The organism is Streptomyces sp. NPDC006610 (assembly GCF_040611575.1).
GTDB lineage: Bacteria > Actinomycetota > Actinomycetes > Streptomycetales > Streptomycetaceae > Streptomyces.
On the sequence record NZ_JBEXOP010000032.1, the window covers coordinates 1 to 90,106 of the forward strand.

A 90,106-nucleotide genomic window follows, 5' to 3' on the forward strand; every position below is an offset into this window, starting at 1 on the left:
AAGTGTCTGGACGCCTCGGGCGGTACGTGGAACGACGGCACGCCCGTGCACCTGTGGACCTGCCACACCGGAGCCAACCAGAAGTGGACCCTGCCCTGACCGTCCTCCTCCGATTCACCCGGCCGACACACGTGTGCCGCCCCGCTCACCGCCGTGAGCGGGGCGGCCCCGTGTCCGGGCGGCGCGGGCGGCGGGCGTCCGCCGTTCGGGTGCGCTGCGGTGGTGGCACTCGCGGGAGGGGCGAAGCATGGGCGGCAGTGCCCCGAGCCCGCGGACATGAAGGACGGCGACGGGGGTACTTCGCCCGCCCGGCCCTTGTTGGAGGAGAGCGCCCGTGACATTCAACCCCCTGGAGCAGCGGGGCATCCCGCTGGACCGCCAGCTGCGCAGCTGGCGGGAGCTCGACGTCAGCCCCATCGACCCCGACCGCTGCGACCCGTACACCCGCTGCCGCGTCATCACCATGAACGGCATCGAGGTCGAGGCGATCATGTTCAGCCACCAGCTGGCCCGCAACACGGTCGACCCGGAGGTCAAGCGGCAGCTGGCCCGGGTCCGCTACATCGAGGCGCAGCAGCAGAAGGTCGTGAACTGGCTGCTGCCCGGCGTGTCGTCGGTGCTGGAGACGACGATCGCCTACGAGCAGGTCGCCGTGGACCTCACCGCGTGGATCGCGCGCATGGAACCGGACCCGTACCTGAAGCAGGCGTACCAGTTCGGAGTGCTGGAGGACTTCGACCACCTGTACCGGTACGCCAACCTGTACGAGATGATCGAGCACCGCAAGGCGGAGTCGATCGTCGACAACCTCACCGAGATCATGCCGGGCCGCCCCACCAAGTACCACCACCGCGACCCGTACGACAACGTCCGCGACCCGTACGCGAAGGACGAGACGAACCCGCTGTCGAAGCTGCACGCCCTGACGGTCATGTCCGCCGAGCAGCAGACCATGAACTTCTACATGAACACCGGCCCCACCTACATGGAGCCCATCGCCCGCCAGCTGTACCAGGAGATCGGGCTGATCGAGGAGGAGCACGTCACCCACTACGAGTCCCTCGTCGACCCGGGCGAGACCTGGTGGGAGCAGCTCGTCAACCACGAGTACAACGAGTGCTACCTCTACTACTCCTTCATGGAGCAGGAGAGCGACCCCAGGGTCAAGGCGATCTGGGAGCTGCATCTCAACATGGAGCTGGAGCACCTGCACACCGCCTGCGACCTGATGCGCCGCCACGACGGACGCGACCCGGAGTCGGTCCTCGCGCCCGAGCTGCCCAACGTGCTCACCTTCGAGCCGAACAAGGCGTACGTGCGCGAGCTGCTCGACACCCAGATGGATCTGACCACCCTCGGCGCCGGCTACGTCCGCGAGGCGCACGAGCGGTTCGAGAAGATGCAGGAGGCGATCCACGGCGGCGAGGCGCCGCCGAGCGAGCGGGTCATGGCCGAGCACGACCAGATGTTCGGACGCGAGTACCGCGTCCAGTCCGAGGGCGAGCACCCCGACCCCGCGATGCGCGAGAAGTAGGGGAGGGCCGACATGACCGAGCTGCACACCCCCCAGGCCGGCGACGACCGGAGTCAGGACCTGGACGTCGTCGGGCTGCTGATGCGACAGCACGGCGACATCCGCAACCTGTTCGACGAGGTCGAGGCGAGCAGCGGCGACGAGCGGCGCGACGCGTTCCGCCGGCTGGTACGGCTCCTCGCCGTCCACGAGACCGCCGAGGAGGAGGTCGTCCACCCCTTCGCCCGGCGCGCCTTCCCGGGCGGCGAACAGGTCGTCGAGGAGCGGCTCGCCGAGGAGCGGGCGGCGAAGGAGACGCTCAGCGAGCTCGACGACCTCGACACCGACGACCCGGAGTTCATGCCGCGGCTGATGCGGCTGCGCACCGAGGTGCAGGAGCACGCCCGCAAGGAGGAACGCTACGAGTTCGCGTTCATCCGGCGCAGCACCGACGTGACGAACCTCGCCGCCATGGCCAAGGCCGTCAAGGCCGCCCAGGCCATGGCCCCCACCCGGCCGCACCCGGGCGTCGAGTCCGCGGCGGCCAACATGGCGCTCGGACCGGTCGCCGCCCTGATGGACCGCACCAAGGACGCGGTCCGCAAGGCCATGGGCAAGGACGGCTGACCGGACCCGCGACCGGCGCACCCCCGAGGGAAGGGAACCCGTGGTGATCGACGAGGACCTGCTTCGCGCACTCCTGGACGCGACGGACGACGGCGCCGCCCTGGTCCTGCTCGAAGGCAGGGCACAGGTGGCGAACCGCGCCGCCCTGGAGAGCGGGCAGTCGCGCGGGGCAGTGGTGCTGCTGTCGCGCGCGGACCTGGTGGACCGGCTGGGCACGGCGTCGCCCGGCCCCGAGGAACTCACCCGGGCGGCGGCGTCGCTGCGGGACGCCGCCGCCAAGCTCGGCGCCTGAGCGGCCCGGCGGGCGCGCGGCGATCACTCACACGAAAGGACGGCCATGGGCAGGAGCAGACCGACGCGGCGAAGCGGGGAGCCGGCGGACGCCGTCGCGCTCGGGCAGGGAGTGTTCAACCTCGTGGGCGGACTGTGGCCGCTGCTGCATCTGCGCAGCTTCGAACGGGTCTTCGGCCCGAAGACCGATGTGTGGCTGCAGCAGACGACGGGCGGACTGCTGGTGGCCGCGGGCGCCGCCCAACTGGCGACGAGCGCCGACCCGGAGGGCCGGCGCCAGGCCCGCCTCGTCGGCCTCGGCACCGCGCTGACCCTGCTCGCCGTCGACCTCGTCTACGTGCCCAAGGGACGGATCAGGCCGACCTATCTCCTCGACGCCGCGATGCAGACGGGGTGGATCGCCGCGTGGCTGCGTTCCACCCCGTGACGTCCGCACCACCGCACGGCACTCCTCGCACAGAAAGGACCACCATGACCGAGCAGACCCCCTCCCAGGCGGAGGGCGAGCCCGAGCGGGACGAGGCGGAGACCTCCGGCGAAAACGCCGCGCCGCGGACCACACCGTCGCAGGCGGAGGGCGACCGTGACGACGACGGCGACGCCACCGACGCGCAGGAGGGCGACGGGTCCCGGTCGTGACGGATGAGGTCCGCTCCGGATTCCGGCTCTTGGCCGGCGCGCGCCATGCTCCCGCGCTGCACCCGCACGGACTGACCTGCGCGGGCGAGCTGGAGATCGTGGACGACGGGCGCGGGCCCTGGGGCGTGCCCTTCCTGGACACGCCCGGCCGGCACGCCGCCACGGTACGGCTCTCACGGGCCGCCGGACTGCCGCGCGGCCTGCCCGACGGGCTGGGCCTCGCCGTGCGCGTCGAGCGGGCCGACGAGGAGGGCCGCACCCTCGACCTGCTCCTCACCGGCAGCGGCAGGGGCCGGTTCACCCGGCGCCTGCCGCTGCCGCGCATCGACGTGCTCGGCGGCCCGTACTCCAGCCTGCTGGCCTACCGCGTCGGCGACCGCGACCGTCTGCTGGCCGCCCTGCCGCGCCCCTCCGCGCGCCGCCCCGTGCCGGGCGACCCGGCGGGACTGCGGGCGGCCCTGGCCGCCGGGCCGATCGTCCTCGACCTGTGCGCCGGGACCGGACGGCGGTCGTGGCGCGTGTTCGGCGTGCTGACGGTGCGCACACCCCTGCCGGTGCCGACGGAGCAGACCCCCGGCTTCGACGTCTATGCCCATGATCTTCCCGGCCTCACCCCCGGCGAGGCTCTGGCCGGGGTGCGCCGCGCCGCCTACCGGGGGTCCCGCGTCGGCCGCCGGGAGGCCCCGCGCGAGTGAACGGGTACGCCCGAATGAGGCGTTCCCTCGGCCATTCGGCTCGAAATCGGCGCCCGCAGGGCGTCGCCGCCCGCTCCGCAGGACTAACGTCCGCTGAGCTGGTTACGCGCTGCGCGACAGCCAGACCGCGACCCCCCACCCAGCTGACCGAGGGACTCGATGGCGACACACACTGAACCGGTTTCTCCTGTCCCGGCGGCGGAGCGCCGTGGTCGTGGGCAGGTCGTCGTCACCTGGCTGACGACGACCGACCACAAGAAGATCGGGCATCTCTACCTGATCACGTCGTTCGCCTTCTTCCTTATCGGTGGGGCGCTGGCCCTGGTCCTGCGGGCGGAGCTGGCCCGGCCGGGGATCCAGATCGTTTCCAACGAGCAGTACAACCAGGCGTTCACGATGCACGGCACGATCATGCTGCTGCTGTTCGCGACCCCGACCTTCGCCGGGTTCGCCAACGCGATCATGCCGCTGCAGATCGGCTCCCCGGACGTCGCCTTCCCGCGGCTGAACATGTTGTCGTACTGGCTGTTCCTGTTCGGCGGGCTGATGGTCCTCGGCAGCTTCCTCACGCCCGAGGGCGCCGCCGACTTCGGCTGGACCGCGTACACCCCGCTCAGCGGCGGTGAGCGCACCACCCAGCTCGGCGGGGACCTGTGGGTCATGGGGCTGGCCCTCTCCGGGTTCGGCACGATCCTCGGTGCGGTCAACTTCATGACCACGATCATCTGCATGCGCGCCCCGGGCATGACCATGTTCCGGATGCCGATCTTCACCTGGAACGTGCTGCTGACCTCCGTGCTCGTGCTGCTGGCCTTCCCCGTCCTCGCCGCGGCGCTGCTCGCGCTGGAGGCGGACCGCAAGTTCGGCGCGCACGTCTTCGACCCGGAGAACGGCGGCGCGATCCTCTGGCAGCACCTGTTCTGGTTCTTCGGCCACCCCGAGGTGTACATCCTCGCGCTGCCGTTCTTCGGGGTGATCACGGAGATCATCCCGGTGTTCTCCCGCAAGCCGATCTTCGGCTACTCCGGGCTGATCGCCGCGACCATCTCCATCACCGGCCTGTCCGTGACCGTGTGGGCGCACCACATGTTCGCCACCGGAGCGGTGCTGCTGCCGTTCTTCTCCTTCATGAGCTTCCTGATCGCCGTCCCCACCGGGGTGAAGTTCTTCAACTGGATCGGCACGATGTGGAAGGGGTCGCTGTCGTTCGAGCCGCCCATGCTGTGGGCGGCCGGCTTCCTGGTGACGTTCCTGTTCGGCGGGCTGACCGGTGTCCTGCTCGCCTCGCCGCCGCTGGACTTCCACGTCACCGACAGCTACTTCGTCGTCGCCCACTTCCACTACGTGCTGTTCGGCACGATCGTGTTCGCCATGTTCGGCGGGTTCAGCTTCTGGTGGCCGAAGATGACCGGGACCATGCTCGACACGCGCCTGGAGAAGGTCCACTTCTGGACGCTGTTCGTCGGCTTCCACACCACCTTCCTGGTGCAGCACTGGCTCGGCGCCGAGGGCATGCCCCGCCGTTACGCCGACTACCTCGCCGCCGACGGCTTCACCGCCCTGAACACCGTCTCCTCCATCGGCGCGTTCCTGCTGGGCCTGTCCACCCTGCCGTTCCTCTACAACGTCTGGAAGACCGCGAAGAAGGGCGAGCGGGTGGAGGTCGACGACCCCTGGGGCTACGGCCGCTCCCTGGAGTGGGCCACCTCCTGCCCGCCGCCCCGGCACAACTTCCACGCGCTGCCCCGCATCCGCTCCGAATCGCCCGCCTTCGACCTGCACCACCCGGACATCGCCCGGCTCGAACAGCAGCAGCACACCGGCCGCCGCGACGTGATCGACGCGCCGGGCCACGAGAGCGACCGCAGCGGCCCCGACGTTTGACCGGGCCGGGATCGCGGCACTTGGACCGGGCCCCGGACGGCCCGCGGAACGGGCCCGGACGAAAGGCGCTTCGGTGGCGACGGTCGGTGTCGAAGAGGAGTACCTGCTGATCGATCGGGTCACCGGTCAGTTGGCCGAACAGGCGGAGAAGGTGCGGGCGGCGGCCGGTCTGGAGCCGTTCGTCGCGCGCCGTGAGATCCAGTCCGAACTGCTCCAGGGCCAGATCGAGGTGGCCACCCCCGTCTGCCGGACGCTGGACGAGGTCGGCGGCCATCTGCTGCGGCTGCGGCACGCGGTGGCCGGGGCTGCGGAGGCGCACGGCTGCCGCCTCGCCGCCTGCGGCACGCCCCCGCTGCGGCAGCAGGTGCCCGTGGCCGTCACCCGGCAAGCCCGCTACCGGGCCCTGCAGCGGCAGGCGCCCCAGCTGGTCGCCGAGCAGATGGTCAACGGCATGCACGTGCACGTGGCCGTGGACAGCCGCGCGGCCGGCGTCGACGTGCTCAACCGCATCCGGCCCTGGCTGCCGGTCCTGACGGCCATGTCGGCCAACTCGCCCCTGTGGGAGGGACACGACACCGGGTTCGCCAGCTGGCGCACGATCGTCTTCGGGCGCTGGCCGGTCGGCGGCGTCCCGCCCCGCTTCGCCGGCGAGGCGGACTACGACGCCCGTGTCCGGCACCTGCTGGCCACCGGCGTGATCACCGACACCGGGCAGCTGTACTGGCAGGCCCGGCTCTCGGAGCGGTACCCCACGGTGGAGGTGCGCTGCCTGGACGTCCAGCTGCGCACCGACGAGGCGGCGATGCTCGCGGGCATCGTCCGCGCCCTCGTCGGCATCGCCGTGCACGACGCCGCTGCCGGCCGTCCGGTCCCCGACTGGCCGCCCGAGCTGGCGCAGATCTCCATGTGGCAGGCCGCCCGGCACGGACTGAGCGACACCCTCGTCGACGCCGGGGGCATGCGCCGACGCGCCGGCGACGTCGTGTGCGGGCTGCTGGACCACATCGCGCCCGCCCTGGACGCGGCCGGCGACACCCGCGAGGTGACCTCCCTCGTGCACCGGCTGCTCCGGCAGGGCACCGGCGCCGACCGGCAGCGCCGGGCGCTGGAGGCGGGCGGACTCGACGCCGTCACGGAGATGATCGCCGAGGAGACGACCATGCCGTGACCTGCGGAGTCTCCACGGGTCACGGCATGGTCGCCGTCGGTCAGTCCTCCTCGCCGCCGTCCTCGTCCTCGTCCTCGTCGTCGTCGTCGCCGGTCGCGCGGTCGGACAGGACGCTGTACGCCAATTGCAGCGCGTCCGCCCCGGCCAGCGCGGTGAGCGCGCCCATGGCGGTGCGGGTCGCCCGGGGCCACAGCAGCTGCCCCGCGGTCAGTGTCGAGGCCACCCACACGCTCAGGCAGAACGGGCAGGTCACCAGCTCCCCGACGGTCCCCCTGCCGTCCTCCTCGCGGGCCTCCTCGTGCAGCTCGGCGGGGCCCTGCGGACCGGCGTAGGTGGTGAAGGGCGCGCGCAGCGGACTGGTCACCGACGCCTTGCTCAGCAGCCGGCTCAGCCGGAACGTCGCCACGGAGGTCAGGACGACGTCCCAGGGCACGGGCCGCTCCGGCAACGGGCGCCCGCGCAGCCGCACCGCCGCGGCCCAGGCCGCCGTATAGGCCGTGAAACCGCCCATCGCCGCGAGATAGCCGCCCAGCGGGCGTTCGTGACCGGCCGAGTAGTCGTTGCGGGTGCGCCGGAGGAGGCCGCGCAGGTGATCTGCGGCGCGGCGGTGAGCTGCGATGTTCATGGCCCGCCGGGTCCCCCCGCAGCCGTCCGGCAAACGAGGGGCCGCGCGGGTGTGCCGATCCGCGGACGGGGGCGTAACGTCCCCATAGGGCGGATGCCGCGCTTGGGACGCCGGGAGGTGCTCGTGACCGGCACGACGGACCCGGCCGCCACCGACGCCGGGGAACTGGACGCGGCGCTGGCGGAGACCGTGCGCCGCACGGGCGCGTCCATCGGCGCGCTCTACCTGCTCGCGCCGGACGGGCAGCTCCTGATCCTCGACGTGCTCTGCGGCGCCCCCGCCGAACTGGCCGCGCCCTGGACCAAGGTCCCGGTCGCCGCCCCCGCCCCGGTCGCCGACGCCGTCCGCGAGGACCGGGTGGTGTGGGCGGGCAGCCAGGAGGAGATCGCCCGCTCCTATCCGCGCACCGCGATGGCCCTGCCGTTCCCGCTGGCCCTCGTCGCCGCACCGGTCACCGGCGTCCGCCGGTGGGGCGCCCTGCTGCTGATGTGGCCGGCGGGCCGTCCCCCGTACATGACCGGGCGGGAGCGGGGCAACATCGCCGCCAGCTGCCGGCGGCTGGCCCGCCTGCTGGAGGAGACCGGCCGGCCGGCCACCCCCGGGGACCGGCCCCGGGTCGTCGCCGTCGGGACCGGCCGCCCGGCCATCAACCCCGGCACGGCGGCCGTCGACTTCATCGAGCGGCTGCCCGGCGGCAGCTGCTCCCTGGACCTGGAGGGCCGCTTCACCTACGTCAGCTCCGGCGCCTGCGAGCTGCTGGGCGCGGACGCCGAACGGCTGCTGGGAACCCTGCCCTGGCAGTCGCTGCGCTGGCTGGACGACCCCACCTACGAGGACCGCTACCGGGCCGCCGTGCTCAGCCGCGAACCCGTCGCCTTCAGCGCCTGCCGCCCGCCCAACGACTGGATGGACTTCCACCTCTTCCCGGACGCCAGCGGCATCAGCGTCCGCATCGTGTGCACCGGAGCGCCGGCGCTGCCGCAGCCCGCGCCCCGCACCCCCCTCGGCGCCGCCGAACCCACCCGGGCCGGCCGGCTCTACCAGCTCACCCATCTGGCCGCCGCGCTGACCGAGGTCGTCGGCGTCCAGGACGTCATCGACCTGGTCGCCGACCAGGTCATGCCCGCCTTCGGAGCGCAGGGCCTGGTGCTCTCCTCCGCCGACGCGGGCCGGCTGCGCATCACCGGGCACCGCGGCTACGACCGGGCGACCATCGAGCGCCTCGACGCCCTGCCCCTGGACACCCGCCTCACCCCGGCCGGACGCGCCCTCGGCAGCGGCATCCCGGCGTTCTTCACCAACGCCGAGGACATGCGGCGCATCTATCCCGAGGCGTCGGAGATCAGCGGCAAACAGGCATGGGCCTTCCTGCCGCTGATCGTCTCGGGCCGGCCCGTCGGCATCTGCGTCCTGTCCTACGACCGTCCGCGCGAGTTCCCGGCCGAGGAACGCGCCGTACTCACCTCGCTCGCCGGGCTCATCGCCCACGCCCTGGACCGCGCCCGCCTCTACGACACCAAGCACGAACTGGCCCACGGCCTCCAGCAGGCGCTGCTCCCGCGCACCCTGCCCGAGGTCGCGGGGCTGCGCGTCGCCGCCCGCTACCTGCCCGCCACCCGGGGCATGGACATCGGCGGGGACTTCTACGACCTGATCCGGCTCGGCGACACCGCCGCCGCGGCCGTCATCGGCGACGTCCAGGGCCACAACGTCGCCGCCGCCGCGCTGATGGGCCAGGCCCGCACCGCAGTGCACGCCCACGCGGCCCTCGGCGCCAGCCCCGACCAGGTCCTCGCCGGGACCAACCGGCTCCTCGCCGACCTCGGCCCCGACCTGTTCGTCAGCTGTCTCTACGCCCGGCTCGACTTCGCCCGCGGGCGCGCCCTGCTCGCCAGCGCCGGCCATCCGCCGCCGGTCCTGCGGCTGCCCGACGGCGACACCCGGCCCCTGGACGTACCGCCCGGACCGCTGCTCGGCATCGACCCGGACGCCGGTTTCCCGGTGACCGAGATCCCGCTCGACCCCGGCACGCTGCTCGTCCTGTGCACCGACGGCCTGATCGAGCGGCCGGGCGAGGACGTCGACGACTCCCTCGCCCGGCTCGCGCACCACGTGGCCATCGGCGACGACCGCGACCTGGAGCTGCTCATCGACCATCTGCTGCGGCAGGTCCGCACGACGGGGCAGCGCGCCGACGACATCGCGGTCCTGGTCCTACGGCACGACGGGGACGCCCGGGTCGCCCCGGACGCCCCCGTCACAGGGGTCGGACTCAGACCAGGTCGAACCGGTCCGCGTTCATGACCTTGTTCCACGCGGCGACGAAGTCCTGGACGAACTTCTCCTTCGCGTCGTCGCAGGCGTACACCTCGGCGACGGCGCGCAGCTCGGAGTTCGAGCCGAAGACGAGGTCGGCACGGGTGCCGGTCCACTTCTTCGCACCGGTGGCGTCGAAGGCCTCGTAGAGGTTCGACTCGCCCTCGACCGGCTTCCACGTCGTGCCCAGCTCGAGCAGGTTGACGAAGAAGTCGTTGGTCAGCCGGCCCGGGGTCTCGGTGAGGACGCCGTGCTGCGAGCCCTGGTAGTTGGCGCCCAGCACGCGCAGGCCGCCGACCAGGACGGTCATCTCGGGCGCGCTGAGGTTCAGCAGGTTCGCCCGGTCGAGCAGGAGGTGCTCGGCCGGCAGGCGGTTGGCCTTGCCGACGTAGTTGCGGAAGCCGTCGGCCTTCGGCTCCAGCGCGGCGAACGACTCGACGTCCGTCTGCTCCTGTGTGGCGTCGACGCGGCCCGGGGTGAACGGGACCTCGATGTCGTAGCCCGCGTCCTTGGCGGCCTTCTCGATGCCCGCCGCGCCGGCGAGGACGATCAGGTCGGCGAAGGAGACCTGCTTGCCGCCGGTGAGGGAGGCGTTGAAGGACTCGTGCACGCCCTCCAGGGTGCGCAGCACGGTGGCGAGCTTCGCGGGCTCGTTGACCTCCCAGTCGGCCTGCGGCTGCAGGCGGATGCGGGCGCCGTTGGCGCCACCGCGCTTGTCGCTGCCGCGGAAGGAGGAGGCCGACGCCCAGGCGGTGGAGACCAGCTCGGACACGGACAGGCCCGACTCCAGGAGCTTGGCCTTCAGGGCGGCGACGTCCGCGGCGTCGATCAGCTCGTAGGTGCGCTCCGGCAGCGGGTCCTGCCAGATCAGGACCTCGGAGGGGACCTCCGGGCCGAGGTAGCGGGCGACCGGGCCCATGTCGCGGTGGGTCAGCTTGAACCAGGCGCGGGCGAACGCGTCGGCGAAGGCCTGCTCGTCCTCCAGGAAGCGGCGCGAGATGGGCTCGTAGATCGGGTCCATGCGCAGCGCCAGGTCCGTCGTGAACATGATCGGCTGGTGGCGGACGCCGGCCTCGTGGGCGTCGGGGACGACCTGGCCCGCACCGTGCTTCGGACGCCACTGCAGGGCGCCGGCGGGGCTGCGGAACTGCTCCCACTCGTAACCGAACAGGATCTTGAAGTAGTCGTTGTCCCACTTGGTGGGCTCGTAGGTCCACGCGCCCTCGAGACCCGAGGTGACGGTGTCCTTGCCGTTGCCGGCGCCGTGGGTGTTCTTCCAGCCCAGGCCCTGCTCCTCGAGCGGGGCGGCCTCGGGGTCGGGGCCGACGGCGTCCGCCGGGCCGTTGCCGTGGGCCTTGCCGAAGGTGTGGCCGCCGGCGATGAGGGCGACGGTCTCCTCGTCGTTCATCGCCATCCGGCCGAAGGTCTCGCGGATGTCGCGGGCGGCGGCCAGCGGGTCGCCGCTGCCGTTCGGGCCCTCGGGGTTGACGTAGATGAGGCCCATCTGGACCGCGGCGAGCGGCTCCTCGAGGTTGCGCTCACCGCTGTAGCGGCCCTCGTCGCTGAGCCAGGTGGTCTCCGGGCCCCAGTACACGTCCTCGTCGGGCTCCCACACGTCGGCGCGGCCACCGGCGAAGCCGAAGGTCTCGAAGCCCATGGACTCCAGCGCCACGTTGCCCGCGAGGACCATGAGGTCGGCCCAGGAGATGCTCTTGCCGTACTTCTTCTTGACCGGCCACAGCAGACGGCGGGCCTTGTCCAGGTTGGCGTTGTCCGGCCAGCTGTTCAGCGGGGCGAAGCGCTGCTGGCCGGCGCCGGCGCCGCCGCGGCCGTCGGTGATCCGGTAGGTGCCGGCGCTGTGCCAGGCCATGCGGATCATGAACGGACCGTAGTGGCCGAAGTCCGCCGGCCACCAGTCCTGCGAGGTGGTCAGCACCTCGGCGATGTCCCGCTTCACGGCCGGGAGGTCCAGGGCCTTGAAGGCCGCGGCGTAGTCGAAGTCCTCGCCGAGCGGGTTGGCGACGGCGGGGTTCTTGGCCAGGATCTTCAGGTTCAGCCGCTCGGGCCACCACTGACGGTTGCCGCCGCCCTGGGTCGGGTGCGGGGCGCGGCCGTGCGCGACCGGACAGCCGGACGCCTCCTCCGGCTTCGGGTCGGTGACGATCGCGTCGTGGTTCTCAGACATCGAATTCCTTCCGGACTTCATTGATCACGGTGCTGTGTTGCGGGCGGTGGAACAGTCGGGGCACAGGCCCCAGTAGATGACCTCGGCCTCGTCCACCGAGAAGCCGTGGTCGTCGGAGGCGGTGAGACAGGGGGCGTGGCCGACCGCGCAGTCGACGTCGACGACGGCGGCGCACGAGCGGCACACGAGGTGGTGGTGGTTGTCCCCGACGCGGCCCTCGAAGCGGGCGGGGCTGCCGGGCGGCTCGATGCGGCGGACGAGGCCTGCCGCGGTGAGCGCGTGCAGGGCGTCGTACACGGCCGGCAGCGATATGTGGCCCACGCGTTCGCGCACCCCCGCGGCGATGGCCTCGACGTCGAGGTGGTCGCCGGCCCGGACGGTCTGCAGCAGCGCGACGCGTGCGGCGGTGACCCGCAGGCCGGCGCCGCGCAGCTCCTCGGCGGCGGTCGGGGGCAGGGATGCGGAGGTCATGGCGCACAACCTACCGCCTTAAACCCGAATCATTAAAGAAAACGAAGGGTTAACCTCTGGACAGGTTTGCGGGGCGGGCGGGGGAGGGTCGGGGCGAGGACGGGCGGCGTGCGCGACGCGGGCTCCCCGGCCCGTGGCTCACAGGCGTTCGCGGGCCACGTCGTCCTCGCCCGGTTCCGTGCCCGGGCGGGTGGCACGGCGGGCCTGGAGCAGCCGGAGGCGGTCGAGGCGGGTGATCACGGGGGAGGCGGTCACGCCGTGCAGGGCGACGGAGGCGAGGACCGTGAAGGTGACGACGGCCCACAGCTCCCGCGCCGGGACGCCGAAGCCCTCGATGCCTAGTGCGTAGGCGAGGTAGAAGAGGGAGCCGATGCCGCGGATGCCGAAGAAGGCGACCACGACGCGCTCCCGGGGCCCGGCCGCCGTGCGCAGCTGGCCGCCCCAGCCGGTCAGCGGCCGCACCACGAGCAGCAGGAGCACACCCGTGAGCGCGCCCTGCCAGCCGAGCGGGGCGAGTCCCCCCTGGGCGACGAACGCGCCGAGCAGGAACAGCAGGGCCGCCGTGAGCAGCCGCTCCACCTGCTCGACGAAGTCGTGCAGGACGGTGTGGTACCCATGGCTGCGCTCCGCGGCGCGGATCCGGCAGGCGGTGACGAACACGGCCAGGAAGCCGTACCCGTGCGCCAGCTCGGTCAGCCCGTAGGCGAGGAACGTCGCGCCCAGGGCGACGAACCCCTCCCGGTGCTCCGACAGCCGCATCGCCTGCCAGTTGGTGCGGAAGAACAGCCAGCTCAGCAGCGTGCCCACGAGCAGGCCGCCGAGCACGCCGGCCACGCACCGGTACGCCACGTCCACCAGCGCCCAGTGCCCGATCCAGTCGCCGGACGGGCCGGGCCCCGCCGCGGCCATCGCCAGCGCGGCCATGACCACCGGGAAGGCCAGGCCGTCGTTGAGCCCCGCCTCGCTGGTCAGGGCGAAGCGGACCTCGTCCTCGTCGTGCTCGGCGTCGGTGGGCGCGCCCACCCGCACCTCCGAGGCGAGCACCGGGTCGGTGGGCGCGAGCACGGCCGCCAGCAGGAGTGCCGCGGCCGGCGGCCAGTCGAGCAGGAGCCACGCGAGCACGGCCGTGGCCGCGATCGTCAGCGGCATCGTCACGCCCAGCAGCCGCCAGGTGGCGTGCCAGTGGCGGCGGCCGAAGGGCCGGTTGAGGGCCAGGCCCGCGCCCATCAGCGAGATGATCACGCACACCTCGGTGAGGTGCTCCGCCCACAGCCGGTCGGCGACCGGGTCGATCTCGGGCAGCGGCGTCGGCAGCAGTTGGAAGGCCACCCCGCAGGCGAGGAAGACCAGGGGGGCGGACACTGGTCTGCCCGCCACGAGCCGGGGCACGACGGCGGCACCGAGGGCGCCGGCCCCCAGCAGGGCAGAGAGGTAATCGGCCGAGGTCACCGCTGACGTCTGCCCGGTTCGCCGGGCCGGTACGCCCGCCGCACGGCTGACGTCCGCGGCGGGCAGGACGTGATCGACATGCCCATGCCGTCATGCAGTGGCCAGGTTCACATGGCGTGGCGCCGGTCACGCCGACACCATGGGGGGCGTTCACCGGCAGGCTGAAGGGATCGACAATGTTCCGCAAGGTGCTGGTCGCCAACCGCGGTGAGATCGCGATTCGGGCGTTCCGCGCAGGATACGAACTGGGCGCGCGCACCGTCGCCGTCTTCCCGCACGAGGACCGCAACTCGCTGCACCGGCTGAAGGCGGACGAGGCCTACGAGATCGGCGAGCCCGGCCACCCGGTGCGCGCCTACCTGTCCGTCGAGGAGATCGTCGGCGCGGCCCGCCGCGCCGGAGCGGACGCCGTCTACCCGGGCTACGGCTTCCTGTCCGAGAACCCTGAGCTGGCCCGGGCGTGCGAGGCGGCGGACATCACGTTCGTCGGGCCGAGCGCGGACATCCTGGAGCTGACCGGGAACAAGGCGCGCGCGGTCGCCGCCGCCCGCGCGGCCGGCGTGCCGGTGCTGGGCTCCTCGGCGCCCTCCACCGACGTCGACGAACTGGTGCGCGCCGCCGAGGACGTCGGCTTCCCCGTGTTCGTCAAGGCCGTCGCGGGCGGCGGCGGGCGCGGCATGCGCCGCGTCGACGACCCCGACCGGCTCCGGGAGTCCATCGAGGCGGCGTCCCGGGAGGCCGCCTCCGCGTTCGGCGATCCCACCGTCTTCCTGGAGAAGGCCGTGGTGGAGCCCCGCCACATCGAGGTCCAGATCCTCGCCGACGGCCAGGGCGACGTCATCCACCTGTTCGAGCGGGACTGCTCGGTGCAGCGCCGCCACCAGAAGGTGATCGAGCTCGCACCCGCCCCCAACCTCGATCCGGAGCTGCGCGACCGGATCTGCGCCGACGCCGTCCGCTTCGCCCGGCAGATCGGCTACCGCAACGCCGGCACCGTGGAGTTCCTCCTCGACCGCGAGGGCAACCACGTCTTCATCGAGATGAACCCGCGCATCCAGGTCGAGCACACCGTCACCGAGGAGGTCACCGACGTCGACCTCGTCCAGGCCCAGCTGCGCATCGCCGCCGGGGAGACGCTCGCCGACCTCGGACTCGCCCAGGACACGGTCGCCCTGCGCGGCGCCGCGCTCCAGTGCCGCATCACCACCGAGGACCCCGCCAACGGCTTCCGCCCGGACACCGGCCGCATCAGCGCCTACCGCTCGCCCGGCGGCTCCGGCATCCGCCTGGACGGCGGCACCACCCACGCCGGCACCGAGATCAGCGCGCACTTCGACTCGATGCTGGTCAAACTCACCTGCCGCGGCCGGGACTTCGCCACCGCCGTGGGCCGCGCCCGACGGGCCGTCGCCGAGTTCCGCATCCGCGGCGTGGCCACCAACATCCCCTTCCTCCAGGCGGTGCTGGACGACCCGGACTTCCGGGCCGGCCGCGTCACCACGTCGTTCATCGAGCAGCGCCCGCACCTGCTCACCGCGCGCCACTCCGCCGACCGCGGCACCAAACTGCTCACCTATCTCGCCGACGTCACCGTGAACCGGCCGCACGGCGAACGGCCCGAGCTGACCGACCCGCTGGCCAAGCTGCCCCCGCTGCCCGCCGGCGAGCCCCCGGCCGGCTCCCGGCAGCTGCTCGCCGAACTCGGTCCCGAGGGCTTCGCCCGCCGGCTGCGCGCGTCGGACGCCGTCGCCGTCACCGACACCACCTTCCGCGACGCCCACCAGTCCCTGCTGGCCACCCGGGTCCGCACCAAGGACATGCTCGCCGTCGCCCCGGTCGTCGCGCGCACCCTGCCGGGCCTGCTGTCGCTGGAGTGCTGGGGCGGCGCCACCTACGACGTCGCCCTGCGCTTCCTCGCCGAGGACCCGTGGGAGCGGCTGGCCGCCCTGCGCGAGGCCGTGCCCAACATCTGCCTCCAGATGCTGCTGCGCGGCCGCAACACCGTCGGCTACACCCCGTACCCGACCGAGGTCACCGACGCCTTCGTGCAGGAGGCCGCCGCCACCGGCATCGACATCTTCCGCATCTTCGACGCCCTCAACGACGTCGACCGGATGCGCCCCGCCATCGACGCCGTACGGGAGACCGGCACCGCCGTCGCCGAGGTCGCCCTGTGCTACACCGCCGACCTGTCCGACCCGGCGGAGAAGCTCTACACCCTGGACTACTACCTGCGCCTCGCCGAGCGGATCGTCGACGCGGGCGCCCATGTCCTCGCCGTCAAGGACATGGCGGGCCTGCTGCGCGCCCCGGCCGCCGCCACGCTGGTCACCGCGCTGCGCCGGGAGTTCGAACTGCCGGTCCACCTGCACACCCACGACACGGCCGGCGGACAGCTCGCCACCTACCTCGCTGCGATCCGGGCCGGCGTGGACGCCGTGGACGGGGCGGTGGCGTCGATGGCGGGCACCACCTCGCAGCCCGCCCTGTCGGCGATCGTCGCCGCGACGGACCACTCCGAGCGGACCACCGGCCTGGACATCCGGGCGGTCGGCGACCTGGAGCCGTACTGGGAAGGCGTCCGCAAGGTCTACGCCCCCTTCGAGGCGGGGCTGCCCGCGCCGACCGGCCGTGTCTACCACCACGAGATCCCCGGCGGGCAGCTGTCCAACCTGCGCACCCAGGCCATCGCGCTCGGCCTCGGCGACCGCTTCGAGGAGATCGAGGCCATGTACGCCGCCGCCGACCGCATCCTCGGCCGCCTGGTGAAGGTCACCCCCTCCTCCAAGGTGGTCGGCGACCTGGCGCTGCACCTGGTCGGCGCCGGCGTCTCGCCGCGGGACTTCGAGGCCGAGCCGGACCGCTTCGACATCCCCGACTCCGTGATCGGCTTCCTCCGCGGCGAGCTGGGCACGCCGCCCGGCGGCTGGCCCGAGCCGTTCCGCACCAAGGCGCTGCGGGGGCGCGCCGAGGCCAGGCCCGTCCAGGAGCTGACCGCCGACGACCGGGAGGGCCTCGCAAAGGACCGCCGGGCGACGCTCAACCGGCTGCTGTTCCCCGCCCCCACCCGCGAGTTCGAGGCCCACCGCCAGAACTACGGCGACACCAGCGTGCTCGACAGCAAGGACTTCTTCTACGGTCTGCGCCCCGGCACCGAGTACGCCATCGACCTGGAGCCGGGCGTGCGGCTGCTGATCGAGCTGCAGGCGATCGGCGAGGCCGACGAGCGCGGCATGCGCACCGTGATGTCCTCGCTCAACGGCCAGCTGCGTCCGATCCAGGTCCGCGACCGGTCCGCCGCCTCGGACGTCCCGGCCACCGAGAAGGCCGACCGCGCCAACCCCGGCCATGTCGCGGCCCCCTTCGCGGGAGTGGTCACCCTCTCGGTCGCCGAGGGCGACGAGGTCGGGGCCGGCGCCACCGTCGCCACCATCGAGGCGATGAAGATGGAGGCGGCGATCACCGCCCCGAGGGCCGGGACGGTGTCCCGGCTCGCCATCAACCGCATCCAGCAGGTGGAGGGCGGCGACCTGCTGGTGGAACTGCGCTGACCCGCGGTCGCCGCCCGGGGGAGGGCCCGGCCCGGCGCACGGCGCACGCCGGGCCCTCCACCGCCCTGCGTCCCGTTCGGTCCCTCGCCGCGTCGCGCCCGGCGCCCAGGTGTTCTCCCCCCGGGTTCTGGGGACTCGGTCCCCCGGACAGGCGGAGAGGTGATCACGATGAGCGGATCCAACCGGTACGGCGGCAGCACCGTCGACGGCGACATCCGGCGGACGACGCCGGGCGACGAACCGGTCGGTGAGCTGGTGCGGCGCGCCTCGCAGCAGCTGACCGAGCTGGTGCGCGGCGAAATGCGGCTGGCGCAGGCGGAGATGAAGGAGAAGGGCAGGCGCTACGGCAAGGGCGGCGGCCTGTTCGGCGGCGCCGGCCTGGTCGGCTTCCTGGCGCTGCAGGCCCTGGTGGCCACGGCGATCGCCGCGCTCGCGGTGCCGCTGCCGGTGTGGGCCGCCGCGCTGATCGTCACGGCCGTGCTCGGAGTGATCGCCGCGGTGCTGGCGCTCGTCGGCAAGAAGGAGGTCGGCCGGGCCGCCCCGCCGGCGCCCCGGAAGACCATCCACAGCGTCAAGGCCGACATGGCCGAGATCAAGGAGAGCGCCAAGCGCTGACCCGGCGGCGGCGCCGAGCGCCGGCCGGGCGGCACGGGAGGTACTGATCGCCGTGACTGGTCGTCACGCCCTGCCCGCCCTGACCGCGGGCGCGGCCACCGGACTGGTCCTGATGCTGCGCTGGGCGGCGAGCCGGTCGCGCCGCCCGAGGTCGGACGCGGACGCCGTGCTCCGGGAGGCCGAGCGGCACGTGTACCGGTACTGGAAGAGGCTGCGCACCCAGCTGCCGCCCCGCGACGCCGAGGACTTCTGACTCCGGACGCCGAGGGCCTGCGACTCCGGGCCCGCGCTTCCGGGAACCGGCCCCGCGGCTCTCCGGAACCGACTTCAAGGGCCTCCCGACCGGGGAGACGGCCCGCCTCCGGTTGCGGACCCGCCCGGACGGAGGTCCCATGGGCGCACGACCGCGGTGAGCCGCCGAGAGGCAGGATGCGAGGACGCACGGCGCCGGCGCGCATGCCGTGGCCGCGGTCGGCCGCGGCGCCGACAGGGCCGGCTGTGCGGTGCCGGCAACGGGCCGACGGGGTTCAGGGCCGGTGGCCCGCGGCGTCGCCGCCGGGATCGTCGGCGAGTTCCACCGCGGCCGTCGTGCGCTTGCCGACCGGCTCGCGGTGCACCTCGAAGCTCTGGCACACGGCCATGACGATCTCCAGACCGTGCTGCCCGACCCGGCCGGGATCGGCGGCCCGGGCCACCGGCAGCACCGGGTCGCTGTCCCAGACCGTGATCTCGACGCGCCCCTCGACCACCTCCAGGTCGAGCAGGCACGGGCCCGGCGCGTACTTGCAGGCGTTCGTCAGCAACTCGCTGACCACCAGCTGCACCACGTCCATGGCCCGCCCCGACACCGGCAGGCCGTGCGCCGACTGCACCCGGGTCAGAAAGGCTCGGGCGAGGGCACGGCCCTGGGCGATGTCGCCCGACCTGCCCTCGTAGGCCGCCGACGCCCGCACCAGCTGGGCGCCGATCAGCCGATCGTCGTCCGGCACAGCTCCGTCCATCCGATCCGCCCTCTTCCTGAGCCTGACCGCTTCACACCGAGCCTCTACCCTCCCCGCGCGAGAACACCGGCCTTGGGCCGAACCGGCCGTGAAACGGTGTCGCCCGCCTATGGGCTCACTGATCCGAGTAGTTGATGTCCCCCACCGTCCACGCGCTCACGTCCGCGATGGCCACACGGAACATGCCGCCGGTGTCCGGGATGCCGTAGCTGCCCTGGAGGATCCGCGCGACATGGAAGTGCAGATGCGTGGGGCGGCCGTCCGCGCCGCCGGACGACGTGAAGGGCCGGGCGAAGCCCCGCAGTTGCTCGGAGTCGCGCAGCACTTCCGCCACGCGCTCCTTCCACAGGGTCTCGGGGGCGAGCCGTCCGGTGATCACGGCCCCCGGAACCACCACCGTGAGGGACATCCGACTGCTGTGCTCCGACTCCACCATCGCAGCGATGTCGACGAGCAGGTCATCAGGGTGCGACATGGCTCGTGAGCCTACTCCAGAGAACGGTTGCCGCATGCGTCCCACGGTGGCAGGAGGATCGCTCATCTGTGATGTGAGTGTCTCAGATGGGCACCAGGGGCTTACGGTGCGCCGTCCTGGGCACTCGGACGTTGTCACCGATGCCGCACCGCCCGAGGAGAGACCGTGACGATTCGCATCGGAGTGGAGGAAGAGTTCCACGTCCTGGAGGTGGAGAGCGGTTTGCTCGTGCCACGCGCCGACCCGGTCCTGCGACGGCTTCCCCGGCGGACCTTCACCAGTGAACTCCACCGGACCACCGTGGAGACCAACAGCGGCGTCCACGCCTCGCTGCACGACCTGTACACCGACCTCCACGCCACCAGACGCAGGCTCGACGCGGTCGCCTCCTCGCTGGGGCTCGCCGTGGTCGCCGCGGGCACCGCGCCGCTGGCCCCGGCCGGCCCGCCGCGCCCCACCGAGGGCGCGCGGTACCGGCACATGGTCGAGGAGTACCGCCGGGTCGCCGACGAACAGCTCATCTGCGGCGCCCAGATCCACGTCGACGTGCCCGACCGCGACACCGCGGTCCGGGTCGCCTGCGCGGTCTCGCCCTGGCTGCCCGTCCTGCTGGCCCTGTCCGCCAGCTCGCCCTTCTGGCAGGGCTCCGACACCGGCTACGCGAGCTGGCGCACCCTGCTGTGGCAGCGCTGGCCCACCGCCGGCCCCATCGGCTGCTACCGGGACGCCGCCGACTACGACGCCGCGGTCGAATCCCTGGTGCGTTCCGGGGTCATCAGCGACGCCGGGATGGTCTACTACGACGTCCGTCCCTCGGCGCATCTGCGGACGCTGGAGCTGCGCGTGTGCGACGCCTGCCCGCGCGTGGAGACGGTCGTGCTCGTCGCCGGGCTGTTCCGGGCGCTGGTCACCGAGGCCCGGGAGCGGCTGGCCGCGGGCGACGCGCCCGAGTGCGACGGCCGCCACGACTGGCTGCGCGGCGCCACCTGGCGGGCCGCCAGGTCCGGCCTGGAGGGCGCCCTGATCGACCCGGAGACCCGGTGCGAGGCGCCCGCCCCGCACGTCGTGCGGGGACTCCTCGCCCGCCTGCGCCCGGCCCTGGAGGCCCACGGCGACTGGGACACCGTCCGGGCGCTGACCGACTCCGCCCTCGCCCACGGCAGCGCCGCCCGGCGCATCCGCCGCACGGCGCAGGAGGAGGACCTGCTCGCCTGTGTGGACCTGCTGATCGCCCAGACGCGCGGCGAACGCCCGCGCCCGGGCGCCGCGTCCCTCACCCGCGGACGACGCCTTCCGACCGACGGCCGGAGTACGGCCCGCGTCCCGGGAAAGCCGGAGGCCGTCGGCCGCTGACCGCGCCGAGCACGCCCCCCGGAACCTTTCACACCCTCGTATTCAGGAGAGATCCCTTCATGTCCAGCAGCACCGCCCAGGCCGCGGCCGCACGGCGCGCCGCGGCGCCTCCTCCGCGGGACACCGACCACCGGACTCGGAAGGGAGGCGGCGCGGCATGTGCGGTCTGAGCGGGGAGATACGTTTCGACGGCGGACGGCCCGACCTCGAGGCGGTCCGGCGCATGAGCGACCGGCTCGCCGACCGCGGCCCCGACGGCAGCGGGACGTGGACGCGCGGCGCGGTCGCGCTCGGCCATCGCCGGCTGAAGATCATCGACCTGTCGGAGCAGGGGGCGCAGCCCATGACCGACGAGGCCGGCGGCGTCACCGGCGTCTTCAACGGCTGCATCTACAACTACCGGCAGCTGCGCGAGGAACTGCGCGGCCTCGGCCACCGTTTCGCGTCGACCTCGGACACCGAGGTCGTGCTGAAGGCCTACCGGCAATGGGGCACCGCCTGCGTGGAGCGGTTCCGCGGCATGTTCGCCTTCGCGCTCGTCGAGCACCGCACCGGACGCCTCGTCCTGGGCCGCGACCGGCTCGGCATCAAGCCGCTGTACCTCGCCCACGCCCCGGGCCGGCTACGGTTCGCCTCGTCGCTGCCCGCCCTGCTCGCCGCCGGGGACGTGGACACCTCGCTCGACCCGGTCGCCGTCCACCAGTACCTGAGCTGGCACGCCACCGTCGCCGCGCCCCGCACGGTCCTCAACGGCGTGCGCAAGCTGCCGCCCGCAACCGTGCGGGTGATCGAGCCGGACGGCGCCCACCGCGACCGGGTGTACTGGCAGCCGTCGTACACCCGGCGGGCCGAGTACGCGGGCATGGACGCCGACGACTGGCGCGACGCCGTGCTCGACGTCCTGCGCACCGCCGTACGCCGCCGGATGGTCGCCGACGTGCCGGTCGGCGTGCTGCTCTCCGGCGGACTGGACTCCAGCCTGATCGTGGCGCTCCTCGCGCAGGAGGGCCAGCGCGACCTGATGACGTTCAGCGTCGGCTTCGAGTCGGAGGGCGGCGAGGAGGGGGACGAGTTCCACTACTCCGACCTGGTCGCCAAGGAGTTCGACACCGACCACCGCCGGCTGATGGTGCCCTCCGACCGGGTGTCGACGGCGCTGGACGGCGCGGTCGCCGCGATGAGCGAGCCGATGATCAGCCATGACGTGGTCGCCTTCTACCTGCTGTCCGAGCAGGTGTCCAAGGACGTCAAGGTGGTGCAGAGCGGCCAGGGCGCCGACGAGGTGCTCGCCGGCTACCACTGGTACCCGCGGCTGGCCGAGGTCGCCCGGGAGGAGGAGCCGGAACGGTACGCCGACGTCTACTTCGACCGACCCCACGGCGACCTCGCCCGCGTCCTGCAGCCCCACATGCTGCCCGCCGAGGACGTGTCCGGACGCTTCGTGCGCGAGCACATGGCGCACCCCGGCGCCGAGACCGCCCTGGACGCGGCCCTGCGCCTGGACACGCACGTCATGCTCGTGGACGACCCGGTCAAGCGCGTCGACAACATGACGATGGCGTGGGGCCTGGAGGCACGGGTGCCGTTCCTGGACCACGAGCTGGTGGAGCTGGCCGCGGCCTGCCCGCCGGAGCTCAAGCTCGCCGACGGCGGCAAGGGCGTGCTGAAGGCGGCGGGCCGTCAGATCCTGCCGCGCGAGGTCGTGGACCGGCCCAAGGGCTACTTCCCGGTCCCGGCGATCAAGCACATGGCGGGCCCCGTCCTGAACCGGGTGCGCGAGGCGCTGCACGCGCCGGAGGCGAAGGAGCGCGGCCTGTTCCAGGAGTCGTATGTCGCCGAGCTGCTCGCGGCGCCCGACGAGCACCGGACCCGGCGCGGGGCCAACGCCCTGTGGCAGATCGCCCTGCTGGAGATATGGCTGCAGACGCACGGAATCAAGTGACCGACGCGCACGGAGCGCGGACGGCGGCGGACGCGGGCGACCCGGCCCGCGCCGCCGCCCCGGCGCCCGTGCCGCTGCCCGGCGCGGGCGGCCCGCGCGACGCGGTGACCCGGCTGCACGCGCACGGCTGCTGGTATCCCTCCGCGAGCCCCGACGGCACCCGGGTCGCCTTCATCTGCGACCGGGGCGGCGTGCCCCAGCTGTGGGCCGGGCCGGTCGACGGCGACGACGTCCACGTCCTCGACTCCTCCCCGGATCCGGTCAAGGAGGTGTCCTGGTCGCCGGACGGCCGCTGGATCGCCTACACCACCGCGCCGGGCGGCGGGGAGCACTCGCGGGTGCTGTGCGTACGGCCCGACGGCACCGGACGCCGCATCCTGGCCGGGGCCGACCCGGACAGCTCCGCCTACCTGGGCTGCTGGGCCCACGACGGCTCGGCGGTCGCGGTCACCGTCGCCCCGCCGTCCGGCGCCCGGCCGCCCGACGGCGCGGAGCCCGGCGCCCCGGGGGAGACCCACCCCGTCCCGCCGGCCGACTGGGCCGGCCGCGACGGCCGGGCGACGCTGCTGGGCGGGGTGCCGTACGACGCGACGACGGACGCCCGGGCGACGCTGCTCGGCGCACCGGGCGCGCCGGGCACGAGCGGCGTACCGGCCGGTGCCCCGCTCGCGGAGTTCCGGCCCCTCGCCGGCCGGGCGACGCTGCTGGGGGCGGTCCCCTACGGCGCCGCGGCGCGCGGCCCGGCCGTCCGGTCCGGCGGCGGTCTGTCGGCGTATCTGATCGACCCCGACGGGATCGCGTCCCCCGTCCTCGTCGCCACCGAGACGCACGCCGCCACCCTGCGGGTCTGCGACCTCAGCCACGACGGCGGGCTCGCGCTGCTGCGGCGCGGACCGCGCGGGCGACGCGAGGCGGTGATCCGGCGGCTCGCCGACTCCGCGACGACCGGCACGTTCGCCGTCGCCGACGGCGACCCGTGGATCGGCCGCTTCTCGCCCGACGCGCGGACGCTGTGGCTGCGCAGCAACGCCGACCGGGAGTTCGCGGCGCTGTTCGCCGTCGCGCTCGGCCCCGGCGGGGAGCCGCTCGGCCGCGCGGTCGTCGCCGAACGCGACGGCAGCGACCTGGAGCTGCTCGCCCTGGCCCACGACGGCCGCACGGCCGTACTCGCCTGGAACGTGCAGGGCGCGAGCGACCTCGAACTCGTCGAGACCTTCCCCGCCCACCGGGCCACGGACGCCACCGGCCCCGCCAGGCCCGTCCCCCTGCCCCATGAGGTCGTCACCCGCATCACCCCCGCCGGGACGGGCCGGCTCCTGCTCGCCCTGTCCGGTTCCCAGCGCCGGCCCGGCGTGTGGTGGGCCCACGAAGGCGTGTCCCTGCTGCGCACGCCCTGGTCCTCACGGGCCGAGGACGCCGTCCCGCCCGGCCGTCCGCCCGTCCGCCCCGTCCCGCTGCGGCTCACCGCCCGCGACGGACTCCCGCTGAGCGGCTGGTACTACAGGGCGCCGGGCCGCCCCTCGCACGTCCCCGCGCCCTGCGTGATCCATCTGCACGGCGGCCCGGAGGAGCAGGAACGCCCGGTGTTCAACCCGCTCTACCACGAGCTGCTCGGCCGCGGCCTGGACGTCTTCGCACCCGACGTGCGCGGCTCCTCGGGGCACGGCCGGTCCTTCGTCGACGCCGACCTGGGCGCCGGCCGTTTCGCCGCGCTGGACGACGTCGCGGACTGCGCCGCCCACGCCGTGCAGGCGGGCCCCGCCGACCCGACCCGACTGGCCGTCATGGGCCGCTCCTACGGCGGCTACCTGTCCTTCGCCTCCCTCGTGTGGCACCCCGACCTGTTCCGCACGGGCGTCGCCGTCTGCGGCATGTCGGACTTCCTGACCTTCTTCGCCGGCACGGAGCCCTGGATCGCGGAGTCGGCGGCCCACAAGTACGGGCACCCCGAGCGCGACCGCGAGCTGCTGCGGGCGTTGTCGCCGATGACCCGCATCGACGCCCTGCGCGTCCCGCTCCTCGCCGTCCACGGCGAGCACGACACCAACGTGCCGCCGGGGGAGTCGGAGCAGTTCGTGCGCGCCGCGCGCGAGCGCGGCATCCCCGCCGAGCTGCTCACCCTGCGCGACGAGGGACACGACTTCCTGCGCGCGGACAACCGCCGGCTCTTCCGCCGGGCCGCCGCGGACTGGCTGGAACGCGTCCTCGGGGAATGACCGCGGGAAATCACCGCGCAAGCAGCCCCGCAGGACGGTTCGACCCGCGCGTCGCGGGTTACTCGGGGGAGCCATCGAGCCGGAACTTCCGGAGGTGATGGGAGTGGCAACCTCTCACGGGTCCCCCATGGAGACCCATCCCGACATCATCGACATACGCAACCGTCACGAGATGGCGGAGCGTGCCGCGAGCACTCCCAAGGCGCAGGCCATCGAGACCCTGGCCTTTCTGACGGGCGTGTACCTGGCGGCCTCCCCGTGGATCGCGGGGTTCAGCAACCTGTCCGCGCTGGCGGTCAACAACCTGATCGTCGGCATCGCCTACGCGCTGCTGATGAGCGGTGGTTTCGGCCGCGCCTACGAGCGCACCCACGGCATGGCCTGGGCGGCCTGCGCCCTCGGCGCCTGGACGATCGTCGCGCCGTGGGTCGTCGCCGGCGACGTGAGCACCACCCGGTCGGTCTGGAACAACGTCGTCGTCGGCGTCATCGGCCTGCTGCTCGCCCTGGGGGCGAGCGCGGCGGCCAGGGCGGCCGAACGGCCGCCGAAGCCCGGACGCCGTACGCCGGCCTGACGGGGACGCCGTACGCCGGCCCGAAAGGAGCGAGCCGGCCCCCACCGCACCGCGGCCCGGACCCGGATGCCGGTCCGGGCCGCACCTCTGTCCGCCTCCGTCCCCCCCGCCCGTCCCGTCCACGTCCGCCCGCGACGGGCCGGGGCCGGCCGGCCCGGTCCGGTCAGACGCCGGGGCGTGTCCCGATGCGCATGCCGGGGCGGCGGCGGTGCACCGTCAGATACGTCAGCCCGTCCTCGCCCGCGACGAGACCGCGCGCGGCGCCGTGCGGCAGCCAGACCAGAGCGCCGGCGGCCAGGGGCCGTCGGTCCCGCCCGGTGGAGAGGGCGCCGTCGCCGGCCAGCACGAGCAGCAGCACGTCGAGGTCGGGCTCCGTGTGGGCTCCGACGCCGGCGCCCGGCGCGACGCGCACCACGTTGGCGTCCAGCTGCCGGCCCGGCTCGGCCAGTCGCCACAGCGCCCCGGTGGCCGACGCCTCGGCGGTGAGCGCCCCGGTGTCGCACAGCACCCGCGCAGCCCCGTCGTCGGCCGCCGCGTCACCCATCAGCCGTCACCCTCCGCACACGTCCCGAACCGGCAGGACCGGAATCGTATACGCGCGGCGGGCCGCCCGCCGTCACGCCGGCGCGTACTGCCGCCCGTCGCGTTCCGTGTCGGCGAGGTAGTCGCGCAGGGCGCGGCGTGAGCGGGTGAGGGTGTCGATCTGCTCGTCGAGCGCGTGCAGCCGGGCGCGCAGGGCGTCGACCAGCTCGGGGCAGGCGTAGAACTCGGGCGTCGGGCCGTTGGCGCAGGGCAGCAGGAACGCGATGTCCTGGGTCGACAGACCCGCCTCCAGCATCTTCCTGATCTGGCGCACGGTCAGCACCGCGTCGTCGCCGTACTCCCGGTACCCGCCCGGGCTGCGGCGGGGCTTCAGCAGTCCCTGGGCCTCGTAGTAGCGCAGCTGGTGGGTACGGACCCCGGTCCTGCGGCTCAGCTCGCCGATCAACATGCCGGTCTCCCCCTTGACCTTCATACCGGTGTGAATGTCCAGGATTCTGTCACGGCGTCCGCGCCGGGGGGCGGATGCCCGCGAAGTCAGGTGAATGTGCGGACATATGAAGGAGTGGCGACGATGAGCGACGACGGCGACGCGAGGAGGCCCGTCCCGGTGACGGTCCTGGGGCTGGGACTGATGGGACAGGCGCTGGCCGGGGCCTTCCTGGACCGCGGGCACCCCACGACCGTGTGGAACCGCACCGCGGCAAAGGCGGGGGAACTGGTCGCACGGGGCGCGAGGGCGGCCGGTTCGCCTGCCGAGGCGGTGGCGGCCGGCCCGCTGGTGATCGTCTGCGTCACCGACCACGACGCCGTGCGCGCACTCCTGGACCAGGTGGACGCGTCGCTCGGCGGACGGGTTCTGGTGAATCTGTCCTCCGGCACGTCCAAGGCCGCGCGCGAGACGGCCGACCGCGTGGCGGACCTGGGCGGCCGCTATCTCGACGGCGCCATCATGGCCGTGCCGCAGGCCGTCGGCACGGACGAGGCGATCGTCGTCTACAGCGGGCCGCGCGACGTCTTCGACGCCCACGCGGCCGACCTCGCCGCCCTGGCGGCGAGCACCGAGCACCTGGGCGAGGACCCCGCCCTGGCCGCCCTGTTCGAGCAGGCCGGGCTCAGCCTGATGTGGAGCGTCATGAACGGCTTCCTCCAGGGCGCCGCCCTGCTCGGCGCGGCCGGCGTCGACGCGACGAGGTTCGCGCCGCTCGCCCGGACGGCGGTCGGGACCGTGGCCGACTGGCTGCCCGGCTACGCTCAGCAGGTCGAGGACGGCGCGTACCCGCCCCTCGACGCCACCCTGGACATCCATCTGAACGCCATGGAACACCTGGTCGAGGAGAGCGAGTCGCTGGGCGTCAGCGCCGAACTGCCGCGCTTCGTCCGGGCACTGGCCGCCCGGGCCGTCGCCGGCGGGCACGGCGGCGACGGCTATGCCGCTCTGATCGAGCAGTTCCGCGAGCCCACGGAGGCATGACATGACCGATGCCGCGTTCGACCCCCGCGCCCTGCTCGCCGAGAGCCGGCTCGGCGTCCTCGCCACCATCAAGTCCGACGGCCGGCCGCAGCTCTCCCCGGTCATGCCGTTCTACGACCGCGCCGCCGAGCGCTTGTACGTGTCGATGACCGAGGGCCGGGCCAAGACCGCGAACCTGCGGCGGGACCCGCGGGCCGCGCTGGAGGTCACCGCCCCCGACGGCCGCTCCTGGGCCACCGCCGAGGGCACGGTCACGCTCGTCGGCCCGGGGACCGATCCGCACGGCCCCGAGGCCGACGCGCTCGTGGACTACTACCGTCTGGCCGCCGGTGAGCACCCGGACTGGGCCGAGTACCGGTCGGTGATGGTGTCCGACCGCCGGGTGCTGATGACGATGGCGGTCGAGCACGTGTACGGCGCTCGCATCGGCTGACCGGCCGGGCGGGGCCGCGCCGCTCACCGGAGCCGGGACATCCGGATCCCGACTCCCGGTCCGGTCCCGGCTCCGGTTCGGCGTCCGGTCCCGGCTCCGGTCCGGCGTCCGGTCCCCGGCTCCCATCCGGTCCCGGCTCCCGTCCCGGCTTCCGGACGTCCCGTCACGCGGTGAACCGCACCGGCAGGCTCACCGGGCCGCGGATCATCATTCCCGACCGCCAGGTGAGGGCCGCCGGATGGACGTCCAGGGCGAGATCGGGACAGCGTTCCAGCAGGGTACGGACGGCGATGCGGGCCTCCAGCCGGGCCAGTGGGGCGCCCAGGCAGTAGTGGATGCCGTGGCCGAAGGCGACATGGCCGCGGGCGTCGCGGGAGATGTCGAAGCGGTCGGGGGAGGGGAAACGGCCGGGGTCGCGGTCGGCGTCGGCCAGTGCGACCAGGACCAGTTCGCCGCCGCCGGGCACCACCGTGTCGCCGATCGTCACGGGCTCGGTCGTGAAGCGGTAGGTGGGGGTCTCCACCGGCCCGTCGTAGCGCAGCATCTCCTCCACGGCCGCGTCGATGCGGGAGAGGTCGGCGCGCAGGGCGGCGAGTTGGCCGGGGTGGGTGAGCAGGGCGAGGACGCCGTTGGAGATGAGGTTCACCGTCGTCTCGTGACCAGCGACGAGCAGCAGCCAGGCCATGCCGAGGAGTTCCTCGGGGGAGAGCCGGTCGCCGTCCTCGTCCGAGCCGTGGATCAGGGCGCTCATCAGGTCGTCGCCCGGCCGTTCGCGCTTGTCGGCGACCAACTGCTCCAGGTACCGGGCCATCGAGGCGGCGGCGGCCCTGCGGACCTCGGGCTCGGTGGCGCCGAGCGCCTCGTTCGACCAGGCGCGGAAGGAGTCCCGGTCCAGGTCGGGGACGCCGAGGAGGGCGCAGATCACCGAGATGGGCAGGGGGAAGGACAGTGCCTCCACGAGGTCGGCCCGGCCGTCGGGCGCCGCCAGCATCCGGTCCAGCAGGGCGTCGGTGGTGCGCTGGATGCCGGGGGCGAGTTCCTCGACCCGGCGCGCGGTGAACTCCCGGGCGACCAGTCTGCGCAGCCGTGTGTGGTCCGGCGGGTCGGCCCTGAGCATGTGGGGCCCGGAGGAGATCGCGCCCAGCGGCAGCGCGGGGGAGGCCTTGGCCCAGTCCTTGGACAGGCGGGGATCGGCGAGCGCGGCGCGTCCGGCCTCGTACCCGACGACCAGCCAGGCTTCCGCCTTGCCCTCCGGCATCCGGACGCGGTGCACCGGGCCCTCGGCACGTAATCGGGCGTACACGGGGTAGGGGTCGCGGGTGAAGGACTCGCCGAGCGCGGCGAGATCGACGATGCTCACGGGGCTACCACCTCACTGGCAGAGCACGGCAGGTGCGGCGCTGGTCCGCCGGACCGCATTATCTCCGTGCCGCGGGCGGGAGCGCCGCGAAGACGAAGGGCGGGATGCGGGAATGGCGGGGAACGACCCCTGGATCAGGGAACTGCGCGGTGCCGAACGGCCGCGCGCGCGGGTGGTGTTCTTCCCGCACGCCGGTGGGGCCGCCTCGTTCTTCTTCCCGTTCGCGCGGCGGTTCCCGGAGGGGTACGACGTCTCGGCCGTGCAGTACCCGGGGCGGCAGGACCGTCTCGGCGAGCCGTTCGTCACGACCGTCGAGGGCCTCGCCGACCAGGTGACGCCCTCGCTGCGCAGGCTGGCGGCCGGGCCGGCGCCGCTGGTGCTGTTCGGGCACAGCATGGGGGCGTCCGTCGCCTTCGAGGCGGTGCTGCGGCTGGCCGCGCTCGGCGCGGGCGGACGCTGCCGGCTGGTCGTCTCCGGGCGGGGCGCGCCCTCGGCCCCGCGCGAGGACCCCGTGCTGCGCACCGACCAGGAGATCCTCGACCACGTCACCGGCCTGGGCGGCACCGACTCGGCCGTCGTCACCAGCCCGGAGCTGATGGAACTGCTGCTGCCCGCCATCCGCAACGACTACCGGGCGGTGGAGCGGTACCGCCCCGCACCGGACGCCGTGGCGGACGTGCCCGTCCTCTGCCTCACCGGCGACCGCGACCCGCGCGCGACGGTGGAGGAGGCCGCCGCCTGGAAGAGCCACACCACGGCCGGCTTCCGCCTGGAGGTGCTGCCCGGCGACCACTTCTACCTGTCCGACCACGCGGACACGGTCGTACGGTTCACCGCCGAGCACGCGACCGCCGGGGACCAGCCGGGCGCCCCGGGGCGTCGGCGACCGGAGGAGGTCGCGCCGCACAGCGACTGACGAGGTCGCGCCTCCCGGTGCGGCGGCGAGGTCACGCCTGCCCGTGCAGACGGGACAGGAACCACTCGGCGGCGGCCTCGGCCACCTCCTCCAGCGCGCCCGGCTCCGGGAAGAGATGGGTGGCGCCTTCGACGACCCGGAGTTCGTGCGGGGCCGTCAGCTGCCCGGCCGCCCGCCGGTTGAGGCGCAGGACCTCCTCGTCCCGGCCGCCGACCAGGAGCAGGACCGGTGCCGCGACCCGCCCCAGCGCGTCGTCGGCCAGGTCGGGCCGGCCGCCGCGGGAGACCACGGCGTACACCCGCCCGGGCCGTTCGGCCGCCGCGACCAGTGCCGCCGCCGCGCCGGTGCTGGCCCCGAACAGGCCGACCGGCAGGCCCGCGGCGCCGGGGAGGGCCGCCAGCCGGTCCACGGCCGCCGTCAGCCGCCCCGCCAGCAGGGGGATGTCGAAGCGGTGCAGGCCCGTCACGGCGTCCGCCCGCTCCTCCCGCTCGCCCAGTAGGTCGAGCAGCACCGTGCCCAGTCCCGCCCGCAGAAGGCGACCGGCGACCGCCCGGTTGCGGGGGCTGAACCGGGAACTGCCGCTTCCGTGCGCGAACAGCACCACCGCCCGGGCGCCGGCGGGCACCGTCAGATCGCCGTCGAGCACGGTGCCGTCCACGGGAACGGACACCGGCACCGACGCGGACTCGGCCTCCGCCTCCGGCTCAGGGACCGGCTCGGGAATCACCCCGCTCACCTCCCGCGCCCCCTTTTCCGCACCCTCGGGCGCGGTCCGTCAGCCGTCCAGTTCGTCCTGCACGGGCGGCTTGGGCGTATCCCGCAGATGCTGGGACTGGCCGGGCCGGCCGCCCTCCCGTGCCTGCAGGGCGCGCTGTGACGGGGACAGGCCCAGATCGGAGTCGGGGTCCACGCGCACCGACCGGGCCACCTCCTCGCGGTTCGCGTACTTCTCCGGCGGAATACCGCGCAGTGCCTTGACGACCTCTTGAGAAGCGCCGGAGACGCGCGCCGCCTCGACCAGTTCCTCCTTGCCCGCCGGGAAGTCGACGCCCTTGATCGCCTTCACCACGTCCCGGGCACTCGTACGGTGCGCCATGGTCCTCTCCTCCTCTTCCGCCTGGTCTCCAGCCTGGTGTTTTCCTGCCTCGTCGTCCTCGTGCGTCACACACTCCCGGGGTCCGGGTAACCGTCCTCGGCCTCAAGCTCACCTCGAGACGGCGTCTACCTCTTGGTGCACGCCCGCGCACACGAGGTGACTCCGAGCGCCGGTGCAGTGGTTCGCACGCCGGTGCCTTTGCGTCACGCCGAACGGCTCGGGTGAGGCTGTTGGGGCTGGTGGCGGCGTGCGTGCCACCAGGTCGGCGAAGAAAATCTGACTTTTCTCGGGAGCGTCGAGTTTGAAGGTCGGGTGACGGGATACACGCGGTCAGGGCGTGCGAGCGCTGGGGCATCTCCCGTTCAACTTCGGGGGGTTGCCATCTCGTGACCCACCGTGAAGACTGTGAGCGCGTTCGACAGGGACCAAACGGGTCGAACCTGTGTTCTTAGCGTGAAACGCACCATCGTGGGACAGGGGAAGTCCCGCGCAGCCGCTGCGCGGGAAGAGTCGCTGGGAGATGTGTGATGTCTGCTTGGTGCCCGAGGGGTGTGCCGCAGTCCGGCCGCGTGCGTGCGGCCCGGTCGGCGGTGCGGCGGACGTCCGAAACGGCCCTTGTGGCCGCCCTGCCGTACGGAATGCGCTCTCCGGTCTGTTGACGGCCCCGCCCGGGGCCCCTTCGACCCTCCACGCCGACCGGGGCGGACCCGGCGGCCGAGCAGCGGCGCGTCCGTTCCACCCGTGGCCACGCAGGGCCCGCGCGTCCTCACCCAAGGAGAAACGGTGTCAAGCAGCGAACTGACGGGGACCGCCTCGGTCCTGGACGCGTTGTCCGACCGGTGGAGAACCCTCGCCGACGCGGACCCCGTCACCCACGACGCGGCGCAGGGCCTGTGGCGTGTCGTGGATCACCAGGGCGTCTCGGCCGTGCTCGCCGATCCGGCGACGTACTCCTCGGACCTCACCCCGATCACCCCCGCCCAGGAGGACTTCGACGCCTTCCGGAAGGGCAACTTCGTCGGTATGGACCCGCCGGAGCACCGCAAACTCCGAACCCTGGTGAGCCAGGCCTTCACCCCGAGAGTGGTGCACGGACTCGCACCGCGCATCGAGGCCGTGTGCGCGGACCTGCTGGACCGGGTCGCCGACCAGGACGTGTTCGACGTGGTCGACGCCCTCGCCTATCCCCTGCCCATCATCGTGATCGCCGAACTCCTCGGCGTCCCGGCCGGCGACCACAAGCTGTTCCAGGAATGGGCCGGCACGCTCTTCGCCGGGGACCAGCTCGGCGAGAGCCTCGACATGGCCGACCTGGAGCGGGCGCTGGAGGCCATCGCGCCGACCGTGCGCGAGATGAACGGCTACGTGCTCGACCACATCCGCCACCGCCGCGCGCACCCCGGCGACGACCTCACCAGCAAGCTCCTCGCCGCCGAGGTGGACGGCACCCGCCTGGCGGACGAGGAGATCGTCGGATTCGTGGCCCTGCTGCTGGTCGCCGGGCACATCACCACCACCGCGCTGCTCGGCAACGCCGTCGTCACCCTCGACCGGCACCCCGGCACCCTCGCCGCGCTGCGCGAGGACCCCGACCGGCTCCCGGACACCATCGAGGAAGTGCTGCGCTGGCTGCCCCCCTTTCCCGAACTGGGCCGGCGCACCACCCGCCCGGTCGTGCTCGGCGGGCACGAGATCCCGGCCGACGCCCTGCTGATGGTCCACCTGGGCGCCGCCAACCGCGATCCCTCCCGCTTCACCGCCCCGAACGTCTTCGACGTCACCCGCAGCCCCAACCCCCATCTGACGTTCGGACACGGCATCCACTTCTGCTTCGGGGCGCCCCTGGCCCGGCTGGAGGCCCGGATCGCGCTGCGCACGCTGCTGGAACGCCATTCCCGCATCGCGGTCCCCTCCTACGAGGACGTCGCCTACCAGAACCCCGCCGTCCTGGTCGGCGTACGCCGGCTGCCGATCGCCGTCACCGGGCCGTAAACGCGCACCCCGCGCACCCCGCACCGCTCCCCACGCGGCCCGACCCCGCTCTCCCCGCACCCGCTCTCACGAGGAGTCCCCTTCTCATGCCGTACCCCACAGCCGCTTCGGCCCTCGACCGGCCGCCGTCCCCCGCCCGCCGGGCGCTGCAGAGCCGCCTGGACACCCTCGCCCGCGAACACCGGGTACCCGGCGCCCAGTTGGCCGTGGACACCGGGACGGAGCTGATATCCCTGCACACCGGCACGGCCGACGCCGTGACGGGAGCACCGTTCACCGCGGACACGGCCGTGCCGCTGGGCTCCGTCACCAAGGTCGCCACGGCCGCCGCCGTCCTGCTCCTGGCGGACGACGGAGAGTTCGACCTCGACGACGCCGTCGCCGAACTCCTGTCCGAGTTACGCGCGTTACCCGACCTGACGGTACGACACCTGCTGAGCCACACCTCGGGCCTGCCCACCGGCCCCGACTCCGACAGCGCCGCAGGCGCCACCGCCGCGCGCTATCTGTCGGCCGTCTGCACCGCCCACAACGCCCTGTTCCCGCCCGGCAGCGGCTTCTCGTACTCCAACGCCGGCTACGTCGCCGCCGGCCGGCTCGTCTCCGAAGTGACCGGCATGACCTGGCACGAGGCGATACGGGCCCTGCTCCTGGAACCCCTCGGCATCACCCCCGCCTTCCTCGGCGACCCGGCCCCCGCCCGCCCCGTCGCCGGCGGCCACGCCCTCAACACCGCCTCCGGGCAGGTCCGCCCGGCCCGGCAGAACCTCGCCCCGGTGGAGGCCCCGGCCGGCGCCCTGCTGGCGAGCGCCGCCGACCTCGCGGCCCTCGGCAGGGCGGTCATCGGCCGCACCCGCGTGCTCCCCGCCCCGCTCGCCGCCCGGATGCGGCAACCGGAACCGGCCGCCGACCCCGGCGCCCTGGCCGACGCCTGGGGACTGGGCCTCGCCCTCTTCCAGGAGGACGGCCGCGTGTGGTGCGGCCACGACGGAAACGCCCAGGGCACCTCCTGCCATCTGCGGGCCGACGCGGACAGCGGCGTCGTCGTCGCCTTCACCGGCAACGCGGGCGGCGCCACCGCCCTGTGGCGCGACCTCGCCGCCGACCTCGCCGACCTCACCGGCGTGCGCGTGCCCACCGCCGCCGCGCCCACCCGCACCGGGCCCGCCGTACCGCTGCCCGAGTGCGCCGGCGTCTACCGCAACGGCGGCGTCGAGTACGCCGTCAAGCTCGACGGCGACGGCATGCCGACGCTCTCCGTCGACGGCGACTACCCCCTGCCGCTCGTCTGCCACCCGGACCTCACCTACGACCTGGTCGACCCGGCCACCGGCCGGCGCGAACCGGGCGGGCGCTTCCACCGCGACCCCGCCACCGGCGTCATCGACCGGCTCCAGATCTCCGGACGCACCGCGCGCCGCGCCCCCACCGCCTAGACCGCGCGCCGCCGCGTCCCCCTCCCCGTAACGCGCGGACCCCCGCACCGCCCCGGTGCGCCCGCGGGCTGCCGACCGGCCCGCCGGGCCCGCGCGCCGCCGCCACGCCCGAAGGACGACACCTCCATGACGGACCTGCACGACCAGCGCACACCGGAGCCCGCCGCGCCCCCGGCCGGCACCGAGCACGCCACCCGGCACGTCCCCCTCGGCGAGCTGTTCGCCGCGTGGGTGCGGCGCGACCCGCACGCACCGGCGGTGACCGACGGCCGGCGCACCTGGTCCTACCGGCAACTGGCCCGGCGCGCCGAGCGGCTGGCCGGCCACCTCGTCCGCGCCGGCGCCGGACCGGAACGCACCGTGGCCCTGGTGCTGCCGCGCTCCATGGAGCTGATCGCCGCCGAACTCGCCGTGTCCCTCGCGGGCGCCGCCTTCCTGCCCGTCGACCCCGGCTACCCCGCCGAACGGCGCGCGCTGATGCTCACCGACGCGGCGCCGGCCGTCGTACTGGACGATCCCGCCCGGGTGCGCGCCCTGCTGGAGGAGGAACCCGCCGGCGCGGCGCCCCCGTTCGAGCGCCCGCTGCCCGACCAGGCGGCGTACGTCATCTACACCTCCGGCTCCACGGGCACCCCCAAGGGCGTCACCGTCACCCACCGCGGCATCAGCGGCTTCACGGCGGCCGCCGCACGGCGCTACGACGTCGGCCCCGGCGACCGCGTGCTGCAGTTCTCCTCGCCCAGCTTCGACGCCTCCGTGCTGGAGCTGTGCATCTCCGTGCTGTCCGGCGCCCTCCTGGTCGTCCCGCCGGACGGGCCCTGGCTCGGCGACGAACTGGCCGCCGTCCTCGACGAGCACCGCATCAGCCACACCCTGATCCCCCCGGCCGCCCTGGCCACCCTGCCCGACCCGGCGGACCTCGGCGGCCTCCCCCGTCTGCGCACGCTGATCGTCGGGGCCGAGGCGTGCCCGGCCGCGCTCGTCGACCGGTGGGCGCCCGGCCGCCGCATGATCAACTCGTACGGCCCGACCGAGGCCACCATCGTCGCCACCTGGACCGGACCGCTGACCGCGGGCACCGGCACCCCCGCCATCGGCGGCCCCCTGCCCGGCACCGAGGCCCACGTCCTCGACCCGGTGATGCGGCCCGTGCCCCCCGGCGCCGAGGGCGAACTGTACGTCGGCGGCGACGGGCTGGCCCGCGGCTACCTCGGCCGTCCCGGCCTCACCGCCTCCCGGTTCGTCGCCCACCCGTCCGGCCCGCCCGGCGCCCGGCTCTACCGCACCGGCGACCTCGTGCGGCAGCGCGCCGACGGCGAACTCGAGTACCTCGGCCGGGCCGACCGGCAGGTCAAGGTGCGCGGCTTCCGCATCGAGCCCGGCGAGATCGAGGCGGCGCTGCTGCGCGACCCGGCCGTGCGCGAGGCCGTCGTCGTGGTCCGCGAGGAGGAACCGGCCCGCGGCCGGCTCGTCGGCTACGTCACCCCCGCCGACGCCGCCGCCCGCCCCGAACCCGCCCGGCTGCGCACCGCCCTCGCCGCCGCCCTCCCCGCCCACATGGTCCCCTCGGCCGTCGTGGTCCTGGACGAACTCCCGCTCACCCCGCAGCACAAGATCGACCGCAGAGCCCTGCCCGCCCCGGGCAGCGTCAGATCCGACGGCCACGTCGAGCCGCGCACCGACCGGGAGCGGGCGCTCGCCGCGATCTGGGCCGACGTCCTCGGCGTCGACGCCGTCGGCGCGACCGACGACTTCTTCGACCTGGGCGGCGACTCGATCCTCGCCGCCCGCGCCCTGTCCCGCATCCGCGAGGACCTCGGCGCCCGCCTGTCCGTGCGGGACGTCTTCACCGCCCGCACCGTCGCCGGGCTCGCCCCCCTCACCGCCGCACCGGACGCCGCCGCGCCGCCGGAGCCGATCCCGGCCGTCCCGCGCGACCGGCCCGTCCCGCTGTCCGGCGCACAGCGCCGTCTGTGGTTCCTGGACGACCTCACCGACGGCGGCACCGAGTACAACACCGGCGTCGCGCTGCGGCTGCGCGGCCCGCTCGACGAGGCCGCCCTCGGCCGCGCCCTGGACCGGCTCGCCGCCCGCCACGACTCCCTGCGCACCACCTTCGCCACCGTCGACGGCCAGGGCGCCCAGACCGTCGCGCCCCACGCGGCCCTGCCCCTGCGCACGGCGGACGTCCCGCCCGTGCCCGACGACCGCCGCGACGAGGCCGTGGAGCGCCTGCTCACCGAGGAGCTGAGCCGCCCCTACGACCTGACGACCGGCCCCCTGACCCGCGCCCTCCTCGTCCGCCGTGCGGCCGAGGACCACGTCCTGCTGCTGGCCCAGCACCACATCGTCACCGACGGCTGGTCGGTGGGCGTCCTCACCCGCGACCTCGCGGCGCTCTACCGCGCGGAGGCGGACGGCGAACCCGACGGTCTGCCCCGGCCGGCCGTGCAGTACCCCGACTTCGCCGCCTGGGAGCAGCGGCGGCACACCGAGGACGCCGACGCCGACGACCTCGCCTACTGGAAGCGCCACCTGGCCGGCCTCCAGCAGCTGGAACTGCCCACCGACCGGCCCCGCCCGCCCGTGCGCACCACCGCCGGCGCGGCACTGCGCCACCACCTCCCGCGCGGACTCGTCGAGCGGCTGCGCCGGTTGGCGGCGGGCCGGGGCACCACCGTGTTCACCCTGTACGCCGGGGCGGCGGCCGTGCTGTTCTCCCGCCACTCGGGGCAGCGGGACGTGGCGTTCGGGACCGTCACCAACGGGCGGGGCCGCCGCGAACTCGAGGACGTCACCGGCTTCTTCGCCAACACCGTGGTGCTGCGCGGCGAGGTGGACGACGCCACCACGGTCGACCGCTTCGTGGAGTCCATGCGCGCCACCGTGCTGGACGCCTTCGCCCACGACGGGGTGCCCTTCGACCGGGTGGTCGAGGAACTCGCCCCGCCGAGGGACCCCAGCCGGACCCCGCTGGTGCAGGTGATGGTGGTGCAGCAGACGGCGCCCGTCCGGCCGCCGCTCGCCGCCGGGGTGCGGATCGAGGAGCATCCGCTGCCCCGCCCGGCCGCCCGCTTCGACCTGGTCCTGGAGTTCGCGCCGCGCGCCGACGGCGGCTGCGAGCTGACGGCCGAGTTCAACACCGACCTGTTCGACGCGGGCACCGTGGCCCGCATGACCCGGCAGCTGCACCGGCTGCTGGAGGGCATGGCCGACGGCCCGCAGCGGACGCTGGCCGAACTGCCCCTGCTCTCGGACGACGAGTGGCGCACCCTGCTCGACTCCTGGAACCCGCCCGCCCCGCCCGCCGGACCGGGCGACACCCTGCCCGCGCTGTTCGAGGCTCAGGCGGCCCGCACCCCCGACCGGACCGCCGTGACCTGCGGCGCCGTCCGCCTCGACTACGCCGAGGTCAACCGGCGCGCCAACCGGCTCGCCCGGCTGCTCGCGGCCCGCGGCGCCGGCCCCGAGTCCCTGGTTGCGCTCTGCCTGCCCCGCTCGGCCGACCTGGTGCCGGTGCTGTGGGCGGTGCTGAAGTCGGGCGCCGGCTATCTCCCGGTCGACCCCGCCTACCCGGCCGAGCGCATCCGCCTGATGCTCGCCGACGCCGCCCCCGCCCTGGTCGTCGCCACCCGGGAGACGGCGCACGCGCTGCCCGAGGGCTGCGCGCCGCTGCTGCTGGAGGACGCGACCGCGGCCCCGGACCCCGCCGACGCCGGCGACCTCACCGACGCCGACCGCACCCGCCCCCTGCACCCGGCCCATCCCGCGTACGTCATCTACACCTCCGGGTCGACCGGCCGGCCCAAGGGCGTCGTCGTCGCCCACCGCAGCGCCGCCGAGCTGGCCGTGTGGGCGCGCGAGCGGTTCGGGCCCGAGCGGCTGTCGCACGTCGTCGCCTCCACCTCCCTCAACTTCGACGTGTCGGTCTTCGAGCTGCTGTGCCCGCTCACCGCGGGCGGCAGCGTCGAGGTCGTCGCCGACCTGCCCTCCCTCGCCGACGCCGAGACGCCGCGCCGGGCCGGACTCCTCAGCGGCGTCCCCTCGGTGATCTCCCGGATGCTCGCGGCGGGCACAACGCCCGTCGAGGCGGACACGGTCGTACTGGCCGGGGAGGCGCTGCCCGCGCAGACCCTGCGGGACCTCAAGAACGCCATGCCCGAGGCCGAGGCGGCGAACCTCTACGGCCCCACCGAGGCCACCGTCTACGCCACCGCCTGGTTCGCCGACGGCGCCGTGCCCGACCACGCCCCGCCGATCGGCCGGCCCGTCGCCCGCACCCGCGCCTACGTCCTGGACCGGCTGCTGCGCCCCCAGCCGCCCGGCGTCCCCGGCGAGCTGTACCTGGGCGGGGGCGGACTCGCCCGCGGCTATCTGCGCCGCCCCGGCCTGACCGCCGCCCGCTTCGTCGCCGACCCGTTCGGCGCGCCGGGGGAGCGCATGTACCGCACCGGCGACCTGGTGCGCTGGAACGCCGCGGGCGAGCTGGAGTACCTCGGCCGGATCGACCAGCAGGTCAAGGTGCGCGGCTTCCGCATCGAACTCGGCGAGGTCGAGGAGACCCTGCTGCGCTGCGCCGGCGTGGCCGAGGCGGCGGCGAGCGTCCGGGAGGACGACGGCAACCGCCGCCTGATCGGCTACGTCGTCCCGGCGCCCGGCGCCCGCGTGGAACCGGAGGCGGTGCGCCGCGAACTGGGCCGCACCCTGCCCGACTACATGGTGCCCTCGGCCGTGCTGGTGCTGCCCGCCCTGCCGCTCAACCCCAACGGCAAGCTGGACCGCGGCCGGCTCCCCGACCCCGGCCCCGCCGCGCCCGCCGCGCGCCACGTCGCCCCGCGCACCCCCACCGAGCGGACCCTCGCCGCGATCTGGGCGGACGTCCTGCACATGGAACGGGTCGGGGCGGACGACAACTTCTTCGCGCTCGGCGGCGACTCCATCCTCTCCATCCAGGTCGTGGCCCAGGCCAGACAGGCCGGCCTCACCGTCACCTCCCGCGACGTCTACCGGCACCAGACCGTCGCCGCCCTGGCCCGCTGCGCCGACGCCGCCGCAAGCCGGCGGCCCGCCGTCGCCGCGGCGCCCGTCGAGCCCACCGGCCCCGCGCCGCTGACGCCCATCCAGCGCTGGCTCTTCGACAGCGCCGCCGACCGCGCCGGGCACTTCGCCCAGGCCCTGTCGGTGGAGCTGCGCGAGCCCGTGGACACGGCCGCGCTCGAGAACGCCCTCAACGACCTGGTCGCCCACCACGACGCCCTGCGCTCCCGTTTCGTCCCCGGCGACGACGGCGTGCGCTGGCACATCGACGCCCACGCCCCCCGCTTCCGGCTCGCCCGCCACACCGGCCCGGAGGCCGCCACCCCGCACTTCGGCCCCTTCGACCTGGCCCACGGCCCGCTGCTGCGCGCGGTCCTGCACGACCGCGGCCCCGGCCTGCCCGCCGTGCTGCACCTGGCCGTCCACCACCTGGTGGTCGACGGCGTGTCCTGGCGGCTGCTGCTGGAGGACCTCGACCGCGCCTACCGCGCCCGCAGCGCCGGCCTGGACGGCGCGGCGGCCCTGCCCGGCAAGTCCTCCCCGCTGCGCCAGTGGGCCGAGCGCCTCGCCGCGCACGCCGCGTCGGGCGGATTCGACGACGAACGCGCCTACTGGACCAGGGCGACGGAAGGCGCCGTCGCCGCCCTCCCCGCCGACCGGACGGGCGCCGGCGCCTACGCCTCCGCCCGCTCGGTCACCGTGCGGCTCGGCGCCGAGGACACCGAGGCGCTGCTGCGCACCCTTCCGGAGACCTACCGCACCCAGGCCAACGACGTGCTGCTCGCCGCCCTCGGCCGGGTGCTGTGCGGCTGGACCGGGCACGCCGGCGTACTCGTGGACGTCGAGGGACACGGCCGCGAGGAGCTGTTCGCCGACGTCGACACCAGCCGCACCGTCGGCTGGTTCACCACCCGCCACCCGGTCGCCCTCGCCGTCCCGCCGGACGCGCCCTGGGACGCCGTGCTCAAGCAGGTCAAGGAGCAGCTGCGGGCCATACCCCGGCACGGTCTCGGCCACGGCGTCCTGACCACCCTGCCGGACGCCGGCGCCCGGCTCCCGTCCGAGCCCGCGCAGATCAGCTTCAACTACCTCGGCCGCATCGCGCTGCCGCAGACCCCGGACGGTCTGTACGCGGCCCCGCTGCGCCCCCTCGAGCTGGACGCCGACCCCCTCGCCGCACGTCCGCACCCGCTGGAGGTCGTCGGCCAACTCGACGGCGACGGCCTGGAGTTCACCTGGTTCTACTCCGACGAGCTGCACCGGCGGGAGACCGTCGCCGGCCTCGCCGAGCGGTTCGCCGCGGCGCTCGCCGACCTCGCCCGCCACGCCGCCACTCCGGGCGCCGCCGGACGCACCCCGTCCGACTTCCCGCTGGCCCCGCTCGACCAGGCCGCCGTCGACCGGATCGCCGGCGACGACCCCGCCGCGGTGGAGGACGTCCACCCGCTCACGCCCACCCAGGCCGGGATGCTCTTCCACCGGCTCTCCCAGGACGACCGGGGCGTGTACTTCCAGCAGCTCACCTTCGTCCTCGACGGGGTCACCGACCCGGGCCTGCTGGCGGACGCCTGGCAGCAGGTCGCCGACCGCACGCCGGTGCTGCGCTCCCGCGTCGTCTGGCAGGACGTGCCCGAGCCGCTGCTCGTCGTGGAGCGCAGGGCGGCCGTGCCGGTGGAGCGGCTGGACTGGCGCACCCTGTCCGACGCCGAACGCGACGGCGCCCTGCGCGACCTGCTCGACCGCGACCGGGCCCGCGGCGTCGACCTCACCCGCGCCCCGCTGCAACGGCTCACGCTGGCCCGGCTCTCCGACGGCGCCGTGCGGGTCGTGTGGTCCTTCGACCACCTGATCCTGGACGGCTGGAGCCTCTTCCAGGTCCTCTCCGACGTTTTCGCTCGCCACGCCGCCCTGTCCGGCACGGCCCCGGACGGGCCGCTGCCCGACCGCCGCCCCTTCCGCGACTACGTGGCCTGGCTGCGCGAGCGCGACGACCGCGCCGAGGCCGAACGGCACTGGCGCGCCCGGCTGGACGGCCTGAGCGAGACGACCGCCCTGCCCTACGACCGCGAGCCGCGCGAGAGCCACCGCGCCGAGTCCACCGAGGCCGTGCGCGTCACCGTGCCCGAGGGGACCACCCGCGCGCTGGAGTCCCTCGCCCGGTCGGCCGGCCTCACCCTCAACACCCTGGTGCAGGGCGCCTGGGCCGTGCTGCTGGGCCGTCAGGCGGCCCGCGACGAGGTGGTGTTCGGCACCACCGTGTCCGGCCGGCCGCCCGAGCTGCCCGGCGCCGAGTCCATGAACGGCCTGTTCATCGCGACCCTGCCCACCCGCGTGACCGTGCCCCGCGACGGGACCCTGCTCGACTGGCTGGCCCGGCTCCAGCAGGAGCAGAGCGAGGACCGCCGCTTCGGCCACGTGCCCCTGCACCGGATGAGGGCGCTGACCGGACTCCCGGAACAGGCCCCCCTGTTCGACAGCATCGTGGTCTTCGAGAACTACCCGGTCGACGACGGACTCGCCGCCGCGCACGGACTGCGGCTGACCGGCCTGGACGGCGTCGAGACCACCAACTACCCGCTGAGCCTGGTGGCCTACCCCGGCGCCGCGCTCACCCTGCGCCTCGGCTACGACCCGGACCTCTTCGACACCGCCACCGTCGAGCGCCTGGCCGAGTACCTCGCCGTCCTGCTGGAGAACGTCGCCGCCGCGCCCGGGAGCGCCCCGGCCCGGCTGCCGCTGCTGACGCCCGCCCGCCGCGAGCAGGTGCTCCACGCGTGGAACGACACCGCCACCGACGCCCCGGCGGCGACCACGGCCGCCCTCTTCGCCGCGCAGGTACGACGCACCCCGGACGCCCTCGCGCTGCTGGCCGGCGACGAGCGGCTCACCTACCGGCAGCTCGACGACCGCGCCCGGACGCTGGCCGCACGGCTGGCCGCGCTCGGGGTGCGGCCCGAGGTCTGCGTCGGCGTCCTGATGGACCGCTCGGCCGCCCTGGTCGTCACCCAGGTCGCCCTCGCCCGCCTCGGCGGCGTCTACGTCCCCCTCGACGGCCGGGCCCCGCGGGAGCGGCTGCGCACCATGCTCCGCGAGGCCGGCGCCGGCCTGCTGCTCGCGGACGGCGCCTGGGAGGAGACCGCCGCGGACCTGCTGCCGGACGGCCGGGTGCTGCGACCCGACACCGAGGCCGCCGACGCGCACGCACCCGACCCCGCGTTCCGGGTGGACCCGGACAACGTGCAGTACCTGATGTTCACCTCCGGCTCCACCGGCGCCCCCAAGGGCGTGGCCGCCCGCCAGCGGGACGTGGCCGCGCTCGCCCTCGACCGCGCCTTCGCCGGCCACGACCGGGTCCTGGTGCACTCCCCGCACGCCTTCGACGCCTCCACCTACGAGGTGTGGACGCCGCTGCTGCGCGGCGGCACGGCCGTGCTCGCCCCGCCGGGCGACCTGGAGGCCGCCGCCGTGCGCCGCGCGATCGGCGAACAGGGGGTGACCTGCCTGTTCCTGACGGTGGGTCTGTTCCGTCTGCTCGCCCAGGAGGACCCCGCGTGTCTGCGCGGCGCACGGGAGGTGTGGACCGGCGGCGAGGCCGTCCCCGGATCCGCCGTACGGCGCGTGCTGGACGCCTGCCCCGATCTCACCGTCGTGGACGTGTACGGCCCCACCGAGACCACCACCTTCGCCACCCGGCGGGCCTTCCGCGCCCACGACACGCTGCCCGCGACGCTGCCCATCGGCCGCCCCCTGGACGACACCCGCGTCTACGTCCTCGACGCCGCGCTCCAGCCCCAACCGCCCGGCGTGCCCGGCGAGCTGTACCTGGCCGGCGCCGGACTGGCCCGCGGCTACGCCGGACGCCCCGGCGCGACCGCGGCCCGCTACCTCGCCGACCCGTACGGCCCGCCCGGCTCCCGCATGTACCGCACCGGCGACATCGTGCGCTGGAGCGCGGACGGCGAACTGCACTTCGTCGGACGCGCCGACGACCAGATCAAGATCCGCGGATTCCGCGTGGAACCCGCCGAGATCGAGGCCCGGCTCACCGCGCTCGGCGAGATCGCCGAGGCCGTGGTGTCGGCCTTCCGGCACGCGGGCCGCACCCGCCTGGTCGCCCACCTGGTGCCCGCCCCCGGCGCGGCCGTCCCGCCGGCGGCCGAGCTGCGCGACCGCCTCGCGGGCGAACTGCCCGACTACATGGTCCCGGCCGCGTTCGTCACCGTCGCCGAGCTGCCCCTGACCGCGAACGGCAAGGTCGACCGGCGCCGGCTGCCCGACCCGGACCTCTCGGCCGCCGCCGACACCGCCTACCGGGCGCCGAGCAGTGACGCCGAGCGGGTGCTCGCCGGCATCTGGGCCGAACTCCTCGGCGTGCCGCGGGTCGGTGTGGACGACAACTTCTTCATGCTGGGCGGCGACTCGATCGTCAGCATCCAGGTCGTCTCCCGCGCCCGCACCGCCGGGCTCGCGCTCTCCCCGAGGGACCTGTTCCGGCACCCGACGCTCGCCGCCCTGGCCACCGCCGCGACCGGGGCCGCCGCGACCGTCGCGGGCACCGGACCGGTGAGCGGCGAGGTCGGGCTCACCCCCATCCAGAGCTGGTTCCTGGACGCCGAGCCGCCCCGGCCGGAGTACTTCAACCAGTCCGTGGTCGTGGAGACGCCCGAGGACGTCGACGCCGACGCGCTGAGCGCGGCCCTCGCCGCCCTGTGGGCCCACCACGACGCCCTGCGCGCACGGTTCGCCCGCGCGGCGGACGGGAACTGGCGTCAGGAATACGCCGCCCCGGACACCGAGGCCCCGGGGCTGCTGCGGGCGCACGACCTGAGCGGCCTCGACACGGAGGCGGCCGAGGCGGCCGAGGCGCGCTTCTCCCACGAGGCCCACACCGGCTTCCGGCTGGAGACCGGCCCGCTGATCGCCGCCCGGCTGTTCACCCGCGCGGGCCGCCCCGCCCGCCTGCTGCTGACCGCCCATCACCTGATCGTGGACGGCGTCTCCTGGCGCATCCTCCTGGAGGACCTGGAGACCGCCTACCGGCAGGCCCTGGCGGGGGAGCCGATACGGCTGCCGCAGCGCACCACCTCCGTGCGGGAGTGGGTGCGGCGCCTCGCCGAACGCGCCGGCGAGTCGGACCTCGCCGCGCAGCGCGCCCACTGGCAGGCCGTGTCACGGCACTGCGCCGACCCGCTGCCCGTCGACCTCGACGGCGGCAACACCGCCGCCGACCTGCGCGCCGTCACCGTGCGTCTGGACCGCCGGCGCACCGACGACCTCCTGCGCAAGGTCCCCGGCGTCTACCGCACCCGCATCGACGACGTCCTGCTGACCGCCCTCGGCCGGGTGCTGGCCGACTGGACCGGACGCGGCACGGTCGCCGTGGGCCTGGAGGGCCACGGCCGCGAGGACCGCCTCTTCGACGACCTCGACCTGTCCCGCACGGTCGGCTGGTTCACCAGCCTCTTCCCGGTCGCCCTCGCACTGCCCGACGGCGGCTGGGGCGACGCGCTGAAGTCCGTGAAGGAGCAACTGCGGGCCGTGCCCGACCGGGGCGTCGGGTACGGCGTCCTGCGCCACCTCGCGGGCGACGGGCCGCTCGCCGCCGCGCCCATGCCCGGCATCAGCTTCAACTACCTGGGCCGGTTCGACTGGTCCGCCGACACCGGAGCGCTGGTCCGCGCCGTGCCGGGCGGCCTGGACGGCGCCGAGGACCCCGGCTCGCCGCGCCCGCACCTGCTGGACGTGGTGGCCCGCGTCGAAGGCGACGAGCTGGAGATCGCCTGGCACTACAGCGCCGGACGCCACCGCGAGGAGACCGTCGCCGCGCTCGCCGAGGGCATGCTGCGCTCGCTGGAGGAGATCGTCGCGCACTGCGCCGCACCCGGCGCGGGCGGCCGTACGCCCTCGGACTTCCCGCTGGCCCGGCTCGACCAGGCCGCCGTGGACCGCGTCGTCGGCGACGGGCGCACGGTCGAGGACGTGTACCCGCTCACGCCGATGCAGGCCGGGATGCTCTTCCACAGCCTCCTGGACCCCCAGGCCCGCACCTACGTCAACCAGGTGCAGGTCGTGCTGCACGGCGTCACCGACCCGCACGCGCTCGCCGAGGCCTGGCGGCGCACCGCGGACGCCAACCCGATCCTGCGCACCCGTCTGGTGTGGCAGGAGACCGCCGAACCCCTCCAGGTCGTGGAGCGCCGGGCCGTCGTGCCCGTCGCCCACCACGACTGGACCGCACGGTCCGAGGCACAGCGGGCCCGGGACATGGAGGCGCTGCTCGACGCCGACCGGCGGGCCGGGATCGACCTCGGCGCGGCCCCGCTGATGCGGCTCGCGCTGATCCGGCTCGCACCGGACCGGGTGCGCATGGTGTGGACGTTCCACCACGTCCTGCTCGACGGCTGGAGCGCCGCCCAGGTCTTCGACGAGGTGTGCGAGCGGTACGCGGCCCTGACCACCGGGCGCCGCCCGCACGTTCCCGACCGGGCGCCCTTCGCCGGCTACCTGCGCTGGCTGGCCGGCCAGGACACCGGCCGCGCCGAGCGCTACTGGCGCGAGACCCTCGCCGGGTTCGCCGTCCCCACCGAACTCCCGCGCGACAGGCGTCCCGCCGAGGCCCACCGCGCGTCCTCCTCGGGCACGGTCCGGGTGTCCCTCGGCCGGGAGGTGTCGGCCCGGCTGAAGGAGACCGCGCAGCAGGCCGGGCTGACCGTCAACACGGTGCTCCAGGGCGCCTGGGGACTGCTGCTGCACCACTACGGCGGCGGCGACGACGTCGTCTTCGGCACGACCGTCTCCGGCCGCCCGGCCGAACTGCCCGGCGTCACCTCCATGGTGGGCCTGTTCATCAACACCGTGCCGACCCGGCTGCGGATCGACGGGAGCCGGCCCGTGCTGCAGTGGCTCGGCGAGGTGCAGGCAGCCCAGTCGGAGGCCCGACGGCACGACTTCGTCTCCCTCGCCCAGCTGCAGACGTGGAGCGACGTCCCGGGCGGGGCGAGCCTGTTCGACAGCATCGTCGTCTTCGAGAACTACCCCTTCGACGCGGACGCGCTGGCCCGGCACGGACTCGCCGTCGAGATGGAGAGCGACCTCGAGCCGACCAACTACCCGCTCAGCGTGGTCGTCGCCCCCGGCGACGACGTGACGGTCTCCCTCGACTACGACCCGGCGGCCTTCGACGCCGCCACCGTCGAAGGCATCGGCGCGAGCCTGCGCACCCTGCTCACGCAGATCACCGCCGACACCGGCCGCCGCCTGGCCGACCTCGCCCCGCTCGACCCGGCCGACGCGCGCCGGCTGCTCGACCGGTTCGCCGGTCCGGTGGCCGAGCTGCCGCGCCGCACTCTCCCGGACGCCTTCGCGGCCCAGGCGGCCCGCACCCCGGACGCCCCCGCCGTGACCGCGGGCGCCGACCGGCTCACGTACCGGGAGCTCGACGAGCGCGCCAACCGCGTGGCCCGCCTCCTCGTCGAGGCCGGCGCCGGGCCCGAGCGGTTCGTCGCACTGGCCCTGCCCCGCACCGCCGACCTGATCGTGGCGCTCCTCGCGGTCCTCAAGAGCGGCGCCGCCTACCTGCCGGTCGACCCCGGGCACCCGGCCGAACGCATCGCCTTCCTCTTCGACGACGTACGCCCCGGCGCGGTGATCACCTGCGCGGAGACGTCCGGCCGGCTGCCCGACGGCCCGCACACGCGGATCGTCCTGGACGACCCGGACTGGGCCGCACGCCTGGCCGCCGCGTCCCCCGCCCCCCTCGGCGACGCCGACCGGCGCGGCCCGCTGCTGCCGGACCACCCCGCCTACGTCATCCACACCTCCGGCTCCACCGGCCGGCCCAAGGGCGTCGTCGTCCCCCACGCCTCCGTGGTCGCGCTGACCGACTGGGCGGCGGGCGAGTTCACCGGCCGGGGGCTCGGCCACGTGGTGGCGTCCACCTCGCTCAACTTCGACGTGTCGGTGTTCGAGATCCTCTCGCCGCTGCTGTCCGGCGGGCACGTGGAGGTCGTCCGCGACCTGCTGGCGCTCGCCGAACGGCCCGGCCCGTGGCGGGCGGGACTGCTCAGCGCGGTCCCCTCCGCGCTGGGCCGGCTGCTCGCCGAGGGCACCGTGCGCGTCACGGCCGACACCGTGGTCCTCGCCGGGGAGGCGCTGCCCGCGCGGGCCGTGCGCCAGGTGCGCGAGGCGATACCGGGCTGCCGCGTCATGAACATCTACGGCCCCACCGAGGCCACCGTCTACGCCACCGCCTTCACCTGCGACCCGGCCGACCCCGACCGCGTCCCGCCCATCGGCCGGCCCCTCGGCGGCGCCCGCGCCTACGTCCTGGACGCCCGGCTGCGCCCGGTGCCGCCCGGCGCCCCCGGCGAGCTGTACCTCGCCGGCACCGGAGTGGCCCGCGGCTACCTGCGCCGGCCCGGACTGACCGCGTCCCGCTTCCTGGCCGACCCCTACGGCGCGCCCGGCAGCCGCATGTACCGCACCGGCGACCTGGTCCGCCAGTCGGCCGACGGCGACCTGGTCTACCTGGGCCGCGGCGACGACCAGGTGAAGGTCCGCGGCTTCCGCATCGAACTCGGCGAGGTCGAGGCCGCCCTCGCCCGGCACCCGCAGGTGGCGCAGGCCGCCGCACGCGTCGTGGAACAGGACGGCCACAAACGCCTCGTCGGCTACGCCGTGCCCCGGGGCGGCGACGCGCCCGCGCCGGCCGACCTGCGCGCCTTCCTCGCCCGCACCCTCCCCGACCACCTGGTCCCGGCCGTGGTGGTGCCGCTGGAGCGGCTGCCGCTGGGCGCCACCGGCAAACTGGACCGGCGCGCGCTGCCCGAACCGCGGTGGTCCGCCCCCGCCTCGGAAGGCGGACGCCCGCCCCGCACCGGCGCCGAGCACACCCTCGCCACGATCTGGTCCGAGGTGCTGGGCGTGCCCGAAGTCGGCGCGGACGACAACTACTTCGCGCTCGGCGGCGACTCCATCCTCGGCATCCGCATCGTCTCCGCCGCCCGCCGGGCCGGCCTCGCGCTCACCCCGCGGCACCTGTTCCGGCACCAGACGGTCGCCGAACTCGCCGCAGCCGTCGAGGAGTCCGACGCCGGGACCGCGCCCGCCGCCGACCAGGGGCCGGTCGTCGGGGACGTCCCGCTCACCCCCGTACAGCACTGGATGTTCGACACCCTCACCGGCGACCCGGCCCACTTCACCCAGGCCGTCTCCTTCCAACTGGTCGCCGACGCCGACGAGTCCGCGCTGCGGGAAGCGCTCGCCGCGGTGCTGGAGCACCACGACGCCCTGCGCCTGCGCTACGACCCGGCCGGCGACGGGCGGTGGCGTCAGTACGGCACCGCGCCCGGCGACGCCCCCCACCTGGAGGTGCACGAGGCGCCCGAGGAGGCCCAGGCCGTGGCCGCCGGCCTGTGCGCCGGGTTCGACCTGACGCGGGGCCCGCTGCTGCGGGCGGCCCTGTGCCGCCCCGGCGAGGACCGGCCGCCGGTGCTGCTGCTGGCCGCCCACCACCTGGTCGTCGACGCCGTGTCCTGGCGGGTGATCCTGGAGGACCTCGACACCGCCTACCGCGCCCTGCGCGCCGGCTCGGCGCCCGACCTCGGCCCGAAGACGACGTCCTTCCGGGACTGGGCCCGGCGCCTGGCCGCCCACACCGCGGCCGGCGGCTTCGACGACGAGATCGCCCACTGGAGCGCCCTGCGCCCCACCCCCCTGCCCACCGACCTCGACGGCGGCAACACCGCCGCCGACGAGGAGACGGTGACCGTGAGCCTCGGCGGCGAGGACACCCGCCGCCTCCTCCAGGACGTCCCCGACGTCTACCGCACCCGCGTCAACGACGTCCTGCTGTGCGCCCTCGGCCGTGTCCTCGCCCGCTGGACGGGGCAGGACCGGGTGGTGGTCGCCCTGGAGGGACACGGCCGCGAGGACCTGTTCGACGACGTCGACCTCGCCCGCACCGTCGGCTGGTTCACCACCATGCATCCCGTCGGCCTCGACGTGCCGCGCGACGCCGGCCCCGGCGCGGCCCTGAAGTCCGTCAAGGAGAGCCTGCGGGCCGTGCCGCGCGGGGGACTGGGCTACGGCGCCCTGCGCCACCTGCGCCCCGAGGCGGCCGGCGAGCTGCCCGAGCTGCCCCAGGTCGGCTTCAACTACCTGGGCCGGCAGGACTGGGACGCCGCCCCGGGCGGCCTGCTGCACGCGCCCCACGGCGGCCTGACCGGAGGCATGGACCGCTCCGCCGAGCGGCCCCACCTCATCGACGTCCTCGGCCGGGTCGCCGACAAGCGGCTGGAGTTCACCTGGTCCTACTCGCGCGGCGTGCACCGGCCCGACACCGTCGCCCGGCTGGCCGCCGAGACGGCCGAGGAACTGCGCGAGATCGTCCGGCACTGCGCCGAGCCCGGCGCGGGCGGCCGCACCCCCTCGGACTTCCCGCTCGCAGGGCTCGACCAGGCGGCCGTCGACCGGCTCGTCGGCACCGGACGCGACGTGGTCGACGTCTACCCGCTCACGCCCACCCAGACCGGCATGGTCGTGCACGCCCTGGACGAACCCGGCGAGGGCCTCTACACCGAACAGATCACGTTCGTGGCGGACGGCGTACGCGAGCCGGGGCTGCTGGCCGCCGCCTGGCAGCACGTCGTGGACCGCACGCCGGTCCTGCGCACCGCCGTCGCCCTGCACGGGGTGCCGGTCCCGCTCCAGACCGTGCACCGCCACGCCGTCCTGCCCGTCGCCCAACTCGACTGGAGCGCCGTGGCGCCGGCCGAGCGGGAGGAGCGGCTGCGACGGCTGCTCGACGAGGACCGCGCCCGCGGCGTCGCCCTCGACCGGCCCCCGCTGCTGCGCGTCACCCTCATCCGGCTCGGCCCGGACCGGGTGCGCGTCGTGTGGACCTTCCACCACGTCCTGCTGGACGGCTGGAGCGTCTTCCACGTCCTGGGCGACGTGCTGGCCGCGCACGCCGCGCTCGCCGCCGGAAGCGAGCCGCGACTGCCGGACCGCCGTCCCTTCGCCGACTACGCCGCCTGGCTCGCCGCGCGGGACACCGCCGCCGCCGAGGAGCACTGGAAGGCCGCCCTCGCCGGATACACCGCGCCCACCCCGCTGCCCTACGACCGCAGGCCCGCGCCCGGGGCCGCCGCCCGCTCGGGCACCTGGCTGTCGCGGCGGCTCGGCGCGCACGGCACGGCACGACTGACCGACTTCGCCCGCCGGCACCGCCTCACCCTCAACACGCTGGTCCAGGGTGCGTGGGCGCTGCTGCTGGCCCGCTGGAGCGGCGAGCGCGAGGTGTGCTTCGGCACGACCGTCTCCGGGCGGCCCGCCGACCTGCCGGGCGCCGACACCATCACCGGCCTGTTCATCACCACCCTGCCCGCCCGGGTCGCGGTGGACGAGGACGCGCCCTGCGCCGCGTGGCTGCGCGACATGCAGGCGGCACGGGCGGAGGACCGGCGCCACGACCACGTACCGCTGTCCGAGCTGCACCAGTGGAGCGAACTTCCCTCCGGCACCTCCCTCTTCGACAGCCTGCTGGTCTTCGAGAACTACCCGGTCGGCGACGCCACCGCCGGCGCGCACGGCGTCCGCATCCACGACCTCGACGCCCGCGAGGCCACCAACTACCCGCTCACGGTGGTGATCTCGCCCGGCGACGACCTGAGCGTCGAACTCGGCTACGACCCCCGCTACTTCGCGAAGTCCACCGCCGACGCCCTCGCCGCCCGGCTGATGCACGCCCTCGCCGCCCTCGCCGACGCCGACGACCCGGCCCCGCTGCACGCGGTGGACGTGCTGCCGCCCGCCGAACGCGAACGGCTGCTGCACGGCCCCGCCCGCCCCGAACTGCCGCCCGTGCCCCCGGCGACGCTGCCCGCGCTGATCGAGGCCGCCGCCGACCGCCGGCCGGACCGGCCCGCCCTCGCCACGACGGACACCACGCTGACCTTCGCCGAGGTGGAGGCGCACACCAACCGGCTCGCGCACCGGCTCATCGCGCGCGGCGCCGGACCCGGCGACATCGTCGCCCTCGTCCTGCCGCGCTCGGCGGACATGGTCCTCGCCCAGCTCGCCGTCGCCAAGGCCGGCGCCGCCTTCCTGCCGGTCGACCCCGGCTACCCGGCCGACCGCGTCGCCCTGATGCTGAGCGACGCCGACCCCGCCGTCACCCTCACCGCCGACGAGGTCGCCGCCCTGCTCGCGGCCCCGCCGGACGGCGTCCCCGGCCACCGGCCCACCGACGCCGACCGGGTCCGCCCCCTCGACCTGGACGACCCGGCGTACGTCATCTACACCTCCGGCTCCACCGGCACGCCCAAGGGCGTCGTCGTCACCCACCGCGGACTGGCCGCGTTCGCCGCCGCCGAGGCCGCCCACTACCGGGTCGGCCCCGGCGACCGGGTCCTCGCCTTCGCCACGCCCAGCTTCGACGCCTCCGTGCTGGAGCTGTGCATGTCCCTGCCGAGCGGCGCGGCCCTCGTCGTCCCGCCGCCCGGCCCGCTGCTCGGCGCCGAACTGGCGGACGTCCTGCGCACCGGACGCATCACCCACACGCTGCTGCCGCCCGCCGCGCTCGCCACCCTCCCGCCGGACACGCCCGGCACCCTGCCCGACCTGAACACCCTGATCGTCGGCGCGGACGCCTGCCGGGCCGAACTCGTCGCCCGCTGGGCCCCGCACCACCGGATGGTCAACTCCTACGGGCCCACCGAGGCGACCGTCGTCGCCACCTGGTCCGACCCGCTGGAACCGGACGGCGCCGCACCCCCCATCGGCCGCCCCCTGCCCGCCACCGCCGCCTACGTCCTCGACGCCCGGCTGCGCCCCGTGCCCGACGGCGTGCCCGGCGAACTCTGGCTCGCCGGACCGGCCCTGGCCCGCGGCTACCTGGGCCGCCCCGGACTGACCGCGTCCCGCTTCCTGGCCGACCCCTACGGCCCGCCCGGCAGCCGCATGTACCGCACCGGCGACCTGGTCCGCCGCGACGCCCGCGGCGAACTGCACTACCTGGGCCGCACCGACCACCAGCTCAAACTGCGCGGCCACCGCATCGAGGCCGGCGAGGTCGAGGCCACCCTCGTGCGCCACCCCGCGGTGCTCGACGCGGTGGTGAGCGTCCGCGAGGACGAACCCGGCCTGCCCCGGCTGGTGGCCCACCTGCTCGCCGCGCCCGGCGCCGACCGGCCCGCCGGCGCCGAGCTGCGGGCCTTCGCCGCCCGCACCCTGCCCGGTCACATGGTCCCCTCGGCCTTCGTGGTCCTGGACCGCTTCCCGCTGACCGAGAACGGCAAGACCGACCGGGCCGCCCTGCCCGCCCCGGCAGCCGGGACCGAGCCCCCGGCCGCCGGTCACGTGCCGCCGCGCACGCCCACCGAGGAGGTCCTGGCCGACCTGTGGGAGGAGGCGCTGGAGACCACCGTCGGCGCGGAGGACGACTTCTTCGCCCTCGGCGGCGACTCCCTGCGCGCCCTGCTCATCTCCTCCCGCGCCGGCGAGGCCTTCGGCGTGTCCCTCACGCCGCGGGACGTGCTGGTCACCCGCACCGTCGCCGCCCTGGCGGAGCTGGTGGAGGAGCAGGTGCTGAGCGAACTCGAAGACGCCGTACGCGGCGACAGCGACCACGACGAACGGTGAGGACCGACAACCCCATGACGTCTTCGAAGCGAGACCGCGCCCAGGCCCTGCCGCAGGACCTCCAGGAAGAGCTGCGCCGCCGACTGGCCGGCCGTGCCGCCAAGGCCGCCGCCCGCCGGGGCATACCGCGCGCCGACCGCACCCGGCCGCTGCCGCTGTCCTTCGCCCAGCAGCGGCTGTGGTTCCTGGACCGGCTGCGGCCCGGCGACCCCCGCTACAACAGCGCCGTCGCCCTCCGCCTCACCGGCGCCCTCGACCACGACGCCCTGACCGCCGCGCTGGAGCTGGTGGCGGCCCGGCACGAGGCGCTGCGCACCACGTTCGACGAGGCCGACGGCAGACCCGTGCAGACCGTCCGCCCGGCCGGACCGCTCCCGCTGCCGGTCCGCGACCTCCCCGCGCCCGGCGACGCGACCGCCCTCGACGCCGCCCTGACCGCCGAGTACGAGCGCCCCTTCGACCTGCGCACCGGGCCCCTGCTGCGCGCCCTGCTGCTGCGCGAGTCGGACCGGGCGCACGTCCTGCTGCTGACCGCCCATCACATCGTCACCGACGGGTGGTCGATGGGCGTGCTCCTGGAGGAGCTGTGCACCGCCTACGACGCCCTGGCACAGGGCGCCGAGCCCGCGCTCGCGCCGGTGGCGACGCAGTACCCGGACTTCGCCGTCTGGCAGCGAGAGCAGCTCTCCGGCGACCGGCTGGAGCGCGAGATCGCCCACTGGAAGGAGCGGCTGGCGGGTGCGGTGGCGCCCGAGCTGCCGCTGGACCGGCCGCGTGGCGGTGAGGAGTCCGGCGCGGGCGCGGTGCACGCCTTCAGCGTCCCCGCCGCCACCACGGCCCGCCTGAAGCACCTCGCGGCCGAGCGGCACACCACCCTGTTCGCCGCCCTCGTCGCCGCCTCCCAGGCCCTGCTGGCCCGCTGGTCGGGCCAGGACGACATCACCGTCGGCTCGCTCACCCCGGGCCGCGGCCGGACCGACCTCGAACGCGCCGTCGGCTTCTTCGTCAACACCGTCGTGCTGCGCACCCGCGTGGACACCGCCGGCTCCTTCCGCGACCTGCTCGACGCCGCGGGCGACACCGTCAACGACGCCTTCGCGCACGGCGACACGCCGTTCGAGCGGCTCGTGGAGGCCGTCGGCGCGAGCCGCGAGGCCGGCCGCAACCCCCTGTTCGACGTGATGGTCCTGCTGCACCCGGCGCCCCCGGCCGCCCCCGACCCGCGGGGCCTGGCCACCGCCCCGGTCGCCGTGCCCCGCCGGGCCGCCACCTTCGACCTGAGCGTCGAGTTCGTCCCGGACGGCGAGGGCCTCACCGGCCTGCTGGAGTACCGCACCGACCTGTTCGACGCGGACACGGCCGCCCGCATGGCCGACCAGCTGCTGCGCCTGCTGGACGCCGCCGCGACGGAACCGGACCGGCCGCTGGGCGCGCTGCCCCTGCTGTCGCCGCGGCAGCTGGAGCAGGTGACGCGCGACTGGAACGCCACCGACCTGCCCGTCCCCGACGGGACCGTGCCCGAGCTGTTCGCCCGCCGGGCCGCCCGCACCCCGGGGGCCACCGCCCTGGTCGCCGGGGACGACCGCCTGGACTACGCCACGCTCGACGCCCGCGCCGACCGCCTCGCCCGGCGTCTCGCCGCGCAGGGCGCCGGCCCCGAGCGGCTGGTCGCGCTGCGACTGCCGCGCACCGCCGACATGATCGTGGCGATCCTCGCCGTGTGGAAGGCGGGCGCCGGCTACCTCCCGCTCGACCCCGCGCTGCCCGAGGAGCGCGTCCGGTTCCTGCTCGCCGACGCCCGGCCCGCCCTCGTCCTGGACGAGACCGCGCTGCGCGAGGCGACCGCCGCCCCCGCGACCGGCGCGGGCCCGCTCGCGCCGCCCGACCCCGACACCACCGCCTACGTCATCTACACCTCCGGCTCCACCGGCCGCCCCAAGGGCGTCGCCGTGACGCACCGGGCCGCGGCGAACCTGCTGGCCGGCCACCGCGCCGGGTTCGTCGCCGAGGCGGGCGGCGGGCCGCTGCGGGTGGCGCTGACGGCGTCGTTCTCCTTCGACACCTCGCTGGAGGGCGTGCTGCTGATGGCCGACGGCCACCCGCTGCACCTGGTCGACGAGACGACCCGGCTGGACGCCGCCGCCCTCGTCGAGTACGTCGTGGAGCACCGCGTCGACTTCCTCGACCTCACCCCGACGTATCTGCGCCAGCTGCTGCCCGCCGGGCTGCTCACCGACCCGCGCCACCGGCCCCGGGTCCTGATGCTCGGCGGCGAGGCCGTGGGACCGGGGCTGTGGCGGGAACTGGCCGCGCTGCCGGACGTGGCCGCCTACAACTTCTACGGCCCCACCGAGTGCACGGTCGACGCGCTGGCGTGCCGGATCGAGGGCGACGGCCGGCCGAGCGTGGGCCGGCCGCTGGCCAACGTCCGCGCCTACGTCCTGGACGACCGGCTGCGGCCCGTGCCGCCCGGAGTCGGCGGCGAGCTCTACCTCGCGGGCGCGCAGCTGGCCCGCGGCTACGCGGGCCGGCCCGGCCCGACCGCCGCCCGCTTCCTCGCCGACCCGTTCGGCCCGCCCGGCTCCCGCATGTACCGCACCGGCGACCTGGCCCGCTGGAGCGCCGACGGCCGGCTCGACTACCTCGGCCGCGTCGACGACCAGGTCAAGGTGCGCGGCCACCGCATCGAGCCCGGCGAGGTGGAGGCGGTGCTGACCGACCTGCCGGAGGTCGCCGCCGCCGCGGTCGTCGCGGTCGCCGACCCGCACGGCCACACCCGCCTGGCCGCCCACCTCGTACCCGCCCCGGGCGCAGGGCGCCTGGACGTGGGCGCGGTCCGGGCGGCCTGCCGGCGGGTGCTGCCCGACCACATGACTCCGTCGTCGTTCACCGTGCTCGACGCCCTGCCGATGACCGTCAGCGGCAAGGTCGACCGGCGTGCCCTGCCCGCGCCCGACTTCGGGGGCGGCGAGCGGGACCGGGAGTTCGTCGCCCCGCGCACCCCGCAGGAGGAGGCCCTCGCGGGCATCTGGGCGGACGTGCTGGGCGTGCCCCGGGTCGGCGTCACCGACAACTTCTTCGAGCTGGGCGGCGACTCGATCCTGAGCATCCAGGCCGTCTCCCGCGCCCGCGCGGCCGGCCTCCGCCTGACCTCGCGGGACGTCTTCCGCCACCAGACCGTCGCCGACCTCGCCGCCGCCGCTTCCGGCCGCACCGCGGACGTCCCCGCGCCGAGCCTGCCGCGCGCCCAGGGGCCCGTCCCGCTGACGCCGATCCAGGAGTGGTTCTTCGCCGCGCACGGCCCGCTGCGCCACTTCTCCATGTCGATGCTGCTCGACCTGCCCCACGACCTCGACGAGCCGGCGCTGGAGCGCGCCCTGGAGGCCCTGCCCGTCCGCCATCCCGCGCTGCGCACCCGTTACGTCCGCACCGGGGACGCCTGGGAGCAGCACCCCGGCGACGGACCCGCCACCGGCCTGCTCACCCGCCACGACCTCGCCCGCGCCGGCGACGCCCAGGCCGCCCGCGAGCAGGCCGCCGAGGCCGCCCGCGCCGCCCTCGACCCGGCCACCGGCGCCCTGTTCCGCGCCGCCCTGCTCCAGCCCCCGCCCGGCGAACGCCCGCAACTCTTCGTCGCCGCCCACCACTTGGCTGTGGACAGCGTCTCCTGGCGCATCCTCCTCGCCGACCTCGAACAGGCCTACCGGCAGGCCGCCCAGGGCGAACCCGTCCGGCTGGACCCGGTCCCCGCCCCGTTCGCCGACTGGGCCGCGCACCTCTCCCGGCGGGTACGGGCCGGCGAGCTGGACGCCGACCTGCCGTACTGGACGCGTGAGGCCGCCGAGCCCCGCATCCCGCTGCCGGTCGACCGCCCCGGCGTCCCGCTCGCCGGATCGGTGCGCACCGTCCGCACCCGCGTCGACCGCGCCACCACCGAGGCCCTGCTGCGCCGGGTCCCCGCCGCCTACCGCACACAGGTCAACGACGTGCTGCTCAGCGCGCTCGGCCGGGTCCTCGCCGACTGGGCCGGGACCGACCGCGTGACCGTCGCCCTGGAGGGCCACGGCCGCGAGGACGAGGCGCTCGACCTGTCCCGCACGGTGGGCTGGTTCACCAGCCAGTACCCCGTCACCCTCGCCCCGGCCGGGCCGGCCGGCGCGCCCGACTGGGGCGCCACCCTCAAGGCGGTCAAGGAGCGGCTGCGCGCGGTGCCCCGGCACGGCCTGAGCCACGAGGCCCTGGCCCGCCTCGGCTCGCCCGACCCGGCCGCCCGCGCCCTGCGCGACCTCCCGCTGCCGCAGGTGTCCTTCAACTACCACGGCCAGTGGGAGGCCGGCGAGGGACACGACTTCGCCCCGGCGGGCGCCGTCCCCGGCCGCGACATCGCCGCCGACGAACCGCTGGACCACCTGCTCGACGTCTCCGCCGTCGTCGCGGGCGGCGAGCTGGAGATCACCTGGCACTACAGCGACACCGTCCACGACGACGGCACCGTGCGCACCCTCGCCGACGGCATGACCCGCGCGCTCGCCGCGATCGCCGAGCACTGCGCCCGCCCCGGCGCCGGCGGACGCACCCCCTCCGACTTCCCGCTGGCCCGCCTCGACCAGGCCGCCGTCGACCGGCTCGTCGGCGACGGACGGGACGTGGAGGACGTCCTGCCGCTGACGCCGCTCCAGGAGGGCATGCTGTTCCACCGGCTGGTCGGCGGCCCCGACGACGTCTACGTCGACCAGGCCGCGCTGCTGCTCGACGGCGTCGCCGACCCGCACGCCCTCGCCGCGGCCTGGCAGCGGGTCGCCGACCGCACGCCCGCCCTGCGGACCTGCGTGGTGTGGGAGGACGTGCCCGCGCCGCTGCAGATCGTGCGCCGGGAGGTCCGCGTCCCCGTCACCCACCTGGACTGGCGCGACCTCGGCGAACAGGAGCGCGCCGAACGGTTCGACCGGCTGCGCGCGCAGGACCTCGCCCGCGGCATCGACCTCGCCGCCGCGCCGCTGACGCGGCTGACACTGGTCCGGCTGCCCGACGCGCGGCTGCACCTGCTGTGGACCTCCCACCATCTGATCCTGGACGGCTGGAGCCTGGCCCAGGTGCTGACCGAGGTGTTCGAGGAGTACGCCGCGCTCACCGCCGGCGCCGAGCCCCGCCCGCCCGTGCGGCGGCCCTTCGGCGACTACGTGCGCTGGCTGGCCGACCAGGACGCCGACGCGGCCCGCGCCCACTGGCGCGACGTCCTCGCCGGCTTCGCCGAGCCCACCCCGCTGCCCGTCGACCGCCCGCTGCGCGAGGCGCACCGGGCCCGCTCGGCGGACGTCCATGTCGCCGGGCTGGGCGAGGAGGCGTCGGCGCGGCTCGCGCGCACCGCACGCGACGCCGGGCTCACCCTCAACACGGTCGTGCAGGGCGCGTGGGCGCTGCTGCTGTCCCGCTACGCCGCCGAACCCGACGTGGTCTTCGGCGCCACCGTCTCCGGCCGCCCCGACGACCTGCCCGGCGTCGAGTCGATGGTGGGCATGTTCATCAACACCGTGCCCACCCGGGTCCGCGTGGACGCCCGGCGCACGGCCGCCGAGTGGCTGCGCGAACTCCAGGACGCGCAGGCCGAGTCCAGACGGTTCGCCGCCGTGTCGCTGGCGGAGCTGACGCAGCTGACCGACGTGCCCTCCGGCAGCCCGCTCTTCCACAGCATGGTCGCCTTCGAGAACTACCCCTTCGACGAGGCCCGCGCGGCCGGCTCCGGGATCCGCCTGACGGAGGTGGCCTCCCGCGACGCCACCAACTACCCGCTCGTGCTGCGCGCCTACCACGGCGAACGCCTCGGCTTCGACCTCGCCTACGACCCCGCCCTGTTCGACGCCGGCACCGTCCGCGCGCTCGCCGGCCGGCTCTGCCTGCTGCTCACCGAGATCGCCGACCACCCCGGCCGGCCCTTGCGCGCCCTCGCCTGGACGACCGCCGAGGAACGGCGGCGGATGCTCGCCGACTGGAACGGCACCCAGGAGGGCCGCCCCGACGAGACCCTCGTCGACCTGTTCGAGGCGCAGGCCGCCCGCACCCCCGACGCGATCGCCGTCACCTGCGACGCCGACCGCCTCGACTACGCCACGCTCGACGCCCGCGCCGGCCGGCTCGCCCACCGCCTCGCCGAACTCGGGGCCGCCCCCGAGCGATTCGTCGCCCTGGCCCTGCCCCGCTCCACCGACCAGGTCGTCGCGATCCTCGCGGTCCTGAAGACGGGCGCGGCCTATCTGCCCGTCGACCCCAACTCACCGGCCGAACGCGTCGCCCACCTGCTCGCCGACGCCGCCCCCGTGACGCTGGTGACCACCACCGGCACGGCCGCGCTCGCCGACGGCACCGACGTGCCGGTGCTGCTCCTGGACGACCCCGGCGTCCGCGCCGACCTCGACCGGCGCCCGGCCGGCGGCCCCGGACCGGCCCGCCGCCCGCTGCCGGAGAGCCCCGCCTACGCCATCTACACCTCCGGCTCCACCGGCCGCCCCAAGGGCGTGGTGATCCCGCACGCCAACGTGGTGCGGCTGTTCACCCGCACCGCCCCCTGGTTCGGCTTCGGCGCGGACGACGTGTGGACGCTGTTCCACTCCTACGCCTTCGACTTCTCGGTGTGGGAGCTGTGGGGCCCGCTGCTGCACGGCGGCCGGCTCGTCGTCGTCCCCGACGAGACCGCCCGCTCCCCGGAGGACTTCCTGCGCCTGCTGGCCGACGAACGGGTCACGGTCCTCAACCAGACGCCGTCCGCCTTCTACCCGCTGATCCGCGCGGACGCCGAACACCCCGAGGTCGGCGCCCGGCTGGCGCTGCGCACGGTCGTCTTCGGCGGCGAGGCACTCGACGTCGGCCGCCTCGCCGACTGGTGGGCCCGCCACCCCGACACCGCGCCGCGGCTGGTCAACATGTACGGCATCACCGAGACCACCGTGCACGTCACCCACGCCCCCCTGGACGCCGCCACCGCGCGCACCGGCCCGGCCAGCCCCATCGGCGTGGCCATCCCCGACCTGCGCGTGTACGTCCTCGACGCCGGACTGGCCCCCGTGCCGCCCGGCGCGGTCGGCGAGCTGTACGTCGCCGGGGAGGGCCTGGCCCGCGGCTACCTGGGCCGCCCCGGCCTGACCGCCTCCCGCTTCCTCGCCGACCCCTTCGGGCGGCCCGGCAGCCGGATGTACCGCACCGGCGACCGGGCCAGGTGGCGCGCCGACGGCACCCTGGAGTACCTGGGCCGCGCCGACGCCCAGGCCAAGATCCGCGGCTACCGCATCGAGCCCGGCGAGATCGAGGCCGCCCTGCACACCCACCCCGGCGTCGCCGAGGCCGCCGTCGGCGTGTTCGAGGACGCGTCCGGCACCCGCCGGCTCGTGGCCCACGTCGTCGGCCCCGGCGGCGACGCGGCGCCCGCAGCGGCCGAGCTGCGTGCCCACCTGGAGCGGCTGCTGCCCGCCCACATGGTGCCCGCCGCCTATGTGCCGATGCCCGCGCTGCCGCTCACCGTCAACGGCAAGCTCGACCGGCGCGCCCTGCCCGCGCCCGGCCCGGACGGCTACGCCGCCGGCGCCGACCGCACCCCGCCGCGCACGCCCGCCGAACGGCTGGTCGCCGCCGCCTGGGCCGACGTGCTCGGCGCGGGCGAGGTGAGCGCCGGGGACGACTTCTTCGCCCTCGGCGGCGACTCCATCCTCGCCGTCCGCGTCACCGCCCGGCTGCGCGCCGCCTTCGGCCCCGACGTCTCCCCGCGGCTGCTGTTCACCCACCCCACCGTGTCCGCCCTGGCCGCCGTGCTCGGCGAACCCGCGGCGGACGGGACAGCCGTGTCCGCCGACGCCATCCCCGCCACCGCGCCGCGGACCCCGGCCCCGCTGTCGTACGCCCAGCAACGCCTGTGGTTCCTCGACCGGTTCGAGCCGGGCAGCACCGAGTACACCACCCTGTCCGTGCTCCGCCTGCGCGGCCCGCTGGACGAACCGGCGCTGCGCGCCGCGCTGGACGGACTGGTCGCCCGGCACGAGGCGCTGCGCACCACCTTCACCGAACAGGACGGCCAGGCACGGCAGCTGGTGCACCCGCCGCACCCGGTCGGCCTGCCCGTGGACGACCTCACCGCGGCCCCCGACCCGGGCGCCGCCCTCGACGCGGTGCTGGAACGCGAGGCCGGCACGCCCTTCGACCTGGCCGCCGGACCGCTCCTGCGCGCCCGGCTGGCCCGGTTCTCCGCCGACGAGCACGCGCTGCTCCTCGCCGTCCACCACATCGTCACCGACGGCTGGTCGCTCGGCGTCCTCGGCCGCGACCTGGGCGAGCTGTACGCGGCGGCGCACGAGGGCCGCCCACCCCAGCTCCCGCCGCTGCCCGTGCGGTACGCCGACCACGCCGCCTGGCAGCGCTCCCGCGCCGACCACGTCGAGAAGCAACTCGCCTACTGGCGCACCGCGCTGGACGGCGTGCCCCCGCTGGAACTGCCCACCGACCGGCCGCGTCCCGCCGTACGCGGCCGGGAGGGCGCGCTGCACACCTTCACCCTGCCCGCAGCACTTGCCGACCGGCTCCGCGCCCGCGGCCGGGAGGCCGACGCGACCCTCTACATGACCCTGCTGAGCGCCTGCACGGTGCTGCTCTCCCGCTGGGCGGACCAGGAGGACGTCGCCGTCGGCACCGTCACCGCCGGCCGCGACCGGCCCGAACTGCACGACGTGGTCGGCATGTTCGTGAACACCGTGGTCCTGCGCAACCGGGTGCGCCCCGGCATGTCCTTCCGGGACCTGCTGGAGCGCACGCGCACCACGGTGCTGGAGGCGTTCGCGCACCAGGACGTGCCCTTCGAGCGGCTGGTCGACGCCCTCCAGCCCGAGCGCGACACCAGCCGCACCCCGCTGTTCCAGGTCATGGTCGCCCTGCACAACCTGGGCGTCCGGGCCCCGGAGCTGCCCGGACTGGACGTCGAGCCGGTGACGCCGCCCGTGCGCAACGCGACCTTCGACCTCGCCTTCGACTTCGTGGAGGACGACGGCGGCCTCACCGGTCATCTGGAGTACAACACCGGCCTGTTCGACGAGGCCACCGTCCGCCGGCTGGCCGCCCGGCTGCGGCTGCTGCTGGAGGCGGCGGCCGAGGACCCGGACCGCGACTGCCGGGCGCTGGAGCTGATGACCGCCGCCGAGCGCCGCCAGGTGCTGCACGACTGGCAGGGCCCGCGTCTCACCGTCGAGAACACCACGTTCCCGGCGCTCTTCGAGGCGCAGGCCGCCCGCACCCCGCACCTCACCGCCCTGGCCGCCCGTGACGCCACCCTCACCTACGCCGCCCTCAACGAGCGCGCCAACCGGCTCGCCCACCACCTCATCGCCCTGGGCGTGGCCCCCGAGCACGTCGTCGCCGTACGGCTGCCCCGCACCAGCGACCTGCTGGTGACGCTGTTCGCCGTCGCCAAGGCGGGCGGCGTCCTGCTCAGCCTCGACCCCGACCTGCCCGCGGAGCGCGCCGCCCACCTCCTCGCGGACGCCGCCCCGCACACCGTGGTCACCGAGGACACCCTGCGCGACACGCCCTGGGACCGGCTTCCCGCCCACGACCCGACCGACCGCGACCGGCGGGCCCCGCTGCGCCCGGACCACGCCGCGTACATCGTCTACACCTCCGGTTCCACCGGCCGCCCCAAGGGCGTCGTGGTCGAGCACCGCCAGCTGGTCAACCTCTGCCACGACCACCGAGAAGGGCTCGTCGCCCCGCACACCGCCGACGGGCGGCGGCTGCGCGCCGCGCTCAGCGCCTCCTTCTCCTTCGACACGTCCTGGGAGGGGCCGCTGCTGCTCGCCCTCGGGCAGGAGGTCCACCTCGTCGACGAGGACGTGCGCCTGGACCCGGAGGCGTTCTGCGCCCAGGTCGCCGGCCACGCCCTGGACCTCGTCAACGTCACCCCGTCGTTCCTGCGCGAACTCACCGCCGCCGGACTGCTCGCCCCCGGCCGCCACCACCCGCGCGTCCTGCTCGTCGGCGGCGAGGCCATCGGCGCCGACGCCTGGCGGGAGCTGTGCGCCGCGGCCGGCCTCGGCGTCACCGCGTACAACATGTACGGGCCCACCGAGTGCACCGTCGACGCCGCCTACGGGCGCTGCGCCGAACGGCCCGACCGCCCGGTCGTCGGCCGCCCCGGCCGCAACCTGCGCGCCTACGTCCTCGACGGCGCGCTGCGGCCGGTGCCGCCCGGCGTGCCCGGCGAGCTGTACCTGGCCGGCGCGCAGGTGGCCCGCGGCTACCTGGGCCGCCCCGGCCTGACCGCCGCGCGTTTCCTCGCCGACCCGTTCGGCGCGCCGGGGGAGCGGATGTACCGCACCGGCGACCGCGCCCGCTGGGACGACCGGGGCCTGCTGGAGTTCCTCGGCCGCACCGACGAACAGATCAAGATCCGCGGCTTCCGCATCGAGCCCGGCGAGGTGGAAGCCGCGCTGCTCGCCCTCCCCGAGGTCGCCGACGCCGTGGTGGCCGCGCGGGAACACGCCGGCCGCCCGATGCTCGTGGCCCACCTCGTGCCCGCCGGCGACCGCACCCCGTCCCACGACGCCCTGCGGCTCGCGCTGCGGCGCACCCTGCCCGACCACATGGTCCCGGCGGCGTTCGTCCCGCTGGAGCGGATCCCGCGCACCAGCACCGGCAAGACCGACCGGCGCGCCCTGCCCGCCCCGCCCGCGCAGCCCGACCCCACCACGGCCTACGTCGCCCCCCGGCCCGGCGCGGAGGAGACCCTGGCCGGCATCTGGGCGGACGTACTGCGCGTCGAACGCGTCGGCGCGCGCGACAACTTCTTCGCCCTGGGCGGCGACTCCATCCTCAGCATCCAGATCGTCTCCCGGGCCCGCCAGGCCGGGCTGGCGCTGACCACCAAGGACGTCTTCCGGCACCAGACCGTCGCCGAACTCGCCCTGCGCGTCACCGCGACCGGCCCCGCCCGCGCCACGGACCAGGCCCCGCCCGCCGAGGCCCCGCTCACGCCGATCCAGCACTGGTACCTCGACGGCCGCCGCGAGGGCGACCCGATGCGCTTCACCATGACCCAGCGCCTCGAACTCGCCCCCGACGCCGACCCGTCGGCCCTGCGCACCGCCGTGGACGCCCTCGTGCGCCACCACCCCGCCCTGCGCACCCGCTTCCGCCGCACCGGCGACGGCTGGCGCCAGGAGGTCCTGCCCGAGGCCCCGGACGGCATCCTCACCCACCACGACGTGCGCGGCCTGCACGGACCCGAGCTGGAGGCGGAGGCGGCGCGGGCGGCCGACGCGGCACGCGCCGGCCTCGACCCGGCCGAGGGACGGGTGCTGCGCGTCCTGCTCCTCGACCGCGGCCCCGACGAGCCGCCGCAACTCCTCGTCACCGCCCACCACCTGGTCGTGGACGGCGTCTCCTGGCGCATCCTGCTCGCCGACCTGGAGACCGCCCACCGCGCCGCCGCGGCCGGGCTCCCCGTCGAGCTGCCCCCGGCCACCAGCGCGTACGGCCACTGGGCGCAGCGCCTGGAACGGCACACCCGCTCCGGATGCCTCGACCACGACCTCGACCACTGGCGGCGCACCGCCGCCGCACCCGCGGACCTGCCCGCCGGACGGCCCGGGCCCAACACCCACGGCACGGCCGCCACCCTCACCGTGCGGCTGGAGCCGGAGACCACCGAGGCCCTGCTGCGCCGCGTCCCCGACGTCTACCGCACGCAGGTGAACGACGTCCTGCTCAGCGCCCTCGGCCGCACCCTGGCCCGCTGGTGCGGGCGCGACACCGTGCTCGTCGGCGTCGAGGGACACGGCCGCGAGGACCTCTTCGACGACCTGGACCTGTCCCGGACCGTCGGCTGGTTCACCGCCGAGTTCCCGCTCGCCCTGCGCGTCGCCCCCGACGCCGGCTGGCACGACACCCTGCGCTCGGTCAAGGAACAGCTGCGCGCGGTGCCGCTGCACGGGCTGAGCCACGGCGCGCTGCGCCACCTCCTGCCCGACAGCCCCCTCGCCGAAGGCCCGGCCCCGCGGGTCGGCTTCAACTACCACGGCCAGTGGGACGCGGGCGCCGGCGCGACGGGCCTCTTCGGAGCCGCCCTGCCCCCGGCCGGTTCCGACACCGATCCCGGCGAGACGCGCCCCTACCTGCTGGACGTCACCGGCGTCGTCCAGGACGGCCGGCTCGAACTGGGGTGGACCTACCCCCCGGCCGTGTACGACGAGGCCACGGTCCGCCGGCTGGCCGAGGAGATGTGCGCGGCCCTGCGCGACATCGCCGCCCACTGCGCCCGGCCGGACGCGGGCGGACGCACCCCGTCCGACTTCCCGCTCGCCGGGCTCGGCCAGGCCGACCTCGACCGGCTGGTGGGCGACGGCCGGGGCGTGGCGGACGTGCTGCCGCTGACGCCGTTGCAGGCCGGGATGCTCTTCCACGGCCTGGTGGACACGGCGGGCGCCTACTTCGACCGGACGGCCGTGCGGCTGTCCGGCGTGGCCGACCCGGAGGCGTTCGCCGCCGCCTGGCAGCAGGTCGCCGACCGCACGGAGGCCCTGCGCACCAGCGTGCACTGGCAGGGGCTGCCGCACCCCGTCCAGGTCGTCCACGAGCGGGTGGAACTGCCCGTCACCCACCTGGACTGGCGGCGCCTGACGCCCCGGGAGCGGGAGCGGGCGACCGAGGAGCTGCTCGCCGCCGACCGCGCGGCCGGCATGGACCTCACCGCCGCCCCGCTCACCCGCGTCGCCCTCGCCGCGCTCCCCGGCGACGAGGTCCTGCTGCTGTGGTCCTCCCACCATCTGATCCTGGACGGCTGGAGCACCGGCCAACTGCTCACCGAGGTCTGTGAGCGCTACGCAGCCCTCACCGGCGGACCCGAGGCGCCCGCTCCGGTGCGGCGGCCCTTCGCGGACTTCCTGCGCTGGCTGCACGACCAGGACGAGCACGCCGCCGAGGCCCACTGGGCCGACGCCCTCGCCGGCTTCGCCGCCCGCACCCCGCTGCCGTACGACCGCACGCCCGCCGAGGCGCACCGCTCCCGCGCCTCCGCCGTCGTGCGCCGGCAACTGGACGAGCGGGTCTCGGCCCGGCTGCGGGAGGCGGCGGCAAGGGCCGGGCTCACGGTGAACACCGTGGTCGAGGGCGCGTGGGCGCTGTTCCTGGCCCGGCACGGCGGACGCGACGACGTCGTGTTCGGCACGACCGTCTCCGGGCGGCCCGCCGAACTGCCGGGCGTCGACACCATGATCGGCATGTTCATCAACACCGTGCCCACCCGTGTCCGGGTGACCGGCGGGGGAGCGGTCTCCTGGCTGCGCGGGGTGCAGGAACGCGGCAGCGACGCCCGCCGGTACGACTTCCTCGCGCTGCCCCGCATCCAGGCGCTGAGCGAAGTCCCCGCCGGTGAGGCCCTGTTCGACAGCATGGTCGTCTTCGAGAACTACCCCGTGGACGAGTCCGCCACGGCCAGGACCGGCGTGCGCGTCGAGGACGTGCGCGCCGACGACGCGCCCACCTTCCCGCTGTGCCTGCGCGCCTACCTCGGCGACCGGCTCGGCCTCGATCTCGCCTACGACGCCGACCTGTTCGACCGGGACACCGCCGAACGGGCCGCGGCCCGGCTGACCACCCTGCTCACCGCCCTCGCCGACGCCCTCGACACCGACGCGGACGTCACCGGCCTGGAACCGCTCACGGAGGCCGACCGCGCCCTGCTCGCGCAGTGGAACGCCACCGCCCGCCGGCAGGCCCCGCTCAGCCCCGTCGACCTCTTCGCCGAGCAGGCCCGCCGCACCCCCGACGCCCCCGCCCTGCGCGACGGCGACACCGAACTGACCTACCGTCGACTCGACGCCTGGTCGGACGCCGTGGCCTCACGGCTGCTCGCGGACGGACTGCGGCCCGAGGACCGGGTGGCGCTGCCGATGGACCGCTGCGCCGAACTCGTCGTCGCCCAGCTCGCCGTCCTCAAGGCGGGCGGCGCGTACGTGCCCGTGGACGCCCGCGCCCCCGAGGAACGCCGCCGGGCCCTGATCGCGCGGGCCGGAGCCACGGCCGAGCTGACCGCCGACGGCGTCGCCGCCGCCCGCACCCCCGTGCCGGACGCCCCCGCCCCCGTGCCGGGCGACCCCGACCGGCTGGCGTACGTGATGTTCACCTCCGGCTCCACCGGCGAGCCCAAGGCCGTCGCCGTACGCCACCGGGACGTCGCCTCCCTCGCCACCGACGGCCGCTTCGCCGACGGCGTGTGCGGGCGGGTGCTGCTGCACTCGCCGGTCGCGTTCGACGCGGCGACCTTCGAGGTGTGGGCGCCGCTGCTCACCGGCGGCTGCGTCGTCGTCGCGCCCGGACGGCCCCTGGACGCCGCGCTGCTGCGGAGGCTGGTGGCCGAGGAGGAGCTGACCGCGCTGTGGCTGACCGCCGGGCTGTTCCGGCTGCTGGCCCAGGACGCGCCGGACGGCTTCGCCGGGCTGCGGCAGGTGTGGACCGGCGGCGACGTCGTGCCCGCCGCGGCCGTGCGCCGGGTCCTCGCCGCCTGCCCCGGCCTGACCGTGGTGGACGGCTACGGCCCCACCGAGACCACCACCTTCGCCACCTCCTTCCCGCTCGCCGACGCCGCCGCCGTGCCCGACACCGTGCCCATCGGCCGCCCCCTCGACGACATGCGGGTCCACGTCCTCGACGCCCGGCTCCGGCCCGTTCCCCCGGGCTGCGCGGGCGAGCTGTACCTCGCCGGCGAGGGCGTGGCGCGCGGCTACCTCGGCCGCCCCGGCGACACCGCCGCCCGCTTCCTCGCCGACCCCGCGGGCCCGCCCGGCGCGCGCATGTACCGCACCGGCGACCTCGCCCGCCGCCGCCCCGACGGCACGGTCGAGTTCCTGGGCCGCGCCGACGACCAGGTGAAGATCCGCGGCTTCCGCGTCGAACCCGGCGAGGTCGAGGCCGCCCTCGCCGCCCACCCCGGCGTCGCCGACGTGGCCGTGCTGGCCCGCGCCGACGGCCCCGGCGGCCGGCGCCTGGTCGCCTACGTGGTCGGCCCCGACGACCTCACCGAGGTGCGGGAGTCCGCCCGGCGCACACTGCCCGACTACCTCGTCCCCTCCGCCTTCGTCGCCCTCCCGGCGCTGCCGCTCAGCCGCAACGGCAAGGTCGACCGGGCGGCCCTGCCCGCACCGGAGCCGGCCGCCCCGGGCGGCACGCCGGCCGAGCCGCGCACCGACGCCGAGCGGCGCACCGCCGAGATCTTCGCCGACGTCCTCGGCGTGGACCGGCCCGGCGTGGAGGACGACTTCTTCCAACTGGGCGGCGACTCCATCCTCAGCATCCGCCTGGCCACCCGCCTCGCCGAGGCGTTCGCCGCCGAGCTGTCGCCCCGCGAGGTCTTCACCCACCCCACGCCCGCCGCCCTCGCCGCCCTCCTCACCGGACAGGAACACCGGGGCGACGCGCCGGCCGCGATCGTCCCCGTGCCCCGGGACACGCCCGCGCCGATGTCGTACGCCCAGCAACGCCTCTGGTTCCTGGAGGAGTTCGCGCCGAACAGCGGCGAGTACGTCACCGCGCTGGCCCTGCGGCTGCGCGGCGCGCTCGACGTGGCCGCCCTCACCGCCGCCCTCGGCGGCCTCGCCGAACGGCACGAGGCGCTGCGCACCACCTTCGACACGGTCGACGGCCGGGGCGTGCAGATCGTCCACCCGCCGTCCGGCGTGCCGCTGCCGCTGCACGACCTGTCCCCCCTGGCGGACGAGGCCCGCGCGGCCCGCCTGGACGCCCTGCTGGCCGCCGAACGCGCCCGCGCCTTCGACCTGCGGCGCGGCCCGCTCCTGCACGCCGGGCTGATCCGGCTCGCCGACGACGAGCACGTGCTGACCCTGACCCTGCACCACATCGTCACCGACGGCTGGTCGACCGGCGTCCTCACCGGCGACCTCGCCCACTTCTACCGCGTCGAACTGGGCGTGGAGAAGGAGAAGTTGCCGCCCCTGCGGGTGCAGTACGCCGACTACGCCCACTGGCAGCGCGCCCACGGCACGGACGAGCAGCTCGCCCACTGGAAGGAGCACCTCGCGGGCCTTCAGACGCTGGACCTGCCCACCGACCGGCCGCGCCCGCCCGTGCGCACCCACGACGGCGCCTCCGTGCGGTTCACCCTGCCCGGCCGCACGGCCCGCCGCCTCGCCCAGGTCGGCCGCGACCGGCAGGCCACCCTCTTCACCACCCTGGTCGCCGCCGCCCAGGCCTATCTGGCCCGGCTGACCGGCGGCCGGGACATCGCCGTCGGCACGGTCACCTCCGGCCGCGACCGCGCCGAGACGCAGGGCCTCGTCGGGTTCTTCGTCAACACCCTCGTGCTGCGCTCCCGGGTCGAACCGGACCGGCCGTTCCCCGAGTTCCTCGCCGACGTGCGCGGCACCGTCCTGGACGCCTTCGCCCACCAGGAGGCCCCGTTCGAGCGGGTGGTGGACGAGGTGCAGCCGGTCCGCGACACCAGCCGCACCCCCCTCTTCCAGGTCATGGTCGTCCTGCAGAACGCCCCCGCGGCCGGCCTCGACCTGCCGGGCGTCGAGGTCGCCGACGTCGACACCGAACTGCGGCACGCGGCGTTCGACCTCACCTTCGAGTTCGCCGAGGCCGCCGACGGCGCCCTGGACGGCGTGGTCACCTACAACACCGACCTGTTCGAGGCGGCCACCGCCGCCCGCATGGCCGACCAGCTCACCACCCTGCTGACCGCCGTCGCCGAGGACCCCGACCGGCCGGTGGGCGCCCTGCCGCTCGCCACCGACGCGACCCTGCGGGCCGTCCTCGACCTCGGACGCGGCACGGCCCCCGAGGCGGCCCCCGCGACCCTGCCCGAGCTGTTCGAACGACAGGCCGCCCGCACCCCCGACGCGGTCGCCGTGTCCGACGCCGGCGGCCGGGAGCTGACGTACGCGGACGTGGAGTGCGCCGCCAACCGGCTCGCGCACCGGCTCATCGCCCAGGGGGTCGGCCCCGAGGACATCGTGGCGCTGGCCCTGCCCCGCGGCGCCGCAACGGTCGTCGCCCAGCTCGCGGTGGCCAAGGCCGGCGGGGCCTTCCTGCCCGTCGACCCCGACTACCCCGAACAGCGCCGCGAGTTCATGCTCCGCGACGCGGGCGCCCGGCTGGTCCTGGCCGACCCCGCCGCCGTATGGGAGGCGGACGGCCAGGACACCGCCCCCACGGACGCCGACCGCCTCGCGCCGCTGACCGTCGCCCACCCGGCGTACACCATCTACACCTCCGGCTCCACCGGCGCCCCCAAGGGCGTCGTGGTCACCCACACGGGCCTCGCCGCCTTCGCCTCGGCAGCCGCCGCGCGCTACGACGCGGGCCCCGGCGACCGGGTCCTCCAGTTCGCCTCGCCCAGCTTCGACGCCTCGGTGCTGGAGCTGTGCGTGTCCCTGCTCACCGGCGCCACCCTGGTCACCGGCGAGGAAGGGCCGCTGGTCGGGGAGCGGCTCGCCCAGGTCCTCGCCGAACGGCGTATCAGCCACACCCTGATCCCGCCGGCCGCCCTGGCCACGGTCGCCCCCGAGACCGCCGCCGCCCTTCCCCACCTGCGCACCCTCATCGTCGGCGCCGAGGCCTGCCCGGCCCACCTGGTCGACCGGTGGGCCCCGGGACGCCGGATGATCAACTCGTACGGCCCCACCGAGGCCACCGTCGTCGCCACCTGGACCGGCCCCCTCGCCCCCGGACAGGGGGCCCCGCCCATCGGCGGCCCGGCCGGCGCCACCCGCGTCCACGTCCTCGACGCCGCCCTGCGCCCCGTCCCGCCCGGCGTCACCGGCGAGCTGTACGTCGCCGGACCCGGACTGGCCCGCGGCTACCTGGGCCGGCCCGGCCTCACCGCGGCCCGCTTCGTCGCCGACCCCTTCGGCGCACCCGGCGAGCGGATGTACCGCACCGGCGACCTCGCCCGCTGGGACGCGGAGGGCCGGCTGCGCTTCGCCGGACGCGCCGACGACCAGGTCAAGCTGCGCGGCTTCCGCATCGAACCCGGGGAGATCGAGAACGCCCTGCGCGGCCACCCGCGGGTGCGGGACGCGGTCGTCGTCGTACGCGGCGGCGACGGCTCCGGCTCCGCGCGGCTCGTGGCCTACGTCGTGCCCGCCGCCCCCGATCAGGCGCCCGCCTCCGAGCTGCGCGACCACCTGGCCGGGCTGCTCCCGCCGCACATGGTGCCCTCCGCGTTCGTCCCGCTGGAGCGGCTGCCGCTCACCCCGAACGGCAAGACCGACCGGCGCGCCCTGCCCGAACCCGGCGCCGCGCACACGGCCGCCGGACCGCGCACCGCCCCGCGCACCGACACCGAGAAGCGCATCGCCCGCATCTGGGCCGACGTCCTCGGCGTGCCCGAGGTCGGCGCGCACGACAACTTCTTCCACCTCGGCGGCGACTCGATCCTGAGCATGCAGGTCGTCTCCCGGCTGCGGCGCGACGGACTGCACCTGGCCACCCGCGACCTGTTCACCCACCAGACGGTGGCCGAGCTGGCCGCCGTCGTCGCCGCGGCGCCCGAGCCGTCCGGGGACCACGGGCCGGTGAGCGGCGAGGTCCCGCTCACCCCCATCCAGGACTGGTTCCTGACCGCGCCGCGCGCCAGCCACGCGCACTTCAACCAGTCCCTGCTGGTCGAACTGCACGCCACCCCGGACGCCGCCGCCCTGGAGACCGCCCTCGCCGCCCTGCTGGACCACCACGACGCCCTGCGCATGCGCTTCACCCGCGACGGGGACGGCTGGCGGCAGTTCAACCCGCCGCCCTCCGACACCGGCCCCGCGCAGCTGCTCCTCCGCCACGACCTCGGCGGACTGACGCCCGCAGAGGCCGACGCGGCGATGGAGAAGGCCGCCGACGACCTGCACACCGGCTTCGACCTGGCGCGCGGCCCGCTGCTGCGGGCGGCCCTGTTCGACGGCGGCGCCGACCGGCCCGCCTTCCTCCTCCTGGTCGCCCACCACCTCGTCGTGGACGCCGTCTCCTGGCGCATCCTGCGCGACGACCTGGAGGCCGCCTACCGCCAGGCCCTGCGGGGCGGCCCGGTCGCCCTCGGCGAGCGCACCACCTCCTTCCGCGACTGGGCCCGAGGCCTCGCCGCGCATGTCGCCTCCGGCGCCCTCGACCACGAACTGCCCTACTGGGAACGGGCGGTGGCCGCCGACCCGCTCCCGGCCCCACCCGCCACCGGACCCGAGGCCGGCCGCGTGGAGGTGCTCGGCGTCGCACTGGACGAGGCGGACACCGAGGCCCTGCTGCGCGCCGCGCCGACCGCCTACCGCACCCGCGTCAACGACGTGCTGCTCGCCGCCCTCGCCCTGGCCCTCGCCCGCTGGACCGGACGCGAGGAGATCCGACTGGACCTGGAGGGACACGGTCGCGAGGACGTCCTCGACGACGTGGACCTCTCCCGCACCGTCGGCTGGTTCACCACCGTCCACCCGGTCGCCCTGCGCGTGTCCGAACCGGGGGAACCGCTCCCCGGCCGGGACTGGCGGACCCTGGTGAAGTCGGTGCGCCGCCAGCTGCGCGCCGTCCCCGGCGGCGGCCTCGGCTTCGGCGCCCTGCGCACCTACGGCCCGCCCGAGGTGCGCGAGCGGCTCGGACGGGCGGCCCACGGCCAGGTCGTCTTCAACTACCTCGGCCAGTGGGACGCCCGTCCGGAAACGCCCGGTGACGGACTCGTCCGCGCCGAGCACGGCTCCTTCGGCCGGGACCACGACCCGCGCGACAGCGGATCGCACCCGCTGGAGGTGGTCGGCGCGGTCCAGGCCGGACGGCTGTCCTTCACCTGGCACCACCGGCCCGCCCTGCACGACACCGACACCGTCCGCCGCGTCGCCGAGGACTTCGCCGAGGCGCTGCGCCACATCGCCCGGCACGCCCGGGACAGCCGGTGACGCCCCGCCCCGCGGTCCGCGGGCCGCCCAGGGACCGCCCGCCACCGCACCGACCCGCACGAGTGAACCCGACCCAGCAGAAAGCGAGATCCGGACCCATGGACGAGAACACCCGCTACCAGGTGCTGCGCAACGACGAGGAGCAGTACTCGCTGTGGCCCGTCGACGTCGAGGTGCCCGCCGGCTGGCAGCCGGTCGGCAAGGAGGGCACCGAGGCCGAGTGCTCCGCCTACGTCGACGAGGTCTGGACCGACATGCGCCCGCGCAGCCTGCGCGAGCGGATGGAGAACGCCGGGGCCTGACCCCGGCGCGCACGCCCGCAGGGACGGCCGGGGCGCGGCCAGCCGCCGCACCCCGGCCACCCGGCGCCCTCACACCCGAGCCCACCGGCCCCCCACCTCTCCCGGTCCCCCCACGCTCTCCCGGCCCTCCCCAAGGCCACCCGCGCTACCCGAAACACCGGCGTCCGAGGAGACCGTCATGACACCCGTCCTGCACACCGAACGACTGGAATTCCGGCCCTACCGACCCGAGGACGAGGACGCCTTCGTGGGGCTCCTGCGCGACGAGGAGGTCTGCCGCTGGATGGGCCAGGAACGCGTGCCCGAGGCCGACATCCGCACGATCTTCCGCGCGATCCTCACCGTCGTCTATCCCGAGCGCAGGTTCGACGTGTGGGGCCTGTGGTCCAAGGGCGTCTACGTCGGCCACGCGGAGATCAAGAAGACCGGCAACGTCGACGGGCACGAACTGGTGACCGCCCTGCTCCCGGAGTACTGGGGCAAGGGCCTGGGCACCGAGGTGGTCCGCGGACTCCTCCGGCACGCCTCCGAGAACCTGGGGCTGACGGAGGTCTACGGGATGGTGGGCGCCGGGAACACCGCCAGCCTCGCCATGAGCCGCCGGCTGGGCTTCCGGCACCTGCGCGACGTGGTCGGCGACGACGGCTCGGTGACGAAGATGCTGGTGCTCTCCCTCGCCGACGCGGACCTCGCGGCAGCCCCCGCCCCCGACCACGCCGCCACTTCCGCCCCCGACCTCGCAGCCGCCGCCCCCGACGCCGACTGACGGTGTTCCGGCCGGGCGGCCCGGTCAGGCGCCCGGGCCGGGGTCGGGTCCCGCGGGGGACGCGACCCCGGCGCGCGCCGCCTCCAGCTGGGCGGCGAACGCGATGCCGAGGAACAGGGCCACGGCGGTGAGATAGGCCCACAGCAGCAGCGCCACGAACGCGGTCAGCGGGCCGTACAGATCACCGAACGCCCCGCTCCGCTCGACGTACAGCGACAGCAGCCACGTCGCCGCCACCCACAGCAGCAGATGGACGCCGGATCCGAAGGCGAGCCAGGTGTACCCGGGCTGGTCGCGGCGCGGCGACCAGCGGAAGATCACCGCCGAGGCGACCCAGGCCAGCGCGAGCCCCAGGGGCACCTCCAGCACGTGCCACCAGCCCGGTCCGCCGCCCTCGCGCCCGGCGGTGCGCGCCACCGCGTCGCCGACCGCGTCCCCGGCTACCAGGACCATGAACCCGAGCGCCAGCGGCAGGCCCGCAGCGAACGCCAGGACCATCGCGCGGCCGTACTTGCGCGGGAAGGGGCGGTCGCGCTCGATGCCGTAGATGCGGTTGGCGCCGCGCTCGATCTGGCCCATCGCCGAGGCCAGGTTGAGCACGGCGAAGGCCAGGCCCAGCCACAGGGCGACCGTGCCCCACAGGCCGTGGTTCCCGCCGGACCCGCCGTCGAGGGCGTCCGCCACGACGTCGGCGCTCGCCCCCGGCACGATCCGGGCCAGCGTCAGCTCGATCGTCCGGCCCACGCTCTCGGTGTGCGCGGACGTCGCCAGGCCCACCAGCGCGATGGTGAACGGCACCAGCCCCAGCACCACCTGGAAGGCGAGCGCCCGCGCGTTGGTGAAGCCGTCCGCGTACCGGAACCGCACGAAGGCGTCGGTCAGCAGCCGCAGCCCGCCGTAGTGGCGCAGCGCGGCGAACGCCTCGTCGCCGGAGAGTTCTTCTCCGATCATGTCCCTGGTCTGCGGGACGTGGACGGCGGTTCCCATGGCGCGGACACGCTCCTCGGCAGTACGGCAGTCGCTGCGTTCGTCCCGTTCCCTCTGCCCCGCGGGCGGGGAAGGAACCACCCCGGCCACCCGGTCGGGTCAGCAGGGACTGCGCCAGACCCCCAGGTCCGGCTTCTTGCGCATCGACGACAGGCCCAGCTCGCGCGCCATCGGGCAGAACCGTGCCGTCGGCTCGGCGTACTCCACGTGGAAGACCGCCTTGCCCGCCGCGACGAACGGTCCGAGCCGCCCGCACTCGTCGTACTGGGCGCACTCCTCGTTGACCGCGAAGTCGAAGTCGTCCAGCAGCTCCGGGATCTGCGCGAGGTCGTTCTTCAGGCCCACGGCGAGGCCGCGCTCGTGCGCGATGTCCGCGATCATGCGGTTGTAGCGGAGCTGGTCGCGGGCGGTCAGCGGGAAGCCGGTGTCATTGGCGTAGCCCTCGACGAGGTCCGGTTCCACCGCGTCGAAGCCCTTGTCCCGGCACATGTCGAAGCGGCGCTCCATCAGCGGCCGCAGCACCGACACCCGGCGGATGTCCAGCCAGCGCTCGCCGCGCCAGCCGTTGGGCCGGCCCAGCAGAGCCCGGGGGAAGTCGTCCCGGTCGGGGCGGAAGTCCTCCCAGGCGCCGACGTTGACGTAGCAGATGACCTTGCGGCCGTCGCGGTGCAGCCGGGCGACGTCGGCCGCGCCGTTCTCGAAGCCGTCGATGTCGTACACCGGGACGTCCACCGACGGGTCGACCCTGCCGTCGAGCTGCCACTGCCAGGCGAGCCCCGGCCGGGGCCGCCACACCGCGCCGTCCGCGCCACCGGAACCGCCCGGACCACCGGCCCCTTCCGACCCGCCGGAGCAGGAGACCAGCGCGGCGAGCAGGACCGGCACCACCGCCCGCGCCAGTCGCCTCATCGGTCCGCCTCCGTCAGCGCCGGCGTCAGCCGGGACCACGGGTTGGGCGGTTCCCCCGTCACCGGGCCGCACACCGCGGCGCCCCGCTCCCGCGCGGTGCGCACGGCGAGCGGCACCAGCGGCCCCGGCACCCCGTACACCAGATGGCACAGCCGTTCGGGCGACTGCCGCACCGCCCACGAGGGGCGGCTGAACGCCGACACGTACGTCGACCAGTGCCCCTCGAACGTGACCGTCAGATCGGCCAGCCGGACGTAACCCGGCGCCGGGTGCACGCCCGGGTTGAGCACGACGGTCGACGCGCCGAGCCGGCGCAGCGACCGCACCAGCCTGCGGCACGCCGGCAGCCCGTCCGGCGCGGCCGTCACCCGGTCCAGGAAGCAGCCGTCGGCCCCGTACCACTCCTGGTGCCGGCGCAGATCCGCGGCGGCCGCCGCCGGATCGCGCGCCCCGTAGTCGGTGTCGACGTAGCCGAGCAGCCGGGCGCCCGCCGACCGCAGCGCCCCGGCCGCGGCGACGAACGCCGGATCGGGGCCGTCGCCGGGACCGTTCGCGGGGTTGAGGACGACGGCGTAGGCGCGGTCGGCGCAGGTGATGAGCCGGTGCCAGGCGGCCGGGTCCTCGGCGGGATGGACGTACAGCGGAATCAGCAGGTTCACGGCGCCGGGGCCCCTCCGGCCGCCCACAGCGCCGCGAGCGACGCCTCCAGCGAGTGGACCGGCCGCCAGCCGAGGGCCTCGCGGGCGGCGGCGACGTCGGAGCACTGCCACGACACCCGCGCGGACCGCGCCGAGCCGCCCCCGCCCTCCTCCACGATCCGCCCCCGGAAACCGGCCACGTCCGCCAGCGTACGCACCAGCGCGCGCACCGGCACCGCCTCGCCGCCGCCGATGTTCAGCACCGGCGGCAGCGGCCCGGGCACGGTGGCCGCCAACCGCACCGCCCCCGCCACGTCCCGCACGTCGACGAAGTCCCGGTGCGCGGACAGGTCGCCCAGCCGCAGCCGGGCCTCCGGGTCCGGGCCGGCGTCCCGCAGCAGGGCGGCGACCCGGCCCGGCAGCCCCGTGGGCGGGGCCCCCGGACCCACCGGGTTCCCCACCCTCAGCACCACGGCGTCCAGCCCCGACGCCGTCACCGCGACCGTGCCCGCCAGCTTGGTCGCCCCGTACGGGCCGACCGGGCAGGTCGCCGCCGACTCCGTCACCCGGCTGCCGGGCTCGCCCGGCCCGTACTCGGCGGCCGACCCCAGATGCACCAGACGCGCTCCGGGCGCGGCCTCCAGCAGCGCCGCGCACAGTACGGCCGGCCCGCGGGCGTTGGCCTCCGCGAGGGTGACGGCGTCCCCGCCGGTCGCGCCCGCACAGTTGACGACCACGTCCGGCGCGGCCGACGCCAGTGCCTTCGCCACCGCGGGCATCCGGTCGGCGGCGAGGTCGACGGTGACGTCGGCGGTGGACGAGCGGCCCCCGGCGAGCACCAGCGCGCCCGGCAGGGCCCGCAGCAGCCCGGCGACATGAGCGCCCAGATAGCCGGTGGCGCCGAGAACGAGGATGCGCATGCGTGCTCAGGCTCCCTTGAGCAGAAGCGACTTGCGGCTGGTGAACTCCGCGTTGGCCCGGTCGTAGTCGTCGGGCCGGCCGATGTCCAGCCAGTAGCCGTCGAACTCGTAGGCGTGCGGCGGCCGTTCGGCGGCGAGCAGGTCCAGCACCAGCTCGTCGAAGCCCAGCGGCAGTCCCGGAGTGTACCCGTCCAGGGTCGAGCGGGAGACGCCGTAGACGCCCATGGACACCCGGTAGTCGATGCTCGGCTTCTCGGTGAACGCCACGACCCGGCTCGCGTCCGTCGTCAGCACCCCGAAGTCGATGTGCACCGTGCGCGCGTAGGTGGCGATGGTCAGCGGCGCGTCCGAGTCCTCGTGCCGGCGCAGCACGTCGGCGTAGTCGAGGTCGGTGAGCACGTCGCCGTTCATCACCAGGAAGGTCTCCGGCAGCCGGTCGCGCAGGTTCAGCAGCGGGCCCATGGTGCCCAGCGGGTTCTCCTCGGTGGCGTAGTCGACGGTGATGCCCCACTGCGAGCCGTCGCCGACGTAGGCGCGGATGATCTCGCCGAGGTGGCCGATGGCGAGGGTGCAGTGGGTGAAGCCGGCCGTGGACAGCTGGCGCAGCACGATCTCCAGGATGGCGTGCTGGTCGCCGATGGGCACGAGCGGCTTGGGCAGCGCGGTGGTGTACGGCCGAAGCCGCACGCCCTTTCCTCCGGCCAGGATCACTGCGTGCATGGGGATACCTCCTGCGTGGCGTGCCGGACGGGTCAGATGTTGTAGATGCCGGTCTTGTAGCGGGCCAGGTTGGCCGGGTCGGAGAAGAACTCCACGGTCCGCGCGAGGCCCTGCTCCAGCGTGTGGCGCGGCTGCCAGCCGGTCGCCGCGGCCAGTCGGCTCGCGTCGGCCACCAGCCGCATCACCTCGGAGTTCGCGGGCCGCAGCCGCTCTGGGTCCTCGCGCACGTCGAGCGGGGTGTCCATGACCTTGCCGATCAGCGCGACCAGGTCGCCGACGGAGATCTCGGTGCCGGTCCCGGAGTTGAAGGTGCGCCCCACCACCTTCTCCGCCGGTGCCGTGCCGACGGCGAGGAACGCCTGCGCGGTGTCCTTCACATAGCTGAAGTCCCGGGTGGGGCGCAGGTCGCCGAGGGTGAGGGTGCGCTGCCCGGCGGCGACCTGGCCGATGACGGTGGGGATCACCGCGCGCATCGACTGGCGCGGGCCGAAGGTGTTGAACGGCCGCAGCGTCACCACGGGCGTGCCGAAACTGGCGTGGTAGCTGTCGGCGAGCCGGTCCCCGCCCGCCTTCGAAGCAGCATACGGGGACTGGGTGTTGATCGGGTGGTCCTCGGTGATGGGCACGGTCTGCGCGGTGCCGTACGTCTCGCTGGTCGAGGTGTGCACGAGGCGCGGGGTGCCGAGGGCGCGCACGGCCTCCAGCACGTTGAGGGTGCCGGTGACGTTGGTGTCGACGTAACTGTGCGGCGCCCGGTAGGAGTAGGGGATCGCGATGAGCGCGGCCAGGTGGTAGGCGCAGTCGGCGCCCTCCAGCAGGCCGCGCACCGAGCCGGGGTCGCGCACGTCGCCGAGGACGATCTCGACGTGGTCCAGGACGTCGGCGGACAGGGTCTCCAGCCAGCCGAAGGAGGAGAACGAGTTGTACTGGGCCATGGCTCTGACACGGTGGCCGGAGGCGACGAGCGCCTCGGTGAGGTGCGAGCCGATGAAGCCCTCGGCTCCGGTGACGGCGGCGAGCGGTGCGGAGGTCAACTCCTGGGTCCTTTCGTCGTGGTGGGGCGAGCCGGGGGTGCGCACCAGGCGCGTGGCCCGGTGGTCAGGCGTGCGGGGAGGGTCTGCCGAGCAGCCGGACCGCGCAGCCGGCGAGACAGGCCGCGGCCGTGCCGCAGGCCAGCGGCAGTACGGCCGGGCCCGGCGGCAGATCGAGGCGCAGGACCGCGGCGGCGGCGCCCGCGGCGAGCAGGCACAGCACGGCCGGCGGCCAGGCCACGCCGAACGCCTGCAGCAGCAGGGCGGTCCACAGGGCCGCCGCGAGCAGCAGCAGCGCGGCCGGGTCGGAGTCGGTGAGCAGGGCGGGGAGCAGCAGCGGGAGCAGGTAGGCGGTCAGACACAGTGCGAGGTTGCCGGCCGAGCGCAGCAGGAACCCGCGGGGCGTCGCGCTCACCCGCAGCGCGGCCACCGACCAGCCGCGGAAGCGGTACAGCAGCCACTCGGCCGGTCCCATGCTGACAGTCAGCGCGATCACCGCGTACGGGTGTCGCCGGCCCTCCAGCACCACGAGCACCGCCGCCGCGAGACCGAACAGGCCGTACGGAACGGAGGAGCCCAGGCGCGGCCGGGTTCCGCCGGGCGCGCCCGGGGCGGCGAGGCCGGCCCGCAGCACCCACCCGGCGGCGGCGAGCGTGGCCAGCAGCGCGAGCGCGGGCAGGGCCACCCGCGCCGGCGCACCCGGATCCCACCACGGCAGCACCGCCGCCCCGGCCACCAGCGGACTGAGCGAGGCCAGCAGCAGCCGCTCGCGGGCCAGCACCAGCAGCACTCCCGCCGCCGCCAGGTACAGCGACTGCGCGCCGGCCGCCCAGATCGCCGCGCCGCCCCCGGCGGGCAGCACCGCCAGGCCGGTGGCGACCGCCGCGCCCGCCGGGGCTCCGGCCAGCAGAGTGCGGGCGGCCTCCCTGCGCCCCGCCACCAGCCGCAGGTGCGCGCGGTGGCCGAGCGCCTGCCCCCAGGCCCAGGACACGATGCCCGCGACGATCAGCACGGGGGCGTGCCGGTCGACGTCCCACAGCGGAGCGGTCAGCAGATGCGCCAGCGCCGGCAGCGCGAACAGCACCCCGCGCAGCAGACACCGCACCGTGTCCGGGCGCCACGGGTCCGGCGCCGCAGGCGGCTCGGGGAAGGTGCGCGGCACCCTCTCGTACAGCGCGGTGGCCAGGGAGAACAGGTCGGGGTGCCCGTACCGGTCCCGGATCACCTCGGCGGACAGGCCCTCCGCCTCCAGCAGCGCGGCGACCTCGTAGGGGTGGACGGCGGGTCCGACGCGGTCGGCGAGTTCGACGGCGAGCGCGGTGACGGACTCCTCGTCGGGACCGCGCCGGGGCAGGCGGATGGCGAGGGCGGCGTCGTCCAGGGCCCAGCTCGGGCGGCGGCGGCGCGGCCGGCGAGGCCGGGCCAGGCGCAGGGCGAGGGTGTCCTGCTCGGCGCCGCCGGGTTCGAGGGACATCGGGCCGCTCATCCGGTGAGGCTCCCCGTGCCGCTGACCGCCGGGGCGGGCAGGACGACCCGCGGCGACGACCTCCGTGCGCGCAGGGGCAGTTCCCGGTAGATGGAGCGGAAGGTGTCGATGGTCTGGCGCAGGGTGAACTGCTCGACCACCCGCAGCCGGGCCGCCTCGCCCATCGCCCGGCGCCGCTGCGGGTCGCCGAGCAGTTCGAGGGCCGCGGCGGCCATCGCCCCCGGGTCGCGCGGCGGTACCACGAGCCCGGTGTCGCCGACGGCCTCCCGCACCCCGCCCACGTCGGTGGAGACGGTCGCCCGCCCGCACGACATCGCCTCGATCAGCGTGAACGGGAACCCCTCGCTGATGCTGGACAGCATCACGACGTTCCCGGCCGCGTAGGCGTCCCTGATGTCCTCGACCCGTCCCTCGAACGTCACCGCGTCGGCGTGCCCCAGCTCGGCGGCCAGCGCCTCGCAGCGCTCCCGGTACGCCTCCCCGCCGCGGGGCGTGCCGCCGAACAACCGCAGCCGCGCGCCGGGGAGTTCGGCCCGCACCAGGGCGAAGGCGCGGATGAGGGTCTCCAGGTCCTTGATCGGGTCGACCCGGCCGGCCCAGCTGAGCGTGAGGGTCTCCGGTTCGGGGCCGGCGGGCGGGAACGCGGCGGGGTCGACGCCGTTGTAGACGGTGCGGATCGACTCCGGGTCGGCGCCGCCCTGCTCCTCCCAGAGCCGGTTGTACCGGTTGCCCGGCGTGATCAGCGCCGCCCGGCGGTACGTTTCCTCGGCCAGCAGCCGGAAGAAGCCCAGGATCACCGCCTTGACCGGCCAGCGGTAGGGGGCCGTGCGGTAGCCGAGGTAGCGCTCGCGCAGATAGACGCCGTGCTCGGTCAGCAGCAACGGCACCCCGTGCCGGTCGAGGGCCGCGAGCCCGGGCAGTACGGCGACCCCGCCGCTGACGGCGTGCGCGACGCCGTCCTCGGGCGGGGGCGCGGCCAGCGGGCGCAGGGCGTGCTCCAGCAGCCCGGTCGCGGTGAGCGCGTCGTGCAGGGTCGGCGCCGCCTCGCGCACGGCCAGCCCCGGGCGGGTCCACACGGAGGTCAGCACGGCCGTGGCGGCGTCGCCGCGCAGAAAAGGGCTGAGGTGACCGTCCGCCGCCGCGTGCGCCAGGCAGTAGAGGGCGGGCGGGAAGCCGTCCTCGGCGCGGGGGTCGACCAGGGCGGTCAGGAAACGCTCGTAGGCGTCGGCGAGGCGCGCGCGGGCGGCCCGGCCGCGCGGCGGACGGCCCGGCGGTGCATCGCCCCACATCGGGACCGAGACGACCCGTGAGACGTGGCCCGGCAGGTCCCAGACGACGGGCTCCCGCCCGGTGCCGGTGACGGCGATGACGTCGAAGTCGACGTCGGGCATGCCGGTGACGAGCTGGTCGCACCAGACGCTCACGCCGCCGTGACTGTGGGGATAGGTGCCTTCGGTGAGCAGGGTGACGCGCGTCGCGCCGGAGGGTCGCGCGCCGTGCTGAACGTGCATGGGTGGGCTCCACGGCCTGGATGTGGGGTGGTCGTGCCGGTCCCGGCCGCCGTGCGGGGGCGGCCGGGACCGTGCTGCCGAAGCGCCGGTCAGCCGCCCGCGACGGGGGAGACCGGCTCGGCCACGCCCTGGGGCACCCGGGTCCCGGGCGCCCGGCCGGTGGCGTCCGCCGCGACGCCCGGTGCGCCGGCCGGGGCCGGGGCGGCGGACTGCGGCAGGGTCAGCGTCAGGGCCGTGAGCGCCGGGGTGGCCCACCCGGAGCGCTCGCCCGCGTAGGCGCTGCCGAAGGGCAGGCCGGTCCGCGTGGTGCCCTCGGGCACGGTCACCGGGACCGCCACGCCGGACGGCGCGGTGACGGTGACGGTGTCGCCGACGCGGTAGGCGGTGACCTGTCCGTCGCGGAGGGCCGTGCGCCAGGCGGTGCGCCGCTGGAGTTCGACGCCGATGTCCTTCATCCGCAGGTTCACCACGGGGGTGTTGCCGGCGAAGAGCGCCGCGTAGCCGTCGAGGACGCCGTCGAGGACGGGGTAGGCGATGCGGTCCTCGGCCAGGTTCGACTGGTGGATGAAGTGCGGCTTGGGGTCGTTGGCGAGGACGTGGCCGAGCGCGATGCGCCGCTCCAGCGGCACGATGTGCTCGGTGTAGCCGGTGGCGGTGTCCAGCGGGGCCGGCAGACAGGTGGTCGTGGCCGGGTTGTCCTCGCAGATGCCGCTGCCGCCCTGGGCGCGGCTGGTGTAGATCCAGTTGTACTCGTCGACCTGGTCGGCCTGCCGTCCGGCGTTGTAGAAGATGTTCATCGGGTGGCGGGGGACCGTGGCGGCGGAGCCGACCCTGCGCTGGTCGGGGTCGCGGGAGTTGTCCGAGGCGAGCCAGCGGACGCCGTTGTCGCCCAGGGCGAGCGCCAGGTTGGGGTTGTCGGCCGGCTGCTGCGGCAGCACCCGCAGCCCGGAGTGCTCGCCGGTCACCAGCTCGCTCGTGTCCAGGGGCAGTCCGGAGACGAGGCCCCACACGGTGTTGCTCGCGATCTCGTCGGCGACGTCGTAGCGGCTGACCCACTTGGTGCTGCCGTCCGCGTTGGTCGCGCACCGCCAGGGCACGACCGTGGTGTCCTGTTGGCAGCCGAGGAAGGCGTGCGTGTAGGTGTGGTTGATCCAGCGGAACTCGCCCCGCTGGGCGAGAAACCTGTCGGTCAGCGGGTCCTGGCCGTTGTGGTCCTCGCGGTGGTCGACGCTGCCGGCGCCGTTGTAGGCCAGGTCCAGGGTGAAGTCGTGCTCGCGCTGCCAGTCGACGGCGTGGTCGACGTCCGCAGGGGTCATCCGGATCGGGTCGGGCGTGGCGTTCGGGTCGGTGCAGTCGACGTCGCCGGGGGTGCAGTTGAGCGTGGAGTTCCAGCGGTCGTCGGCGGCGAAGACGTCGTCGACGTGCACGGCGAAGTAGTTGCGGGAGGCGCCCAGGTGCACCCCGCCGGTCATCCACTCCACGATGCCGCGGGCCAGCAGCCGGAACTGCTGCTGGTACCGGTTGTAGACGAAGGTGACGACGAGTTCGCGCCGCCCGTCGTGCCGGTACTCGCCCACCAGCGAGCCCTTCTTGGTGGTCCCCGGGATCGTGGCCTGCACGTAGGGGGTGAAGTCGGCGCCGGCGACGGGGGTCGACAGGTACGCGTAACTCTCGCCCACGGTCGGTGAGTTGTCCTCGAAGGGCACCGGGCCGTCGAGGTAGTCGAAGGCGCCCGCGCGGCCGGCGTCGGTCACCTCGGCGCGGACGCCGTCGACGCTGCCGGAGTAGCCGCCGTGGATCGGGTACTGGAGCCCCGCCTCGGGCCTGGCGTAGGTGTAGGCGTCGACCTGCGGCACGTCGTAGGTCCGCTCGTACGCGGCGAGCGCGGCCATCTCGGCGGAGCCGGCCGGGAACGGGTTGTCGTTGGGCAGCACGACGGCCTGGAACCTGGCCCGTTGCCGCCCGTCCACGGTGTCCGCGAGGTAGCCGGCGTCGATGACCGGCCGGTCGGAGCGGGTGAGGTCGATCTCCGTGTACGGCGTTCCCGCGGCGTCCAGTTCGGCCGCGATGGCGTCGGTGGCCGGGCCGCCGTCGCTCACGACGAGGACCCGCAGATCGATGCGGGGGCCGGCGGCGTCGGCGTGGGCCGCCGTGGCCGGTATGCCGAGGGCGGCTATGAGCGCGCCCGCCGTGAGCAGGGTGGTGCCTATGGTCCGCTTCATGCGGTGCTGTCCCCTCCCAGGGCAGGGGTGAGCACTGCTCCGCTGGAGCGGACGCACCCCCTTGCGCGACGCCGGCTTCCCCCTCAGAGGCCAGTCGTCGACACATCCGTCGCGTCACATGGTGGATGGTCTGTGTAGCTTTTGCGGGCATGTCGCGAAACCTGACGGAAAAGCGCAGGTGTGCGACAGGGGTCCCTCTGCGGTGGTTTGGCCTGCGGCAGGGATTCGCCGATCCGCGCGGACGGCCCGGCCGGGGCCATGTCGCGCAGGTCGGAGGGGGAGGCGGGGCACCGGCGGACCGCCGGGTCCACCGGTGCGGCTGCCGTGGGTCCGGACGGGTTCGCCGCGGGATCCGTTGGCCGGTTTCAGGTCAATGTGGCGCCCGTACGGTGGCCTAGGCGCACAGGACGCGGGTCTGGGGCGAGTAGACCGGGCCGCCGCTGACGTTGGTGCTGTCGCTGAACTCGGCGTAGAAGTACGAGTAGAAGCCGATGTTGCCGTTGCAGCCGGAGTCGGCGGCGATCTGCAGCGTCAGCGTCACGGTGCGGCTCTGGCCGGGCGGGATGGGCGCGCCGTAGTTGGCGCCGAGGTCGGCCGGGCCGGTGCCGGAACAGGGGGTGCTGCCGGAGGCCGTGGCCAGGGTGCAGCCGGTGAAGGAGTACTTCAGGTCGGGTCGCTGGGTGGTCAGCCAGGTGGGGTCGATGGTCTGGTAGACGAACCAGACGTCGTAGGTCTTGTTGTTGGTGAGCGTCATCGACAGGTTCACCGTGCCGCCCGGCGTGGTCGTGGCGGCGTCGCTGGTGAACGTCAGTTCCGCGGGGGCGGGGTCGGCCGCGCTCGCGGAGGGCGCCAGGCCGAACACGGCGAGGATGAGGGCCAGGACGGCGGTGAGACCGAGACGTCTCGTCATGGGTGATCGCATGGCCCGGGAGGCTAGGCACCCGCCGCCCGTGGCGTCTGCCCCCGCGTCGGCGCCCTTCCCGGGGATCGACCGAAAGTGTGCGCGTTGTGAAGGTCGTACGGAGAAATCGTGACGCCATGTGGTTGTTCGTATACGTGCACGCCGGACGCGGTGCGGCGCCCCGCCCGTCGACGCGTCGGCGCCGAAACCCCGGATTGCGCGGCGCGCACGCTATTGGCGCGTACTGGATGCACCGAATGCCGCGCCAGGTACTCCCCGCCCGCTTCGCGGCGAAAGGTCTCGGCCAGGCATCGGTTTCCGGTCCGACCCCCGGCGCCCGGAGACGAGCGACCCGATACCGTCCTCGGGCCGGCCCGCCCGTGGGGCCGGCCGGGAATCCGAGAACGGTTGCGAGGAACGGAGGGCGGGCCCATGGGCGCGGACGACCCGGCCCGGACGCGGCGGCGCGTGGAGCACGAAGTGGCGCGGCTCGCCGGGCTCGTGGGCCTGCCGCAGGAGCGGTGGCCCGGCTTCGTCGACCGTGACGCGGGCTACCCGTTCCTGCGGATCGGGGACGCGGGGGAGTACCGCTACCTCGCGTACGAGCGCGGTCGGCTGCTCTTCGAACAGGTCACGTCCGACCTCGACGAACTGCTCTACTGGGCGTTCCGCGACGCCGCCCACGAGGCCGCCGGACGGTGGGCGAGCCGCAACCGGCTGGACGGCGAGCCCTTCCGGGTGACCCTGTGGCGGCGGCAGTTCGAGCTGCTGCACACCCTGCGCCCCGCGTGGGCGGGACGGCGGCGCGCGGAGCTGATCGCCTCGCTGCCGGACCGGGACGAGGGAATCGTCCCGCCGCTGCCGGGAGCCGACTGCTGAGGGACGGCGATCGTCCGGCGTGGCGTGGGTCGGGACGTCGGCGCCGTCGCGGGCGCCGTCTTCGGCGGAGGTCCGGCTTCCGGTCCGGGTCGGGCTCCCGGTCCGGGGCCGGTCCGCGCAGGTCCGGCGTCCGGTGCCGGGCCGGTCTCCGGCATCGGGCCGGCCGCCCCCCCCGGGAAGACCGACGTACCCGCCGCGTGCCGTTTCCGGGGACCGGGCCACGGGAACCCGGAGCAGCCCGAACCGCGACGAGAGGCACCGACATGACCGGCGGGAACGACCAGAGCGGCGACCGCTACGACAGGGCGCGCGACCCCGAGGAACCGGGCGCGCACTCGGGCGGGGAGAGCCAGGCCCAGGAGCGCTCCGTGCCCGGCACGGCGAGTGCCCGGGAGGGCTACCAGCCCGACCGCGGCACCGTGGCGGGCGACCCCCTGGAGGGTGTCGAGGCCGAGGAGTCCGCGCCCGGCACGGACGACACGGACCGCTGAGGGCCTGCCGCAGCCCGGCGCCCGCTGAGTACCATCGGGCTGCGACTCAGCCCTGCGACGCGTGACCCGCCCACGCCTGCCCGCGCAGGTCCGCGTCGAGCAGCACGTCCGCCGCCGTGCACGCCAGCGCGCCGGCCGCGGCGGTGAGCACCGTCCGGGCCCGCTCGGAGGCGGCGGCCTCGGCGAACGCGGGGGTGTGGTCGGAGCCGTCCTCGCCCATGATCGCCACGAACGGGTGGACGGCCGGCACCAGCGTGCTGACGTTGCCGATGTCCGACGACCCCAGCTGGACGCCCGGCTCCGGCTCCGTCAGCTCGATTCCCGACCGGGACAGGTGCGCGGCGAACCGGGCCGACAGGACCCCGCTGTCCCGGAAGTGCTCGTAGCGCACCGTGGCCCGCTCGACCTCCGCCCGTGTCCCCGTGGCGAGGGCGACGCCCTCCGCGCAGGTGCGCAGCCGCCCCGCCAGGTCGTCCAGCGCCCCGGTGGTCGCCGCCCGCAGCCCGAACAGGCCCTCCGCGTACGCCGGGACGATGTTGGTGGCCGTGCCCCCGTGCGTGACGATGCCCTGCACGTGCGACGCCTCCGGCAACCGTCGGCTCAGCCCGCCCAGCACGTTGAACAGCTCGATCAGCGCGCCGAGCGCGTCGATCCCCTCGGTCGGGTTGCCCGTGGGATGCGCCGCCCGGCCGTGGAAGCCGACCCGGTACTGCACCTGCGCGGTCAGCGGGGCCCGCCGCCAGTTGTGCACGCCGGGATGGAACATCAGCGCCGTGTCCACGCCGTCGAACACCCCGGCCCGAGCCTCCAGCGCCTTCCCGCCGCCGCCCTCCTCGGCCGGGGTTCCCACCGCGAGCACGGACCCCGCGTCGCAGGCCGGCACCGAGCGCAGCGCCAGTGCCGCGCCGAGGCCCGCCGCCGCGATGAGGTTGTGCCCGCACGCGTGCCCGAGGCCGGGCAGGGCGTCGTACTCGAGCAGCAGTGCCACCGCGGGACGCCCGTTCCCCGTACGGGCGGTGAACGCGGTCGCCATCCCGGCCACCCCGCGCTCCACGGCGAACCCCGCACGTTCCAGCTCGCCCGTGAGCAGTGCGGCGGCCCGGTGCTCGGCGAAGGCGTACTCGGGGTCGGCGTGCAGCCGCAGCGCCACGTCCCACAGCGCGCCGGCCCGTGCGGCCACGGCCGTGCGGAGCGCCTCGTGGACGGGTGCGAGGTCGGTGCGGGTCACTCGGTCTCCTCCGGTGGGGCGACGTGTGCGTCCCCGGGTGCCACCGTCCGGGCGGTGCCACACCCCCCGGGGTTTCGAGTGCCGTGCCGGTGCAACACGATCGGTGTACCTGGACGTCCGGCTGGGAGGAACGATGGACCACTCGCGCGTGCCTGTGCTGGAGGCGCTTCAGGAGTTCCGGCGCCGAGGAGACGTGGTCTTCGGGCCGCCGGGGCACAAGCAGGGCCGCGGGGTGGATCCCCGGGTGGCCGAGATCGTCGGGCTCGACGTGTTCCGCTCGGACGTGCTCTCCCTCAACGGCCTCGACGACCGCCGCCAGTCGCAGAACGTGCTCGGGCAGGCCCAGGAACTGATGGCCGACGCGGTCGGCGCGGACCAGGCGTTCTTCTCCACCTGCGGCAGCTCCCTGTCGGTCAAGACGGCGATGCTGGCCGTCGCGGGGCCGGGGGAGAAGCTGCTGCTGTCCCGCAACGCGCACAAATCCGTGATCGCGGCCGTCGTCGTCAACGGCGTGGAGCCCATCTGGGTCCACCCGAAGTTCGACACCGAGCGGCACATCGCCCATCCGCCCGAGCCCGACGACGTACGCCGCCGCCTGGAGGAACACCCGGACGCCAAGGGCATGCTGCTGATCACCCCCACCGACTGGGGGACCTGCGCGGACATCGGCGGCGTGGCGCGGGTGTGCCACGAGTTCGACGTCCCGCTGATCGTGGACGAGGCCTGGGGCGCCCACCTGCCCTTCCACCCCGGCCTGCCCGCCTGGGGCATGGACGCCGAGGCGGACCTGGTGGTCACCAGTGTCCACAAGATGGGCGGCGCGATCGAGCAGAGCTCCGTCTTCCACCTCCAGTACGACCGGGTCTCCCCCGAGGCGCTCAAGCAGCGGGAGGACCTGCTGGGCACGACCAGCGCGTCGTCCCTGGTGTACGCGACTCTCGACGGCTGGCGCCGCCAGATGGTCGAACACGGGCACGACCTGCTGGACGCGGCCCTGCACCGGGCGGAGCGGATCCGCGCGGCGGCCGGCGAGCTGCCCGGGCTGCGGCCGATGGGCGGGGAGGTCGTCGAGGAGGGCCTCGCCGCGGCGTTCGACCCGCTGAAGCTGGTGATCGACGTCCGGGAGCTGGGCATCAGCGGCATGCAGGCGGCCGAGTGGCTGCGCGCCCACCGGCACGTCGACGTCGGCGGCTCCGACACCTGCCGCATCAGCGCCTCGATCACCCACGCCGACGACGACGAGACCGAGAAGGTGCTCGTCGACGCGCTGCGCGCGCTGGTCGAGGGCGCCGACTCCATCGAGCGGCAGCCGCCGGTCCACCTGCCCGACCCGAAGGCGCTGGAACTGGAGCAGGCGCTGCTGCCCCGCGACGCGTTCTTCGCCGAGGCCGAGCACGTGCCCGCCGAGCGCGCCGCGGGCCGCATCGCCGCCGAGACGATCAGCCCCTACCCGCCGGGCGTGCCGGTGGTGGCCCCCGGCGAGGTGATCAACGAGGACGTCGTCGAGTACCTGCGCAGCGGCGTCGACCACGGCGTCCTCATCCCGGACGCCGCCGACCCGTCGGTCCGGACGCTGCGGGTGGTGGCCCGCCACTGACCGAGGCTCGGCCCAGGCGAAGCAGGAACGACTCCAGGGCCCGCGCCGGGGCCTCGAGGAGTGCCTCTCCCTCCGGGGAGCTCA

The 90,106-nt window shown here is 75.2% G+C and carries 51 protein-coding genes; 29 read left to right on the forward strand and 22 right to left on the reverse strand.

The window, feature by feature from the left end:
* The 9 genes from ABZY13_RS23945 to ABZY13_RS23985 form a co-directional block, all read left to right on the forward strand.
* On the forward strand, nucleotides 1–99 hold a 99-nt coding region (locus tag ABZY13_RS23945; RefSeq protein WP_356634101.1), incomplete at its 5' end, for a ricin-type beta-trefoil lectin domain protein.
* 235 nt (nucleotides 100–334) lie between these two features.
* Complete coding sequence (locus ABZY13_RS23950) at nucleotides 335–1,534, forward strand: hypothetical protein (protein WP_356634004.1); 1,200 nt, start codon at nucleotides 335–337, stop codon at nucleotides 1,532–1,534.
* Between the two features lie 12 nt (nucleotides 1,535–1,546).
* A complete protein-coding gene (locus ABZY13_RS23955; protein ID WP_356634006.1) occupies nucleotides 1,547–2,140 on the forward strand; it encodes a hemerythrin domain-containing protein in 594 nt (197 codons plus the stop codon).
* A gap of 40 nt (nucleotides 2,141–2,180) precedes the next feature.
* Nucleotides 2,181–2,432 (forward strand): hypothetical protein, encoded by a 252-nt coding sequence (locus tag ABZY13_RS23960; RefSeq protein ID WP_356634008.1) that lies wholly within the window; start codon nucleotides 2,181–2,183, stop codon nucleotides 2,430–2,432.
* Between the two features lie 45 nt (nucleotides 2,433–2,477).
* Nucleotides 2,478–2,858: a hypothetical protein gene (locus ABZY13_RS23965; protein ID WP_356634010.1), complete on the forward strand. Its 381-nt coding sequence runs from the start codon at nucleotides 2,478–2,480 to the stop codon at nucleotides 2,856–2,858.
* A gap of 44 nt (nucleotides 2,859–2,902) precedes the next feature.
* Nucleotides 2,903–3,070, forward strand: a complete 168-nt coding sequence (locus tag ABZY13_RS23970) for a hypothetical protein (RefSeq protein WP_356634012.1) — start codon at nucleotides 2,903–2,905, stop codon at nucleotides 3,068–3,070.
* Nucleotides 3,067–3,765: a phosphodiesterase gene (locus tag ABZY13_RS23975; RefSeq protein WP_356634014.1), complete on the forward strand. Its 699-nt coding sequence runs from the start codon at nucleotides 3,067–3,069 to the stop codon at nucleotides 3,763–3,765. Before ABZY13_RS23970 ends, ABZY13_RS23975 begins: the two co-directional genes overlap by 4 nt.
* Nucleotides 3,766–3,924: 159 nt before the next feature.
* Nucleotides 3,925–5,649: a cytochrome c oxidase subunit I gene (gene ctaD, locus ABZY13_RS23980; RefSeq protein ID WP_356634016.1), complete on the forward strand. Its 1,725-nt coding sequence runs from the start codon at nucleotides 3,925–3,927 to the stop codon at nucleotides 5,647–5,649.
* 73 nt (nucleotides 5,650–5,722) lie between these two features.
* On the forward strand, nucleotides 5,723–6,817 hold the full coding sequence (locus ABZY13_RS23985; protein WP_356634018.1) for a glutamate--cysteine ligase: 1,095 nt from the start codon (nucleotides 5,723–5,725) through the stop codon (nucleotides 6,815–6,817).
* Between the two features lie 40 nt (nucleotides 6,818–6,857).
* Here the strand turns inward: ABZY13_RS23985 and ABZY13_RS23990 are convergent, their stop codons facing one another.
* Nucleotides 6,858–7,442, reverse strand: coding sequence for a DUF1360 domain-containing protein (locus ABZY13_RS23990; RefSeq protein WP_356634020.1), 585 nt, complete (start codon nucleotides 7,440–7,442; stop codon nucleotides 6,858–6,860).
* A 123-nt stretch (nucleotides 7,443–7,565) separates the two neighbouring features.
* Here ABZY13_RS23990 and ABZY13_RS23995 point away from each other — a divergent pair, with 123 nt between their 5' ends.
* A complete protein-coding gene (locus ABZY13_RS23995) occupies nucleotides 7,566–9,746 on the forward strand; it encodes a SpoIIE family protein phosphatase (protein ID WP_356634022.1) in 2,181 nt (726 codons plus the stop codon).
* Here the strand turns inward: ABZY13_RS23995 and katG are convergent.
* From katG to ABZY13_RS24010, 3 genes are all read right to left on the reverse strand, one after another.
* Nucleotides 9,715–11,943, reverse strand: coding sequence for a catalase/peroxidase HPI (katG, locus tag ABZY13_RS24000; protein WP_356634024.1), 2,229 nt, complete (start codon nucleotides 11,941–11,943; stop codon nucleotides 9,715–9,717). The two genes, ABZY13_RS23995 and katG, sit on opposite strands and share 32 nt — an antisense overlap.
* Nucleotides 11,944–11,967: 24 nt before the next feature.
* Nucleotides 11,968–12,414: a Fur family transcriptional regulator gene (locus tag ABZY13_RS24005; protein ID WP_356634026.1), complete on the reverse strand. Its 447-nt coding sequence runs from the start codon at nucleotides 12,412–12,414 to the stop codon at nucleotides 11,968–11,970.
* Between the two features lie 138 nt (nucleotides 12,415–12,552).
* Entirely contained in the window at nucleotides 12,553–13,863 is a 1,311-nt protein-coding gene (locus ABZY13_RS24010) for a cation:proton antiporter (protein WP_356634028.1), read from the reverse strand.
* 176 nt (nucleotides 13,864–14,039) lie between these two features.
* Between ABZY13_RS24010 and ABZY13_RS24015 the strand changes: the two genes are divergently transcribed.
* From ABZY13_RS24015 to ABZY13_RS24025, 3 genes are all read left to right on the forward strand, one after another.
* Nucleotides 14,040–17,414, forward strand: coding sequence for a pyruvate carboxylase (locus ABZY13_RS24015; RefSeq protein ID WP_356634030.1), 3,375 nt, complete (start codon nucleotides 14,040–14,042; stop codon nucleotides 17,412–17,414).
* 168 nt (nucleotides 17,415–17,582) lie between these two features.
* Complete coding sequence (locus tag ABZY13_RS24020) at nucleotides 17,583–18,029, forward strand: phage holin family protein (RefSeq protein ID WP_356634032.1); 447 nt, start codon at nucleotides 17,583–17,585, stop codon at nucleotides 18,027–18,029.
* A gap of 52 nt (nucleotides 18,030–18,081) precedes the next feature.
* On the forward strand, nucleotides 18,082–18,282 hold the full coding sequence (locus tag ABZY13_RS24025) for a hypothetical protein (RefSeq protein WP_356634034.1): 201 nt from the start codon (nucleotides 18,082–18,084) through the stop codon (nucleotides 18,280–18,282).
* A 274-nt stretch (nucleotides 18,283–18,556) separates the two neighbouring features.
* On the opposite strand, the gene ABZY13_RS24030 is transcribed toward ABZY13_RS24025, so the two are convergent.
* Together ABZY13_RS24030 and ABZY13_RS24035 are read right to left on the reverse strand one after the other, a co-directional pair.
* Complete coding sequence (locus ABZY13_RS24030; protein WP_356634036.1) at nucleotides 18,557–19,030, reverse strand: ATP-binding protein; 474 nt, start codon at nucleotides 19,028–19,030, stop codon at nucleotides 18,557–18,559.
* Between the two features lie 115 nt (nucleotides 19,031–19,145).
* On the reverse strand, nucleotides 19,146–19,505 hold the full coding sequence (locus ABZY13_RS24035) for a hypothetical protein (RefSeq protein ID WP_356634038.1): 360 nt from the start codon (nucleotides 19,503–19,505) through the stop codon (nucleotides 19,146–19,148).
* 165 nt (nucleotides 19,506–19,670) lie between these two features.
* Between ABZY13_RS24035 and ABZY13_RS24040 the strand changes: the two genes are divergently transcribed.
* The 4 genes from ABZY13_RS24040 to ABZY13_RS24055 all read left to right on the forward strand — a co-directional run bounded on the left by ABZY13_RS24040 (nucleotide 19,671) and on the right by ABZY13_RS24055 (nucleotide 25,590).
* Complete coding sequence (locus tag ABZY13_RS24040) at nucleotides 19,671–20,858, forward strand: glutamate--cysteine ligase (protein ID WP_356634040.1); 1,188 nt, start codon at nucleotides 19,671–19,673, stop codon at nucleotides 20,856–20,858.
* A gap of 157 nt (nucleotides 20,859–21,015) precedes the next feature.
* The gene (locus ABZY13_RS24045) at nucleotides 21,016–22,800 is read left to right on the forward strand and encodes an N-acetylglutaminylglutamine amidotransferase (RefSeq protein WP_356634042.1); all 1,785 of its coding nucleotides are present in this window, start codon (nucleotides 21,016–21,018) and stop codon (nucleotides 22,798–22,800) included.
* Nucleotides 22,773–25,016, forward strand: a complete 2,244-nt coding sequence (locus ABZY13_RS24050) for a prolyl oligopeptidase family serine peptidase (RefSeq protein WP_356634044.1) — start codon at nucleotides 22,773–22,775, stop codon at nucleotides 25,014–25,016. Before ABZY13_RS24045 ends, ABZY13_RS24050 begins: the two co-directional genes overlap by 28 nt.
* Nucleotides 25,017–25,143: 127 nt before the next feature.
* Nucleotides 25,144–25,590 carry an SPW repeat protein gene (locus ABZY13_RS24055; protein WP_356634046.1) on the forward strand — a complete coding sequence of 149 codons (447 nt, stop codon included), beginning with the start codon at nucleotides 25,144–25,146 and terminating at the stop codon, nucleotides 25,588–25,590.
* Nucleotides 25,591–25,753: 163 nt separating this feature from the next.
* Here ABZY13_RS24055 and ABZY13_RS24060 read toward each other — a convergent pair whose 3' ends face one another.
* Together ABZY13_RS24060 and ABZY13_RS24065 are read right to left on the reverse strand one after the other, a co-directional pair.
* Nucleotides 25,754–26,134, reverse strand: a complete 381-nt coding sequence (locus ABZY13_RS24060; protein ID WP_356634048.1) for a hypothetical protein — start codon at nucleotides 26,132–26,134, stop codon at nucleotides 25,754–25,756.
* A gap of 72 nt (nucleotides 26,135–26,206) precedes the next feature.
* On the reverse strand, nucleotides 26,207–26,581 hold the full coding sequence (locus tag ABZY13_RS24065; RefSeq protein WP_356634050.1) for a MerR family transcriptional regulator: 375 nt from the start codon (nucleotides 26,579–26,581) through the stop codon (nucleotides 26,207–26,209).
* Between the two features lie 123 nt (nucleotides 26,582–26,704).
* Here ABZY13_RS24065 and ABZY13_RS24070 point away from each other — a divergent pair, with 123 nt between their 5' ends.
* Nucleotides 26,705–27,604 (forward strand): NAD(P)-binding domain-containing protein, encoded by a 900-nt coding sequence (locus ABZY13_RS24070; protein ID WP_356634052.1) that lies wholly within the window; start codon nucleotides 26,705–26,707, stop codon nucleotides 27,602–27,604.
* A gap of 1 nt (nucleotide 27,605) precedes the next feature.
* Nucleotides 27,606–28,037: a PPOX class F420-dependent oxidoreductase gene (locus tag ABZY13_RS24075; RefSeq protein ID WP_356634054.1), complete on the forward strand. Its 432-nt coding sequence runs from the start codon at nucleotides 27,606–27,608 to the stop codon at nucleotides 28,035–28,037.
* A 163-nt stretch (nucleotides 28,038–28,200) separates the two neighbouring features.
* Here the strand turns inward: ABZY13_RS24075 and ABZY13_RS24080 are convergent, their stop codons facing one another.
* Nucleotides 28,201–29,397, reverse strand: coding sequence for a cytochrome P450 (locus tag ABZY13_RS24080; protein WP_356634056.1), 1,197 nt, complete (start codon nucleotides 29,395–29,397; stop codon nucleotides 28,201–28,203).
* Between the two features lie 112 nt (nucleotides 29,398–29,509).
* On the opposite strand from ABZY13_RS24080, the gene ABZY13_RS24085 reads away from it, so the two are divergent.
* Nucleotides 29,510–30,313, forward strand: a complete 804-nt coding sequence (locus ABZY13_RS24085) for an alpha/beta fold hydrolase (RefSeq protein ID WP_356634058.1) — start codon at nucleotides 29,510–29,512, stop codon at nucleotides 30,311–30,313.
* Nucleotides 30,314–30,344: 31 nt separating this feature from the next.
* Here ABZY13_RS24085 and ABZY13_RS24090 read toward each other — a convergent pair whose 3' ends face one another.
* Nucleotides 30,345–30,989, reverse strand: a complete 645-nt coding sequence (locus ABZY13_RS24090; protein WP_356634103.1) for a dienelactone hydrolase family protein — start codon at nucleotides 30,987–30,989, stop codon at nucleotides 30,345–30,347.
* A gap of 99 nt (nucleotides 30,990–31,088) precedes the next feature.
* Nucleotides 31,089–31,409, reverse strand: coding sequence for a DUF2795 domain-containing protein (locus tag ABZY13_RS24095; protein ID WP_356634060.1), 321 nt, complete (start codon nucleotides 31,407–31,409; stop codon nucleotides 31,089–31,091).
* A gap of 783 nt (nucleotides 31,410–32,192) precedes the next feature.
* On the opposite strand from ABZY13_RS24095, the gene ABZY13_RS24100 reads away from it, so the two are divergent.
* From ABZY13_RS24100 to ABZY13_RS24125, 6 genes are all read left to right on the forward strand, one after another.
* Nucleotides 32,193–33,401 (forward strand): cytochrome P450, encoded by a 1,209-nt coding sequence (locus tag ABZY13_RS24100; RefSeq protein WP_356634062.1) that lies wholly within the window; start codon nucleotides 32,193–32,195, stop codon nucleotides 33,399–33,401.
* Between the two features lie 86 nt (nucleotides 33,402–33,487).
* Nucleotides 33,488–34,837 (forward strand): serine hydrolase domain-containing protein, encoded by a 1,350-nt coding sequence (locus ABZY13_RS24105; RefSeq protein ID WP_356634064.1) that lies wholly within the window; start codon nucleotides 33,488–33,490, stop codon nucleotides 34,835–34,837.
* A 126-nt stretch (nucleotides 34,838–34,963) separates the two neighbouring features.
* Complete coding sequence (locus tag ABZY13_RS24110) at nucleotides 34,964–53,515, forward strand: non-ribosomal peptide synthase/polyketide synthase (RefSeq protein WP_356634066.1); 18,552 nt, start codon at nucleotides 34,964–34,966, stop codon at nucleotides 53,513–53,515.
* A 14-nt stretch (nucleotides 53,516–53,529) separates the two neighbouring features.
* Complete coding sequence (locus tag ABZY13_RS24115) at nucleotides 53,530–73,434, forward strand: non-ribosomal peptide synthase/polyketide synthase (protein WP_356634068.1); 19,905 nt, start codon at nucleotides 53,530–53,532, stop codon at nucleotides 73,432–73,434.
* A gap of 98 nt (nucleotides 73,435–73,532) precedes the next feature.
* Nucleotides 73,533–73,736: an MbtH family NRPS accessory protein gene (locus ABZY13_RS24120; RefSeq protein WP_301971175.1), complete on the forward strand. Its 204-nt coding sequence runs from the start codon at nucleotides 73,533–73,535 to the stop codon at nucleotides 73,734–73,736.
* Nucleotides 73,737–73,914: 178 nt separating this feature from the next.
* Nucleotides 73,915–74,502 (forward strand): GNAT family N-acetyltransferase, encoded by a 588-nt coding sequence (locus tag ABZY13_RS24125; RefSeq protein WP_356634071.1) that lies wholly within the window; start codon nucleotides 73,915–73,917, stop codon nucleotides 74,500–74,502.
* A gap of 24 nt (nucleotides 74,503–74,526) precedes the next feature.
* On the opposite strand, the gene ABZY13_RS24130 is transcribed toward ABZY13_RS24125, so the two are convergent.
* The 10 genes from ABZY13_RS24130 to ABZY13_RS24175 all read right to left on the reverse strand — a co-directional run bounded on the left by ABZY13_RS24130 (nucleotide 74,527) and on the right by ABZY13_RS24175 (nucleotide 85,848).
* Nucleotides 74,527–75,489, reverse strand: a complete 963-nt coding sequence (locus ABZY13_RS24130) for a YihY/virulence factor BrkB family protein (RefSeq protein WP_356634073.1) — start codon at nucleotides 75,487–75,489, stop codon at nucleotides 74,527–74,529.
* Between the two features lie 99 nt (nucleotides 75,490–75,588).
* On the reverse strand, nucleotides 75,589–76,398 hold the full coding sequence (locus tag ABZY13_RS24135; RefSeq protein WP_356634075.1) for an endo alpha-1,4 polygalactosaminidase: 810 nt from the start codon (nucleotides 76,396–76,398) through the stop codon (nucleotides 75,589–75,591).
* Entirely contained in the window at nucleotides 76,395–77,057 is a 663-nt protein-coding gene (locus ABZY13_RS24140) for a spherulation-specific family 4 protein (RefSeq protein ID WP_356634077.1), read from the reverse strand. The genes ABZY13_RS24135 and ABZY13_RS24140 overlap by 4 nt, the downstream gene beginning before the upstream one ends.
* Nucleotides 77,054–77,956, reverse strand: a complete 903-nt coding sequence (locus tag ABZY13_RS24145; protein ID WP_356634079.1) for an NAD(P)-dependent oxidoreductase — start codon at nucleotides 77,954–77,956, stop codon at nucleotides 77,054–77,056. Before ABZY13_RS24145 ends, ABZY13_RS24140 begins: the two co-directional genes overlap by 4 nt.
* A 6-nt stretch (nucleotides 77,957–77,962) precedes the next feature.
* Nucleotides 77,963–78,676 carry a sugar phosphate nucleotidyltransferase gene (locus tag ABZY13_RS24150; protein WP_356634081.1) on the reverse strand — a complete coding sequence of 238 codons (714 nt, stop codon included), beginning with the start codon at nucleotides 78,674–78,676 and terminating at the stop codon, nucleotides 77,963–77,965.
* A gap of 32 nt (nucleotides 78,677–78,708) precedes the next feature.
* Entirely contained in the window at nucleotides 78,709–79,710 is a 1,002-nt protein-coding gene (locus ABZY13_RS24155; protein ID WP_356634083.1) for a GDP-mannose 4,6-dehydratase, read from the reverse strand.
* A 64-nt stretch (nucleotides 79,711–79,774) separates the two neighbouring features.
* Nucleotides 79,775–81,193, reverse strand: a complete 1,419-nt coding sequence (locus ABZY13_RS24160; RefSeq protein ID WP_356634085.1) for a hypothetical protein — start codon at nucleotides 81,191–81,193, stop codon at nucleotides 79,775–79,777.
* Nucleotides 81,190–82,704, reverse strand: a complete 1,515-nt coding sequence (pelF, locus tag ABZY13_RS24165; RefSeq protein WP_356634087.1) for a GT4 family glycosyltransferase PelF — start codon at nucleotides 82,702–82,704, stop codon at nucleotides 81,190–81,192. The genes ABZY13_RS24160 and pelF overlap by 4 nt, the downstream gene beginning before the upstream one ends.
* 89 nt (nucleotides 82,705–82,793) lie before the next feature.
* Nucleotides 82,794–84,926 carry a hypothetical protein gene (locus ABZY13_RS24170; RefSeq protein ID WP_356634089.1) on the reverse strand — a complete coding sequence of 711 codons (2,133 nt, stop codon included), beginning with the start codon at nucleotides 84,924–84,926 and terminating at the stop codon, nucleotides 82,794–82,796.
* A 394-nt stretch (nucleotides 84,927–85,320) separates the two neighbouring features.
* The gene (locus tag ABZY13_RS24175; protein WP_356634091.1) at nucleotides 85,321–85,848 is read right to left on the reverse strand and encodes a hypothetical protein; all 528 of its coding nucleotides are present in this window, start codon (nucleotides 85,846–85,848) and stop codon (nucleotides 85,321–85,323) included.
* 411 nt (nucleotides 85,849–86,259) lie between these two features.
* Between ABZY13_RS24175 and ABZY13_RS24180 the strand changes: the two genes are divergently transcribed.
* Nucleotides 86,260–86,706 (forward strand): Imm63 family immunity protein, encoded by a 447-nt coding sequence (locus ABZY13_RS24180; RefSeq protein WP_356634093.1) that lies wholly within the window; start codon nucleotides 86,260–86,262, stop codon nucleotides 86,704–86,706.
* Between the two features lie 263 nt (nucleotides 86,707–86,969).
* Nucleotides 86,970–87,197: a hypothetical protein gene (locus ABZY13_RS24185; protein WP_356634095.1), complete on the forward strand. Its 228-nt coding sequence runs from the start codon at nucleotides 86,970–86,972 to the stop codon at nucleotides 87,195–87,197.
* A 46-nt stretch (nucleotides 87,198–87,243) separates the two neighbouring features.
* Here ABZY13_RS24185 and ABZY13_RS24190 read toward each other — a convergent pair whose 3' ends face one another.
* Nucleotides 87,244–88,425 carry an amidohydrolase gene (locus ABZY13_RS24190; protein WP_356634097.1) on the reverse strand — a complete coding sequence of 394 codons (1,182 nt, stop codon included), beginning with the start codon at nucleotides 88,423–88,425 and terminating at the stop codon, nucleotides 87,244–87,246.
* 133 nt (nucleotides 88,426–88,558) lie between these two features.
* Here ABZY13_RS24190 and ABZY13_RS24195 point away from each other — a divergent pair, with 133 nt between their 5' ends.
* Nucleotides 88,559–90,022 (forward strand): ornithine decarboxylase, encoded by a 1,464-nt coding sequence (locus tag ABZY13_RS24195; RefSeq protein ID WP_356634099.1) that lies wholly within the window; start codon nucleotides 88,559–88,561, stop codon nucleotides 90,020–90,022.
* Nucleotides 90,023–90,106 lie beyond the last annotated feature (84 nt).

Bases quoted from the DNA above. Each gene is read 5' to 3' on its own strand.
- ABZY13_RS23955 (WP_356634006.1), top strand. From the start codon at position 1,547: ATGACCGAGCTGCACACCCCCCAGGCCGGCGACGACCGGAGTCAGGAC.
- ABZY13_RS23965 (WP_356634010.1), top strand. From the start codon at position 2,478: ATGGGCAGGAGCAGACCGACGCGGCGAAGCGGGGAGCCGGCGGACGCC.
- ABZY13_RS23970 (WP_356634012.1), top strand. From the start codon at position 2,903: ATGACCGAGCAGACCCCCTCCCAGGCGGAGGGCGAGCCCGAGCGGGAC.
- ctaD (WP_356634016.1), top strand. From the start codon at position 3,925: ATGGCGACACACACTGAACCGGTTTCTCCTGTCCCGGCGGCGGAGCGC.
- ABZY13_RS23990 (WP_356634020.1), bottom strand. From the start codon at position 7,442: ATGAACATCGCAGCTCACCGCCGCGCCGCAGATCACCTGCGCGGCCTC.
- katG (WP_356634024.1), bottom strand. From the start codon at position 11,943: ATGTCTGAGAACCACGACGCGATCGTCACCGACCCGAAGCCGGAGGAG.
- ABZY13_RS24005 (WP_356634026.1), bottom strand. From the start codon at position 12,414: ATGACCTCCGCATCCCTGCCCCCGACCGCCGCCGAGGAGCTGCGCGGC.
- ABZY13_RS24015 (WP_356634030.1), top strand. From the start codon at position 14,040: ATGTTCCGCAAGGTGCTGGTCGCCAACCGCGGTGAGATCGCGATTCGG.
- ABZY13_RS24020 (WP_356634032.1), top strand. From the start codon at position 17,583: ATGAGCGGATCCAACCGGTACGGCGGCAGCACCGTCGACGGCGACATC.
- ABZY13_RS24030 (WP_356634036.1), bottom strand. From the start codon at position 19,030: ATGGACGGAGCTGTGCCGGACGACGATCGGCTGATCGGCGCCCAGCTG.
- ABZY13_RS24035 (WP_356634038.1), bottom strand. From the start codon at position 19,505: ATGTCGCACCCTGATGACCTGCTCGTCGACATCGCTGCGATGGTGGAG.
- ABZY13_RS24045 (WP_356634042.1), top strand. From the start codon at position 21,016: ATGTGCGGTCTGAGCGGGGAGATACGTTTCGACGGCGGACGGCCCGAC.
- ABZY13_RS24050 (WP_356634044.1), top strand. From the start codon at position 22,773: ATGGCTGCAGACGCACGGAATCAAGTGACCGACGCGCACGGAGCGCGG.
- ABZY13_RS24055 (WP_356634046.1), top strand. From the start codon at position 25,144: ATGGAGACCCATCCCGACATCATCGACATACGCAACCGTCACGAGATG.
- ABZY13_RS24060 (WP_356634048.1), bottom strand. From the start codon at position 26,134: ATGGGTGACGCGGCGGCCGACGACGGGGCTGCGCGGGTGCTGTGCGAC.
- ABZY13_RS24065 (WP_356634050.1), bottom strand. From the start codon at position 26,581: ATGTTGATCGGCGAGCTGAGCCGCAGGACCGGGGTCCGTACCCACCAG.
- ABZY13_RS24070 (WP_356634052.1), top strand. From the start codon at position 26,705: ATGAGCGACGACGGCGACGCGAGGAGGCCCGTCCCGGTGACGGTCCTG.
- ABZY13_RS24075 (WP_356634054.1), top strand. From the start codon at position 27,606: ATGACCGATGCCGCGTTCGACCCCCGCGCCCTGCTCGCCGAGAGCCGG.
- ABZY13_RS24085 (WP_356634058.1), top strand. From the start codon at position 29,510: ATGGCGGGGAACGACCCCTGGATCAGGGAACTGCGCGGTGCCGAACGG.
- ABZY13_RS24095 (WP_356634060.1), bottom strand. From the start codon at position 31,409: ATGGCGCACCGTACGAGTGCCCGGGACGTGGTGAAGGCGATCAAGGGC.
- ABZY13_RS24105 (WP_356634064.1), top strand. From the start codon at position 33,488: ATGCCGTACCCCACAGCCGCTTCGGCCCTCGACCGGCCGCCGTCCCCC.
- ABZY13_RS24110 (WP_356634066.1), top strand. From the start codon at position 34,964: ATGACGGACCTGCACGACCAGCGCACACCGGAGCCCGCCGCGCCCCCG.
- ABZY13_RS24115 (WP_356634068.1), top strand. From the start codon at position 53,530: ATGACGTCTTCGAAGCGAGACCGCGCCCAGGCCCTGCCGCAGGACCTC.
- ABZY13_RS24120 (WP_301971175.1), top strand. From the start codon at position 73,533: ATGGACGAGAACACCCGCTACCAGGTGCTGCGCAACGACGAGGAGCAG.
- ABZY13_RS24125 (WP_356634071.1), top strand. From the start codon at position 73,915: ATGACACCCGTCCTGCACACCGAACGACTGGAATTCCGGCCCTACCGA.
- ABZY13_RS24130 (WP_356634073.1), bottom strand. From the start codon at position 75,489: ATGGGAACCGCCGTCCACGTCCCGCAGACCAGGGACATGATCGGAGAA.
- ABZY13_RS24135 (WP_356634075.1), bottom strand. From the start codon at position 76,398: ATGAGGCGACTGGCGCGGGCGGTGGTGCCGGTCCTGCTCGCCGCGCTG.
- ABZY13_RS24145 (WP_356634079.1), bottom strand. From the start codon at position 77,956: ATGCGCATCCTCGTTCTCGGCGCCACCGGCTATCTGGGCGCTCATGTC.
- ABZY13_RS24150 (WP_356634081.1), bottom strand. From the start codon at position 78,676: ATGCACGCAGTGATCCTGGCCGGAGGAAAGGGCGTGCGGCTTCGGCCG.
- ABZY13_RS24160 (WP_356634085.1), bottom strand. From the start codon at position 81,193: ATGAGCGGCCCGATGTCCCTCGAACCCGGCGGCGCCGAGCAGGACACC.
- pelF (WP_356634087.1), bottom strand. From the start codon at position 82,704: ATGCACGTTCAGCACGGCGCGCGACCCTCCGGCGCGACGCGCGTCACC.
- ABZY13_RS24170 (WP_356634089.1), bottom strand. From the start codon at position 84,926: ATGAAGCGGACCATAGGCACCACCCTGCTCACGGCGGGCGCGCTCATA.
- ABZY13_RS24175 (WP_356634091.1), bottom strand. From the start codon at position 85,848: ATGCGATCACCCATGACGAGACGTCTCGGTCTCACCGCCGTCCTGGCC.
- ABZY13_RS24180 (WP_356634093.1), top strand. From the start codon at position 86,260: ATGGGCGCGGACGACCCGGCCCGGACGCGGCGGCGCGTGGAGCACGAA.
- ABZY13_RS24185 (WP_356634095.1), top strand. From the start codon at position 86,970: ATGACCGGCGGGAACGACCAGAGCGGCGACCGCTACGACAGGGCGCGC.
- ABZY13_RS24195 (WP_356634099.1), top strand. From the start codon at position 88,559: ATGGACCACTCGCGCGTGCCTGTGCTGGAGGCGCTTCAGGAGTTCCGG.